Genomic DNA, 112572 nt, shown 5'->3' on the forward strand with positions numbered 1-112572 from the left:
GCTCAACATCTTCGTCTGGCGCAATCCCGAGCTGTCGTCGAAGGTCCAGGTGCGTCCCGATGGCCGGATCACCACGCCGTTGATCAACGACATGCCCGCGGTCGGCAAGACCCCTGCAATGCTCAGCGACGACATCAAGAAGGCGCTGACGGCCTATATCAAGGACCCGATCGTCTCGGTGATCGTCGAGAATTTCAGCGGCACCTATAGCCAGCAGGTGCGCATCGTCGGCGCGACCGAAAAGCCTGCCTCTATTCCCTACCGCGCCAACATGACCTTGCTCGACGCGATGATTGCGGTCGGCGGGCTCAGCCAATACGCCGCGGGCAACAAGGCACGGCTGGTGCGCTACGATCGGACGACCGGCAAGCAGACCGAATATGGCCTGCAGATCGGCAACCTGCTCAAGAAGGGCGATTCGTCGGCGAACGTCCGGCTCGAGCCGGGCGACGTGATCATCATCCCCGAATCGATGTTCTGAGGGACGCCGGGATGAACGGGATCTACGACGAGGTGCGCATAGCACTGCATGCGATCTGGACGCGGCGCTGGCTGGCGCTGGCGGTGGCGTGGGGCGTGTGCGTGCTCGGTTGGCTGGTCGTGTCGCAGATCCCGAGCCGCTACGATTCGACCGCGCGCGTGTTCGTGCAGATGCAGACGGTGCTGCCCGCGGGGATGGACGGCGTGCCGCAGAGCGTGCCGATGACCGTCGACACGATCCGCACGACGCTGATCTCCGCGGTGAACCTCGAAAAGGTGGTGCGCGGCACCGATCTCGCCAACACCGTGTCGAGCGACCGCGACGTCGCCGACCGCGTCGCCGCGCTCGCGCCGAACATCAAGATCGTGTCGCAGCAGGATAACCTGTTCCAGATCACGACGAGTGCGGCGAGCCCGAAGCTCGCGCGGCAGATCACGCAGAAGCTGATCGACCTGTTCGTCGAACAGAATCTGGCGGGCGATCGCTCCAAGACGACGCAGAGCCTGACCTTCCTCGACCAGCAGCTTGCATCGCGGCAGAAGCAGCTTGCCGACGCCGAGGCCAAGCGCGCCGACTTCCAGAACCGCTATCTGGGGGCGCTGCCGGGCACCGGATCGGTCAGCGACCGGATCGGCGCGGCACGCTCGCAGATGGCGCAGGTCGATGGCGATCTCGCCGCTGCGCAGTCGAGCCTCGCCGCGGTGCAGGGACAGATGGCGGGAACTCCGGCGACGGTTGCCGGGGCGGGTGGCGTCGCGGGCGCCGCGGGACCGGCGCGCGCGCGCCTCCAGGCGATCCAGGGCCAGCTCGCCGATGCCCGCGCGCGCGGCTATACCGAGAATCATCCCGATGTGGTGGCGCTGAAGAGCCAGCTTGCCGCGGCGACGGCGGCGGCGCGCAGCGAGCCTCTCGCCGGTGGCAGCGGTGCCGGTAGCGCGCAGAACCCGCTTTACGCGTCGCTCCAGTCGATGGTCGCGGACCGTACCGCCACGGTCGCGTCGCTGCGGATGCGGCGGAGCCAGTTGCAGAGCGATCTCGACCTGCTCAATTCGAAGCTCACCGGGGATCCCGAGGTTGCGGCCGAGCAGGGCTCGATCGACCGCGATTATCAGGTGCTCAAGGATCAGTACGACACGCTGCTGCGGCAGCGCGAACAGACCGCGCTGGTCGGCCAGGCGCAGTCGCAGAGCGATCATGTGAAGTTCAGCGTGATCGATCCCCCGACGATGCCGAGTACGCCGAGCGCGCCGAACCGAATGCTGCTATTGACGGGCGTGCTGATCGTCGGACTCGCGGCCGGGATCGGTGCTGCGTTCGCGATGGGGCAGTTGCGGACGACGTTCTCGACCAGCTCGCGGCTCGAAAAGGCGGCGGGGATGCCGGTGATCGGATCGATCGGCGAAGTGGTGACGCGCGTGCAGTCGAACCAGCGCCGTCGCAAGTTCAAGTTGTTCCTGGGCGGCACCGCCGCGCTGGGCGTCGCCTATGTCCTGTTGCTGGGGGTCGAGATCCTTCAGCGCGGGCTGGCGGCATAAGGGGGTATGGCCGTGACGAAACCTGATCGCGAACCCTCGCTGCTCGAACGCGCAGCCAAGGTGTATGATTTCAGCGCGCATGCGAAGGTGCGCAACATCGCGGTGCCCGCGGCGTCGGTCGTCGATGCGCCCGTTCGCGAAGTTCCCGTCGCCGAGGCACGCGCGGTCGAGGTCGAGCCCGCTGTGGCCGAGGCGCCCGCATCCGAAATCGTCCATGCCCCGGCGCCGACGCACGATTTTGCCGATGCGACCTTCCTCGCGATCCCCGAGGAACTGCGCGCGCCGGTCGGCGACGAGTTTACCGACGAGGTCTATTACCCCGAGGAGTCGGACGACACCGCGCGGATCGATCGCGGGATGCTCGCCGGCAACGGGATGATCGTACCGGGCGCACCGGTCGGCCCGCTCGCGGAGGAGTTCCGCCTGATCAAGCGCCAGTTGCTGATCGCGAGCGCGCGCATCGCCGAGAGCGACAGCCCCGACAAGGCGCGGATGATCCTGGTCTGCTCGGCCCGGCCCGAGGACGGCAAGACGTTCTGCGCGATCAACCTCGCGCTCTCGATCGCCGCCGAGCGCGATACCGAAGTGCTGCTAGTCGATGCCGACGTCGCCAAGCCCGATATCGTCAAGCAGCTGGGACTGATCGACGGTCCCGGCCTGCTCGACGCGCTGGCGGATTCGCGGATCGATGTCGAGGATATGGTGATCCATACCGACGTGCCGCATCTGTCGATCCTCCCCGCCGGCACCAAGACCGCGATGGACACCGAATTGCTCGCCAGCGTGCGCACCAAGGTGGTGATCGCGCGGCTTCTCGCCGCCAATCCGCGCCGCATCCTGATCATCGACTCGCCACCCGCACTCGCTGCGTCCGCCGCGTCGGTGCTGGCGATGCGCGTCGGCCAGGTGATGCTCGTCGTCCGCGCCGATCGCACGCCCGAAAGCGAACTGCGCGCCGCGGTCAATATCCTCGACGGATGCGAGCACATCCAGCTCGTCCTGAATGCCGTTTCGTTCGTCCAGGGCGGCGCGCGGTTCGGCAGCTATTATGGCCAGGAGAGTTCTTGATGACCGGGCCGATGATCACACCGACGGTGCGCGCACGCGTGCTGACCGGCGTCGCGGCCACGTTCGTCGTGGCTGGCATCGTGGCGGGCGCTACCCCTGTCGCTGCGCAGACGGCGCCGAATGCGACCGCAGGCGGTATCCTGACCGAAAACGCCACGACGGGAGGCTCCGCGACCCAGGGCCAGGGAGCACGACGCATCACCATCAACCCGTATGTCGAGGCCAGCCAGACGCTCGCCGCCGACCTCAACGGCGGCGACGTGCTGACCTATACCAGCCTCGCCGCGGGCGTGGACGCCGCGATCCAGACGCAGCGCGTTACGGGTCAGCTCAGCTATCGGTATGAACGCCGGTTTGGCTGGGGCGACCGGCTCGGCGACGACGACGTGCATTCGGGCCTGGCCCGAGTCGACGCCCGCGTGACGCGCAACCTGACGCTCGAAGCCGCCGGCATCGCGACGCGCGCACGCTCGGACATCCGCGGCGCCGCGCCCGGCCTGCTGGTCGGCAACGTGAACAACGTCAGCCAGGTCTATGCGGTCTATGCCGGCCCCAGCTTCACCACCACCGCCGGCCCGGTCGTCTTCGATGCGAATTACCGCCTGGGCTATACCAAGGTCGAGACGCCCACTTTCGGCGATACCAGCATCGGCGGGCGGCGGCTCGACTATTACGACGATTCGATCGGCAATACCGCCACCGCCCGCGCATCGGTCGCGCCGGGTCTCGTCGCGCCGTTCGGCGTCACGCTGAGCGGCGCCTATGACCGCGAGACAGCCAGCCAGCTCAAGCAGCGCTACGAGGGTTATTACGGCCGCGGCGACATACTCCAGCCGGTGTCGCCCTATGTCGCGCTGACCGCAGGCGTCGGGTACGAAAAGATCGAGACGAGCCAGAAGGACGCGGTCGTCGACGCCACGGGGACGCCGGTGCTCGACCGCGATGGTCGCTTCATCACCAACGAAGCCTCGCCGCGGCGCGTCGCCTACCGGACCGACGGCCTCTATTACGATGCCGGCGTGATCTGGCGGCCCAATCGCCGCACCTCGGTCGAGGGTCATGTCGGCAAGCGCTATGGCTCGCTCAGCTACACCGGCACGGCGACGTATCAGGCTTCCAGGTCGGTCGGCCTCGCGGTCAACGTGTATGACGGCGTCCAGACCTTCGGCCGCCAGCTCCGCACCGGTATCGGCAATCTGCCGACCAGTTTCCTGACCGGCAACCAGCAAGGCTTTGGCCAGCAGTTCAACGGCTGCGTGTTCGGCTCCAGCGGCGCGCAACCCGGCGCCTGCCTCAACGACGTGTTTCAGTCGATCTCGACCGCCAGCTACCGCGCGCGCGGCGTCGACGGCGTGATCGTCGCCACCCGCGGTCGATCGACCTGGGGAGCAGGCGCGGGCTATGCCAACCGCAAGCTGTATTCGCCGAATGTCGCGCCGGGGCTGGTCGTCACCGGCCTCGAGGACCAGAGCTATTATGGCCAGCTGTTCTATGCGCGGACCCTGACCCAGGTCTCCGGCGTTAACGCGGACCTGTTCGTCAACTATTACGATCCCGGCGTGCCCAACATCGCGGCGGCGGACGTATCGGGCGACGACGGCGTCTGGTCGTATGGCGCGACCGGAACCTATTACCGCAATTTCGGACGGCTCGGCACCACCGCGTCGCTCGGGCTTTACAGCTTCAAGGTCGGTGACCTCGACAGCGACTGGTCGGCGCAGGCGCTGGTCGGTGCGCGATATCAGTTCTGAAGGCGAGAGCAGATGTACGACGAACATTACGGACTGACGGGTCGGCCTTTCCAGCTCACCCCGGATCCCAAATTCTGGTTCGAGACCGCCACCCACCGCAAGGCGATGGCGTATCTCGGCTATGGCCTGGCGCAGGGTGAAGGCTTCATCGTCATCACCGGCGATATCGGCGCGGGCAAGACGACGCTCGTCGGTCACCTGATGGACACGATCGACCACCAGCGGCTGAACGCGATCCGGCTGGTATCGACCGCGATCGAGGCGGACGATCTGTTGCGGATCGTCGCGACCGAATTGCACGTCGATCCGGCGGGACTAACCAAAGCCGAGCTGCTGACCGCGATCGAACGCGGGCTGCACGCGGTGGCGCGGACCGGCAAGCGCACGTTGCTGATCGTCGACGAGGCGCAGGCGTTGCCCGTGTCCGCGCTCGAAGAACTGCGGATGCTGTCGAACTTCCAGGCGGGCGGGCATGCGCTGTTGCAGATCGTCCTGCTCGGCCAGCCCGAATTCCGCGATCGCCTGCACGGCCTGGACCGGCTCGAACAGCTTCGCCAGCGCGTGATCGCGATCCACCATCTCGATCCGATGGAGGAGCATGAAGTTTCCGACTATCTCGCCCACCGTCTGACCGTGGTCGGCTGGACCGGCAACCCGGATTTCGCGGACGATGCGTTCGCGGCCTTCTATGCCGGCTCGGCGGGCGTGCCGCGCCGTCTGAACCTGCTCGCCGGGCGCGTGATGCTCCATGCCGCGATCGAGGATTTGCGGGTGATCGACGCCGCCGTCGTGCGGTCGGTTCAGCGCGACCTGGAGGGCGACCTGCCGACGCTGGCCACGGATACGGGGAAGGGTGCAGCTGCCTCGGTCGAGACGTTCGCCCAGCCTGTACCGGTCGCCGATACGCGGCCTACCGATCCAGCGACCGAAGAGCGCATCGCCGCGCTGGAGGCTCGCGTGGAGCTGCAGGACGAGGCGCTTCGCCGCGTGCTGACGCTGCTGGTCGACTGGGTCGAGAGCGAGGACGCCAAGCCCGAATACGCCCCGATCCGCGGTGTTTCCGCCTGGCATGATGCCGCCTGAAATGGCTGTTCTCAATGGCCCTGTTCTCAATGGCATGTCGGTCGATGTTGAGGACTGGTTCCAGGTCGGGGCGTTCGAGAAGGTCATCGACAAGGCCGACTGGGACTCGCTTCAGCCCCGCGTCGAGGCGAATACCGATGCGGTCCTCGCACTGTTCGGCGAGCGCGATACGAAGGCGACGTTCTTCACGCTCGGCTGGGTCGCGCACCGCTATCCCGCGATGATCCGGCGTATCGTCGAGGCCGGGCACGAGATCGCCAGCCATGGCTGGGACCACCAGCGCGTCTTCACGATGACCCCCGACGTCTTCCGCGCCGACCTCGTCCGCGCACGCAAGGCGATCGAGGATGCGGCGGGGACGAAGGTCACGGGCTACCGCGCGCCGAGTTTCTCGATCGACCAGCGGACTCCCTGGGCGCATGTCGAACTCGCCGAGGCTGGCTACGCCTATTCCTCCAGCGTCGCGCCGGTGAAGCACGATCATTACGGCTGGCTCGATGCGCCACGCTACGGGTTCAACCCGCTTGCCGACAGCGCCCTGATCGAGGTGCCGGTGACGGTCGCCAAGTTCGGAGAGCGCAAGCTCGCCACCGGCGGCGGGTTCTTCCGCTTGCTGCCCGCGGCGATCACCGATTTCGCGGTGCGTCAGGTCAATCGTGAGGATCGCCCGGCGATGTTCTATTTCCACCCGTGGGAGATCGATCCGGCGCAGCCGCGGGTCGATGCGGCGCCGATGCGATCGAAGATCCGTCATTACTCGCGGCTCGGCGCGATGGCGGGCAAGTTGCGCGGGTTGCTTGCCCGTCACGAATGGGGCCGCGTCGATGCGGTCGTCGCGCGCGAAGCGGCCCGGCTGGCGTGACCGCGCCGATGCCCGTCGGCGTGCGCGAAGCGGACCTTCGCGATCCGGCCGAGTGCGCGCGGATCGCGGCGTTCGTCGCGACGACCGAAGGTGCCACACCCTTTCACCTGCCCGAATGGAGCCGTGCCGTGCAGGACGGCTGCGGCCAGCGCGCGCGCTATCTGGTCTCCGAAGATTCCGGCGGGGCGGTCATCGGAGCGCTGCCGCTGACCGAGATGCGCTCGCCGCTGTTCGGGCGTGCGCTGGTGTCGACCGGGTTCGGCGTCGATGGCGGGATTCTAGGGGCGTCGATTGAGCCACTGGCGGCGGGGGCCTGGAACCTTGCGCTGCGGACCGGCTGCCCGTCGGTCGAACTGCGCGGCGGGCCCGCACCGAAGGGTTGGGCAAGCGACGACACCAGCTATCTCGGCTTCGCGCGCGATCTGGCGGTGGACGACGACGCCGAGCTTCTCGCGATCCCGCGCAAGCAGCGCGCCGAAGTCCGCCGTTCGCTCGGTTTCGATCTCGAGATCGTTACCGGTAACGACCGGAAGTTGCTCGCCGAGCACTACCGCGTCTATGCCGAGTCGGTCCGCAACCTCGGCACGCCAGTGTTTCCTGCCAAGCTTTTTCGTAGCGTTGCCAGTGTGATGGACGCGGATGTTCTCACTGTACGGCATCAGGGCAGGGCGGTCGCCAGCGTGCTGAGCCTGTACTTCGACGGCACCGTCTACCCCTATTGGGGCGGCGGCACCGAGGCGGCGCGCGGGCTTCGCGCCAACGACCGGATGTATTTCGCGCTGATGGCGCATGCGCGCGCGAGGGGGTGCACGCGGTTCGATTTCGGGCGCTCGAAGACCGGCACCGGCGCGGCGGCGTTCAAGAAGAACTGGGGGTTCACGCCCGAACCACGTTTGTACGCCAAGCGCAGCGACGGGCCGGCGCGCGAGGTCAACCCGCTGAACCCCAAATACGCGCTGATGGTGAAGACGTGGAAGCGCCTCCCGCTATGGGCCGCGACCGCCGCAGGACCGTGGATTTCCCGAGGGCTGGGGTGAGCCTGCTCTTCCTGGCGCACCGCGTGCCCTTTCCGCCCGATCGTGGCGACAAGATCCGCAGCTTTCATATCCTCGAGTATCTGGCGAAGCGCACGCCGGTTCATCTGGTGGCGTTTGCCGACGACGCGGCGGACTTCGATCCGCCTGCGGTGTTCACGGATATGCTGGCAAGCTGCACGATCCTTCCCCGTCGCAAGTCGCAGAAGCGTGCTGCGATCGAAGCGCTGGCTGCCGGCAAGCCGGTATCGCTGACCGCCTTCGCCAGTCCGGCGATGCAGGCCGCGGTCGATCGTATCCTGCCGCAGGTCGGCGGTATCTACTGTTTCTCCGGGCAGATGGCGCAGTATCTGCCGGCCGACGCGCCGCCGGTCGTGATGGATTTCGTCGATGTCGATTCCGCAAAGTTCGCGGGGTTTGCGGAAGACGCCCGCGGTCCGATGCGCTGGATGATGCGCCGCGAAGCGCGGTTGCTGGGAGCTTTCGAGCGGCGGATTGCGGCGCGGGTTTCTGCGAGTCTGTTCGTCAGCGAGGCCGAGGCGGCGCTTTTTCGGGAAGGTGGCGCGCGCGGCCGCGTGATGGCTGTCGAGAACGGGATAGACTCCGCGAAGTTCGACCCTGCGACTGCCAACACGCCCTTATCTTCCCCCCTCCCTGAAAGGGAGGGGCCGGGGGTGGGTCGGTTTCCGCAGGCGCAAACGGTTTTGACCCAAGCCGGCCGACCCACCCCCAACCCCTCCCTTCCAGGGGGGGACGAAGGAGCGTTGATCGTCTTCACCGGCCAGATGGACTACCGGCCCAACATCGACGCCGTCGCCTGGTTCGCGCGCGATATCCTCCCGCTGGTCCGCCAACGCCACCCCGCGCGCTTAGCGATCGTCGGCCGCGCACCGACGCCCGCGGTACTGGCGCTCGCCGGCGACCATGTCACCGTCACCGGCGCGGTCGACGACGTTCGTGGCTGGCTCGCCGCCGCGGACGTGTGCGTCGCGCCGCTGAAACTCGCGCGCGGGATCCAGAACAAGGTGCTCGAGGCGATGGCGATGGCGCGTCCCGTCGTCGCCTCCGCCGCCGCCGCCGAAGGGATCGACCACGCCGACACGATCCGCGTCGCCGGCACCGCGCAGGAGTTCGCCGATCAGGTGATCGCGCTGCTCGACGCGCCGGACACCGCGGCCACGCTCGGCGTCGCGGCCCGGGCGCAGGTCATCCGCCGCTACGGCTGGGACGCGCGCCTCGCCTCGCTCGACGCGCTGCTCGGCCTGACCGCATGACCGCGTGGCGCCGACACGGCATCGCGCTGGCGGTCGCGTTCGTCCTGATCCTGCTGGTGTTCCGCAGCGACGTCCGTGATCTCGTGCAGATCTGGTGGAACAGCACGACCTTCGGGCATTGCCTGTTCATCGGTCCGGTCGTCGCGTGGCTGATCTGGCAGCGCCGTGCGGACCTCGCCCAACTCACCCCGACCGGCTGGTGGCCGGGCCTCGCCCTCGTGGCGATCGGTGGGTTCGGCTGGCTGTTGGGCGACGCCGGCTCGGTCGGTTTCGCGCGCCAGCTTGGGCTGGTCATGATGCTGCAGGGCGCGGTTGTCACGATCCTCGGCCCCAATGTCGCGCGCGGGCTGCTATTCCCGCTCGCCTACGCGTTCTTCCTCGTGCCGTTCGGCGAGGGCCTCGAACCACCCTTGCAGACCATCACGGTCGCGATCGTCATGCCGCTGCTCCACCTGGTCGGCGTACCCGCGGTCGTCGACGGCGTGCTGATCCACGCCGGCCGCTATTATTTCGAGGTCGCGGAAGCGTGTTCGGGCGCCAAATTCGTCATCGCGATGGTCGCGTTCGGGGTGTTGGTCGCCAATCTCTGCTTTCTGTCGTGGAAACGCCGCGCGATCTTCCTCGTCGTCTCGGTGGTCGTGCCGGTCATCGCCAACGGGTTCCGCGCGTTCGGGACGATCTGGGCGGCGGACCTGACCTCGATCGAGGCGGCCACCGGGCTCGACCATATCGTCTATGGCTGGGTGTTCTTCGCGCTCGTCATGGCCGCGGTGCTGGCGATCGGCTGGCGCTGGTTCGACCGGGCCCCCGACGATCCTGCGTTCGATCCGGCGAGGCTACAGGCTATACCCCGCAACCGCACCGATCTGCTGATCGCCACCGCGCTCGTCCTCGCGACGGTCGCGGTCTTCCCGAGCTGGAGCGCCGCCATCGCCGGTCGCGCGCAGCCGCTGCCCGCGCATATCGACCTGCCCGACATCCCCGGCTGGCACCGCGTTCCGGTCAGCACGCGCGCGCCCTGGACGCCCTATCATCCCGGCGCGGACCATTACCTGTTCGGCCGCTATGCCGACGCCTCGGGCGCGACCGTCGACATGAGCATCGCGGTGTTCGGCAACCAGCATGAGGGCAAGGAGCTGATCGCGTTCGGCACCGGCGTCCTGCGGCAAGAGGATCGCTGGGTCCGGGTCGCCGATCTGCCCGATATCGTGGACGGCGCGGGGGCAGGTGGTTCGGCGATGCGGATCACCGCGCCGGGGCCCGTAGAGCGGATCGTCGCGACGTGGTACCGGGTCGGCGACACGACCACGCAGGACGAGACGCTGGTGAAGATCGAGACGATGAAGGCGCGGCTGCTCGGCGGTCCGCAACGCGCGGTGGCGATCCACCTTTCGGTCGAGGGCGCCGATCCGCGTCCGATCGCGCGCTTCCTCGCCGCATTGGGGCCGATCGCTACGGTTGCCGATCGCGCCGCGGGGATGCGCTAGATGTGCGGCATCGCCGGGATCTTTCACCCGGGTACGCCCAAGCCGGTCGATCCCAACCGCGTCCATGCGATGATCGCCGCGCTGGCGCATCGCGGGCCCGATGGCGACGGCATCTGGACCGCGCCGGGCGTGGGGCTCGGCCATCGTCGGCTGTCGATCATCGACCTCGAAGGCTCGCCGCAGCCGATGTCCGATGGCTCGCTGACGATCACCTATAATGGCGAGGTCTATAACTTCGCCGAACTGCGCGACGAGCTGATCGCCAAGGGTGCGATCTTCCGCACCGCCGGCGACACCGAAGTCCTGCTCCACGCCTGGCGCGCCTGGGGGCCGTCGATGCTCGACCGGCTGAACGGCATGTTCGCGTTCGGGATCCACGATTCCGCCGCGCACACGCTGTTCCTCGCGCGCGACCGGATGGGGGTGAAGCCGCTTTTCTACGTCGAACTCGCCGACGGCTCGCTCGCCTTCGCCTCCGAACTGAAGGGCCTGCTCGCGCACCCGCAGTTACGGCGCGTGCCCGATCTCAGCGCCGTCGAAGATTACCTGGCGCTCGGCTATGTCCCCGACGATGGCTGCATCGTCGCGGGCGTGAAGAAGCTGGCGGCGGGGCATTTCCTGCTGGTCGAGCGGGGGCGCCCGGTGCCAAGCCCTCGCAAATGGTGGGACATCGATTTCTCCAGTCGCGCGACCGGGTCGGCCAAGGCGCTCGGCGAGGAACTGGTCGACCGGATGCGCGCAGGCGTGCGCTCGCGAATGGTCGCCGACGTGCCGCTCGGGGCGTTCCTGTCGGGTGGCGTCGACAGCTCGGCGGTCGTCGCGTTGATGGCGGAAGCAAGCCCCAAGGCGGTGCGTACCTGCACGATCGGCTTCGATGAGGCGGGGCATGACGAGCGCAGCTTCGCCACCATTGTCGCGCGGCGCTTCGCCACCGATCACCGCGAGCGCGTGGTCCAGTCGGGCGACGTCTCGCTGATCGACACGCTGGTCGCGAGCTTCGACGAACCTTTCGCCGACGCCTCTGCTCTCGCGACGTATCAGGTCTGCGCGCTGGCTCGCGAGAGCGTCACCGTGGCGCTGTCGGGCGACGGTGCGGACGAGGCGCTCGCCGGCTATCGTCGCTACAAGTTCCAGTCCGTCGAGGAGCGTGTCCGCGGCCTGCTCCCGGCGCATCTGCGCGCGGACGTGTTCGGCACGCTCGGCCGCTTTTATCCCAAGGCCGATTGGGCGCCGCGGCCGCTGCGCGCGAAATCGACGCTGCTCGCGCTCGCGCAAGATGGGGGCGAGGCGTATGCGCGGTCGGTCGGCGTCACCACGCCCGAGCTGCGCGCGCACCTCTTCACCCCCGGTGCTCGTGCGACGCTCGGCGGGTATCGTGCCGAGGACCGCTATGTCGCGACGATGGCGAACGCGCCGGCGCGCGATGCGATCGACCGCGCGCAATATGCCGACATCAAGCATTGGCTGCCCGGCGACATCCTGACCAAGGTCGATCGCACCAGCATGGCGGTGGGTCTCGAAGCGCGCGAACCGTTGCTCGACCACCGCTTGATCGAGTTCTGCGCGACGTTGCCCGCGAACATGCGGTTGCGCCACGGCGAGGGCAAATGGCTGATGAAGAAGGCGATGGAGCCGTATCTGCCGCGCGAGATCCTCTATCGCCAGAAGATGGGCTTCGTGACGCCGATCAGCGCGTGGTTCCGCGAAGCGCTGGCGGGGGAGGCGATCGCGCTCGCCAAATCCCGTACGCTCGGCGAGACCGGGTGGTTCGACATGGCGACCATCGCGCGGATCGCCGACGAACATCGCATGGGCCGCGCCGAGCATGGCCGGACCTTGTGGCAGTTCGTGATGCTCGAACGCTCGATGAAGCGGGTGTTCGGCTGAGCGTTAGCGCAGCGGGACGGGGACGGCTCCGGGGTTGGCGCGTGCGAGCAGCGCCTCCAGCGCGGCATCGTCGAGCCGCCCCGCCGTCCGCAGCGCCGCCTCGGGGGTCATCGCGATCACCGTGCCGTCGGGGCCGTCGATGATGACCTCGCCGCACTCCTGAAAGACGTCTCGCGGCTGACTGTGCGGCTGGGTCATCGTGGCTCTCCCAATATCCTATGATAACGCTCGATTGGGTCACTGGCTCCTTCGACCCGCCCCGACACTAATTCGAGACCAGCTCGCCCATCCAGCGATCGAACACCTGCGGCCAGAGCGACCCGGGCGATCGCGGCGACAGGCGAGTCCCGAAGCCGTGGCCGCCATGCTGTAGAAAATGCGCTTCGGCCGGAATGCCCGCGCGGCGCGCTGCGGCGAGGGTGTCGATGCTGTTAGCGACGGGGACGGTGGTGTCGTCTTCGGCGTGCACCAGAAAGAGCGGCGGATCGCCCGCCTTCAACTGCCGGTCGATCGCGTACCGCGCCTGAACCGCGGGCAGCGGGTCGGGGCCGAGCAGGTTGGCGCGCGATCCGCCATGGCTTCGGCCCGGATCCATGTTGGACACCGCGTACATGAGCCCCGCCCAGGCCGGGCGTGCCGAGTGGCGGTCGACGGCGTCGACCGGGCGATAGGTCTTGAAATCGTGCAGCACCGTCAGCGAGCCGGCGAGATGCCCGCCGGCGGAAAAGCCGAGTACGCCGAGCTTCTCCGCCCTGATCCCGTAGGCGCGGGCATTGGCACGGATCAGCCGCATCGCGCGCTGCGCGTCGGCGAGCGGCACGTCGGCTCGGTCTGCCCAGCCTTCGCCTGGCAGGCGGTAGCTCAACACAAACGCGGTGATCCCGAACGCATTCAGCACGCGCGCGACGTCGATGCCTTCGTTACGCAGCGACGTGATCGAATAGCCGCCGCCGGGGACGATCAGCACCGCCCGACCGTCTTGCCGCGCCGGGCGGAACACGCCGACTTCGGGGCGCACCACGCCGCGCATCTGGAAGTCACGATAGCCGTCGGGATAGCGCGGCATGGTCGGACGGGGGACCGGTAGTGGGTTCGGCGCCCCTTGGGGGATATTGGGCCACAAAGCGAACCGCTCGGCGGGCGGCCAGATCGGCAGGTCCGTCGTGCGCGGCTGGCCGGCGGTGACCTGCGCACCGGTCCGCGCGAAGGCGGGGAGCGCCAAGCCGGCGGCAAGCGGTAGGCTGAGGAGCGAGCGGCGGTCGAAGGTCATCGGGCGATACTAGACGATCCGCGCGTGCTCGGGGAGGGGAGCGCGACACGATCGATCATTATTCCGCGGGAATAGCCGTCAGAATACCGCGAGCGCGGCGTGCAGGGTGAGTGCCACGAGCGTCACGCTCGACAGCATGAAGACCACGAACCGGTAGCGGACGCGGTTGCTGGTCGCCTGGATCAGACTGTGGACGATTCGCAGACCGACATACGCCCACGCGATCCAGGCGTTGATCCCGTTGCCCGTGCCGCTCAGCGCCAGCACGGTGCAGACCGCGTAGAACAGCGTCGGCTGCTCCATCAGATGGTTGTAGTTATGGACCTTCCACTGCGCCTGGGGCGGCAGCGAGCGGTCGGCATCGGAGGCCTTGGTGCCGACGAGCGTGCTCATGTCGACGCCTGCCGCCTTCATCGCCGGCAGCCGCGTGGCGAGCATCCAGCCCAGCATGACGAGCGTCCACGCGATCAGCACGACCATCGGTCGCAGGATGTCGCTATGCATGAAAAAGCCTCCCCCGGTTATCCGGGAGGCTGCATCAATTGTCGGGTTAGGGCAACGGTATCTCTAATCCTCCCCCGCCAGGGGGAGGTGGCAGGCACTTGCCTGACGGAGGGGGAGGAGAGGGCAAACTGACGTTATCGCCCCCTCCCCCTCCGTCGCTTCGCGCCACCTCCCCCTAGCGGGGGAGGATTACAAAGTCTCAGTCGAAGCTCGCGCCCCACTTGCGGACCGGACGGTCCTTCCACAGGCCACGATGATACGCGTCAGACGCCAGCAGCGGCATCACCGAGCCGGCTTCCGCGAACACCATCTGCTCGATCCCCGTGTTCACCTTGCCCCACGACGCCGCTTCCTGCAGCGTCGAGGACGAGCACGCACCGTCGCGCACGTCGGCAACGGTGATCTGCACCGCATACTTGTGGACCTGGACGTCGTCATGGCCGAGGATTTCGGCGCAGACGACGGTGTCCTGGATGAAGTTCTTCGGCACGCCGCCACCGATCATCAGCAAGCCCGTGGTACCCGCCTTGATCTTGATCTCGGTGAGCTCGCGGAAGTCGGCGATGGCGTCGAGGACCATGTACGGCTTGCCCGCCTTCACCGCGTCGACCTGGTGCTTGACCAGACCGAAGCCGGCGGACGAGTCGACGAATGCCGGGCAGAAGATCGGCACGTCATGCTCATAGGCGAGCTTGACGAGGCTGTTCTCCTTCTTGCCGTGCTCGACGAGATACTTGCCCATCTCGCGGATGAACTCGCGGCTCGAATAGGCGCGTGGCTCGAGCGTTTCGGCGATCTCGAAGATCGTGTGGTCGACGTGCTGGAGCTCTTCCTCGTCGATATAGGTGTCGTAGATCCGGTCGATCATCAGCGAGCGCAGCACGTCGTCGTGCGGCACTTCGAGCGCCTGATAATGCTTGTGGCCCAGGCCCTCGAAGAAATCCATGTCGACGATCGTCGCGCCGGTCGCGACGATGCCGTCGATCATGTTGTTGCGCAGCAGCTCGGCATACAGGTCCATGCAACCGCCGGCACTCGTCGAGCCTGCGATCACGAGGAAGATCGTGCAGTCCTTGTCGGCCAGCATCTGATTGTAAATGTCGGTCGCACGGCCGAGATCGCGGCTGGTGAACGACATCTTCTTCATCGCATCGACGATCGGCCGCGCGTCGAAGCTGGTGATGTCGATATGCTCGACGGTGGTGGAAAGGAGTTCCGCCTTGCGCTGCGCGTCGATGCGGGTGTCTTCGGTCATGTCTAATCCCTAGCAAACAGCAAATTGCAAACAGCCGTCACCCCAGCGAAAGCTGGGGTCTCCTGGAGGCGCACGATGCGACCGCCCCATGAAGACCCCAGCGTGCGCTGGGGTGACGAACGATAGTGGTCGGTAGTTACAGCTTGACGACGTTCGACGCGAGGTCCTGGAACCGCTCGTCATACAGCGAGACCATCGGCTCGTCGGTGACGATCACCGTCTCGTCCGATCCGAACCCGTTGAACGCGGTCCGCATCGCCGAGCCGTAGGCGCCGAGCATGCCGATCTCGATATAATCGCCGGCCTGCGTGTCCGCGGGCAGCATGAACGGGCCGACCATATAGTCCATGTCGTCGCACGTCGGACCGTAGAAGCTGAACTCCATGTCCTTCGCACGGCTGTCCGGCTCGCGGAGCAGCTCGGTCGGAAAACGCCAGCCGATATGCGCCGCATCGAACAGCGCGCCATACGCGCCGTCGTTGATGTACAGCTCGGTCCCGCGACGCTTTTCGACGCGTACGATGATCGACGAATATTCCGCGCACAGCGCCCGGCCAGGCTCGCACCAAAGCTCGGACGAATAGCTGACGGGCAGCGATTCGAACGCACGATGGATCGTCTCGAAGAAATGCTCGAGCGGCGGGGGCTCCATGCCGGGATAGGACGACGGGAAGCCGCCGCCGACGTCGATGACGTCGACCGTGACCGCCGCCTCGACGATCGCCGCACGGACGCGCTCCATCGCGTTCGAATACGCCTCCGGGGTCATCGCCTGCGAACCGACATGGAAGCAGATGCCGAGCGCGTCCGCTGCCTGGCGCGCCGCGAACAGCAGCTCCTTAGCTTCGTGCGGGGCCGCACCGAACTTCGACGCCAGCGACAGCTTCGAATGCTCCGACGACACGCGCAACCGCACGCAGAGCGTCAGGTCGGTGGCTTCGCGGGTGGCGCGAACGACCTTGTCGAGCTCTTCCAGGCTATCAAGGCTGAAGGTGCGGACGCCGTGCGTGAAATACGCCTCTGCGATTGCTTCCTCGGCTTTCACGGGGTGCATGAAGCACAGCGTAGCCTCGGGAAGCGTCCGTGCGACCAGGCGCACTTCGGCGATCGACGCCACGTCGTAATGCGTGATGCCGTTGTCCCACAGGATCTGCAGGAGTTCGGGAGACGGGTTCGCCTTCACCGCATACATCGAACGACCCGGGAACTTCTCGACGAAGAACCGAGCGGCGCGCGCAGCAGCGTGCGGACGAACGAGCGTTACCGGGTTGACCGGGCGCCCTTTAGCGATGTCGATGCCGCTCCCGATGCAGGAGATGTCGGCGGTCGAATGGGCTTTCGCTAACCCCAGCGCGATATGATGCTTGACCAATTCAAGGGACCTCCAATGTCCTGAGACAAATTACGAAAACACTGCCTTGCGGTTGGAAGTCCCATGGGGCAGCGGAAGGGCGATCTACGGTCGCTTGCCCCCCATGTAAATAGGGTTGGCCGCATAGGAGCCAGTGTGTGACGATTTTGCGACAGCCAACGCGGGCGGGGGTGCGGGACGCCGCGGAAAAGATCGCGCGGATACTTCCGCCGACCCCGCTGTTTTTGAGCGAAATCAAGGGTGTACCGGTCGCGTTCAAGGCTGAATCGTTGCAACCAATCGGCGCGTTCAAGATTCGCGGCGCGTGGCATCGGCTCACCGCATTGGACGACGCCGCGCGAAAAAAAGGCGTCGTCGCGTTTTCGTCGGGCAATCACGCGCAGGGCGTGGCCTGGGCGGCGAAGCGGCTCGGGATGGCGGCGACGATCGTGATGCCGTCGGACGCGCCGCGACTGAAACGCGAATCGACCTTGGCGCTCGGCGCGGAGGTGGTGACCTACGACCGTGCGACCGAAAGTCGCGAGGCGATCGCCGGGCGCCTTGCCGAGGCAAGCGGTGCGACGCTGGTGCCGAGCTTCGACGATCCGTGGATCATCGAGGGGCAGGGGAGCGCGGGAATCGAAGCGGCCGCACAGATGGCGGTGCTGGGATTAGGAGCGCCGACTCGCGTGATCGTGCCGTGCGGCGGTGGCGGTCTCTCGGCCGGCATCGCGCTGGCGTTGAAGGACAGCGCGATCACCGTCGTCGAGCCCGAAGGCTGGGACGACATGCGCCGTTCGCTGGAGGCATCGTGGATCGAACCGGTCGGTCCCAACCCGCCGCCGACCGCCTGCGATTCGCTCCAGACCTTGCGAGTGTCCTCGCTGACGTTCGACGTCCTCTCCCGCCGCGACGCGATCGGGGTCGCGGTCAGCGAACCGGAGATCGCCGCGGCGCAACGCTGGGCGGCGGAGAAACTCCGACTGGTGATCGAACCGGGCGGCGCGGTCGGGCTGGCGGCGGCGCTGGCTGGCAAGGTGGCGCTCGAACCCGGGCTGCTGGTCATCCTGTCCGGCGGGAACGTCGACCTCGCCGCCTATGCAAAGGCGATGGCGGGCTGATTACTCTGGCGGCAGGGTCTTCACCGCCGGCTTCGCGCACGCATAGGCCTGCTGGTAGCTCCGGTTCCAGCACGCGACGAAGCCGTCGAGAATGTTGAGGTTCATCGGCCAAGCATAGGCGCGCGGCTTGCCGTCCGCCCCCACCGGGGCATAGCCGGCCGGACGGGGGAGCGCAGCGAGCTTGGCGCGGGCGGTGTCTAGACCGGCGAGGTCGCGGCGCAGGAACGCGATGCTGCCGTCGACATAGAGGTTCCAGCCGAACCCGGCATCCTGCTCCACCGGTTTGCGCGCGGCTTCAAACAGCGCCACCGCGCGCGCGGTCTGTCCGGCGTTCGCGCGCAACTGGCCTTCATGCCATTGCAACAGCCCGGCAGTGCGCGGGTTGGCGGGATGACCCGCGCGCCATTCGGCGATCAGGTCGGCGGCCTGCGCATCGCAGCCGGCGTTGGCGAGTGTCCGCCAGCCGCCCGTCATGGTCTGGTCGAACGTGCGTTCGTCGAGCGCCATCATCGCGGACTTGTCATATTGGCAGTTGGACGGTGGCGGTGTCTGCGCGGCGATCATCGCGAGAAAGGCCAGCATAATACCTCCGAGCCTCCGATCGAGGTTGCCAAGCTATTGCCCTGCGGCACGCGAAGTCAACGCGCTTCAATCCCAGGCCAGGGTGGCGTATCGGACGGCATGAACGCCGCCCTCACCAGCATCGCCGCCGCAGCTCCCGCCATCGCCATGCTGGCAATGTTCGCCTGCCTGATCGGTGGGATCGTGCTGATCGTGAAGAAGCAGGACACGAAAAAGGGCGTGCTGATGCTGATCATGGCCGCGGTGTTGCTGGCCAACGTAGCGATCTGGACGCTCTGACTTAAGTCCCTCTCCACTTTGGGGGGAGAGGGAGGGGCCCGCCGTTCTTGCGGTGGGAGGGTGAGGGGAGTTGACACGCGCCAGCCTATCCCAACTCCCCCTCATCCGACGCTGGCGCGCCACCTTCTCCCCGAGGGGAGAAGGGAGGTTCTTCACCGGATCGGCGAGTTCGGGTCGAGGCGCATGTCGAGATACTTGTCCACGCTTCCCATCAGGTCCGGCATCTCGTGCTCGAAGAAGTGGTTCGCCTTCGGGATCGTGTCGTGATGGATCGTGATGTGCTTCTGCGTCCGCAGCTTGTCCACCAGCTTCTGCGTAGCACCTGGCGTCGCGACCTCATCGGCCTCGCCCTGGATGATGATCCCGCTCGACGGACAAGGCGCAAGGAACGTGAAGTCGTACAGGTTCGCCGGCGGCGCGACCGAGATGAACCCGCGGATCTCGGGCCGGCGCATCAGCAGCTGCATGCCGATCCACGCACCGAAGCTCACGCCCGCGATCCAGGTCGTCTGCGCCTCGGGATGGAAGCTCTGCACCCAGTCGAGCGCGCTCGCCGCATCCGACAGCTCGCCAACGCCATTGTCGAACACGCCCTGGCTTTTCCCCACACCGCGGAAATTGAACCGCAGCGTCGCGAACCCGCGCCGCTGGAACGTCTTGTAGAGCTGCTGGACGATCGCGTTGTTCATCGTGCCACCGGCCGACGGATGCGGGTGCAGGATCATCGCGACCGGCGCACGCGGACGCGGAGCCGGCGCAAAACGACCTTCGAGACGGCCTTCGGGACCGGGGAAAATGACTTCTGGCATGGGCACTCGCGAGCTGGGATACGCACTCGGGTGGAGTGCCTGATTATGCGCGCTATATAGCGTTCGAGCCCCTTTTCGCAATTGGAACCGGTCCTGTCCCGCATCTACCTCGATCACGCCGCCACCACGCCGATGCGCCCCGAGGCGATGGCGGCGGTGACGGAAGGCATGGCGCGCTGGGCGAACCCGTCCTCGCCGCATGCCGAGGGCCGCGGGGCGCGGGCTGCGCTGGAGGATGCGCGGACGCGTATCGCCAAGGCGCTGGACTGGCCGCACCACGTGATCCTGACGAGCGGCGCCAGCGAGTCCGCGGCGCTCGCGTTGCGGGGGCGGCCGGGCATCGGCGTAGCGGCGGTGGAGCATGACGCTATTCTCAGAGCCGCGGAACAGCCGGTCATGGTCGACGTCGATGCGGGCGGCATCGTGATGAACCGGGAGGGCTCAGGGTCGATCGCGCTCCAGTCCGCCAACAGCGAAACCGGCGTTCTGCAAGGCTCCGCCACCGGCTTCCGCATCGCCGACTGCGCGCAGACCGCCGGCAAGCTCCCGCTCCCCGACGCTGACCTTCTCATCGTCTCCGCGCACAAGCTCGGCGGCCCCCCCGGCATAGGCGCGCTGCTGGTCCGCGACCTCGGCCTGCTCGACCCGACCGGCGGACAGGAACGCGGCTATCGCGGCGGCACCGAGAACCTCCCCGGCGCACTCGGTTTCGCCGCGGCGCTGGAGGCTCCGCGAGACTGGTTCGCCGACATGGCCGATCTCCGCGCCACCCTCGACGCCGCGATCCTCGCAGGCGGCGGCGAGATAGTCGCGCACCACGCCCTGCGCATCCCCACGATAGCCTCCTACCGCATGCCCGGCGTAAGCTCCGCCGCGCAGTTGATCCGCCTCGACATGGCCAGGTTCGCCGTCTCCGCGGGCAGCGCGTGTTCGTCGGGCAGCATGCGCCCGAGCCACGTCCTCGCGGCAATGGGCTACACGCCCGAAGCCGCGGCCGAGGTCGTCCGCGTCAGCTTCGGCTGGACCACCACGCCCGACGATGTCGCGAAGTTCGCCGAAGCCTGGACGCGCATCGTCACCGACGTCAGGCGCGCCGCATGACGTACCTCGACTATCAGGCGACGACCCCGCTCGCACCCGAAGCGCTTGCCGCAATGCTCCCCTGGCTCGAATCGCAGCACGCCAACCCGCACTCTCCCCATCGCGAAGGCCGCCGTGCGAAAGCCGCCGTTGAAGTCGCACGCGATCAGGTCGCCGCGTCGCTGCCCTCCGGCGGCCGCGTCGCGTTCACCAGCGGTGCGACCGAGGCGCTCAACTGGGCGATCAAGGGCACGACCGGCCCGATCGTCACGCTCGCAACCGAACACGCCGCCGTCCTCGGCACGGTCGCAGCGGAGGCGGCCGGGGGGCGTCAGGTCACGATTCTCCCGGTCGGGCCCGACGGTATGGTCGATCTCGCCGTAGCCCGCGCTGCGATCCGCCCCGGCACCGGGCTCTTCGCCGCGATGCTCGTCAATAACGAGATCGGCGTCGTCCAGCCGGTTACCGCGCTCGCCGAGATCGCGCACCAAGCCGGCGCACTCATGCTTTGCGACGCGGTTCAGGGTTACGGCCGCATCCCTATCCCCGACACCGTCGACCTCGTCGCCATCTCCGCGCACAAGATCCACGGACCCAAGGGTATCGGCGCGCTTTGGATCCGCGACGGCATCGACCTCGCGCCGCTGATGCACGGCGGCGGACAGGAAGCGCCGGGACGCTCCGGCACACTATCACCCTCACTATGCGCAGGCTTCGGCGTCGCGGCGCAACTCATGGCCGACCGCAAGGATCAGGACGCCGCGCATATCGATCGGCTCTGGTCGCTAGCGGTCGACCGCCTCGGCCCCGGCTGGGCGGTCAATGGCGCCACCGACCAGCGCTATCACGGCAACCTCAGCATCCGCCGCGAAGGCCTCGACGTGAGTCGCCTGATGTCCGACCTCCGCGACATCGCCTTCTCCGCCGGGTCGGCCTGCGCCAGCGGATCGGGCCGCTCCAGCCACGTCCTCCGCGCGATCGGCCTGACCGAGACCCAGGCGCGCGCCAGCATCCGCCTCGGCTTCGGCCGCTACACTACCGGAACAGACCTCCGCGACGCGATCGACACGATTGTCGCCTCAGCCGAGGCACAATGGCCATGATCGTTCGCTTCATCGCCCGTGACGGCACCGTCCGCAGCGTCGCCGCCAACCCCGGCGACCGCCTGCTCGACACCGCACAGGCCGACAACCAGCCGCTCGAGGGTACATGCGAAGGCCAGCTGTCCTGTGCCACCTGTCACGTGATCGTCGATGCCGCCGACTTCGCCCGGCTTCCGCCCCCGACCGAAGACGAGGAGGATATGCTCGACCTCGCGCACAACGCGACGCGGACCAGCCGGCTCGCCTGCCAGATCCGCCTGACCGACGCGCTGGACGGATTGACCGTACGGATTCCGGGGTAGGTCAGCGAAACTTACAGGAAGACAACGGCCGGTTCAGGGAACGTCCACGGCGAGAGGCGGATTATCCCTTCATCGCCCCAATGTACGGGGCATGAGAGGAGTACCGAACATGAAGATCATCGCAATGTTCGCCGCTGGCGCCCTTGCCGCCGGAACCCTGATATCGCCGACCCCGGCCGATGCGCAGCGTCACGGCTGGGATGGCCCGCGCGGCGGCCCCGGCTGGCATGGGCCACGTGGCGGCCATCGTGGCTGGCACGGCGACCGGCGCTGGAACGGGCCTCGCCACGCCTATCGCGGATATAGCGGCGGTTATCGTGGTGGCTACGGCTATCGTGGACCGCGCGGCTATGGCCGATCGCGCGTCGTTTGCCGGATTCAGCGTGGCTATTACGGCCCGGTTCGTCGCTGTTTCCGACGCTAAATTCCGACGTCGATACGGAACCGTAACGATGTTCTTTAGTTGGGTAACATAGGTTGCAGGACTCAACAGAGTTCAGACCCAGTAGGAGATTATCATGAAATTGTTCACCCTCGCTGCCGCCGGTCTCGTCGCACTCACCGGGCTCGCGCCGGTCGGCATCGCTGCCGAAGCCTCGGCGCAGCGCACCGTCGTCCATGAGCGCACCGTCGTGCGCCACAACGGCAACCGCCCCGGCTATCGTCGCCCCGTCGTCCGCACGCGCCAAGTGTGCCGCAACGTCTATCGCAACCATCATCGCCAGCGCGTCTGCCGCACGGTCCGCGTTCGCCGCTGATCCTGATGCGACAAGCTAAGGCTTGATCATCCCGCCCGACCCCGCCATAGGCGCCGCGGGAGTCGGGCGGACGTGGTCGTCGCCAACTTGGTCAGATCCGGAAGGAAGCAGCCACAACGACTAAGCCACGGGTCGTCCCGGCTCCCACCGCGAACGTTTGCAAGCAAACGTAAGCGCGGCCAGCGGTGCAAAGCACCGTCTGACGATGCGGCTTAGCCGCAACGCGCTTCCCATCTAAAAAATGCCGATAGTACCCCGAACCCTGGACCCCCGCGTCCGCGTGGGAACAGAAAGGGTTCGCTAGCCCTTCGACACCGCCCCCCAAACCGCCTATATCGACCGCAATGTCAGATTCATTCGACCTGGGCGAACCCCCGCAGCCGGCCAAGACGCCGGCCCAAACAGGGGACGTCGCCTACCGCGTGCTAGCGCGCAAATACCGTCCGCAGACCTTTTCCGAGCTGATCGGCCAGGACGCGATGGTCCAGACGCTTGGCAACGCGATCAAGCGCGACCGGCTCGCGCACGCATTTCTGATGACCGGCGTCCGCGGCGTGGGGAAGACGTCGACCGCGCGCCTCATCGCCAAGGCGCTCAACTGCATCGGCCCCGACGGCGAGGGTGGCCCGACGATCGACCCTTGCGGCGTCTGCGAGCCGTGCCGTGCGATCGCCGAGGGCCGCCACATCGACGTGATCGAGATGGACGCCGCCAGCCATACCGGCGTCGACGACGTCCGCGAGATCATCGACGCGTCGCGTTATTCGGCGGTGACTGCGCGCTTCAAGATCTACATCATCGACGAAGTCCACATGCTGTCGAAGAACGCGTTCAACGCGCTGTTGAAGACGCTCGAGGAGCCGCCGCCGCATGTGAAATTCCTGTTCGCGACGACCGAAGTGAACAAGGTGCCGGTGACGGTCCTGTCGCGCTGCCAGCGCTTCGACCTCCGCCGGATTTCCGCCGAGCAGCTCTCGAAGCATTTCGCCTGGGTTTCCGAGCAAGAGGGCGTCATCGCCGATCCCGAGGCGCTGATGCTGATCGCGCGCGCTGCGGAAGGCTCCGCACGCGACGGCTTGTCGATCCTCGACCAGGCGATCGCGCATGCCGGGCTCGAAGGCGGTGGCGTGACCGCGGATGCGGTGCGCCAGATGCTCGGGCTGTCAGACCGGGGCGCAGTACGCGATCTGCTCACGCTGATCCTCGCCGGCGACGGGGCAGGGGCGCTCGCGTCGATGCGCCGCCAATATGATTACGGCGTCGATCCGCTGTCGGTGCTCCGCTCGCTGCTAGAAACCGTCCACGGCATCACGCTGACCAAGGTCGGCACGCCGCCCGACGCCGCGCAGCCGATGGAGGAACGCGCGGCGCGCGAGGAATGGGCGGCATCGCTCGGCTATCCCGCGCTGCACCGCCTGTGGCAGCTGTTCCTCAAGGGCCATGACGAGGTCGCCAAGGCCGCACTGCCGATCGAGGCTGCGGAGATGGCGCTGTTGCGCGCGATCTACGCCTCGACACTGCCCGATCCCGGCGACCTCGCGCGTCAGATTGCCAGTGGCGCGGCGCCCTCAGCGACACCGTCGTCACCGCCAATGCCGCCACCTGCGCCTCCGTCCGGCGAAGCGCCGCCCTGGAACGCAGCATCCGCTGCGAAGGCGCCCGAACCGGTGGCGACCGGACCGATCCTGCCGCCGACGTTCGAGGCGCTGGTCGATCTGCTCGACGAATCGGGCGGCCTCGCGATCGCGGCACGGCTCCGCCACGGTGCACGCGTGGTCAGCTATGCGCCGCCCGAATTCACCCTAAGCGGCAGCCGCCCGGTGTCGGCCGACACGCTCGCCGAACTCAACGCGCTGTTGAAGAGCGTGACGCGGACGGCGTGGAAAGTGTCGATCGTCGACGCACCCGGCGCACCAACGCTGCGCGAGGCGCAGGACGCCGGTGACGCCGCGGTGCGCCAAGCTATTCTCGAATCCCCCATCATGAAGGCCGCGGTGGCAGCGTTTCCGGACGCCCAGCTCGAATCGTGGCCCGGTCAAAGGAGCAACGCATGAAGAATATCGATGAAATCCTCGCCATGGCGCAGAACGTCCAGAGCGAGCTCGAAAAGGCACAAGCCAGTCTCGACACGATCGAGGTCGAGGGCGCGTCCGGCGGCGGCCTCGTCAAGGTGAAGGCGTCCGCCAAGGGCCGCATCATCAGCATCGCGATCGACGATTCGCTGATGCAGGTGAACGAGAAGCAGATGCTCGAGGACCTGCTGACGGCGGCGTTCAACGACGCGCGCGCCAAGGCGGACGCGGTTTCGGGCAGCGAAATGTCCAAGATGACCAGCGGCCTGCAACTGCCACCGGGCTTCAAGTTGCCTTTCTGAGTCGTAGTGCGCACGCCGCTCTGGCGGCGAGACGCACAAGACCGGCCGGCGTGACCTCTGCCACGACCGACGCGGGCTTTGCCCGCGGCACCGGCTGACTGGGCGCGGTGGTCGTTTCGGCGCGGGAACAATCGCTCTTCGGTCGGCGTTGCGCTCTTCAGTAATCAGGGAGAGTATCATGGCCGAAGAGCGCATCGTCGAAACGCCGACCACCCACACCACGATCATCGAACGCCGCGGCGGCGGTGGCGGCATGTTGATCGCGATCGTCCTGCTGATCGCAGTATTGATCGGTGGATTTTATCTTTTCAGCCGGTCGGGCGCGCAGAACAGCAAGGACGCCGCGATCACGTCGGCCGCGAAGAGCGTCGGCGGTGCCGCCGAAAAGGCCGGCGATGCGGTCGAAAAATCGACGCAGTAATCGCGAGAAGCGTGTTTTCCCGCGAAGGCGAGGACCCAGCCTGGGCTCTCGCTTTCGCGCGGGACCAAGGGCCGTTCCCCCCCGTCATCCCGGCGAACGCTGGGATCTTCCTCCGCGACGCGCACCCTTCGCCACGAGGAGACCCCAGCGTCCGCTAGGGTGACGGTTTTTGGTCGGGTGTCTCCAGTTCAGGATGTGCGCAGACACCCATCCAGCCCGTCGTTCCGCACCACCGAAACGCGCCGCGATAGCGTGTTCCCGTGTTTCCGCACAAAGCCACGCGGGTCGATCGCCGCACGCTTCTTCGGCAGGGGCAACACCGCCGCGATCCGCCCCGCCTCGGTCGGCGACAGCTTCGAGGCGTCGTGGTGGAAATACCGGATCGCCCCGGCATTCGCGCCATAGGTCCCGATCCCGGTCTCGGCGATGTTGAGATATACTTCCATGATCCGGCGCTTTGGCCACAACGCCTCGATCAGCACCGTGAAATACGCCTCGAACGCTTTCCGCAGATAGCCGCCGCCCTGGAACAGGAACGCGTTCTTCGCGGTTTGCTGGCTGATCGTCGAGCCCCCGCGGATACGCCCACCGCGGGCATTGCGCGCCACGGCGCCGGCCATGGCTTTGAAATCAAAACCGTTATGCGAGCAGAAGTGCGAATCTTCGCCGCCAATCGCGGCGCGCGCCATGTCCGGGTCCATCTCCGATAGCGGCATCCAGTCCTTGGTGACGCCGCGTCCCGCGATCACGTCGCCCATCATCGTCCAGGTGAACGGCACCGGCACGAAGCGGTACAGCCCGACCCAGGCGACCGTGACCAGCACGAACAGGAAGACGGTCTTGGCGAAGATGCGGAGGAAGCCCATCGGCGTTCCTTATGCGATCGGCGCGGGCTCGCCAATGACTGCGCGGGCCGCTGTGACGCCGGTTGCATAGGCGCCGTGCGCAGTCGAGAAATCGAACGGGTGGCACGCCTCGCCGGCGAAGTGGATGCGGCCGTCAACCGAGGCGGCGAGGACGGTGCGTTGCCCGGCCCGACCAACGCGCGCGTGGCTGTAGCTGCCGCCGATATAAGGTTCGTGACGCCAGCGGGTCGCGGTCAGCGGCGTGAAGCGCTTGCGCCAGTCGCTGCCGAGCAGGCCGACGAGTTCGTCGATCGCGAACTGCGCGGCATCGCCGTCCTCCAGCATTTCCGCGCAGTCGCCGCCGATGAAGCTTTCGACGATCGGCCAGCCAAAGGGCGACAGGCGGTGGCTGGCGGTGCACGCGGTGTACGGATTGCCGACCAGATGCGCGTTGGTTGGCCATTCGGGCCGGTCGACATGGAGGAACACCTTGTCCGCGAGCCCGAGCGGGAGGTCGGCAGCGGCGGCATGCTTGTCGGGCAGGGGCGGGTCGAACACGATCTGCGACTTCGCGAGAACGGTCGTGGGGACGCAGACGATGACGTGGTCCGCCTCGATCGTGCCGGCCGGGGTGTCGAGCTTGAGGACGCGGCCGCTATGATCGATGCGGGTTACCGGTGTCGAGAGGCGGATGTTGAGGCCGGCGGCGTGGCTGGCGACGAGCGTGCCGTAGCCTTCCTTCACTGTCCAGTTGTCGTCAGTGGAGGCCTCTTCGTACGCGGCCCAATCGTGGAGCGAGACCTGGCTGAGGTTGGCGCCGTTGGCGTAGCCCGAGATCGCGTCGATCTTCGGACGCCATAGGTCATTCGGAGCGATGAAGTCGGAGAGGGGGCGGTCGGGGCCTTCGATGGCGGCGAGGGCGCGCTCGTTCCAGGCTGAGTATGCGTCGGCGGAGGATACCTGGTCTTCGGGCGGAAAGCCGAGATCCCGCCACTGCGTACGCCAGTTTGCGTCGGAGCGGTCAACGGTGAAGCCGGTAGCATCAGCTATCGAAGTCCAGGGGTTGCGTTCGGCGGAGTGAAGCCAGCCGCAACCGGCGTCGACATGTTCCCCCGCGAAGGCGGGGGTCCAGTCTGGGCCCCCGCCTTCGCGAGGGAACATGTAGGTCAGGGACAAGCTGTGCGCCCGACCGCCGAGACTGTCGCTGGCCTCGACGAGAAGGACGTCATGACCACCGTCATGCAGCGTCCTCGCCGCAGCAATACCGGCCGCACCGCCGCCGATGACGACGGTGCGCATCGACTTACGCTGCCAGCAGGCGCTTTTCGCCGGCGATCCGCATCATCGCCTTCTGCAGTTTCTCGAATGCACGCACCTCGATCTGCCGCACCCGCTCGCGCGACACGCCGTAGACCTGCGACAGTTCCTCGAGCGTCTTCGGATCGTCGGTCAGACGGCGCTCGGTCAGGATATGCTGCTCGCGCTCGTTCAGATCGTCCATCGCCGACACGAGCATCGAGTGGCGGACGTCCGCCTCCTGCGCATCGGCGACGATCTTGTCCTGCAACGGCGCGTCGTCCTGCAGCCAATCCTGCCACTGGCCCTCGCCGTCCTCGCGCATCGGCACGTTGAGCGACGTATCGCCGCCCATCGCCATGCGACGGTTCATGCTGACCACGTCGGTCTCGGCAACCCCCAGATCGGTGGCGATCTTGGTCACGTGCTCGGGACGCAGATCGCCGTCCTCGAACGCATCGAGGCGGCTCTTCATCCGACGGAGGTTGAAGAACAGCTTCTTCTGCGCGGCGGTGGTGCCCATCTTCACGAGGCTCCACGAGCGCAGGATATATTCCTGGATCGACGCGCGGATCCACCACATCGCATAGGTGGCGAGACGGAAGCCGCGCTCGGGCTCGAACTTCTTCACGCCCTGCATCAGGCCGATATTGCCCTCGGAAATCAGCTCCGACGTCGGCAGGCCATAGCCGCGATACCCCATCGCGATCTTCGCCACGAGGCGGAGATGCGACGTCACCAGCTGCGCCGCGGCTTCGGTGTCGCCATGCTCCTGGAAGCGCTTGGCGAGCATATATTCCTGCTCGGGTTTCAGCAGCGGGAATTTCTTGATCTCGGCGAGATAGCGATTGAGACCCGCCTCGCTGCCGAGCGCAGGAATCGTCGCTGGAACGTTGGAGCGGGCTGCCATTGTCGTAATCCCTTTCTGCTGACCCCGATCGCCGCACCGCGGCCCCCGGTTGCCGCGATGCGGCATAGTGTCGATTATCTATACGTGAAGCTGAGTGAACAGTTCCTGCATGTCTGCGGGCATTTCGCTTTCGAACGCCAAAGCGATGGTTTTCACCGGATGGATGAACCCCAGATGCGCCGCGTGCAAGGCCTGCCGGCGGAAACCGAGCGTTTCGAGCAGCGACTTCTGAACTTGTTTTGTTCTACCATAGACCGGGTCGCCCAACAAGGCGTGGCCGATCGACGCCATGTGCACGCGAACCTGATGCGTGCGCCCGGTCTCAAGCCTGCACTCGATCAGTGCGGCATCGCGCAGCGTCTCGATCGTCGAGAAATGCGTCACCGCGCGCTTGCCGCCCTGCACGATCGCGATCTTCTTGCGGTTCTGCGGACTCCGCGCGAGCGGTGCGTCGACCGTCCCGCTCGGCGGGCGCGGGATGCCGCCGACGATCGCCTTGTAGCGCCGGTCGATGCTGTGGTCGTGGAACTGCTTCGCCAAGCCTTCGTGCGCGCGGTCGGTCTTGGCGGCGATCATCAGCCCCGACGTGTCCTTGTCGATGCGGTGAACGATCCCCGGCCGCGCGACGCCGCCGATTCCGGAGAGATTACCGGCACAATGGTGGAGCAGCGCGTTGACCAGCGTCCCGTCGAAATTGCCCGCGGCGGGGTGGACGACGAGGCCCGCGGGCTTGTCGATCACGATCAGATCGTCGTCCTCATAGGCGACGACGAGCGGGATATCCTGCGCTTCGTTGTGGAGCGGCGTTGGTGGCGGGATCGCGACCGCGAACACCTGGCCGGTCGCCGCCTTCTTCGCCGAATCGCGCCATTCGCGACCATTGAGCGTGACCTGGCCCGCCGCGATAAGTGCCTTAAGCCGCTCGCGCGACATGTCCGGCAGCACTTCGGCGAGCGCACGGTCGAGCCTCCAGCCATCGGTGGCCGGCGTGATCGATGCTTCGACGATGGAAACCCCCCGGTCCATGTCGTAGCGATGTGGCGATGAGCGTGACGATTTCAAGCGAAGTGCTGACACAACTTGTTGCCGCGGCGACCGCGTCGCCCGACGCGGAGATTTGTGGGCTGCTGTTCGGGACGGCGAGGCGGATCGAGGCGGCGGAGGCGTGCGCGAATGTCGCGGCCGATCCGGCGCGGACGTTCGAGATCGATCCGAAGGCATTGTTTGCGGCGCATCGACGGGCGCGGGGGGGAGGGGCCAGCTTGGTCGGGCATTATCATTCGCATCCGTCGGGTTTGCCGGTTCCGTCTGCGCGTGATGCGGCGCAGGCTATGGGGGATGGGGCGATCTGGGTGATCCTTGGCGGGGGTGAGGCGCGTGCGTGGCGATCGGTCGAGATGGGCGCGTTCGTCGAAGAGATGATCGACGATACGTAGACCTCACCACCCGTCATCCTGACAAAAGTCAGGACCCAAGGTTAGCTGGGGCAACGTTCTTCGCACTGGGTCCTGACTTTCGTCAGGAAGACGGAGGGAGGCACGTTAAGCCCGTTGTGAGAGTCGGCGACCGCAACCCTTGCGCGCCGTCCGCACCCCCGCCACAAGACGCTCCAGAATTAGGGGATTTTCATGACGGTCAGCCCGGTCGATTTCGCGAGTCTGCTGTGTTCGCGCCTGTGCCACGACCTGCTGTCGCCGGTGGGGGCGCTTAACAACGGGCTGGAGCTGCTCGCCGACGAAACCGATCCGGCGATGCGCGAGCGGGTCATGCAGTTGCTCGCCGACAGCGCGCGTGCGTCCGCCAGCAAGCTCAAATTCTTCCGACTGGCTTTCGGGGCGGCCGGCGGGTTCGGCGAACTGGTCGACACGCATGAAGCGCGCAATGCGATCGAGGGGCTGGTCGCCGAGAACAAGCGGATCACTTTCGTCTGGGCGGTCGAGGCCTCGGCGATGCCCAAGTCCGCGGTGAAAGTGCTGCTCAACCTCGTGCTGGTCGCGACCGAATCGCTGGTCCGCGGCGGGACCATGGAGGTCGGCGGCGAGGAGAATGACGGGCAGCTGGAAATCGTCGTGAAGATCGAGGGCGCGCGGATCGTGCTGGACCCCGAAATCCGCCGCACGCTGGTCGAAGGCGAGGGCGCGCATAATGTCACGCCGCGCGCCGCCGCTGCGTATCTGATCAACACGGTCATGGCGGAGGCGGGCGGCACGGTGATCGTGTCCGAGCCGGCCGAGGGGATCATGATCTTCGGCGCGGTGTTCAACGCGCGGTAAGGCGCAAGTTCGATCCTCCCCCGCCAGGGGGAGGTGGCTGGCTCTTGCCAGACGGAGGGGGAGGCAAGCGACCACTTCTGTTCCGTATCCTCCCCCTCCGTCACCTGCGGTGCCACCTCCCCCTGGCGGGGGAGGATTGAGAAGACGGGCTAACGCGGTCTTAACCTCCGCCCTGCATGACAGGCCTCGAACGCGGGGCCCGCATGGACGATCTGTTACAGGAATTCATTGCCGAGACGCGCGAAACGCTGGAGGCGATCTCCGGCGAGATCGTCGCGTGGGAAGCCGCACCGGCGGATAGCGGGCGCCTCGATGCGATCTTTCGCTTTGTTCATACCGTCAAGGGAAGCTGCGGCTTTCTCGACCTGCCGCGGCTCGCGCGATTGAGCCACGCAGCAGAGGACGTGCTCGCGGCGGTCCGCGACGGCAAGCGCCCCCCGGATACCGCGCTCGTCAACGCGGTGCTCGGCATCGTCGACCGGATCGGCGAGATCGTCGAGGCGATCGACAGCGGCTCGCCGCTCGACGATTCGGGTGAGGATCTGCTGATCGCCGCGCTCGCGCCCGACGCGCAGCCCCGCGCACAGGCACCGACCACCCCGCACAGTCGCGCCGCCAGCCGCAGCGTCCGCCTCAACGTCGACCTGCTCGATCACATGATGAGCGGCATGTCCGAGATGGTGCTCGCGCGTAACGAACTCGCCCGGCGGCTGCGCGACTGCGACGTCGACCCGAAGGTCGAGGCGGCGCTCGAACGCCTGTCGCTGACCGTCGCCGACATGCGCGACACCGTCACGCGGACACGCATGCAGAAGGTCGACGCGCTGTTCTCGGCGCTGCCGCGGATGGTGCGCGATACCAGTGCCGAGCTCGGGAAGAGTGTCGATCTCGCGATCGAGGGCGCCGATGTCGAGCTCGACCGCGAGATGATCGAACTGATGCGCGATCCGCTCGTCCACATCATCCGCAATTCGATCGACCACGGTATCGAAGGACCAGCGGAGCGCCGCGCGCTCGGCAAGCCCAAGAACGGCCGGCTGGTCGTCTCCGCCCGGCAGTCGGGCAATCAGATCCTGATCGAGGTCGCCGACGACGGCAAGGGCATCGACGTCGCGCGAATCGTCGCAAAGGCCGCGGAAAAGGGGCTCCACAGCGTCCCCGAGCTCGCGGCGATGAGCGAGGCGGCCAAGCTCGACCTGATCTTCGCCGCCGGCTTGTCGAGCCGCGATGCGGTGACCGCGATCTCGGGGCGCGGCGTCGGCATGGATGTGGTGCGCGCCAATATCGAGCAGATCGGCGGCCGGATCGTGCTGACCAACGATCCGGGGCGCGGGCTGCGGATCGTCATTCACGTGCCGCTGACGCTGTCGATCCTGTCGACGATCATCGTCGGCGTCGGCACGCAGCGGTTCGCGCTTCCACGTCAGGCGATCGAGGAGATCGTGATGGTCCGCGGCGATGCCGTGCGGATCGACACGATCGGCGACGCGGCCGCCGTCACGGTGCGCGGCCGGCGGATGCCGCTGGTATCGCTCGGCCAGCTGTTCAAGCTGAATGACGACGCGCCGCCGACGCTGGTGATCGTGTCGACGCGCGAGGGCGATTACGCGCTCGGCGTCGATACCGTGCTCGATACCGAGGAACTGGTGGTGAAGCCCGCCTCGCCTGCGGTGATGGCGACCGGCGTGTATGCGGGCAAGACCTTGCCCGACAACGGCCTGCCGATGCTGCTGCTCGACGCGTCCGGGATCGCCGCGGTCGCCGGGTTGCGCTTTACGCCGGTGGTCGCCGCGTCGACCGAAGTCGAGGAGGCCGTGCCGGGCGTGCCCGCTCTGCTGTTCGACGATCTCGACGGTTGCCGCCGTGCGATTGCGCTGGCGGTGATCGACCGTGTCGAGCCGGTGCCGGTGGACGCGATCCGCTGGTCGGGCGGGGCGATGCGGCTGTCGATCGGCGATGCGATCATTCCGCTCCACGCGGTTGCCGCTTTCGGTGCGCGCACCGAGGTCGCGGTGCTGCGCCTGACCGACGGCGAAAGCGAGATGGCCTATGCGATTGCCGAGGCGATCGAGATCGTCGCGCTGCCCGCCGAGATGGCACCCGCGCGCGGCACCGGGCCGATCGCCGGGGTGGTCTCGATCGCCGGCGAGCAGATCGAACTGGTCGATCCGCATGCCCTGTTCGCGGGTCAGCCGGTCACGCTCGCGTCGCTGCCGGTGTGCCTGTTGCAGGTCGACGGGTCGGGCTGGATGGAGACGTTCCTGAAGCCTGCGCTCGAAGCCTCGGGCTATCGCTGCGTCACCGCGCTGGCGGCGGGCGAGACCGCAGCGGTGGCGCTGGCGATGGAGGATACGCCGATCCGCGAGACGCTGGCGCCAGTGGTGACGCTGCGCCGGACGCGCACCGCCGAGGGTGAGGATGACGTGAGCATCTATCGCTACGACCGGCCGGCGTTGATCGCTGCGCTGGCGGCGCGGAGGGCGATGTGAGCGAGCTGTTCCTGGTGGCGCATATCGCCGGGCGCGGCGTCGCGATCGCCGCCGCGCAGGTCGATTCGGTGGTCGATATCGGCGAGGTGATCGCGGTGCCGCGCGCCGACGCGTTCGTGCGCGGTCTCGCGGCGCTGCGCAGTCGCGTGGTCACGGTGATCGACACCGGCACCGCGCTCGGGCTGGAGCCGACGCCCGACGCTGTCCGTCGCGCGGTCATCACCGTGGTCGAGGGACATCATTATGCGATCCTGGTCGATTCGGTCGAGGACGTCGCGCCGTTCGCGCGGTTGCCGCTGTCGTCGGGACTGGCGCTGCATCGGGGCTGGGCGACGGCCGGGACCGGCATCGTCGAGCGCGATGGCGAACCGCTGCTGATCCTCGATCTCGCCGCGGTAATACCCGCGACTATACCCGCCGCCTGAAATTTTCCGTTGCTTAACCCGGCGCTTACGCTTTCCTGCGTAGACCGGCCTCACGATTTCCCCCGGAAGGCTTTCCATGAAGACCTGTCTCGTCGTCGATGATTCAAAGGTGATCCGCAAGGTCGCGCGCCACATCCTGGAGACGCTCGATTTCACCGTCACCGAAGCCTGTGACGGTCGTGAGGCGCTGGCATCGTGCATGGCGTCGATTCCCGACGTGATCCTGCTAGACTGGAACATGCCGGTTATGAGCGGCATGGATTTCCTGCGCGCGCTGCGCGAGGCCGACGTGCCGCGCCGGCCCAAGGTGGTGTTCTGCACGACCGAGAACGGCATGGCCTATATCCGCGCGGCGATCGAGGCCGGGGCCGACGAATACGTCATGAAGCCGTTCGACCGCGACACGCTGGAATCGAAGCTCCAGATCGTCGGCATGGCCTGATCCAGCCCGGACGATGGCCAGCCGGTCTCCCCCAATCCCGCGACACGATCGCGACGGCGATCCTATGAATGGGGTCGGGCGGATCCTGATTGTCGACGATTCGGTGGTCGCGCGTGCGGTGATCGGCCGGCTGATCGATGCCAGCGACCGTTTCCTGGTCGTGGGCGCGGTCGGCACGGCCGCGGCGGCGCTGGAGTTTTTACGGCGCGCTACGGTCGAGTTCATCCTGCTCGATATCGAAATGCCGGGTATCGACGGATTGACCGCGCTTCCGGACCTGATTGAGGCGGGGCAGGGTGCCAAGGTGTTGATCGTGTCGTCCTCCGCCGAAGACGGGGCCGCCGCCTCCGTCCAGGCGCTCGCGCTCGGCGCTGCCGAAACGTTGATCAAGCCGTCGCCGGGCGCTCTGTCCGGCCTGTTCGGGCCCGCGCTGATCGCCAAGCTCGAGCGGTTGAGCGAGCCGCCCACCCGGATGCCGCCGCCGACGATGGTCCGTTCGTCCGCGCAGCCTTGCGTACCCGAGATCTCGCCGCACCGGGCGTTGCTGCCGCCGTCGCAGACGTCCCGCGTGGCGGCGGTGGCGAGCGACGACTACGACATCGTCGCGATCGGCGCCTCCACGGGCGGCATTCATGCGCTCAGCCAGGTCTTCCGGGAAATTCCAACCGGCTTCCGGTTGCCGATCATTATCACGCAGCACCTGCCGGCATCGTTCATGCCCTATTTTGCCGCGCAGATCGCGTTGATCGCCAGACGTCCGTGCGAGGTCGCGACAGATCGGCTACGCGTGCGTCCCGGTCGCATCATCGTCGCGCCGGGCGATGCGCATCTGAAATGCGTCGCGCTCGGCGACGGCGGCGCAGCATTTCGCCTGACTCATGATCTTGCCAGCAGTGGGTGCATGCCATCGGTCGATCCGATGCTCGCGTCGATTGCCGAGGTTTATGGCGCGAGGATGATCGCGGTCGTCCTGAGCGGAATGGGGCGCGACGGAGCGGAGGGCGCGCGTCGCGTTCACGAACGCGGCGGTTGCGTGGTCGCGCAGGATCAGCAAAGCTCGGTCGTCTGGGGGATGCCTGGCGCCGTCGCGGCGGCCGGCGTTGCCGATGCCGTGCTGTCGCCCGAGGCGATCGGTCGCCTGATTGCGACGCGGCGCCGGCCATGACGCTCGTAAAGCCTTTGCCGGTCGTCGCATCGCAGACCGCGATCGCCGTGCTCACTGCGCTCCTTGAAGCGCGTACCGGCCAGCAGATTGCCGCCTATCGCGCTTGGCGCCTCGATACCGCGCTCAAGCCGCTGCTTCGCGACCGCAATCTCGACACGCTCGACCAGCTGGTAACGCAGTTGCTGGAAGGCAGCGACAGATCGATCGGTGACCGGATCGTCGATGCGCTCGTCAATCAGGAAACCTCGTTCTTTCGCGACGCCCAAGTCTTCGACCTGCTCGTGGAGGCTGTTGCCGCGGTGCAATCGGCGAGCCGGCGGGTGCGGATATGGTGCGCCGGGTGTTCGACCGGGCAGGAGCCGCTGTCGCTGGCGATGGTTTTTGCCGAGCGGCATGAAACAAGCGGTGCGCCGATGCCTGAAATCGTCGCTACCGATGTGTCCGAAGCCGCGCTCGCCCGTGCGCGCGGGGGACGCTTCTCACAATTCGAAATCCAGCGCGGTCTTCCCGTCCGCCGGATGATCCGCTGGTTCGATACGACCGGCAGCGACTGGGTGGCCAAACCCGAGCTGGTCAAGCTGATCACGTTCCGACGCATGAACCTGGTATCCGATCAGCCCCCGCCGGGACGGTTCGACATCATCCTGTGCCGCAACGTGCTGTTGTATCTGTCGACCGAAACCAAGACCGGTGTGTTTCCTAAGCTCGCCAATGCGCTGAACCCTGGCGGCAAGCTCGTACTCGGTGCCGGTGAGACGGTCATCGGCCAGACCAGCGCGTTCGAACCCAGCAGGGGATTTCGCGGCTTCTATCAGATGCCGGGCGAGGATGGTCGCAGCCGGTCGGCACGCTGACCGTCAATCACAGCGCGGCGCGTCGATCATGCGGCTGTTCGCCGGAGCCTATTACGTCGACAGTCCGTTAACGCTATTGATGCTGGCCGGCGGTGGCGTGGTGACGCTAGGTAAGGCGATCGTCATGCCGCGCTCGGCGCGGGCCGATACAGGCGGCCGGTATCAGAGTAGCCGAACGGCTTGAAGGGAAGCTGGCTTGAAGTTCATCGAGACACCGTCACCGAATTTCGACGACCGCACGCTGCCCATCACGATGGTCGTGTTGCATTATACCGGCATGAAGGACGGCGCGTCGGCGATCGCCCGGTTGCGCGATCCCGAGGCAAAGGTGTCGTCGCATTACCTGGTCGAGGAGGACGGCACGGTCCTGCGCATGGTCGCCGAGGACAAGCGCGCGTGGCACGCGGGCAGGTCGCACTGGCGCGGGGTCGAGGACGTCAACTCGGCGAGCGTCGGCATCGAGATCGTCAATCCAGGCCATGAGTTCGGCTATCGCCCCTTCCCATCGGAGCAGATCGCGTCGGTCGTGGGCCTGGTCGCCGAGATCAAGGACCGGCACGAGATCACGCGTGGTAATATCGTTGGTCATTCGGACATCGCGCCGACGCGCAAGCGTGATCCCGGCGAGTTGTTCCCGTGGCACGAACTGGCGCGGCGACGGTTGGCGTTGCCGCGGCCGACCAAGAATTTGATGGACCCCGGCTGGACCGAGGGCGGATTTTGCCTCGCGCTCGAACGTTTCGGGTATGACGTCGAGAACCGGATGGCGGCGACGATGGCGTTTCAACGTCGCTTCCGCCCCGAACTGGTCGATGGTGAGGTCGATGCCGAATGCCGCTGCATTCTGCTCGCGTTGTTGCTTCCCAAACCGATGGGCGACGCGTAGAGACCGCCTCGCCAGAGGGTCGGGCGGCCGCGGGTGTCTTTACGACACGCGAGGAAAGTCCGGGCTCCGCGAAACGACGGTGCCGGGTAACGCCCGGCGAGGGTGACCTCAGGGAAAGTGCCACAGAGAGCAGACGGCCAACCCTCGGCGCAAGCTGGGGCGGTCAGAGTGAAAGGGTGCGGTAAGAGCGCACCGCGCGCTTGGTAACAGGGGCGGCACGGCAAACCCCACCGGGAGCAAGATCGAATAGGGGTGGCACATGGGCTTCGTTTCAGCTCGTCACCCGGGTTGATTGCTTGAGGCGGCGGGCAACCGTCGTCCTAGAGGAATGGTCGCCTAACTTCCGTATCGAAGGATCGGAAATGGACAGAACCCGGCTTACAGACCCTCTGGCATCCTTCCCCGAACCATTGCAGACTGCGGCGAGATTACGTCGGGGGAAGTGATGCGTTTCAAGGGAATGGCGCTGGTCAGCGCGGGCGTGCTGGCAATGGCGACGGGGTCGACACCGGGCGGCGCCCAAACCCCCGTGACGACGACGGTCCAGCAGGATTTCGATGCCGCTGCGGCGTTGGATGCAAAGCCCGATCGCGCAGCCTCGCTTGCCGCCTGGGAAAAGCTCGAGGCGCGGACCAAGCCGGGGTCGCGTAGCCGTGGTATCGTGCTGGTCCGCAAGGCACCGACACTTTTCGCCCTGAACCGTGCCGACGAATCGGTGAAGGCCGCTCGGGCAGGGCTTGCCTTGCTGCCGGCGGACGACGTCAGCCTTGCAGAGGACCGGACGCGCGCCTTTCTGATCCTGGGTCAGGTCGCAACGGATACGCTCGATTATGCTGGCGCGGTAACAGCGCTGCAACAGGCGGAAGCGAGCGCGATCAGCACCGCCGACAAGCTGGGCGCGATGCTGGCGCTGGTCACGCCGCAGACCTTCATCGATCCGGCTGCTGCCGCAGCGACGTTGGCGCGCAGCGATGCGCTGATCGGTACGACGAAGCTCGACAAGGCCGTTGCCGCGCGGTTCGTCCGCGCGCGGACTATCCTGATGCTCAATACGGGCGATATCGCCGGTGCGCGTGCCAATGCCTTGCGGGCGATCAGGCTTCTCGGTGGTCTGGAATCGGCCAAGATCGACGTCACGGACGCGTCGGCGCGCTCGGATGCAGCAATCGCATTCCTGCTGAGCGGCAACGCCGACGAAGCGCGGCGGTACATGGCCTATACCGGCGCGGGCCGCCTGGTGAAGGGCTCGTTCGATCCGGCCGCCGAGATGCGATCGCCGGACTGTGGCGGGGACGCCGGTCTGAAACCGCAGGACGTCGCGGTGGTCGAGTTCAACATCGCATCCGATGGCACGATCGATCAGGCGCTGCCGATCTATGCCGCGGGTGGCGGCCAGGTCGCGCTCGAGTTTGCCCGTGCGGTCAAGGGATGGTCATGGCCTGCCGATCAGGTCCAGGCGATCCCGGCCTTTTATCGCTATCACGTGCGCGTCGAAATGCGCTGTTCGACCGCGTTCGAGCGGCCCTCGATCGGTGACAGCTTGGACGGGGTGCTGGAGCAATGGCTTTCCAGCAAGGGCGTCGCGGTGGCGCCCGAACCAACCGGTCCACAGGCGGCTGCGCTCGCGGGCCAGCGTGCCGAACTGGCATCGGCGACGGCGCAGTCGCCTAACGGTTTGCGTACACTCGCTGCTCTGTACCGCCTGACGAGCAACCCCACCGTCGCGCGCGAGGAACGGGCTGCACTTTATGCCCGCGGTCTGGCGATCGCTAAGGCCAATGATGCGCCCCCCAGCGCGCAACTGACCTTCGATCTCCCGGGACGCGTCGATGCGGTGACCGATATCTGGAAGCCGGGTGCATATGAACGGACTCTGACGCCGATGGTATCGCAGCCCGTTTACGCCAACGATCCCCAGGCACGGGCGGCGATCAGGCTGATGATGGTCGATGGCGCGGTGGCTCGGACCAGAAAGTCTGAGAAGAACGACACGGCGATCGTGACGCTTCGACAGGTGGCTGACGATAAAGCGTTGAAGCCGAACGATCCGCTGCGCGTCGGCGCGCTGATCCGGATCGCCTCGATCGAAGAGCGCAACGGCCAGATCGAGGCGGCCCGCGCGACGTTCGCCTCCAGCGGCCTGACGGCAAACCAGTGCGCCATCATGGACGCGCCACCCAAGATGGTCGCGATGCCGGGATCGGAGGCGTTCCCGATGGAAGCGCAGCGCTGGGGTTTCGAGGGTTGGACGCAGGTTCAATTCGACATCGGCGCGGATGGCAACGTCATCAACCAGCGCGCGCTGCTGAGCTATCCACCGTTTATCTTCTCGGAGGCGGGCACCAAGTTTTTCACCAAGGCGAAATACGCCAAGACCTACCGGCCTGACGGTGGGCTTGGATGTGGTGCCACGACGACCCGGATCAAGTTCTTGCTTCCCGAATCTGCTCGACGGTCTACATCCGGCTGAACTGTTCCCTCCTTCCAGCGGTATCGCTGGAAGGAGGGAGGACGCATTTACACCAGCACCTTGTCCGGCCTGCCGATCTCTTCGAGCACGGTCTTCGAATCGATTTCCATCATCGGTTTTATCAGGCCGTCGCGGATGTCGTAGACCCAGCCGTGCAGAAGCACTTCCTGCCCGCGGGCGAACGCGCCCTGGATCGTCGCGGTGCGCGCGAGCCGGATCAGCTGGTCGCGGACATTGACCTCGACCAGCCGGTTGACCTTCTGCTCGCGGTCGGGCTGCGCATCGATCTCGTCGGCGTGATCGTGCAGCACGCAGCGCGCGGTCGAGAGCCAGTCCTCCACTGCGCCGCTCGTCCCGCCATCGAGCGTCGCGCGGATCCCGCCGCACGCATAATGGCCGCAGATGATGATGTGGCGCACGCCCAGTACGTCGACCGCATATTGCAGCACCGACATCAGGTTCATGTCGTCGTCGTTGACCAGATTGGCGATGTTGCGGTGGATGAACATGTTGCCCGGCGGCGTCATCGTCATCTGTTCCGGACTGACTCGGCTGTCCGAGCAGCCGATCCACAGGAACTCCGGGTTCTGCCCGACCAGCTGGCGCTGGAAGAAGTCGGCGCTTTCCTCGATGATCTCGGCGGACCACGCCTTATTGGCGAGCAGGAGCTGCTTATACTGCCTCATGCGAAACGGACCTCGGTCTGGGGGGCGTTGATCAGCTTGACCGTGCGCAATGCGAGATCGCCGCGGATCAGCACGGTGATGCCGCGGTACTGGGCGCCCTTGATGAACGCGTTGATGATGTCGACGTTGTCGAGATCGACATAGCTGGTCGACGACAGGTCGATCAGCAGGTTCGCATTGTCCGGCACGCGATCGAGCGACTTCTGCAACTCGTATTTATGGATGAAATACAGGTTGCGGCGGGCACGGACGAGGCAGTCCTCATCGTCGCAGGCGAAGGTGATCGCGGTGCGGAAGTTGCGCGCGACGACGAACACGAAGCCGACGGCGAGACCGATCACGATGCCTTCGAGAAGGTCGGTGAACAGGATCGCCACGACGGTGACGACGAACGGGATGAACTGCGTCCAGCCCTGCTTGAAGCGCTCGGTGTAGAGCTTGGGCTTGGTCAGCTTGTAGCCGGTTGCGATCAGCACCGCGGCGAGTGCTGATAGCGGGATCAGGTTCAGCACCGCGGGGATCAGCGCGACGCTGACCAGCAGCCAGAAGCCGTGCAGGATCGTCGACAGCTTGCTCTCCGCCTTCGCATCGACGTTGGCGGACGACCGGACGATCACCGACGTGACGGGGAGACCGCCGATCAGGCCAGACAGGATGTTGCCGCCACCCTGCGCCATCAGCTCCCAGTTCTTGTCGGTCGAGCGACGACGCGGATCGATCTCGTCGACCGCCTTGACGCTCAACAGCGATTCGAGGCTGGCGACGATCGCGAGCGTGACGGCGCTGCTCCAGACGATGCCCATCGTGATCCCGGAGAAATCGGGAAAGGTGAACAGCGACGGAAATTGCGACAGCGTCTGCGTGATCGGTACCTGGACGAGATGCGTCGCCTGGAGCTGCCAGTCGGGCTTCACCGCGCCGAGCAGCATGTTGCCGAAGATGCCGATCAGCACAACGACCAGCGGACCGGGGACGAAGCGCAGCGGGCCGTCCTTGGGCTTGGCGCCATCCCACCAGAACAGGAAGGCGAGGCTGAACCCGGCGATCAGGATGGCCCCGGGCGTCACGCTGGCCGAGAGGCTCTCGACGATCCGCGAGAAGGTATTGACGCCGTTCGCGGTGCTGAATTCGAAGATGCCCACGGCTTCACGGTCGAAACCGACCGCGTGCGGGATCTGCTTGAGGATCAGGATCAGGCCGATCGCGGCCAGCATGCCGGTGATCACCGACGAGGGGACGAACTCGCTGAGGATGCCGGCGCGGGTCAGCGAGAAGCAGATCTGGAGCACCCCGGCGAGTACCACGGCCATCAGGAACATCTGGTAGCTCGGCATACTTTCGATCGCGGTCAACACGATCACCGTCAGGCCGGCGGCGGGACCGCTGACCGACAAGGGCGACTTGGAGAACAAGCCGACGGCGATGCCGCCGACGATCCCGGAGATGATGCCCGCGAACAGAGGTGCACCCGACGCAAGCGCGACGCCGAGACAAAGGGGTAGCGCGACGAGCGCGACGACGATGGAGGCGGGAAGATCCGCGCGCCATGTGGTGAGCTTTGGAATAAGAGTCGGCACCGATGCTCCTGTCGCTAAGGTGTCGGCTGGGGATACGTCCGACGCGGACGCGTCTATCCATGCCACATGACAAATAGTTCATGTTCAGTAAGCGATGAACGGTGACTGACTCAAGGTGGAATGTCACGGCGCGGGCGATTGACATCAAACGGCACGATTTTGGTGTCGGCCGGCTAATAGTCGGTGTGCGGTTGCGTTGTCGGCGGGGACGCCTATCTCGGGCCGCTATGGCGAGAAGCACGACACGTTCGTCCGATTGGGGATTTCCGCGCTGGCGCGAGTATGGCGCGAGTTCCGAGGCGGTGACCGTTCGGCTGTGCGACCGGCATGGTTGCAACGAGCCGGGCAATTGTCCGGCGCCGAAATCGCCGAACAGTCCGGACCGCTGGTATTTCTGCATGCACCACGCCGGCGAATATAATCGCGGCTGGAATTACTTCGAAGGATTGAGCGCGGAAGAGGCCGCCGAGCGCGAGGCTGCCGAAACGCGCACCGCGGACGGCTACACCGATCCGAAGCATTACGCCTGGGCCGGGTCTGGCGACGGCAGCCGATCGCGCGACGAGATGCGCGCGCTGGAGGTGCTGGACCTGGAACCCGACGCGACGTTCGAGGATGTCCGCGCGGCGTGGCGGCGGATGGCGAAGGCCAACCACCCGGATGTGCGGCCCGGCGACAAGGACGCCGCTACCCGGTTCCAGGGGGTGCAGGCGGCATATGAGGTGCTGAAGGTGGCCGAGGATCAGCGGACGTGGAAGCCGGCGTGATCCGCGTTCTTGCCAGCCGCTGGCAGGGAAGCGTGCTGGTCTGCGGGAAATGTTCGAAGAAGCTTGGTGGCGGGTTCGGCGAGAAGGGGCGTACGCCGCTGGTCAAGCTGTTGCGTCAGGCGCTTGGCGTGAAGAAAGGCCGCAAGGCCGATCGCGGGGTCGTCGAGGTGAAATGCCTCGGGGTGTGCCCGAAGAACGCGGTGGTGGTGGTGGACGGCGCGCATACCGGACGATGGATGCTGGTGCCGGCTGGGACCGAGGCCGATGAGATCGTCGCTAGCCTGACCGGGTCTGGGCCTGCCTGAACGATCCTCCCCCGCCAGGGGGAGGTGGCTGGCGAAGCCTGACGGAGGGGGAGGAGAGGGCAACCGCTGCTCCGTGTCCTCCCCCTCCGTCGCCTTCGGCACCACCTCCCCCTGGCGGGGGAGGATCGAAATCTTATTTCGCGTAGCGCTCGGCTGTTTCCCGGATCAATGCGATCATGTTCGGGATTCCCTGCGTCCGGTTCGAACTCAACTGCTTGCTCAGATCGAACGGCGCCAGTTCCGCCTTGATATCGGTCGCGACTATCTCGCCGGGCGCCTGATCCTGCACCGTCAGCAAAACCAGCGCGATGATCCCCTTGGTGATCGCGGCGTTCGAGTCCGCCAGGAAATGCAGCCGGCCATCGTCGGTGGTGGTCGGATACACCCACACTGAGGCCGAACACCCCCGCACCAGCGTCGCATCGGTCTTGAGCGCATCCGGCATCGGTTCGAGCTCTTTGCCGAGATCGATCAGCAGGCGGTAACGGTCGTCGGGTTCGAGGAAGTCATATTCCTCGCGGATGTCGGTGAGGGTGGCCATGGAAGCGGCGGTTACTCCGGTGAAGGTCCGCTCGCAACAGTCCGTCAGGTCATACTCGTGGACCTGAGCCACCTACGTTACCCGAAGCCTAATCGTACCCCCCCCTAAGCCTATTTCCGTCACCCCAGCGAAAGCTGGGCTCTCATCATCATGGGGAGACCCCAGCTTTCGTTGGGGTGACGGGTGACGGGTGACGGGTGACGGTCGGGGGGATACCGCAGGGGCGGAGCGTTCTAGAGATCCACCCCGGCGGCGATCGCCTCGAGCTTCTTGATGCGCTCCTTCAGGTCGGCGATCTCGATCCGCGATCCGGTCGATACCGCGACCGGCATGCCGCCGTCGTGCATCTGGCCCAGCTCCATCCGCCGCAGCGAGAGCCAGCCGCGCCATCCCGCCAGCCCGCCGGCGACGATCATCGCCAGCCCCGCGAGGCTCGCCAGCGCCAGGATGATATAGACGTTGGGTTCGATCATGTCCGCCTCCTCTTAGCGGTCGCGGAGCCGCTCGATCTCTCGGTCGAGATCGACGCTCTTGTGGTTGTCGGTGATTACGCGCTCCAGCACCTGAATGCGCTCCTTCATCTGCTGCACTTCGTCGCGCAGTCGCGCCGCTTCGGGATCGTTCATCAGCGAAGCGCCTTCTGCATGTCGCGTGCTCTTGTGCCGCGATTTGAAGATGCCGGTAATCATCACGATCAGGACGATCATCACGACCATCACCTGTCCACCATTCATGATCTTGTCTCCTGTGATAGCGTTCGGGCGACGGCTCAGCGGTCGCGAAGGGCCTCGATCTCGCGGGCGGTGCGCTCGGCGGGATCAGTGGCGATGCGTTCGAGGACTGCGATTCGCTCCTCGAGGCGGGAAACCTGGCCGGTCAGGCGCTCGTTCTCGCTGCTGAGCAGTTCGACCTGCCGCTCGGCATTGGGCTCGCGCTTCATCGTCCTGCCCCAATCGTCGCTCGGCGCGTAACCGTGTCGTGCACGGATCCAGTTGTTGATCACCCACCCCGCCGTCGAGATCGCGATGATCGCGATGACAAATAAAGGTTTACCCCAGTCCATCGTCGGTCTCCCTGTTGACGCCGCGTCTCAGCGCAGGCTGTCGATCTCTGCCGCAAGGCTGGTGCTGTTGCGGCTGGTGTAATGCGTCTCGATGTCGGCGAGGCGGCGGTCGATGTCGCGGAACTTGCTCCGGACCTCGGCGGTCGAGCGCTTCGGATTCGAGCGCACGCCCTGCCAGAACTTCGCGTCGTCGGGCGTCTCGTACAGCCCGATCGGCTTGGCATGCCCCATCCAGGCGACCAGCCAATAGGCGAGCAGCGTCCAGGGAAAGCCGCCGGCGAGCGTGAGCACGACCATCGCGACGCGGACGAAGAGCACGTCGATCCCGGTATAATCGGAGATCCCGGCGCAGACGCCCTTCCACTTGGCATTCTGCTTATCGAGGTAAAACTGCGTGCGGCTGCCGGACATTTCAGTTCCTCCGATCAGAAGTGCGGTCGGATTGCTGGTCCGACAGATACGGCGATTGCGTGGTGCCGAGGCCCGGCTTCCAGTCCGGATTGTCGGCGGCGATGATCCGTTCGACGGTCATCACGCGGTCTTCGAGGCGGCGGGCGAGCATCTGCATCTCGTCGAGCAGCTTCTCGTCTTCCTCGGTGATCCGCGGCGCCTGCTTCCACTTGGTGATGTAGTGCAGGATCACCCACGGGAGCCCGATGAAGAGGACCGCGCAGACGAGAACGGGGGTCAGGTCATCCATCTCAATCGTCCTTCTTCATGCGCGCCTTGAGCGCGGCGAGCTGGGCGTTGACCTTGTCATCGCTGCGCAGCTCGGCGATTTCCTCCTCGAGCGTCTTGACGACCCCGAGCCCCATCGCATCCGCGCGGCCCTCGGCCTCGTCGACGCGGCGATCGAGGATGTCGAAGCGGCTGAATGCCTCGTGCGTCTTCGGGCCGTTGTACATCTCGCGCAGGCGAGTGCGGTTGTTCGCGCTTTCCAGCCGGGTCTGCACCGCGTTCTGCTTGGTGCGCGCCTCGCGGAGCTTGGTCTGGAGCTTGGCGATGTCCTCTTCCGCCGCCCGAAGCGCATCGTCGAGCACGCCGACCTCGGCCTTCAACTGCTCGGCCATGTCGAACGCCTTCTGGCGTTCCACGAGAGCGGCCTTGGCGAGGTCCTCGCGGTCCTTGCTTAGCGCCAGCTCGGCCTTCTCGGTCCAGTTGTCCTGGAGCTGCTCGAGCTTCGAGATATGACGGCGCATCTCCTTCTGGTCGGCGATGGTGCGCGCGGCGGAGGCGCGAACCTCGACCAGCGTTTCCTCCATCTCGAGGATGATCATGCGGATCATCTTCGACGGATCTTCGGCCTTCTCGATGAGATCGGCGAAGTTGGCGGCGACGATGTCGCGGGTGCGGGAAAAGATGCCCATGTAAATCCTACTCCAGGGGTCGGCCCGAGGCTCTAAGCCGTCGGGGTCTTATGCCACGATCGAGGTGTGAACCGCGATAGGCGTTGTGTTGGTTGCGATCGCTGGGCCGACTGCGCCGAGGACGCAGGTTGCGCTGACGACGATGGTGCAGAGCGTGGCGGCGACGGTGCGGGCGATGTTGGTGTTGAACATGGTGGGTCCCCTTTAAGACTGGTTGGTTCCGCTATTCGGCGGGTTGCCTGAAGCGTTGCATCTGTCGTGCCAGTTTCGAAAATGGCGGAATTGCAGGGGTTTGCGCGATTTTGGGTGATCGGGCGGTGGCGTAAGCTTGCCAAGAGTTGGGAATTCGCGCCACATCTTCGCCATGGAGCGCACAACCCAGGTCATCGGTGAGTCCGGCACGTTCATGGCGGCGCTGGAACGCGCGTCGCGTGCGGCGGCGTTGGACCGTCCTGTGCTGGTGATCGGCGAGCGCGGGACGGGCAAGGAACTGGTCGCCGAGCGGCTGCACCGCCTGTCGCCACGGTGGGATCAGCCTTTGGTGATCATGAACTGCGCGGCGCTGCCGGAGACGCTGATCGAGGCGGAATTGTTCGGGCACGAGGCGGGTGCGTTCACCGGCGCGACCAAGGCGCGGGTCGGGCGGTTCGAGGAGGCGGATGGGGGGACGTTGTTCCTCGACGAGCTCGGCACGCTGTCGATGGCCGCGCAGGACCGCCTGCTGCGCGCGGTCGAATATGGCGAGATCACCCGGATCGGCTCGTCGCGGCCGATGCGTGTCGATGTGCGGATCGTGGCCGCGACCAACGAGCATCTGCCGGACAAGGTGGATCGGCACGAATTCCGCGCGGATCTTCTCGACCGGTTGTCGTTCGAGGTGGTGACGTTGCCGCCCTTGCGCGCACGGACGGGCGACGTGGTGGTGCTGGCGGAGCATTTCGGCCGGCGGATGGCTTCGGAGCTTGGCCGCGAGCGGTGGGAGGGGTTCGGCCCGGCGGCGATGGACGCGCTGATCGCGTATGGCTGGCCTGGCAATGTGCGTGAGTTGCGCAACGTCGTCGAGCGCGCGGTGTATCGCTGGGAACAGGCCGGGCCGATCGACGCGATCGAGATCGACCCGTTCCAGTCGCCGCACCGGCCGGGGGCCTCAAGCGCGCCGAAACCCGCAGCCGTGACCCCGCAACCAGCCGAAGCGGAGGACGGCGAAGACCCGGTCGTGGCCTGCGAGGAAGGCCCATCGGACTTCAAGTCCCGCGTGTCCCGCTTCGAACGGGACCTGCTGTCGCGTGCGCTGTCGGACCATCGCTTCAACCAGCGCGCCACCGCCGAGGCGCTGGGCCTAAGCTACGACCAACTCCGCCACGCGCTGAAGCGCCACGACCTGCTGAACGCTGGCGGTTAAAGTAATCCTCCCCCGCTAGGGGGAGGTGGCGCCGAAGGCGACGGAGGGGGCGGCACGCGAAACCTCTGTTCCGTCTCCTCCCCCTCCGTCTGGCAAGCGCCAGCCACCTCCCCCTTGCGGGGGAGGATTGCAGGGGGGCCCTCAGCCACTCTTCCCCACCAGCCCCGCCAGCTTCTTCAACTTCGGCGCGACCATCGGCACGGTCAGCATGGTGCTAGCCAGCGCCATCAGCAGCAGCGCGGTGAACGTCTCGTTGGTGATGATCTTCTTATCCAGCAGGATGTTGACGAAGATGATCATGATCAGCGCCTTGGTCTGGAGCAGCCAGCCGATCGCCGAGGCCTCGCCCGGCCGCCATTTCAGGATCCGTCCGGCGGCGTGAACCCCCATGAGCTTGCCGCCGACCGACGCGACCAGCAGCAACGCCGCCGCGCCGAACACCGCGAACCCGCCGACCGCCCATTGCGTCTTCAGGCCGGTCGACAGGAAGAACACCGGCATCACCGCGAGCAGCACGAAGTGGCGGAACTGGTCCATCCTTGCCGTTGTAAACCATTTCGAATCGAGCACCGCGCCCGACAGGAACGCGCCGACCATGAAATGCAGCCCCGCCCAGTCCGCCGCGAACCCGCACCCGGCCAGCCAGATCAGGCTGACATACCAGCGGTCGCGCTCCTCGATCATCCCCATCAGTTTCCGCACGATCAACGTCGCCACCGCGAACCCGACCAGGAAGCCGCCCTGCCGCCCGACGCGTTCCCAGTCGAGCAGGATCAGCGCGAGCACGCCCCAGATCGCGATGTCGTCGAGGCTGGCATAGCGTAGGATTCGCTGGCCGATCGGTTCGCGCAGGATCTCGAGCTTTTCGAGGAAGAGGACGAGAATGGGGAGGGCTGTGACGGCGCAGGCCATGCCGATGCCGAGCACCACCTGCCACGTCGCGCCGTCCGGCCCGCGCCAGCCGGGGTAGCGCAGCATCAGCGCCGCCGCGATGCTGCCGGTTACCAGTGGCACCGCGAGCGCGAGCCCTGCGGTGACGCCGGTCTCGCCGCGCCGCTTCCACGCCTCGCCGAGGTCGAGCTCGATGCCGGCGACCCAGACGAACATCATCACCGCCCACCATGCCACGCCGTTGAGCGAGCCCAAGGTCGCGGGCGTGAAGATCGTCGCATAATAATCGGGATATGCTGCGCCGAGCACGCCCGGACCGAGCAGGATGCCACCGATGATCTGCACGACCACCAGCGGCGCCCAGTAATCGGTCCGCCCGAGCCGCCACACCAGGTACGGCACCGTGAAGATGATGATCATCGCAAGGAGGAAGACCTCCGTCGGCGTCATGGCGTGCATGTGATCCCCCTCGCACGGCAGTTTCCCCCACCGTATCGTTTCGGTCGCGGTAGTAATCGGTTGCGACCGCGGCGGCAATCTACGCACGCGACGATCCGGCGATCGTGGCGCCGATCTTTACGCTGCGTCATTTCGGGACACGGGTCGCGCGCGCGCGCGGATCGGCTCGCCGAACGTCCGCATTCCGTGCGATTGAAGGCCATGCGCCGCAAAGGCCGGCGGAGGAGGATTTTTTCCGATGAAACCATCGTTGCTGGCGCTCACGCTGTTCGCTGCCCCCGCCTTTGCACAAGGCGCAGCGCCGTTCACGGTGAACGGGCAGGGGTTTGCGACGCTGCAGGACGCGGTGTCGTCGATCCGCATGGGCACCGCGACGATCCTGATCGCGCCCGGCACGTACCGGCAATGCGCGGTCCAGGCCGGTGGACACATCACCTTCAAGGCGGTGCAGCCGGGCACTGCGATCTTCGAGAAGGTGGCGTGCGAGGACAAGGCGGCGTTGGTATTGCGCGGGCAGGGCTCGGTCGTCGATGGCCTCGTCTTCCGCGGCTACCGCGTCTCGGACGGCAATGGCGCGGGGATCCGCACGGAGATGGGCGACCTGACCGTCACCAATGCGATGTTCCTCGACAGCCAGGAGGGCATCCTCGGGGGCGAGCCCGTCGGCCAGACGATCACGATCGACCATTCGACCTTTGCCGGGCTGGGTCAGTGCGACGAATCGCCGAGCTGCTCGCATGCGATCTATCTGGCCAACAAGGGCCGCGTGACGATCACCAATTCGCGGTTCGAACGCGGGACGGGGGGGCATTACGTCAAGCTGCGCGTTCCGACCGTCTCGATCACCGACAACAGCTTCGACGATACCGCGGGGCGCAAGACGAACTACATGATCGATCTGCCCGACGGCGCCACCGGCCTGATCGCCCGCAACACCTTCGTGCAGGGGCGCCAGAAGGAGAACCACACCGGGCTGATCGTGGTCGCCGCGGAAGCCAAGACGTACCGGTCCACCGGGTTGCGGGTTGAGGGGAACGACGCACGGCTTTCACCGGGGGATGGTACGAGCCCGGCGTTCATCGCGGATTACAGCCATGATAAGCTCGCGCTGGGGGCGAACCGGCTTGGGGCCGGATTGCGGGCGTTCGAGACGCGGTGAGTGGCGGTTGGGCAGCGAAGCAGGGAATTGCTCAACCTCCGGCGTTGCCGCACCGCCACACCGCCACACCGCCACACCGCCACACCGCCACACCGCCACACCGCCACACCGCCACACCGCCACACCGCCACACCGCCATATGGTCACTCCGGCACTCCGTCACGTCCCACCGCCGTCACCCCAGCGAAAGCTGGGGTATCGCCGTTGGGACGGGTCGCGCGCGTCACGGGAGATCCCAGCTTTCGCTGGGATGACGGATTAAGGGGGATGACGGATTAAGGGGGATGTCGGAGGGGCGGCGGATGGCGCAACCGACGAAGCGGAAGCACCGCGCCCGTCCAAAAGCTTGTTCTCCCGAGAAGGCGGGAGCCCAGACTGGGCTCCCGCCTTCGCGGGAGAACAAGCTTGCTGGGCTACCTTAAGACCGACCCTAGTTCGGACAGGTGCTAGCCGCCCCCGGATCGAGATCCAGGCATCGCCCGTCCAGCCCGTTCACCGGCAACCCGATCGTCGCCGCGAGCGTCGGCACGATATCCACCGTCTCGACCGACAACGGCTGCTCGAACCCCGTCATGCCCTTGCGCCAGAACAGGATCGGCACGCGGCGATCGTAATCCCAGGGCGACCCGTGCGTCTCGACATACCCCCCCGCCGGCGACACGATCGTCGTCACGCGCGCCTTTAGCAGTACCACCAACTGCCCCGACCGATCCGGATCGAACGACGCACGCGCGCGCTCGATCAACGTCCAGTTTTCAGGCGGGGTCTTCGCCATCGGCGTCGCCATGATCTCGGCGGCGGAGTACGCCCCCGCGATCTGCGGCATCGCACGATAGCGGCGCAGCGCCTCCGCCAGCACTTTTGCGCGCGTCTTCTCCGGCAGCGTGTCGGCGATATAGACGTCGCCCTCGGTCCCGAGCAGCACGCTTCCGGGGAGCCCCAGATCCTTGGCGATCGCGGTGCCGACCTGCTTGGCCAGCACGTTCTCGTCCATGTGCGCCTCCATCGGCATCGCGCGCTGCTGCTGGCGCTCGGTCGCGTCGTGCGCGCCGTGATCGGCGGTCAGTACGACCTCGTAGTCGACCCCGGTCTCGTCCATCACCGCGAAGAAATCGCCGAGCGTCTTGTCGAGCTGCGCCATCTGGATGCACATCTCCGAGCCCTGCGTGCCGTAGGTGTGGCCGATATAGTCGGTCGCCGACGCGCCGATATCGATGATGTCGGTCTGCGGCCCCTTGCCGAGCTTCATGTCCTGAACGAGTGCTGCGGCCATCGCGAACACCGCGGCGTCCGACGCCGGCGACACGCGGAAGCCCTTGGCGTCTCCCGCCGCGCGCTCGAAGCGACCCTGGCCGTAGGTCTTGCCCGCGATCACGATCGGATGGTTCACGCCCGCGCAATAGCCGGGCAGCGGCAGCGCTTCCTGTGGCTTGGCGATCAGCGCGGCGACCGCGTCGCGCGTGCGCTGGACGGCGGGCGGCACCGCGCGGCCGGCATAGGATACATAGGTCTTGCCGTCCCACCACCAGAGTTCGTCGACCTTGTGGCCGCCCATCATCACCGCGGCGCGATCCTTGCCCGCGACCGACACCGACCGGGTGCGTGGATCGCGCGCCTTCATCATCTCGCCGAGCGTCGGCACCTTCAGATGCATGTCGGACACGGTGTAGCTGTCGTGCGTGCTACCCGTGACGCGCTCGTCCTCCGAGCAATAGACGATCTTGTCGGGCCGCCCGGCGCGCTGGTCGACCCAGTTGTTGGCGATGATGCCGGTATGCGCGGGCCGCATTCCGGTCAGGATCGTCGAGTGGCCGGGGCACGTCTCGGTCGCCGCATGGCTCTGATAGCCGCTCGGGAACACCGCACCGTTCAGCAGTCGCATAAAGCCGCCGGTATAATGGTTGCGATATTGCTGGAACAGGTCGGCCGCAAACTGGTCGACCGAGATCGCGACGATCAGCTTCGGCGGGGTCGTTGGAGTTGCCGCAGGCGCAGACGGCGCGGTCTGGGCGGAGACCGAGGCGGCCGAAGTCAGCAGGAGCGCGGCGATAAGTGCTTTCACGAACAGTCCTTTAGCCAGCAACGACCACCGAGCGGGGCCGTCGCTTTGAAGTGCAATACGACACGGTCACCGCTATGGCTTTGCGCGATGAACGAAACAAGGATGGCCATGCGCAGTTTACGTTGCGTCCTGATGACGGTTTTGCTCGCCGTCTGCGGACTGGCGAGTGGGCCTGCGCTCGCGGAATCGCTCAACGGCTCGAGCCAGCATCTGTCGATGCGGCTGGTCGCGGAAAGTGATCGGCCCAAGGCCGGCGCACCGCTGACGATCGCGCTCGCGACGACGCCCGAGCAGGGCTGGCACGGCTATTGGCGCAACCCCGGCGATGCAGGTTTCCCGGCGACCTTCGACTGGACGCTGCCGGCGGGCGCGAAGGCGGGCGAGCCCGAATGGCCGGTACCGACGACGCTGCTGATCGCGGGCTTGATGAACTATGTGTACGAAGCGCCCTATGCGCCGCTCGTGACGATCCGGATCCCGGCGGGGCTGGCCGCGGGGGCAAAATTCCCGATCCGTCTGAAGACGAGCTATCTCGTCTGCTCGGCGACGATCTGCGTGCCCGAGGAGCAGGCGCTGTCGCTCGACCTGACCATCGGCGACGGCGCGCCGTCACAACAGGCGGCATTTGCGGGCTGGCGGCAGGCGATCCCTAAGCCGCTCGACGCGGGCGCGACCTATGCGGCGGCCAACGGGACGATGCGGATCGCGGTGCCGTTCCCGGCGAGCGCGAAGGCCGACAAGGCGTATTTCTTCCCGGTCACCACCGGCGTGATCGAGAACGGCGCCGCGCAGAAAGTGACCCGTGACGGCGACCGCCTTACGATCGAGACGAAGGTCGCGGCGAATGCCAAGACCGGCGGCCCCATCGAGGGCGTGCTGCGGATCGGCGATGGGCAGGGGCTGGGCGTCAAGGCGACTCCCGGCGCCGTGGTCGGCAGCAGTTCAAGCACGGGGACCAGCGAAAGCATCTGGCTGACCGCGTTAATCGCGTTCGCGGGCGCGGTGCTCGGCGGGCTGATCCTGAATATCATGCCGTGCGTGTTCCCGATCCTGAGCCTCAAGGCACTCAGCCTCGCCCGCGGCGGTGCGAGCGAGAAAGACGCGCGCGGTGAGGCGCTCGCGTACACCGCAGGCGTCGTGCTGGTCTGCCTCGGGCTTGGCGCCGCAATTCTGGCCCTGCGTGCAGGCGGCTCGGCGGTCGGCTGGGCGTTCCAGTTGCAGCATCCGGCGGCGATCGTCGTCCTGTTGCTGTTGAGCGTGGCGATCGCGTTCAATCTTGCCGGGCTGTTCGAGGTGCCGACGCCGCGCTTTGCCGGCGAGAGCGGCGCGAGCGGGGCGTTCGCCACCGGCGCGCTGGCGGCGTTCATCGCGACGCCGTGCACCGGGCCGTTCATGGGTGCGGCGCTCGGCGCGGCTCTGGTGCTGCCGTGGCCGGCGGCGCTTGCCGTGTTCGGCGGGCTCGGGATCGGCTTGTCGCTGCCCTTCCTCGCGATCGGGTTCGTGCCCGCGTGGCGGCGGTGGTTGCCGAAGCCCGGCGTGTGGATGGAAACGTTTCGCCACATCCTGTCGGTGCCGATGTTCCTGACCGCGATCGCGCTCGGCTGGGTGCTCGGGCGGCAGACCGGGGTCGATACGCTGACGCTGGCGTTGGTCGCGGTGCTGGCGGTCGGCGCGGTGCTCTGGGTCGGTGGCACCCGCCAGCGCAAGGGCAAGTCGTTCGGCGTCGCGGTACAGGTCGCGCTGGCCGTGGTGTTCGTCGGCAGCGCGGTTCTGATCGCGCGAGCGCCGCCAGCGTCGGCGAAGGTCGCGACCGCTGGCGACGAGCCATTCACCGAGGCAAAGCTCGCCTCGTTGCGCGCGGAAAAGCGTCCGGTGTTCGTGTATTTCACCGCCGACTGGTGCCTGACGTGCAAGGTCAACGAGAAGGCCGCGATCGACACGGCGGGCGTTCGGGACGCGTTCGCCAAGCATAAGGTCGCGGCACTGATCGGCGACTGGACCGACGGCGACCCGGTGATGGGCCGCTTCATCCAGGCCCATAACCGCGCCGGGGTGCCGTTGTACCTGTATTACGCACCGGGTGCTGCCGAGCCGACCGTGCTGCCGCAGGTCCTGACGCCGGGCTTGCTCGAAGGGCTGGGGCGCTTAGGCTGATTGCCAATCCTCCCCCGCGAGGGGGAGGTGGCGCCGAAGGCGACGGAGGGGGAGGGGGCGATAAACGCCGTTGCGTGTCCTCCCCCTCCGACTGGCAAGCGCCAGCCACCTCCCCCTGGCGGGGGAGGATCAGAGACCGCAGGTCAGTCAGTCATATTCTTGACTTGTGCAGCGCAGCGAAGCGTTGCAGCATGGAACCGTAACGCTTGATGGGGAATTGACCGTTCCGATGGGGAAACAGGCGTTCGACGAAATCATGGGGACGCCGGGCGATACGACCGCTCGTCCCGAACTCGCGGCTCTCGGGCATTGGATCGAGGAGACGCCCGACGCCGAGCTGCGCCGTCGGCAGGAAGCCGCCGAGACGACGTTCCGCCAGCTTGGCATCACCTTCGCGGTGTACGGCGAGAACGAAGCGGCCGAGCGGATCATCCCGTTCGACATCGTCCCCCGCGTGTTCCTCCACGACGAATGGACCCGCCTTTCGGAAGGCCTCGTCCAGCGCGTCGAGGCGATCAACGCATTCCTCAACGACATCTATGGCGAGCGCCGCATCCTGAAGGAGGGCATCCTTCCCGAGGACCTCGTGCTCGGCAACGCGCAGTTCCGCCCCGAGATCGCCGGCATCCGCCCGCCGCACGGCGTCTGGGCGCATATCTGCGGGATCGATCTGGTCCGCACCGGGCCCGACGACTTCTTCGTGCTCGAAGACAATGCGCGCACGCCGTCGGGCGTCAGCTACATGCTGGAAAACCGCGAGGCGATGCTGCGGCTGTGCCCCGAGCTGTTTCGCGAGTTCCGCGTCGCGGCGGTCGACAGCTATCCCGACCTGCTGCTCGAGACGATGAAGTCGGTCGCGCCGCACGGTACGGGTTCTAACCCGACCTGCGTGCTGCTGACCCCCGGCCACTACAACTCCGCCTATTACGAGCACAGCTTCCTTGCCGATTCGATGGGGATCGAACTCGTCGAGGCGGCCGATCTGGTGGTCGACGACGACATCGTCTGGATGCGGACGATCGCGGGGCGGGTGAAGGTCGATGTGATCTATCGTCGCATCGACGACGATTATCTCGATCCGCTCGTGTTCCGCCCGGACTCTGCGCTCGGCGTCCCCGGACTGATCGCGGCCTATGCGGCAGGTAACGTTGCGATCATGAATGCGCCGGGCAACGGCATCGCCGACGACAAGGCGATCTACAGCTACATGCCCGACATCGTGAAATTCTATTCGGGTGGCGAGTGCAAGCTGCGCAACGTCGAGACGTGGCGCTGCCGCGAGCCGCAGGCGCTGAAGTACGTCCTCGACAATCTCGAGGACGTCGTCGTCAAGCTGGTCGACGGCTCGGGCGGCTACGGCATGCTGGTCGGCCCGACTGCGTCGAAACAGGAGATCGAGGATTTCCGCGCCGCGTTGATTGCGGAACCGCATCGCTACATCGCGCAGCCGACCTTGGCGCTGTCGACCGTCCCGACGATGGCCGATGGCGGCCTGTCCCCACGCCACGTCGACTTCCGGCCGTTCGTACTGAGCGGATCGAAGGGCGTGCAGGTTGTGCCCGGCGGTCTTACCCGCGTCGCGCTCAAGGAAGGCTCGCTGGTGGTGAACTCCAGCCAGGGCGGCGGGACCAAGGACAGTTTCGTCCTGATGAAGGATCAGTCGCAGCGGATGGGAGCGGGCGGGATGACGCAGACGATGGGCGGCATGTCGCAGACGCTCGGAACGATCCTGCCGTCGCCGGGAGCGAATAGCTGATGCTCTCGCGTACCGCATCGTCGCTCTACTGGCTCGGCCGCTATTTCGAGCGTGCCGACTTCATCGCAAGGCTGGTCGAGGCCACGGTGCGTCTCGACGTCCTCTCGTCTCAGCCAGCGGGCGAGGCGGCCTGGGCCTCCGCGCTAGCCGTCACCGAAACCGAGGAGCCGTTCGCGACGCTCGGCGGCAATCTCAGCCAGACCGAAGTCGTGCGCTTCCTGACGCTCGATTCGAGCCACCCCGGCTCGATCGTCCGCTGCGTCGACATGGCGCGCAACAACGCCAAGGCAGTCCGCACCGCGCTGACCCGCGAGGCATGGACCGCGATCAACCGTGCATGGCTGCTGTTCGAGAACCGGACGACGCCGCGCAGCACGACCGACCAGATGAATCTGGTCGAGGCGGTGAAGACCGAGACGCGTGGCTTCGAGGGCGCGGTGCACCGGATGCTGCGCAACCAGACGACGTGGTTCATCCGGCTCGGCCAGGCGGTCGAGCGCGCGGACAACACCGCGCGGCTGCTCGACGTCAAATACCATATCCTTCTGCCCGAGGGTGAACGGCTCGGCGGGGCGATCGATCGCGATCAGTGGACGACGATCCTCCAGACCGTGTCCGCGGTGACTGCCTATCGCTGGCTCTACAATGAAGGGCTGCGCCCGGCCGACGTGATCGACCTGCTGCTCGCGCGCGCGGAATTGCCGCGCAGCCTGGCGGCGTCGGTCGAGGAGACGGTCGACGTGCTCAACCTGCTGGCGAAACGCACGGGCAATCACGGGGAGGCGGACAGGATGGCACGGATGCGCGCATCGCGAATGGCCAAGACGCGATCGGGCGAGGTCATCGCCTCGGGACTGCACCAGTATCTGCAGGCCTTCATCGCTGAGAACGCGCTGCTTCACGGCGCGATCGGCCGCCAGTTCAAGTTCCAATAATGCGGTTGTCGATCGATCATCACACGATCTACCGCTTCACCCAGCCGCAGGGCCGGCTCGTCCAGATGCTCCGGCTGACTCCCGAGAACACGCATGACCAGACCGTGGCGTCGTGGCGCATCGACGTCGATTGCGACGCGCGGTTGCGGCCGGGGCGTGACGGCTTCGGCAACGCGGTGACGATGCTGTATGCCGAGGGGCCGGTCGACGGAATAGAGATCACCGTCAAGGGCGAGGTGCTGACCAGCCACTCGGACGGCGTGCTGCGCGGCGTGCACGAGACGTTGCCGCCCGCGTTGTTCCTCCGCGCGACCGAGGCGACCGCGCATGATCCGGCGATCGCCGAGTTCGCCGCGGATGCCGTGGTCGGCGCGCGTGATCGGATCGGCGCGCTCCACCGGCTCAACCGGGCGTTGCACCAGCAGTTCGTGTTCGATGCCGGTCGCCCCGAGCCGGGTCTCACCGCGGGCGCTGCGTTCCGCAAGGACAGCGCCACGCCGCGCGACATGGCGCAGATGTTCGCGGTCGCCGCGCGGTCGCTGGGGGCGCCGGCACGGTATGTGTCAGGCTATCATCACACCGATTTCGAGGTGGTGCATTTCCCGACCCCGCATGGCTGGGCGGAGGCGCATGTCGACGGGCTTGGCTGGGTCGGGTTCGATCCGTGCACGGGGATGTCGCCCGAGGAGCATTACGTGCGGGTCGCGATGGCGCTCGATGCGGCCGGGGCGGCACCGGTTGCTGGCTCGCGGCTGGGTGAGGGTGGCGAGGAACTCGACGTCGACGTGGTCGTTCAGCGCGAGGACTAAAGATTTGTCTCCCCGCGAAGGCGGGGATCCCGACTGGGCTCCCGCCTTCGCGGGAGAACGAGACGCCGCCCGCCGGTTCGTGGTATAACCACCCCGGCGAAGGCCGGGGCCCAATTGGCAAGGTGGTCGTAACGAAGGGCTATCCTCCGTTAGCAGCGTTTCCCAATTGGGCCCCGGCCTTCGCCGGGGTGGTCCGTTCTAGGGATCGGTGTAACTTCGCTAGAGCGGCAGTCTCAAACCAGCGCCGCAACCCCTTCCGGCTGCGTCACCAGATCGGCCTCCTCCAGCCGCCGCCACCCCGCCGGCCCCAAAACCTCCAGCGGCCGGTACCGCGTCTTGTATTCCATCCGCGGCGAGCCCTTTACCCAATACCCCAGATACACGAACGGCAGCCCGGCATCGCGGGCGCGGAGGATGTGGTCGAGGATGATGAAGTTGCCGAGTCCCGGCCGGTTCGCATCGTCGGCGGCGAAGAAGCTGTAGACCATCGACAACCCGTCCGCCTGCCGGTCGGTCAGGCACGCGCCGATCAGCCTTCCCTGCACACCATCGACCGATGGTTCGCGATATTCGACGATCAGCGAATTGACCGGCGAATGCTCGATCATGTCGGCATAGTCGTCCTCGTCCATGCCCGCCATGCCGCCGCCCGGATGGCGCGTGCCGAGATAGCGGCGGAGCAACTGGAACTGCTCGTCAGTCGCCCAGGCCTTGCAGGCGGTGATCTCGATATCGCCGTGCCGCCGCAGCAGCTTGCGCTGCGTCGCGTTGGGCACGAACTCGCCCGCGACGATCCGGACCGACACGCACGCGGTGCAGCCCGCGCAGGACGGGCGATACGCCACGCCCTGGCTGCGACGAAAACCGATCCGGCCGAGCGCGTCGTTCAGCTCGCCGGCATGCGGCCCGGTCAGTTCGGTGAACACCTTGCGCTCCTGCCGGCCCGGCAGATACGGGCACGGGGACGGGCTCGTGACGAAGAAGCGCGGAAAACGAAAAGGCGCAGTCACCGAACCAAATGTCCTTCAGGCAGGCGCGGGGAGCCGCGGTTTCGACATATGGTCGTAACGCACGCTACTGAAAAGCGGGTTTACCACGATAGAGCGTTAACGCCGTAAATTACGGCGCTACCACAATAATCGCCGATAGGTCAGGCGAGTTCGACGGTCGACGTCTCGTACCCGCCGGCGCGCAAGGCTCCCACCAGCCGGTCGAGATGCGCGCGGTCGCGGAGTTCGCATTCTATGTCCGTGATCAGGCCCTTCGCCGGCAGCGTGGTGAAGACGCGCTGGTGATAGATCTCGATGATGTTGACACGTTCCTGATCGAAGATCCGCGCAACATGGAACAGCGCACCGGGCTTGTCCTGCAACCGGATCCGCAGCCGCGCGAGACGACCCGACCGCGCCAGATCGCGCAACAGCACGTTGGCGAGCAGCCGCGTATCGATATTGCCGCCGCACAGTACGATACCGACGGTCTTCCCCGCGAACCGCTCGGGATGCGACAACAGCGCCGCCAGGCCGGCCGCACCGGCGCCCTCGACCACGGTCTTTTCGATCTGCAGCAGCAGGCTGACCGATTCCTCGAGGCTGCGCTCGCTGACCAATACGATATCATCGACCAGTTCGGCGACGATCTTCGCGGTGATCGCGCCCGGCTCCTTGACCGCGATACCTTCGGCGAGCGTGTCGCCGGCGCAGGCCATGTCGGTACCGTTGATGCGGTTGTACATCGACGGGAACAGCTCGGCCTGCACGCCGACGACCTCGATCGGATGACCACCGGGCGCTTCGCTCAAAGCCCGCGCGACCGTCGACATGCCCGAGATCAGCCCGCCGCCGCCGATCGGGATGACCAGCGTATCGAGTTGCGGCACGTCCTCCAGCATCTCGATCGCGACGGTGCCTTGGCCGGCGATGACGCGGGGGTCGTCGAACGGGTGGACGAAGGTGAAGCCGCACTCGCCTTCGAGGATGCGTGCGTGTGCGTAAGCCGCGTCGAACGTCTCGCCGTGCAGGACGACGTTGGCGCCGTGGCCTTCGGTCTGCATGACCTTCACGGTCGGCGTGTTGGTCGGCATCACGATCGTCGTCGGGATGCCCAAGCGGTTGGCGTGATAGGCGAGGCCCTGCGCGTGATTGCCGGCCGACGCGGCGATGACGCCCTTGGCGCGCGCTTCGGCCGACAGCTGCAACAGCGTGTTGAGCGCGCCGCGCTCCTTGTACGCCGCGGTGAACTGGAGATTCTCGAACTTCAGATACACCGTCGCGCCGGTCATCTTGCTCAGCGTCTTGCTGATCAGCGTCGGCGTGCGGACGATCGAGTCGCGGATCCGGTCGTGCGCGACGCGGACGTCGTCGATCGAGACGGGGAGGGTGGGTGCCGCTACGGCAGCGTGGGTAGCCATGTCCGACCCGCTAGACCATCTGGCGCGCGTGGGAAACACCGCTTATGCGCGGGGGCTATGGCAAAACTGGCAATTTTCGGCGAGGGGACGGCGCGCACGACGATCGCGCCGTATCCCGTGGCGACCAAGCTGCTCATAACGGCCGATAAATCACGCGGGGCCCGTCAATGCCCCGGCGCGCAAAAGTGGAGTGTATCGAAGTGATGCGTTTTCTGATCTCCACCGCCGCGCCAGCGCTGATCTCCACCGCCGCGCTCGCGCTGCTCGCCACGCCGGCGCTGGCCGACGGGATCGTCGACAACGTCAACGGCATCACCGTCGCCGACGGCGGCCGCGTGATCCATTTCAAGGCGATCCTGATCGACAAGGATGGCAAGGTCACGCGGCTCGTCCCCCCCGGCGAGGAAGCGCCCAAGCTCAGCCGCAAGGAATTGAAGAAGAACGCCGGCAAGCCGCTCTACGACTGGCGGATCGACATGGGCGGCAAGACCGTGCTGCCGGGTTTCGTCGACGCGCATGGCCATGTCATCGAGATGGGTTTCGGCGCGCTGTCGCTCGACCTGTCGATGACCAAGTCGCTCGAAGAAGCGAAGTCGCGGATCGCCGCGTATGTCGCCGCCAACCCCGACCGGAAATGGGTGATCGGCCGTGGCTGGAACCAGGAGGCGTGGGGGCTCGGTCGCTTCCCGACCGCGGCGGACCTCGAGTCCGTTTCCGGCGGGCACCCGATCTGGCTGTCGCGTGCCGATGGGCATGCCGGCTGGGCGAACCGCGAGGCGATGCGCGAGGCCGGCGTCACCGGCGCGACCGTCTCCCCTCCCGGCGGTCGGATCGAGAAGACTGGCGGCGCGCCTGCGGGCGTGTTCGTCGATGGCGCGCAGGCGTTGATCGAGAAGGTCGTCCCCCAGCCGCTCCCCAAGGAGCGCGATGCCGCCTTCCTGACGGCGCAGAGCATCCTGCTGCGCTACGGCGTCACCGCGGTCGCCGACATGGGCACGACGCTCGACGACTGGCTGACCTATCGGCGGATGGCGGACATCGGCGGGTTGCGCGTCCGTATCATGAGCTATGCGCTGGGTGTCGAGACCGCGAGCCGGATCGGCGGCAAGGGGCCGACGCCTTGGCTGTACAATGATCGCCTGCGGATGGGGGGCGTGAAGCTCTATGCCGACGGCGCGCTGGGCTCGCGCGGGGCGTGGCTGCTGAAGCCCTATGCCGACGCACCCGGTCAGTCGGGGCTTGGCTTCGTGACCGACGACCAGCTCCAGAACCAGATGAGCCGGGCGGCGATGGACGGCTATCAGGTCGCGGTCCACGCGATCGGCGACAGGGCCAACCAGATGGTGCTCGACGCGATCCAGGTCGAGAGCGAGACCTATACCGGCGACCGTCGCTGGCGGATCGAGCATGCGCAGGTCGTCGATCCGACCGACCTGCCGCGGTTCGGCAAGTTCGGCACGATCGCCTCGATGCAGCCCACGCACGAAACCAGCGACCGGACGATGGCCGAGGCACGGCTCGGGCCGAACCGCCTGGCGGGCGCCTATGCGTGGAAGTCGATGCTGGCCAACGGCGCCAAGCTTGCGTTCGGCACCGACTTCCCGGTCGAGAAGCCCGATCCGTTCGCGACCTGGGCCGCGGCGTTCACGCGGCAGGATGCCGATGGGCAACCGCAGGGTGGCTGGCAGCCGCAGGAACTGATCACGCGCGAACAGGCGTGGTGGGCGATGACGGGTGCGGCGGCGTATGCCGGGTTCGCGGAGACGAAGTTCGGTGCGCTCGCGCCCGGCCAGCGCGCGGATTTCATCATCGTCGACCGCGATCCGACAATGGCCTCGCCGACCGACCTGCGCGCGACGGTCGTGCAGGAGACGTGGATCGGCGGCGAGAAGGTCTGGACGCGCAAGTAACCCCGACGACGCACAGGTTTACTGGCGCATCCGGATCAGCCCTTCCTGCGCGACGCTCGCCACGAGGCGGCCGTCGCGCGCGAAGATCTTGCCGCGGTTGAATCCGCGGGCGTGGCCCGACCACGGGCTGTCACAGGCGTAGAGCAGCCAGTCGTCGGCGCGGAAATCCTCGTGCAGCCAAAGCGAATGGTCGAGGCTGGCGGTCTGCAGCCCCGGCGTGATCCAGTTCTTGCCATGCGGCAGGAGGGCCGTGCCGAGCAGCGCCATGTCCGACGCATAGGCCAGGATGGCACGGTGCATCGCCGGATCGTCGCCGATCGGCGCGACCAGGCGGAACCAGTTGGCGTAGTTGGGCTCCTGCGGGGCCGGATGGATCCAGCTGCGCGGGTTGACCGGGCGCACCTCGATCGGCCGCCACCGCAGCATGTGCGCGCGGAATTTCTCGGGAATGCCCTCGATATTCTCGAGCCGCAGGTCGCGATCGGAGCGGAGCGTTTCGGGCGCGGGGACATCGGGCATTACGTCCTGATGGTGCAGGCCCTCCTCGGGCATCTGGAACGACGCCGCCATGTTGAGGATCGGCTGGCCCTTCTGCATCGCGATCACGCGCCGCGTCGCGAAGCTGCGACCCTCGAAATCGCGGACGACGCGGTAGACGATCGGATAGTCCTCGTTTCCCGGCCGCATGAAATACGCGTGCAGCGAGTGCGCGGCCTTGGGGCCTTCGGTCGAGCGTTGCGCGGCCTGGAGCGCCTGCGCGATGACCTGCCCGCCGAACACGCGGCCGACGCCGCCGGGCTGGCGCTTGCCGACGTAGAGATCGGTATCGACCTCCTCGATTTCGAGCAAGTCGACGAGACCTTGGGCGAGTGCTTCGGGCGAGGTATCGGCGATATCAGTCGTCATGTGGAATCTTCACCTTTGTTCCCCGGCGGAGGCCGGGGCCCAGTTGGGAAGGCCGCAGTAACGGAGCACGGCGCCACACCGCAAGGTCCCCCCAACTGGACCCCGGCCTCCGCCGGGGAACGGTAAGGTCAAAACCCCGCCGCTACTGCCAGCCGGTCCGCGTGGAAGTTCGCATCCCCGAACATCTCGGCGAGCACGCGCGCGCGCTTCATGTAGAAGCCGATGTCGTATTCGTCGGTCATGCCGATCCCGCCATGCATTTGGATGCCCTCCTGCACGCTGAGCGTCGTCGCCAGCGCGGTCATCGCCTTGGCCACCGACACCGCCTCGTCCGCCCGATCGCTACCCTGGTCGAGCAGCTGTTGCGCCTTGAGAACGGCGGCGCGCGCGACCTCCATCTCCGAATACAGATGCGCGGCACGGTGCTGGAGCGCCTGGAAGCTACCGATCAGCGTCCCGAACTGCTTGCGCTCCTTCATGTAGCCGATCGTCATGTCCATCGCCCCGCCGCCGACGCCGAGCAGTTCCGCGGACGCACCGGTCCGGCCTGCGCGCAACAGGCGGTCGAGTGGCGTGCGGCCGGCGTCGACCTCGCCGATCACCGCGTCCGCATCGACCTCGACGCCCTCGAACTCCAGCCGCGCGGCCAAGCTCGAATCCGCGAGGCGTTCGGCGCTTGCCGTCAGCCCAGCGGCATCCTTCGGCACGGCGAAGAGCGTGATACCGTCCGTGTCGTTGTCCGACCCGCCAGTTCGCGCCGCGACGATGATCAGGTCGGCGGTGTGGCCATGCGTGACGAACCGCTTGGCGCCGGTCAGCTTGAACCCGTTGCCCGAGCGTTCGGCCTTCATCGCGACGGTGTCGCGGTGCTTGGCGCCCTCGTCGATCGCGAGCGCCGCGACGGTCTCGCCCGCGATGATGCCCGGGAACCAGCGCTTTGCTTGCCCCGTGCCCTTGAGCGCCTCGACCGCCGCGACCGCAGTGGACAGGAACGGGGAGGGCGACAGGTTCCGCCCGATCTCCTCCAGCACCACACCCGCCTCGACATGGCCGAGCCCGAGCCCCCCCTGGTCCTCGCCGATCAGGATGCCGGTAAAGCCCATCTCCGCGAACTGCTTCCACAGGTCGCGCGAGAAGCCGGTCTTGTCGTCGGCGTCTCGCAACGCGCGCATGTGACTGACCGGCGCATGCTCGGCGACGAAGTCGCGGATCGTGTCCTGAAGGACGGTCTGGTCGTCGTCTAGATACAATGGCATTTCGGGTTACTCCGTCGCCCCGGAGGCAGTCCGTCACCCCAGCGAGCGCTGGGGTATCGTGCGGCAAGGGGGCGCTTCATTACGAGGAGACCCCAGCTTTCGCTGGGGTGACGTGGTGGGGGCGGGTGGGGATCGGCTCGGTCAGGCCGGCAGTTCCAGGATCCGCTTGGCGATGATGTTGAGCTGGATCTCGCTCGTCCCGCCCTCGATCGAGTTCGCCTTGGTCCGCAGCCACGACCGCGGGATCGCCCCGCCCCTCGACCGCTCGCTGTCCCATTCGAGCGCATCCGACCCGCCCGCCGCCATCATCAATTCGTACCGACCCTTGTTCAGCTCGGTCCCGTAATATTTCATCATGCTCGGCTGCGCGGGATGCGCCTTGCCCGCTTTCAGCTCGTCGATAAACCGCTCGGACATCGCCCCGAACGCCTTCGCGCGCACCTCGAATAGCGCGATCGACGCGCGCAGCAACGGATCCGCCAGCCGCCCGTCATGCCCAAGGCCCACGGTCGCGATCGCGCCGTCGATCAACGGGTTGCCGCCGCTCGATGCGAGACCCATGCCCGAGATCATCTCGCGCTCGTGCCCGAGCAGGTATTTCGCGACGTCCCAGCCCTTATTCTCTTCGTAGACGCGGTTGACCTTGGGCACCTTCACATTGTCGAAGAACGTCTCGCAGAACGGCGAATTGCCGCTAATCAGCAGGATCGGCTTGGTCGACACGCCCGGCGAGGCCATGTCGAACAGCACGAAGCTGATCCCGCCCTGCTTCGAGGTCTTGTCGGTGCGGACGAGGCAGAAGATCCAGTCCGCCTTATCGGCGTAGGAGGTCCACACCTTCTGCCCGTTGACGAGATAATGGTCGCCCTTGTCCTCCGCAGACGTCGCAAGCCCCGCGAGATCGGAGCCCGCATTCGGCTCGGAATAGCCCTGGCACCAGCGGATTTCGCCGCGCGCGATCTTGGTCAGGTGATCGAGCTTCTGCTCCTCGGTGCCGTATTTCAGCAGTGCCGGCCCGAGCATCGAGATGCCGAACGAATTGAGCGGGTTGCGCGCCTTTATTGCCGCCATCTCTTCGCGCAGGATCTTGGTCTCGGCGGGCGAGAGTCCGCCGCCGCCGTAAGCCTTGGGCCAGTCGGGAACCGTCCAGCCCTTGGCCGCCATCTTGTCGAGCCACTCCTTCTGCGCGGGCGACGACGGTTTGAACTGGCGCCCGCCCCAGCAGACGTCGTCCTCCGAGCGCACCGGCTTGCGCATCTCGGGTGGGCAATTCTCCGCGAGCCAGGCGCGGGTTTCGGTACGGAAGCTGTCAAGGTCGGTCATGAGCGCATCCTGTCCTCTGTTCTCTGTCATCATCTCGTCCGTTCCCTCGTCTCCCGTCACCCCAGCGAAAGCTGGGGTATCCCCCTTGGCAGTCGCTGCGACCCGAATGGGAGATCCCAGCTTTCGCTGGGATGACGGGGCTTGGGATGGGCGGGCAGGAGAAGTTACTTAATCTTACCGCCGGTTGCGGCCGCATCCTTCAACGACTTGGCAACGGTGAAGCCGTATTTCTCGAGCCCCGCGACGACCTTCGGCAACCCCTCGGACTGCGCCCAGAACATCGGTCCGCCGCGGTACACCGGCCAGCCGTACCCATAGATCCACACCACATCGACGTCCGACGCGCGCTGCGCCTTGCCCTCTTCGAGGATCAGCGCGCCTTCGTTAACCATCGTGTAGAGCGTCCGCACGACGATCTCCTCGTCGCTGATCTCGCGTGGCGTCACGCCAGACTTCTTGCGGAAATCGTCGATGATCTCGGCAACGCGCGGCGAGTTCGAGGGCGTGCGCTTCTCGTCATAGTCGTAGAAGCCCGCCTTGGTCTTCTGGCCCCAGCGGTTCTCCGCCGCCAGCGCATCGCGGATGTTCTCGATGCGGGTGGGGTCGCGGTGCCAGCCGATGTCGACGCCCGCCAGATCGCTCATCTGGAATGGCCCCATCGGCATCCCGAACGCGACATGGACCTTGTCGATCTGCTCGGGGCTCGCGCCTTCGAGCAGCAACTTGGTCGCCTCGACCTGCCGCGGCATCAGCATGCGGTTGCCGATGAAGCCGTAGGTGACGCCCGCGACCACGGCGACCTTCTTGATCTTCTTGGCGAGCGCCATGACCGTCGCGAGCACGTCGTCCGCGGTCTTGTCGCCGCGCACCACCTCCAGCAATTTCATCACGTTGGCCGGCGAGAAGAAGTGCATGCCGACGACGTCCTCGGGCCGCTTCGTGCACGCGGCGATCTCGTCGATGTTCAAATACGAGGTGTTCGACGCGAGGATCGCGCCCGGCTTGGCGATCGCGTCGAGCTTGGTGAAGATCTCCTTCTTCACCTCCATCGTCTCGTACACTGCCTCGATGATCAGGTCGCACTCGGCGAGATCGGCGAAGTCGAGCGTCGGCTTCAGCGCGCCCATCGCCTGTTCGACCTGATCGGGCTTGATCCGGCCCTTGGCCGCGGTCGCCTCGTAATTCTTCCGCACGACGCCGGTGCCGCGGTCGAGCGCCTCCTGCTGCATTTCGACGATCGTGACCGGGATGCCCGCGGACAGGAAGTTCATCGAGATGCCGCCGCCCATCGTACCCGCGCCGATCACGCCAACGCGCTTGATCTCACGCAGCTTGGTGTCGGCGGGAACGTCGTCGATCTTGGCGGCCTGGCGTTCGGCGAAGAAGATGTGGCGTTGTGCGGCGGACTGCACGCCCGTCATCAGCTTCATGAATTCCTGGCGTTCGAAGGCGATGCCCTCCTCGAAGCTGGAGCCGTCGGCGGCCTTCTCGACGCAGGCGATATTCGCAGCAGGCGCGTCGAAGTTACGGAAACGGCGCGCATTCTCCTTCTTGAACGCGGCGACCGCGTCGGGATCGGCGTGCGCGGTCTTCTCGGACGCGCGGGGCAGGGGGCGCTTGGTCGCGATCTCGCGGGCGAACGCGATGGCATCGGCTTCAAGCGAGTCCTCACCGACGATCTTGTCGATCAGGCTGGCGTCGAGCGCCTTCTTGGCCGAGATCGGATCGCCCTTCGCGGTCATCTCCAGCGCGAGCTTCACGCCGGCGATGCGCGGGATACGCTGCGTGCCGCCGGCGCCGGGGAGCAGGCCGAGCTTCACTTCGGGCGTGCCGATCTTCGCCGACGGAACGGCGACGCGGTAATGGCAGCCGAGCGTGACCTCGCAGCCGCCGCCGAGCGCGGTGCCGTGGATCGCGGCGACGACGGGCTTCGAGGATGCCTCGATCATGTCGACGACGGTAGGAAGGCCGGGCTCGACCATTTCCTTGCCGAACTCGGTGATGTCGGCGCCCGCGAAGAAGGTGCGGCCATCGCAGCGGATCACCATCGCGGTGATGCTGTCGTCCTTGACGCCTTCCTTGATCGCGGCTTCGAGGCCCTGGCGGACCGCTGCACCGAGCGCGTTGACGGGCGGATTGTTCGAGATGATGACGAGGACGTCGTCATGGCGTTCTGTGCGGATCGGCGAAGTCATAGAGTCTCCTGTGATTTGAACGTCATGCCAGCGGAAGCTGGTATCTCCTCATAATCGGGAGACCCCAGCGTTCGCTGGGGTGACGGGGTAGGTTTGTATGCGTGAATCAGGTCATCGCGGCGTAGATCATCGTCTTCAGCTCGCGGCGGATGGGATAGACACTGCTTGGCGAAAGCTGCGTCATGAAGACCATCGAGACGCGCTCGACGGGGTCGATGAAGAACGCGGTCGAGAACATCCCGCCCCAGTAGAATTCGCCCTTCGACCCCGGCACCATCGTCTTGGCGACGTCATCGGTGATCGCGAAGCCGAGGCCGAAGCCGGTGCCGGCGTTCGAGGCCTCGCTGAACAGCGACTTCGACATCGTCGCGAGATCGGATTTTCCGGGCAAGTGGTTCTGCGTCATCAGGTCGAGCGTCTTTCGCCCGAGGATGCGCGTGCCGTCGAGTTCGCCGCCATTGAGCAGCATGGTGTTGAACCGGTGGTAATCGAGCGCGGTCGAGACGAGCCCGCCGCCGCCGGACAGAAGCTTCGGCGCGCGGCTCCAGGCGCTCTCGGCGCCGCGATCGTACATTATGCGGCCCTTGCCCGGCAGCAGTGTGTAGCAATCGGTGAGGCGGTCGAGCTTGCCCTTGGGGACCTGGAAGAACGTGTCCTTCATCTTCAGCGGTGCGAAGATGCGTTCCTTGAAGAACTGGTCGAGCGGCAGGCCCGACACACGCTGTACGACCGCGCCGAGCACATCCGTCGCGACCGAGTAATTCCACGCGGTGCCGGGCGAGAATTCGAGCGGGATCTTCGCCAGCGCGCCGATGAACCCGTCGAGGTCATGGCCACCATGCCAGCTCTCGAGTCTGCCCTCGCGATACGCCGCATCGACGTTCGAGCGATTCTGGAAGCTGTAGGTCAGCCCCGACGTATGCCGCAGCAGGTCGACCATCCGCATCGGCTCGGCGGTCGGCTTGGTCACGAACGGCACGCCGCCGCCGCCGCCATTGTAAACCGCGATATCCTTGAAGTCGGGCAGCACGTGATGGACCGGCGTATCGACCGCGACGAGTCCCTGTTCGACCAGCATCATGAACGCGACCGAGGTGATCGGCTTGGTCATCGATGCGATCCGGAACAGCGATCCCTCGTCGATCGCTTTGCCGCCCTCACGCGCGGCGCCCGCGTTCGAGAAGTGGACGATCTCGCCGTCGCGCGCGATCAACAGTTGCGCGTTCGGCAGCTTGCCCGAATCGACGTAGCGTGTCTGGAGCAGCGTATCGATCGCCGCCAACCGGCTTGCATCGAAGCCATGCGCCGCGGGCTTGGCGATTTTCATGATTCGACCGTTCCCGCCATCACCCGCTCCATACCCCTAGTTCGAACTTGTTGCCTCTATTGCCTTGAGTGCGGCAGGAATCAACTATAACCTGTCTTCGAACAGGCGATAAGCCAAACCCGAAATTCAACTCTGGAGTCAACCGGTCTTGGCAAGCGAACCGATCATCGCACTCGATCCCTCCTGGCCGGCGATGTCGCTCGCCGACGCCGAGCGAATGCTGACCGCGCCCGGCGCGAAGTTCGAGATGGAGACGCTGACGATCGACGGCATCGAGACGCGCATCTGGAAGAACGCGCCCCCGTCGTTGCGTTGGCTGGCGGAGGCGGCGCGCGCGCATGGCGACCGTGTGTTCACGGCGTATGAGGACGAGCGCGTCACCTACGAGGCGAACTTCCGCGCGATCGCGGTGCTGGCGCACCGGTTGCGCGAGATGGGGATCGGTCCCGGCGACCGCGTAGCGCTGGCGATGCGGAACCTTCCTGAATGGCCGGTCGCGTTCTTTGCGGGCGCGAGCATCGGCGCGATCATGGTGCCGCTGAACGCGTGGTGGACCGGCGCGGAGATGGAATACGGCCTCGCCGATTCGGGTGCGCGCGTGCTGATCACCGACGACGAGCGGCATCACCGGCTGGAGGCGGCGTATGCGACTTTGCCGGGGCTGGAGCACGTGTTCGTAGCGCGCGCCACGGAACCGCTGACGGGGATCGTTACGCGGCTGGAGGATGTGATCGGGACGCCGCACGATTGGGCTGCGTTGCCTGACGTTGGCCTGCCAGAGGCGACGATCGCGCCCGACGACGATGCCACGATCTTCTACACCAGTGGCACCACCGGCGCGCCGAAGGGGGCGCTCGGCACGCACCGCAACATGATGTCGAACATCCTGTCGGGCGGCTATTCGTCGGCGCGGTCGTTCCTGCGCCGCGGCGAGGCGCCACCCGAGCCGACGCCGCGGGTGACGCTGACGGTGATCCCGCTGTTCCACGTCACGGCGTGCTCGGCGGGCATGATGGGCGTGATCGCGACCGGCAGCACGATGATCTTCATGCGGAAATGGGACACGATCCGGGCGATGGAGATCATCGAGCGCGAGAAGGTCAATGTCACCGGCGGCGTGCCGACGATCGCATGGCAGCTGCTGGAGCATCCCGACCGCGCGAAATACGACCTCTCGTCGCTCGAATCGATCGCCTATGGCGGCGCGCCCGCCGCGCCCGAGCTGGTGAAGCGCATCCATGCCGAGTTCGGTGCGATGCCCGGCAATGGCTGGGGCATGACCGAGACGATGGCGACCGTTACGCATCACGGGGCCGAGGATTATCTCAACCGCCCGACCAGCGCGGGGCCGCCGGTCGCCGCCGCCCACCTGAAGATCATGGCGGACGACGGCGTGACCGAGATGCCTCTTGGGGAAGTCGGCGAACTCTGGGCGCGCGGGCCGATGATCGTGAAGGGATATTGGAACAAGCCGGACGCGACCGCATCGGCCTTCGTCGATGGCTGGGTGCGGACAGGCGACCTCGCACGGCTCGACGAGGAGGGGTTCTGCTACATCGTCGACCGCGCCAAGGACATGATCATCCGCGGCGGCGAGAACATCTACTCCAGCGAGGTCGAGAACGTCCTCTACGCGCACCCAGCAGTAACCGACGCGGCGCTGATCGGCATCCCGCACCGGATCCTCGGCGAAGAGCCGGCGGCAGTGGTGCACCTCGCGCCGGGGGCGGTGACGACCGAGGCTGAGTTGCAGGGCTGGGTCCGGCAGCATCTGGCGGCATTCAAGACGCCGGTGACAGTGCGCTTCGTGCACGAGACGTTGCCGCGGAATGCGAACGGGAAGATTTTGAAGAAGGATCTTCAGGTGTTGTTCGAGGATCGAGTGGGGGTGACGGCGTAGGAGGGCATACCGGATACCGCGCCGTCATCCGGACGAAAGTCAGGACCCAGGGTAACGGAGGGCAGCGATTTTTGGCTCTGGGTCCTGACTTTCGTCAGGATGACGAAGAGCGGGGGGGGCTCGGGATCAAGGCATGATCGGACATAACGCGGTCTTTTCGAGGAATTCCATCGCGCTGGCACCGCGCGCCGCTTGAATGCCGGCCGCGATTACGGGATGGGGGTGGCAAAGGAATTGCCATGACGGACGCCATGACGGGCGAGGGACTTCGCCAGGAACCGCACCAGCCACAGGGCGAGGGCGGCACCGTTGCGGAAGGTCCGCCGGCCGAGAGTGCGTTCGGGTTGCCGATTGCGGTCGGAGTCGAGGATGCGATGCGGATCGCGCAGCGTCGCGACCGGTTGCTCGCGGCGCTGACGCTGACCGCCGGGGTCGGGCTGATCCTCGCCATCCCGTTCGCGCTGAAATCCGGCGCCGAGTTCTTCCTGCCGCTCACGATCGCGCTTGTCATTTCCGTCGCGCTCGTGCCGGTGCTGGAGTGGCTCGAGCGGCGCCATGTGCCGTCGCCGCTCGCCGCGATCCTGTGCATCCTCGTGTTCCTGATCGCCGCGAACATCGCGATCGCCGCGATCCTCGTGCCGGCGACCGATTTCTTCCGATTGCTGCCGACCCGGCTTGATCGAATCCAGAGCAATCTCGCGCCGCTGCTCGATCTCTATTCGAGCCTCGAGAAATACGTGAACAAGACGCTGCGGCAGGTCGCGTCGACACCGATCAAGCAGCCGGCGACCGCAGGCGTCGCCGCGCCGGGTTCAATCCTCGAACTCGCCGCGACCTCGGCGCCGGCCGTGATCGTGCAGTTCCTGTTCGGGGTGCTGATCGTGTTCTTCTTCCTGTCCGGCTGGACGCGGATGCGGCGGCAGACGATCACCGGCCGGACCAGCTTCGATGGCGCGATGGCGACGGCCCGCGTAATTCAGGACATCGTCGACGACGTGTCGGCGTATCTCGGCACGATCACGCTGATCAACATCGTGCTGGGGATCGTCACCGGGGTGGCGCTGTGGTTCATCGGCATGCCGTATCCGGCGATGTGGGGCGGGATCGTCGCGCTGCTTAATTACATCCCGTATTTCGGGCCGGTGATCGGCGCATTCCTGCTCGCGCTGGGAGGGCTAATGACGTTCTCGGACATCTGGATGGCGATGTTGCCGCCAGCGCTGATGTACGGGCTGCATCTGGTCGAGGCGAACGCGATCACGCCGTTCGTCGTCGGCCACCGGCTGACGATCAGCCCGTTGCTGATCCTGATCTCGCTGAGCTTCTGGGGGTGGGTGTGGGGCACGTCTGGCGCATTGCTGGCGGTGCCGCTGCTGATCATCATCCAGACGGTCGTGAAGGCCGCTGGCAAGCCCGATATCGCTGGTTTCCTGTTCGAGCACGGCACCTTGGTGCAGCCCAAGGCGGGTCGAAATCGCCGTCGCGGCGATCCGCCCGAGGCACAACGTGAAACTGGCGGATAATTTGGGTTGACGGTATCCGAACCCTCGCCTAGTTGCCGCCTCCACGCTGTTTCAGCGGGTGTAGCTCAGTTGGTTAGAGCGCCGGCCTGTCACGCCGGAGGTCGCGGGTTCGAGTCCCGTCACTCGCGCCATCGTTTGCCCCGGCGGGGTAGATGGTTCGAGATAGTGTCAAGGTTTTGACGAGCCTTCCGCTGTGTCCCTCGGGGCGCTAGGGTTCGTCATTGGGAATGCGGGTGTAGCTCAGTTGGTTAGAGCGCCGGCCTGTCACGCCGGAGGTCGCGGGTTCGAGTCCCGTCACTCGCGCCACCCTATGCGGTGGCCGAGACCCTTCACGAATTATCGAGTGCTGCGAGCATTCTGTTCCGTAGATAGTCCGGAACCGTTAACCTCATTCCGTTCGTGCTGAGTAGAGACCGAGTAGCTTCGTTTGAAGCGTATCGAGGGCTCGTATCGAAGCATGTGTTCCGTGCGCCAACCTGTCCTTCGATACGCCCTCTCGATACGCCGCTGCGCGACTACTCGATGGCTACTCAGGACGAACGGCAGGGGGCGGCGAACGGAGCGCGTAGGCCCAAAGAGACGTAAGACGGGGCAGGCGTTACCGCCCGATTTCCATCCAGCGCAGCACAGGCTTCAGCGGTGCGATCCAGATCAGGCCGGTGAACAGATAGAACACCAACTGCCCCAGCCAGTGCCAGCTGCCGACGATGGTCGACAGGCTGACGATCGCCACGCACCACACCAGGATCAGGAGCAGGATGCCGAGCATGCCGACGGGTTTGCGCCAGGTTGGCGTCATGGCGTGATCCATTCGAGTTCGGTGGCGATGGCGTGGAGCGGGACGTCCCACGGGTCTGGGGTCAGGCTATCTACCTGCTGCACCGACAGCGCAATGCCGACGCGCCAGGCGTTCGGGTGCGCGAGGAAGGCGCGGTCGTAATAGCCGGCGCCCTGGCCGATTCGGTTGCCGCCGCGATCGAAGCCGACGAGCGGCGTCAGGATGATGTCGGGTTCCAACTCTGCCGCGTCCTCGGCGGGCTGGTGCAGTCCGAACGGTCCGGCGATCAGCGCCGCCTCGGTTTCCCATGACAGGAAGCGCATCGGCAGCGACCGGCGGACGACATGGGGCAGGGCGATGACGCAGCCGGCTTCGACCGCAGCGCGGGCGAATGGCGATGGATCGGCCTCGCCGCCGAACGGGACATAGGATGCGACCGTCAGTCCGGGTTTCAACCGCGCCAGAAACGCGGAGGGCGCGGGAATTTCGACGGGCGGGCGCGCTTCGCGGGCGGCGCGCAACGAGGCTCTCAGCGCGCTCTTGCCGGTCATGCGCAGGAAACCTCGCAATGGGGTGGGGGTGGGGTGGCGGGCCCACCATGGCCGTGTGCCGGGTTATCCACTGACGCACGGTACGTCAGGTGGTGACCATATGCTTCGGACCAGGATCCTAACAGGGACAGCCCCCTATGGATGATGAATAGCCTCAGGGATAATAAAGGCTCGTACCGGGCAGAACCCGCCATGACTAATCTAGGCGTTCGGCCCGCTTTGCTCAAGGGGGCTTAGCTCAAGGGCTTCTGCGAGCCCTTCGAGACGATCGGCGATCCGGGTCAGCGCAATCTCGCTGACCGCCGAGCCTTCGGGCGGGCGATGCGCGGCTTCGTCGAGGTCGTCCGCGAGCATCAGCGCGACGAACAGCATCGCGCGTTCGGCACTGAGGCCGCCGGCGGCACGGTCCGCGATCGGCCAGCGCTCGGCGAGCATCGCACCGAGCAACCGGACGCGCGATTCCTCGCCATCGCGGCAGGCGACGGCGTGCGGGCGGCCGCCGATATCGAGCATGACCTGTGCCATCAGTTGGGGCTCCCGCGCGTGATGACGTCGTCGAGCGCTGCGACGGCTTCGGCCATCCGTGCTTTCAGCGCGGCGTGACGTTTGGCGAGGGAATCGCTGCTGCGGGCGCGGGCGGTGATCGCGGCTTCGATCCGCGCGATCGCGGCGTCGATCCGGTCGACCGCCGCCGTGTCCGCCGCCCCGTCCTGTATCGCGGCGGCCCCCGTATCGGCCATCGTATTGGCCCCGGTATCGGCCCTCTTATCGGTCGTCGTATCGGATATCGTGTCTGGAGTATCTGGCATGCCGTCGAGATAGCATGGCCGGGGTGTGCGACAAGCCGCTTTCGCCGCCCCGATCCGCGATCCACGGTGTTGACAGGGCGCCCCACCGCCCCGCAAAGGCTGCGCGCCCGGAACGGACTCGCGGGCGTTAGCGGAGATATGGCAATGACGGTCAAGGTTGCGATCAACGGTTTCGGGCGCATCGGCCGTCTCGTCGCCCGTGCAGTACTCGAACAGTCGAACGGCGTCCTCGAACTCGTCGCGATCAACGATCTCGGCGATGCGAAGTCGAACGCCTGGCTGTTCAAGCGCGACAGCGTCCACGGCAAGTATCCGGGCGAGGTCTCGGCCGAGGGCAACGAACTGGTCGTCGACGGCAAGCGCATCCGCGTTACCGCCGAGCGTGACCCGGCCAACCTGCCGCACGCCGAGCTGGGGGTCGACATCGTCCTCGAATGCACCGGCTTCTTCACCGACAAGGCGAGCTGCCAGAAGCATCTCGATGCGGGCGCGAAGAAGGTGCTGATCTCGGCGCCTGGCAAGAACGTCGATCTGACCGTCGTCTACGGCGTCAACCACGACAAGCTGACCGCCGAGCACACGATAGTCTCGAACGCGTCGTGCACGACCAACTGCCTCGCGCCCGTCGCCAAGGTGCTGAACGATGCGATCGGCATCGAGCGCGGCCTGATGACGACGATCCACGCCTATACCAACGACCAGAAGATCCTCGACCAGATCCACCCCGACCTGCGTCGCGCTCGCGCTGCGGCGATGTCGATGATCCCGACGACCACGGGTGCCGCACGTGCGGTTGCCGAGGTGCTGCCGGAGCTCAAGGGCAAGCTCGACGGCTCGGCGATCCGCGTGCCGGTGCCGGACGTGTCGCTGATCGACCTGACCTTCACCCCGTCGCGCGATACGACGCGTGAAGAGGTGAATGCGGTGCTGAAGGCGGCGTCCGAGAGCGGCCCGCTGGTCGGCGTGCTCGACTGGTCGGACGAGCCACTCGTCTCGATCGATCTCCAGCACACCCCGGCGTCGTCGACGATCGACAGCCTGGAGACCGCGGTGATCGACGGCAAGCTGGTCCGCGTCGTCAGCTGGTACGATAACGAATGGGGCTTCTCGAACAGGATGGTCGATACCGCGACCGCGATGGCGAAGTTCATCTAAGGTAGACGGACGCTGCTCTTCTATAGCTTCTGCTCCGAACCAAACCGACATCCCAGCGAAAGCTGGGATCTCCCCATTCGGGTCGCAGCACCCGCCAATAGGGATACCCCAGCTTTCGCTGGGGTGACGGGTTTGGGAGCGGGGAACCCATGTGCGTCCGTAGTGACGGGCATTGGGATGCGGCGCTGATGGGCACCATAGCCGGCATCGCGCGCCATGCTCGCGGCAAGGGCGCGATGGAGGTCCTCGATCAGGTCGCGATCACGGTAGAGGCTGGCCTCGACGGTGATTTCCGCGGCCGGGTGAAGCCCGGCGGCAAGGGCCGCAGGCAGGTCACGTTGCTCGAACGCAGCGACTGGGATGCGGCGATGGTCGACGTTGGCGCCGACATCCCTTGGCAAGAACGCCGCGCGAACCTGCTCGTCGACGGCTTCGACCTTCCCCAGATACCCGGCACACGGCTCCGCATCGGTGCCGACGTCGTGCTGGAGGTGACGCGTCACACCGATCCGTGCGAACGCATGGAGGCACTGGCGCCAGGATTGTTCGCCGCGCTGACGCCTGACTGGCGGGGCGGGGCGTGTACCCGAGTTTTGATGGGCGGCAGTATCGCCGTCGGTGATGAGATCAGGATCGAAGAACCATGACCAAGCCATTCAAGACGCTCGACGATATGGGTGATGTCCACGGCAAGTGCGTGCTCGTCCGCGAAGACCTCAACGTGCCGATGGCAGAGGGTCATGTCACCGACGACACCCGCCTGCGGGCCACCGTCGCGACGGTTGGCGAGCTTGCCGACAAGGGTGCGATCGTCCTAGTCCTCGCGCATTTCGGCCGCCCCAAGGGCGTGCCGAGCCCGGAGTTCTCCCTGTCGCAGGTCGTGAAGCCGTACAGCGACGTGCTCGGCCGCGAAGTTCGCTACGTCGACTGGGAGGGCGCGGATGACGCCGTCGCAATGCTCGAACCCGGCGACATCGCGGTGCTGGAGAACACGCGCTTCTTCGGCGGTGAAGAGAAGAACGACCCGGCGGTGGTCCGGCGTTTCGCTCGCCTGGGCGACCTGTACGTCAACGATGCCTTCTCCGCCGCACACCGCGCACACGCCTCGACCGAGGGGCTGGCCCACGTTCTCCCGGCCTATGCGGGCCGAGCTATGGAAGCCGAACTCGACGCCCTCCAGAAGGCGCTCGGCGAGCCCGAGCATCCAGTCGCGGCGGTCGTCGGAGGCGCCAAGGTTTCGTCGAAGCTCGACGTGCTGCGTCATCTGGTCACCAAGGTGGATCACTTGATCATCGGCGGCGGCATGGCCAACACGTTCCTCGCGGCGCGCGGCGTCGATGTCGGCAAAAGCCTTTGCGAGCATGAGCTTGCGAGCGTTTGCGAGCAGATCATGGAAGCTGCGGACAGGGCCAACTGCACCGTCCACCTGCCGTACGACGTGGTGGTCGCCAAGGAGTTCATGCCGAACCCCGCCACCCGCACCGTCAACGTCCACGAAGTCGCCGCCGACGAGATGATCCTCGACGTCGGCCCGGCCGCGGTCGAATCGCTCGGGGACGTGCTGAAGAACTGCCGCACTTTGGTCTGGAACGGGCCCCTCGGCGCTTTCGAGACGGTACCGTTCGACAAGGCCACCGTCGCCCTCGCGAAGACCGCAGCGGCATTGACCGAGGGCGGTTCGCTCGTCTCGGTCGCCGGCGGCGGCGATACGGTCGCGGCGCTCAATCACGCCGGCGTCGCGGATGCGTTCACCTTCGTCTCGACCGCAGGCGGCGCGTTCCTGGAATGGATGGAAGGCAAGACGCTCCCCGGGGTCGCCGCGCTCCACGGTTGAAAGGCGCGGGCATCCGAGCTATGTTTAACATGTTAAACGGAGACTCGGATGCTCGGCGTCAGGCTCGATAGCGAACTCGAAGAACGACTCGCGGCGGTTGCGCGCACCCAAGGGCGCAGCAAGAGCGATATCGCGCGCGAAGCCGTGCGTCGGTATGTCGAGCGGCATGACGAGGCGTTCCTGGCGGAGGCCAAGCGCCAGTCGCTCGCGGCGGCCGCGCAGGATCGACACGCGATCGACGAAGACTGGGACGTGATGATCGCGGCATCCCCCGCATGAAACTCACGCGGGGCATGGTCGTAGTCGGAACCGGAAAGGGGGACTCCTCCCGGACGCCGCGACCTTTTATCGTCGTCCAGTCAGACGTGTTCGCGGATCACGCGACGATATCCTTGTGCCCTTTGACGAGCGTCATCAGCGGCACAAACCTCTTCCGCGTGTCGCTCGAGGCATCGCCAGAGACCGGCCTCGCTCGCGACACCGAAATCCAGGTCGACAAACTCGATACGCTCGATCGCAATGCGATCGTCAAAATCATCGGTACGATACCCATCACAACCATGACCCGGGTCGACGACGCGTTGCGCCGCTGGCTCGAACTCTAAGACAGGAATTCAGCATGACCTCGACGATCACCCCGCAAGTCAAAACCATTCTCGACAAATACGAAGCGACCAGCCCGGCGGTTAAGGCGAACCTCGCGCGCATCCTGATGCAGGGCAAGCTGGGCGGCACCGGCAAGCTGGTGATCCTGCCGGTCGATCAGGGCTTCGAGCATGGCCCGGCGCGCAGCTTTTCGGTGAACCCGCCCGCGTACGACCCGCATTACCATTACCAGCTGGCGATCGATGCGGGGCTCAGCGCCTATGCGGCGCCGCTCGGGATGCTCGAAGCGGGCGCCGATACGTTTGCGGGCCAGATCCCGACGATCCTGAAGTGCAACAGCTCGAACAGCTGGGCGACCTCGATCGATCAGGCGGTGACGGCCACCGTGTCCGACGCGGTGCGGCTCGGGTCGGCGGCGATCGGCTTCACCATCTATCCGGGTGCGGATCAGTTCTTCGATCTCGTCGAGGAAATCCGCGAACTGAGCGAAGAGGCCAAGTCGGTCGGCATCGCGACGGTGATCTGGTCCTATCCGCGCGGCGGTGAGCTGACCAAGGACGGGGAACTCGCGCTCGACGTCGGTGCCTATGCCGCGCACATGGCGGCGCTGCTCGGCGCGCACATCATCAAGACCAAGCTGCCGACCGCGCATATCGAGCAGAAGGAAGCCAAGCCGCTTTACGCGAACACTGACTGGTCGAAGCAGTCGGACCGCGTGAAGCACGTCGTCCAGTCGAGCTTTGCCGGGCGTCGCATCAACGTCTTCTCGGGCGGCGCGTCGAAGGGCGAGGACGCGGTGTTCCAGGACGCGCGCGACATTCGCGACGGCGGCGGCAACGGCTCGATCATCGGCCGCAACACCTTCCAGCGCCCGCGCGACGAAGCGCTGGCGATGCTCGACCGCATCATCCGCATCTACAAGAACGAAGAATAAGCTGCGCACGGCCCGTTCGTCACCCCTGCCACGCGCCGGGGTGACGCGCGCGGCATGAGAGGCTAGGGGCCGGACATGACCGAATTCGAAGATCCGCTGGGCCCGCTCGATCCCAATTTCGCCGAGAATTTCCGCCGCGACATGCGTCGGCCGCCGTGCCAGCTTTACCTGGTGTCGCCGCTGGATGTCGGCGGTGACTTTCCCGAGCGTCTGGCGCGGGCGCTCGACGCTGGGCCGGTGGCCGCGTTCCAGTTCCGTGTGAAGGATATCGACCAGCACGCCGCCGCCGCGCTTGGCGAGCCTTTGCGTGCGATCTGCGCCGAGCGGGACGTTGCGTTCATCGTCAACGATGACATCGGGCTGGCCAAGCGGCTCGACGCGGACGGCGTGCATCTCGGGCAGGACGATGGCGATCCGCGCGAGGCGCGCGCGCAGCTCGGGCCCAACGCGCAGATCGGCGTGAGCTGTCACGGCAGCCGCCATCTGGCGATGGAAGCGGGCGAGGCCGGGGCCGATTACGTCGCGTTCGGCGCGTTCTATCCGACCACGACGAAGGTCGCGACGCATACCGCCGAGCCGGTTATCCTGTCCTGGTGGTCGACGCTGTTCGAGATGCCCTGCGTTGCGATCGGTGGCATCACGCCGGAGAACGCCGCGCCGCTCGTCGCGGCCGGGGCGGATTTCATCGCTGTGTCGGGCGCCGTCTGGAGTGGCGACGAGGTCGCGGCGATCAAGGCGTTCGGCGAGGTTCTCGCCAAGCGCTGAACCTCACGCTTCGTCATCCTGACGAAAGTCAGGACCCAGGGTAATTAAGCGCTGTCCCCCGTGGCTCTGGGTCCTGACTTTCGTCAGGATGACGGGTGCGTGGTGGGGTGATGGCGATCCGTCGCCGTTGTCGACGGAAACAACCGTCGTCCCGACCGTTTGATGCAGAAGCGTAACGGTTTGGGATGACGGGCATGACGGCATTTGTGAAGGCTTCGGTTCTTGTAGCGGGTCTGTTCGGCTTGGCGTCGCCAGCGCTTGCGCAGACGTCCCCGGCAAAGTCCGTACCGATCGACCGCAGCATCCTCCACGTGCAGGTGATCCTCGATCATCTCGGTTTCGGGCCGGGCGTGCTCGACGGGCGTGGCGGACAGTCGCTGGTCGCTGCGTTGAAGGGGTTTCAGGAGGCTAAGGGCCTGCCGATCACCGGCAAGTCCGATGCCCGGACGTTGCAGGCGCTGTACCCGTATCGCGCCGCTCGGCCGACGGTGACGGTCGCGTTGACGCCGCAGATGCTTGCCGGCCCGTACATCAATCCGCTGCCGAAGGATCCGGCGAAGCAGGCCGAACTGCCGACGATCGGCTATCGCTCGGTCATGGAGAAGCTGGGTGAGATGTTCCACACCACGCCCGCGGTCATCATGGCGTTGAACTCGCCGACGACGATGCTGACGCCCGGCACGAAGGTCGTGTTCCCGAACGCGCTGCCGACGTCGCGCGCCTATGATGCGAAATTCACCCCCGAATGGCGGGCAACCCTCAACATGCTGAACGTCGATGCGAAGCAGCCGCAGGCGGATCATGTCGTCGTCGACAAGTCTGACGGCGTGCTGCGCGTGCTCGACGCGAACGACAAGCTGATTGCGCAGTTCTCCGCGACGATGGGGTCGAGCCACGATCCGCTGCCGCTCGGCACGTGGACGATCAAGGGCTCCGACTACAATCCGAAATTCCACTTCAACCCGGCGCTGTTCTGGGATGCCAAGAAGGGCCAGCAGAAGGAGATGCTCCCGCCGGGGCCGAACGGTCCGGTCGGCGTCGTCTGGATGGACCTGTCGAAGGAGCACTATGGCATCCACGGTACGCCCAACCCCGAGACGATCGGGCGTGCGGAGAGCCATGGCTGCATTCGCCTGACCAACTGGGATGCGGCGCGGCTGTCGATGATGATCAAGCCGGGGACCAAGGCCGTTTTCCAGGCGTAAGGCGATGACGCGGACGTTCTGGATCATTCTCGCGCTGATCGTGGTCGTAGTCGGTGCCTTTGCGTCGATGGTGTCGTTCGGCGGTAGCGGTGGCAGCATCGAGCGGCACGTGCTCTGGCGCAAGCCCGCGCCTCCTGCCGAGGTGGTTGCCGCGCCCGTGACGCCGGGCGCGCTGGCCGTTCCGGTGGCCGGCGTTCCTAGAAAGGCGATTGCGGACAGCTGGAACGATGCGCGGGGTGGTGGGCTGCGCGGCCATCATGGGACGGACATCATGGCGCCGGGCGGTACCCCGGTCGTCGCGGCGGCACCGGGTCGGATCGAGAAGCTGTTCCAGAGCGGGCTCGGCGGCATCACGCTGTACGTTCGTTCAACCGACCGACGCTGGACCTATTACTACGCGCATCTCGCCGGATATGCGGCGGGCATCCGTGAGGGCATGGCGGTCAAGGCGGGCGATACGCTCGGCTATGTCGGCGATACCGGCGATGCGGGGGCGGGCAATTATCATCTGCATTTCGGGCTTACGAAGATGCAGCCAGGTGAGCGCTGGTATCAGGGCGAGAACGTGAACCCGTACCCGCTGCTTGCCGGAAGCCGGTCGTCCCGCTAAAGCCCGCCGCTTCGGGTTTCCGCATAGCCACGCCTTACGGGCCATGCTTCGCGGACGGCCCCTAGCTCTTTCCAGCAGGAATCGGTCATGAAGATCAACGCGGTCGAGATTCGTCCCGGCAACATTCTTGAATATGAGGGCGGCATCTGGCGCGCCGTGAAGATTCAGCACACGCAGCCCGGCAAGGGCGGGGCCTATATGCAGGTCGAGATGAAGAACCTCATCGACGGCCGCAAGAACAACGTCCGTTTCCGCTCCGCCGAGAGCGTCGAGAAGGTCCGGCTCGAGACCGTCGACTTCCAGTTCCTGTTCCGCGAAGGCGACATGCTCACTTTTATGGACAAGGTGAACTACGAGCAGATCTCACTCGACGCCGATATTCTGGGCGACGCCGCGGCGTTCCTGCAGGACGGCATGGATGTGGTGATGGAGCTCTGGGAAGAGCGGCCGATCTCGGTCCAGCTGCCCGACACGATCGAGGCGCTGATCGTCGAGGCGGATGCCGTGGTGAAGGGGCAGACGGCTTCGTCGTCGTATAAGCCGGCCGTGCTCGAGAACGGCGTGCGCGTGATGGTTCCGCCGCATATCGGCGCGGGCACGCGGATCGTGGTCGATGTCTACGAGCAGACCTACGTAAGGCGCGCCGACTGATATCTGCTCCCTCTTCCCTTCGGGGAGAGGGTCGGGGTGAGGGGCGGCCCCAAACGATACCGCCCAGAACAGCCCCTCTCCCAACCCTCTCCCCGGAGGGGAGAGGGCTTAAGGTAAATTAAAATGCCCAGCCATTCCGGCATCATGACCGTCATCGAGCGCGCCGCCCGCAAGGCAGCGCCGCGTCTGCGCCGCGATTTCAACGAGGTCCAGCAACTCCAAGTGAGTCGCAAGGGTCCGGCGGACTTCGTCAGCCAGGCCGACCAGCGCGCCGAGCAGACGATCTTCGAGGAACTCAGCCACGCTCGCCCCGATTGGGGCATGCTCATGGAGGAGCGCGGCGAGGTCGAGGGCGATCCGAACAAGCCGCGCTTCATCGTCGATCCCTTGGATGGAACGTCGAACTTCCTCCACGGCATCCCGCATTTCTGCATCTCGATCGCGGTCGAGGAGCCGATGCCGAACGGCAAGCGCGAGGTTACCACCGCATTGGTGTATCAGCCGCTGACCGACGAAAGCTTCTGGGCCGAGAAGGGCCGGGGGGCTTGGCTCACCGACCAGCGTTTGCGCGTGTCGTCACGGCGGGATCTGTCCGAATCGCTGATCGCTACGGGGATCCCGTTCCTCGGCCATGGCGACTTCGCGCAGTGGAGCCGGATTTTCGGCGCGGTTGCGCCTGAGGTTGCGGGCATCCGTCGGCTTGGTGCTGCGGCGCTCGATCTGGCGTGGCTGGCGGCCGGCCGGTTCGACGGCTTCTGGGAATCGAACCTGAAGCCTTGGGATGTTGCTGCGGGCATGTTGCTGGTGAAGGAAGCCGGCGGTTTCGTCACCGACTTCCGCGGCGGCGACCGCGCGATGGAGCGCAACGAGTTTCTTGCGGCGAACGACGCGCTGCACTCGCGACTCCATAAGCTGGTTGCCGGCGCGCTTCGGTAAGCTGGATTGGTTTGATGGCGCGTTCAATGATAGCTGCCACCAAACCGAACTGCGTCACCTTACCCACAACCGTCACCCCAGCGAAAGCTGGGGTCTCGTGGTTGGCGGACGATGCGGCTACCACAGGGATACCCCAGCTTTCGCTGGGGTGACGGTTGTGGAAGGGGCAGAACCAGAGTGCGGTCAACGGCGCAAAGGCGTGGCCCCAATTACACTCCGTCATGCCGGGCTCGTTCCGGCATCCACCGTTCCGCGTGCCCGCCGCACGTTGGTTTGCTGCACGGTGGACCCCGGAACCAGTCCGGGGTGACGGAGTGGGTTTGGTGACGTCGCGGCCGCTCGGCGTGCGCTCCACCTGTTGTCACACGCCGAGTAACGCATGTTTCCCGCCACCCAGTGCCTCCTGTTGCGAGTGATTCTCACACCCTGCGAGCCTTGCCCCGAACCCCCCATCGGCCTAAAGCGGCCCCGTTCCGTTCGCACTTGCGAGAAGCAATTTGGTCGACCTGTCGCACTATCTTCCGATCCTCCTGTTCCTCGGGATCGCCATCGCATTGTCGAGCACGTTCGTGTTCCTGCCGATGGCCGTCTCGCGCCTCACCGGATCGCACAAGCCTACGCCTGAAAAGCTCAGCGAATACGAGTGCGGCTTCCCCGCATTCGAGGATCCGCGCAGCCAATTTGACGTTCGCTTCTACCTGATCGCCATCCTCTTCATCATCTTCGATCTCGAGGCCGCGTTCCTGTATCCTTGGGCCGTCTCGGTCTTCACGCTCGGCTGGACCGCGTGGATTTCGATGATGATCTTTATCGGCGAATTGGCCCTTGGCCTCGTCTACGCATGGAAGAAGGGAGCACTCGATTGGGAGTAGAGCTTCAGCCCGCACCCGGTTCGCCCAGCTCGCTGGTGCCACCCGATCAGGGCTTTTTCGACGGATTGAACGGTGAGCTGACGGACAAGGGTTTCCTCGTCACGTCGACCGAGGAGCTGTTTCAGTGGGCCCGCACCGGCTCGCTGTGGTGGATGACGTTCGGGCTCGCATGCTGCGCGGTCGAGATGATCCACGTCAACATGCCGCGCTACGATCTCGAGCGCTTCGGCGCCGCACCGCGCGCATCGCCGCGTCAGTCGGACGTGATGATCGTCGCCGGCACGCTGTGCAACAAGATGGCCCCTGCGCTGCGCAAGGTCTACGACCAGATGTCCGAGCCCAAGTACGTGATCTCGATGGGATCGTGCGCGAACGGCGGCGGCTATTATCATTACAGCTACAGCGTTGTCCGTGGTTGCGATCGGATCGTGCCCGTCGATATCTACGTTCCCGGATGCCCGCCGACGGCCGAGGCTCTGCTGTACGGCATCATGCAGTTGCAGCGGAAGATCCGGCGGTCCGGGAGCATCGAGCGTTGAGGGCTCCCGCACCAGCTTACACGTCGAACGACGGCGTGATTGACAGTGCCCGCGCGGCGCTTGGCGGCATGCTGCTCGACGCGGTCGACCATGTCGGCGAAGTCGCGCTGCACGTTCGTCGCGAAGACCTGTACGACGCGATGATCGCGCTGCGCGACACGCCCGGGCTTGCCTATGAGCAGCTCATGGAGATCGCCGGCGTCGACTATCCGGATCGCGCGGAGCGGTTTGAGGTCGTTTACTGCATGCTCTCGCTGACGCGGAACCACCGCCTGCGCGTCCATGTATCGACCGACGAGGAAAAGCCGGTGCCGTCGGTGACGGATATCTGGCCGGTCGCGGGCTGGCTCGAGCGCGAAGTGTACGACATGTACGGCGTGTTGTTCAGCGGCAATCCGGACCTGCGTCGCATCCTGACCGATTACGGCTTCCGCGGTCACCCGCAGCGCAAGGACTTCCCACTGACCGGGTATGTCGAGCTGCGCTATTCGGAAGAGTCGAAGCGTGTCGTGTACGAGCCGGTGCAACTTGCGCAGGATTTCCGGACGTTCGATTTCATGAGCCCGTGGGAAGGTGCCGAATACGTGCTTCCCGGCGACGAGAAGGGTGCGCTGCCCGAGGCCAAGGGCGCACCTACGCCACTCAAGGCTGATGCGATCGTCAAGGCCGATGCGGCGCAGAGCGCGACCAAGGCGCCGGACGCACCGAGCGAGTCTTATGCCAAGAAGGACGCGCAGGGGACGGCGCAAACCGGTTCGGGTGACGCCAATGCTGGCAACCAAAAGCGGGACAAGCCCGTGGAGTCGGATGTCATCCCGACCAAGGGCGGAGGACAGAACCAGTGAGTCTGTACGTAGAGGAGCTTCTGGGTGAAGCCGACGCGTCCGATCCCACGACCGGCGACGTCACGATCCAGAACTACACGATTAACTTCGGTCCGCAGCATCCGGCCGCCCACGGCGTGTTGCGTCTGGTCATGGAGCTCGACGGCGAGATTGTCGAGCGCGTCGATCCGCATGTCGGCCTGCTTCACCGCGGCACAGAGAAGCTGATCGAGTACAAGACCTATACGCAGGCGCTGCCGTATTTCGATCGGCTCGATTATTGCTCGCCCCTGTGCATGGAGCATAGCTGGGTGCTGGCGGTCGAGAAGCTGCTCGATCTCGAAGTGCCCGAGCGTGCGCAGTATCTGCGGGTGTTCTTCGCCGAGCTGACGCGTATTTCGAACCACATGCTGAACCTCGGGTCGCACGTCATGGACGTCGGCGCGATGACGCCGAACCTGTGGCTGTTCGAGATCCGCGAAGACTGCATGAACTTCTTCGAGCGCGTGTCCGGCGCTCGCATGCATTCGAACTATTTCCGTCCGGGTGGCGTACATCAGGACGCACCGCTGAAGCTGCTCGCCGATATCGGCGACTGGCTCGATACGCGCCTGCCGCGTCTGTTCGAGGATGCGATCTCGCTCGTCGCCGACAACCGCATCTTCAAGCAGCGCAACGTCGACATCGCCGTGGTCAGCCGCGACGACGCGATCAAGTGGGGCTTTTCCGGCCCGATGATCCGTGGCTCGGGCATCGCCTGGGATCTGCGCAAGTCGCAGCCTTACGACGTGTACGCGAAGATGGACTTCGACGTGCCGGTCGGCACGCGCGGCGATTGCTATGATCGGTTCATGGTGCGCGTCGAGGAAGTGCGTCAGTCCGCGCGGATCATGAAGCAGTGCCTCCGCGAGATGCCCGAGGGGCCGATCGCGTCGCTAGACCGTAAGGTCGTGCCGCCCAAGCGCGCCGAGATGAAGCAGTCGATGGAAGCGCTGATCCATCACTTCAAGCTCTACACCGAGGGCTTCCACGTCCCCGCCGGCGACGTCTATGTCGCGACCGAGAGCCCCAAGGGCGAGTTCGGCGTGTACCTGGTCGCCGATGGCTCGAACAAGCCGTATCGCTGCAAGATCCGCCCGACCGCGTTCTCGCATCTGCAAGCCATGGACTTCATGGCGAAGGGCCACATGCTGGCGGATACGACCGCGATCCTCGGCGCGATGGATATCGTTTTTGGTGAATGTGACCGCTGATGGCTGAAGCTCCGAAAATTCCCGACGAGGCCGAGACCCGCGCACGTTGGGGCTCGTTCGCGTGGACGGACGAGAACCAGGTGAAGGCGAACGAGATCCTCGGGCGCTACCCGAAGGGTCGCGAGCAGTCGGCGTCGATCCCGTTGCTCGATCTGGCACAGCGCCAGGTCGGTGCGGAAACGCAGACGCAGGGCTGGTTGCCGGTACCGGTAATCGAGTTCGTCGCGCGCCAGATTGGTGTGCCGTACATGCGTGTGTACGAGGTCGTGACCTTCTACACGATGTTCAATCTCGCGCCGGTCGGTCGGTTCCACGTGCAGGTCTGCGGCACGACGCCGTGCATGCTGCGCGGTTCGGACGACGTTCTCGCCGCGTGCAAAAACCGCGGTCTGGTCAAGGGCGGCACCACGCCCGACGGCATGTTCACGCTGACCGAGGTCGAGTGTCTTGGGACGTGCGCGAATGCGCCGATGGTGCAGATCAACGACGATAACTTCGAAGACCTCGATTACGACAAGACGACCGAGATCCTCGAGGCGCTGGCCAATGGCGGCCATCCGACGCCGGGCCCGCAGTTCGGCCGTCGCGCGAGCTGCCCCGAGGGTGGCCCGACCTCGCTGAAGGCGATGGTCGACGCGAACCACGATTACCGGGGGGAGTGGGCATGACGGTCGAGAACGAAAGCGTCATGCTCGAGATCCTGAAGAGGATTCAGTCGGATATGTCGGAGGTGAAGGCGGACGTATCCGATCTACGCCTGCGTATGACCGCGACGGAAGAGCATTTGGCGACTTTGGTGATGTCGACGGCCGGTATCAACCACCGTCCTGATCGGCTCAGCAACCGGGTTGAACGTATCGAGCGCCGGCTCGATCTGGTCGAGGGACAGTAATGCTCGCCGATAAGGATCGCATCTTTACCAACGTCTACGGTTTCCAGCCGTGGAATATCGACGCGGCGATCATGCGCGGCGATTGGGACAATACCAAGGACCTGATGGCGCTCGGCCAGGACGCGATCATCGACGTGATGAAGGCGTCGGGTCTGCGTGGCCGTGGCGGGGCGGGCTTCCCGACCGGCACCAAATGGTCGTTCATGCCGAAGGAACCGAAGCCCGATCGGCCGAACTTCCTCGTCATCAACGCCGATGAATCCGAGCCGGGCAGCTGTAAGGATCGCGAGATCATCCGCCACGATCCGCACAAGCTGATCGAAGGCGCGCTGATCGCCGGGTTCGCGATGCGCGCGCGCGCCGCCTACATCTACATTCGCGGCGAATATATCCGCGAGGCCGAGACGCTGTTCGCAGCTGTGGCTGAAGCATACGACCGCGGCTTTATCGGCAAGAATGCGTGCGGGTCGGGCTACGACTTCGACGTGTTCGTCCATCGCGGCGCCGGCGCCTACATCTGCGGCGAAGAGACCGCGATGTTGGAGAGCCTCGAGGGGAAGAAGGGTCAGCCGCGGCTGAAGCCACCTTTCCCGGCGGGTGCTGGTCTTTACGGCTGCCCGACGACGGTCAACAACGTCGAGTCGATCGCGGTTGCGCCGACGATCCTGCGGCGTGGTGCGGCGTGGTTCTCCAGCTTCGGCGCGGAGAACAACCGCGGTACCAAGCTGTTCCAGATCAGCGGCCATGTGAACAAGCCGTGCGTCGTCGAGGAGGAGATGAGCATCTCGTTCCGCGACCTGATCGAGACGCATTGCGGCGGCATCCGTGGTGGCTGGGACAATCTGCTCGCGGTGATCCCTGGCGGCTCTTCGGTACCTCTCGTGCCCGCCGCGCAGATCATGGACTGCGCGATGGACTTCGACGGCCTGAAGGCGGTTGGCTCGGGGCTCGGCACTGCGGCGATCATCGTCATGGATAAGTCGACGGACATCGTCCGCGCGATCAGCCGTATCTCGTACTTCTACAAGCACGAAAGCTGCGGCCAGTGCACGCCGTGCCGCGAAGGCACCGGCTGGATGTGGCGCGTGATGGAGCGGATGCGCACCGGCGACGCCGAGCTGTCCGAGATCGACATGCTCCAGCAGGTTACCAAGCAGGTCGAGGGTCACTCGATCTGCGCACTCGGTGACGCCGCAGCGTGGCCGATCCAGGGCCTGATCAAGCATTTCCGCCCAGAGATGGAGCGCCGTATCCGCGAACGTGGTGGCGACACCGCGCCGATGATGGAAGCGGCAGAATGACCGACGACCGCGCAGACTTCATGTTGGAAATTTTGAAGAAGATCCAATCGGATGTGGCCCTGGGGCGTCGCGAGCAGGCGTCGCAGAGCACGCGACTGTTGGCGATGGAAGATCATCAGCGTGGTATGATCACGTCGTTGATGGGCGTTGTAACGTCCATTCACGGCGTTGAGGTCGACGTCGCGCATTTGAAGGACAGGGTAGATCGCATCGAGCGTCGCCTTGGCCTGACCGACACGGAACACTGATATGCCCTTAGTCAAAGTCGATGGCGTAGAGATCGAGGTGCCGCAGGGCGCCACCGTGCTGCAGGCGTGCGAGCTTGCCGGCAAGGAGATTCCGCGTTTCTGTTATCATGAGCGGCTGAGCATCGCCGGCAATTGCCGGATGTGCCTGGTCGAGGTGAAGCCTGGTCCGCCCAAGCCGCAGGCGTCGTGCGCGCTGCCGGCAGCGGACAAGCAGGAAATCTTCACAAATTCGCCGATGGTGAAGAATGCCCGCGAGGGCATCATGGAATTCCTGCTGATCAACCATCCGCTCGATTGCCCGATCTGCGATCAGGGCGGCGAGTGCGATCTTCAGGACCAGTCGGTTGCGTACGGTCGCGGCCATTCGCGCTATGACGAGAACAAGCGCGCGGTCACCGAGAAGTATATGGGTCCGATCGTCAAGACGGTCATGACCCGCTGCATCCAGTGCACGCGCTGCATCCGGTTCGCCGAGGAAGTGTCCGGCGTCGAGGAGATCGGTGCGATCTTCCGCGGCGAGGACATGCAGATTACCTCGTATCTCGAGAATGCGGTCAAGAGCGAGCTGAGCGGCAACGTCGTCGATCTGTGCCCGGTCGGTGCGCTGACATCGAAGCCCTACGCGTTCGAGGCGCGTCCGTGGGAATTGCGCAAGACGCTGACGATCGACGTGATGGACGCGGTCGGCACCAACATCCGGCTCGACAGCCGTGGTCGGCAGGTGTTGCGCTGCGTGCCGCGGATCAACGAGGACGTGAACGAGGAGTGGGCGACCGACAAGACGCGCCACGCGATCGACGGCCTCGTGCGCCGTCGTCTCGACAAGCCTTATGTCCGGGTGAACGGCAAGCTCCAGGCCGCGACGTGGGACGAAGCTTTCGCGGCGATCAAGGCGGTGAACGCCGGGTCGAGCGTTGCCGCGGTCGCCGGCGACCTGGTCGACTGCGAGACGATGTACGCAGCCAAGGCGCTGCTCGCGAAGATGGGTTCGAGCCTGCTCGAAGGCCGTCAGACCGGCATGGATTATGACGCGACGAGCATCGCCGCGGTCAATTTCAACACGACGATCGCCGGCACCGAGCGCGCCGACGCGATCCTGCTGGTGGGCACCAACCTGCGCTGGGAAGCGCCGCTGGTGAACACGCGCATCCGCAAGGCGATCAAGAAGGGTGCGAAGGTCTTCGCGATCGGGCCGGAGACGGACCTGACCTACAAGGTCGAGTGGCTCGGTGACGATCTGGCGCTCCTCGGCGCTCTGCCCGAGGCGGTGACCGAGGCGTTCGGCAAGGCCGAGCGTCCGATGGTGATCGTCGGTGGCGGCGCGATGAAGGGTGGCCATGCGGCTGCGCTGAAGCTGGTCGATACGCTGGGCCTCGTGAAGGACGGCTGGAACGGCTTCAACGTTGTTCACATGGCGGCCTCGCGGATGGGCGGGCTGATGCTCGGCTATGCGCAGAAGGGCGGCATCGCCGACGTGATGGGGGCGAAGCTCGGCTTCTTCCTCGGCGCGGACGAGGTGGATTACTCGAAGTTCGCAGGTTTCAAGGTGTTCGTGGGCCATCACGGCGACAAGGGTGCGGCGGCTGCCGATGTCATCCTGCCGGGTGTCACATACGCGGAGAAGTCGGGCACGTGGGTCAATCTCGAAGGCCGCGTCCAGCGTGGTGAGCGGGCAGTGTTCGCACCGGGCGATGCGCGTGACGACTGGTCGATCTTCCGCGCGCTGTCCGACACGCTCGGCCACACGCTGCCGTTCGACAGCTTCGAGGATCTGCGTGAGGAAATGTACGCGGACGTGCCTGCGCTGCGTCATCAGGCGCTCGCGACGTTCGAGTGGAACCCGCCTTCGCTCGACGGCGCAGGTGAGGGCGTTCTCGCCGGCTATCCGATCAAGGACTTCTACCTGACCAACGCGATCTGCCGTGCGTCGCCGACGATGCAGCGCTGCTCGGCCGAACTTCTCCACGGGGAAGACTACGCGGAGGCAGCCGAATGATCTCCTGGTTCGAATCCTCGCTCGGCTACGACTGGGCGTTCTTCCTCGCGACGATCATCGACATTCTCGTGATCGCGCTGCCGCTGATGCTGGCGGTGGCGATGATCATTTATGCCGACCGCAAGATCTGGGCGGCGATGGCACTGCGTCGCGGTCCCAACGTCGTCGGTCCGTTCGGTCTGCTGCAGAGCTTCGCCGACGGCCTGAAGGTGTTCCTGCAGGAGACGATCGTCCCCGCAGCCGCCAACCGCACGCTGTTCCTGCTGGCACCGATCATCACCTTCACGGTCGCGCTGATCGTCTGGGCGGTGGTGCCGTTCGGGGTCGGCGTCGTGCTTGCGGACATCAACGTCGGGCTGCTCTACGTGCTCGCGGCGTCGTCGCTCGGCGTCTACGGGATCATCCTGTCGGGCTGGGCGTCGAACTCGAAATACCCATTCTACTCGGCGCTTCGTGCGGCCGCGCAGATGGTGTCGTATGAAGTCGCGATCGGCTTCATCCTGATTTCGGTCGTGCTGTGGACCGGCAGCTTCAACCTGTCGGCGATCGTGATGGCGCAGAAGTCGCACGTCTGGTTCTTCAACGGGTACATCCTGAACCCGCTGATGTTCCCGATGGCGGTGATGTTCTTCATCTCCTCGCTGGCCGAGACACAGCGCGCGCCGTTCGATCTGACCGAGGCCGAGAGCGAGCTCGTTGCCGGGTACCAGACCGAATATTCGTCGATGTCGTTCGCGCTGTTCTGGCTCGGCGAGTATGCGAACGTGCTGTTGATGTGCGCGCTGAACGCGACGCTGTTCTGGGGCGGGTGGCTGCCACCGGTCGACTGGGCGCCGCTATATTACGTGCCGGGGATCATCTGGCTGTTCGCCAAGATCCTGTTCTTCTTCTTCCTGTTCAGCTGGGTGAAGGCGACCGTGCCGCGCTATCGCTACGATCAGCTGATGCGGCTTGGCTGGAAGGTCTTCCTCCCCGTCTCGCTGTTCTGGGTTTTCCTCGTGTCGGGCTATCTCATGCTGACGCGTGTTGGAGTGGGTTCATGAGCGTCGCTCAGATCATCAAGTCGTTTACCCTGTGGGAATTCGTGAAGGCGCACGCGTTGACGCTTCGCTATTTCTTCAAGGAAAAGGCGACGATCAACTATCCGTACGAGCGCAACCCGGTGTCGCCGCGGTTCCGTGGCGAGCATGCGCTGCGTCGTTATCCGAACGGCGAAGAGCGGTGCATCGCGTGCAAGCTGTGCGAGGCCGTATGCCCCGCACAGGCGATCACGATCGAAGCCGAGCCGCGTGACGACGGCTCGCGCCGCACCACGCGCTACGATATCGACATGACCAAGTGCATCTATTGCGGCCTATGTGCCGAGGCGTGCCCGGTCGATGCGATCGTCGAGGGGCCGAACTACGAGTTCGCCACCGAGACGCGCGAAGAGCTGATCTACGACAAGTCGAAGCTGCTCGATAATGGCGACCGTTGGGAAAGCGCGATCGCGGCGAACCTTGCCGCCGATGCGCCGTACCGTTAAGCGAGCGCCGCGATGACACAGATTAACTCCGTCGTCCCAGCGCAGGCTGGGATCTCGTGCCGCACGGGCGCATCCACCAACGTGAAGACCCCGGCGTTCGCCGGGGCGACGGGGAGGGTGATCGCATGATCCAGGCCTTGGCTTTTTATCTCTTCGCCTTCGTCGTCGTCCTGTCGGGCGCGCTGACGATCGCGTCGCGCAATCCGGTCCATTCGGTGATGTGGCTGATCCTCGCGTTCTTTAACGCGGCCGGCCTCATGATCCTCGTCGGTGCCGAGTTCATCGCGATGCTGCTCGTCATCGTCTATGTCGGTGCGGTCGCGGTGCTGTTCCTGTTCGTGGTCATGATGCTCGACATCGACTTCACCGAGCTTCGCGCAGGCGTCGCCCGGTATTTCGGGATCGGCCTCGCGCTTGCCGTCGCACTCGCGGCTGAAGTGATGATCGCGATCGGTGCCTGGAGCACCGGCCCGATCCAGCTCGCGCGGCGTGCCGCACCGATCGACGACACCGTGCCCAACATCCAGGCGATCGGTAACCTGCTCTACACGCGCTATCTGTTCGTGTTCGAGGGTGCCGGCCTGGTGCTGCTGGTCGCGATGATCGGGGCGATCGTGCTGACCCACCGTCAGCGTGGCGGCGTCAAGGCGCAGAACATCAGCCGCCAGAACGCGCGTCGTCCGCAGGATGCCACGCGCAACACGAGCCCGGTCGTCGGGCAGGGAGTCGAACTGTGACGATCGGTCTCGTCCATTATCTGGTCGTCGCGGCGATCCTGTTCACGATGGGGGTGCTCGGCATCTTCCTGAACCGCAAGAACCTCATCGTCATCCTGATGGCGATCGAGCTGATCCTGCTGGCGGTGAACATCAATCTCGTCGCGTTCTCGGCGTTCCTCCACGATCTCGTCGGACAGGTGTTCGCGATGTTCGTGCTGACGGTCGCCGCGGGTGAAGCCGCAATCGGCCTCGCCATTCTCGTGATCTATTTCCGCGGTCGCGGCACCATCGCGGTCGACGACGTCAACCGGATGAAGGGGTAATACGGTTGATCCAGCTTATCGTCTTCCTGCCGTTACTGGCCGCGATCGTTGCCGGGTTCGGCAATCGCGCGATCGGCAACGTGCCGGCGAAACTCGTCACCACGGCTGCGCTGTTCGCATCGTGCCTGTTGTCCTGGCCGATCTTCATCGGTTTCCTCTCGGGCACCAGCACCGCCACCGTCGCGCCGCTGCTCGACTTCATCCATTCCGGCGACATGAACGTCGCGTGGTCGCTGCGCGTCGATGCGCTGACCGCGGTGATGCTCGTGGTCGTCACGTCGGTCTCGGCGCTCGTCCATCTGTATAGCTGGGGCTATATGGACGAAGATCCCGACCAGCCGCGCTTCTTCGCGTATCTGTCGCTGTTTACCTTCGCGATGCTGATGCTCGTGACCGCGAACAACCTGGTCCAGATGTTCTTCGGCTGGGAAGGCGTGGGTCTCGCATCCTACCTCCTGATCGGGTTCTGGTTCCGCAAGCCGTCGGCGAGTGCCGCTGCGATCAAGGCGTTCGTCGTCAACCGCGTCGGCGATCTCGGCTTCATGCTCGGTATCTTCGGCACGTTCCTGGTGTTCGGTACGGTCTCGATCCCCGAGATCCTCGCCGCGGCTCCTGGCATGGCGGGCTCGACGCTCGGCTTCCTCGGCTATCGCTTCGATACGATGACGGTACTCTGCCTGCTGCTGTTCGTCGGCGCGATGGGCAAGTCGGCACAGCTCGGCCTGCACACGTGGTTGCCGGACGCGATGGAAGGCCCGACCCCGGTTTCGGCGCTGATCCACGCGGCGACGATGGTCACGGCTGGCGTGTTCATGGTCTGCCGCCTGTCGCCGATGTTCGAGATGAGCCCGGTCGCGCTGACCGTGGTCACCTCCGTCGGTGCTGCGACCTGCCTGTTCGCCGCGACCTGCGGCCTCGTCCAGACCGACATCAAGCGCGTGATCGCGTATTCGACCTGTTCGCAGCTCGGCTACATGTTCTTCGCGGCCGGTGTCGGCGCGTACGGCGCGGCGATGTTCCACCTGTTCACGCACGCGTTCTTCAAGGCGCTGCTGTTCCTCGGCGCCGGCTCGGTCATCCATGCGATGCACCACGAGCAGGACATGCGCTATTATGGCGGCCTGCGTAAGAAGATCCCGGTAACGTTCTGGGCGATGATGGCGGGCACGCTCGCGATCACCGGCGTCGGCATTCCCGGCATCTTCGGCAACACCGCGATCGGGTTCGCCGGCTTCCATTCGAAGGACGCGATCATCGAGGCAAGCTGGGCTGCGGGTCAGCCGGGCGTATGGTTCGTTGGTGTGCTGGTCGCGCTGCTGACCAGCTTCTATTCGTGGCGCGTTATGTTCCTGACCTTCTGGGGCAAGCCGCGCTGGGCCGCATCGGAGCATATCCAGCATGCGCTCCACGACGCCCATGGCCATGACGATCATGCCCATGACGCACATCATGCGGACGACCATCATGCGAACCCGGCGCAAGCCGAGGACGCAGGCCACGCGCCGCACGGTCATCACGATGCCGCGCACGCGCCGGCCGAAGGCGACGGTGGGTATCACCCACACGAGAGCCCGCTGCCGATGCTGATCCCGCTGATCGTGTTGTCGGTCGGTGCGGTCCTCGCTGGCTTCGTGTTCCACGGCTTCTTCATCGAGCCGACCGCAGGCGAGGAGTTCTGGAAGGGCGCACTCGCGTTCCGCGAACACCTGATGCACGAGATGCACGGCGTGCCGTTGCTCATCAAGCTGTCGGCGACGATCGCGATGCTGCTCGGCCTGCTGACCGCCTGGTACGCCTATATCAAGGCACCGACGTTCCCGGCCAAGGTCGTCGAACAGTTCGGCGTGCTCTACGACTTCCTGCTGCATAAGTGGTATTTCGACGAGCTATACGACCTGATCTTCGTCCGCCCGGCGTTCGCGATCGGCCGCTTCCTGTGGCACCGCGGCGACGAGAAGACGATCAACCGGTTCGGGCCAGACGGCGCGACCTGGGTCGTCCAGATCGGTAGCCGCGTCGCCAACCGCTTCCAGACGGGATACTTCTACACCTATGCCTTCGTCATGCTGATCGGGCTGACCGCAGCCGTAACCTGGGCGATCGGACTGTAATGACCGGCTTTCCTATCCTTTCCGTCCTGATCGCGGTCCCGATGATCGCGGCTGTCGCGTGCCTGTTCGTCTCGGCGAACACGGCGCGGATGCTGGCGCTGGCGGCAACGCTGATCGACTTCGTTCTCGGCATCATGCTGTGGATGAACTACGACATCGGCGGCGCGCAGTGGCAGTTCGTCGAGCATGCCCCCGGCATCTTCGGCCCGTTCGGCTGGTCGCTCGGCATCGACGGTTTCGCGCTGATGCTGATCATGCTCAGCGTGTTCCTGATGCCGATCTGCATCGGCGCCAGCTGGCGCTCGATCACGACGCGCGTGCCGGAATACATGGCGGCGTTCCTGTTCACCGAAGTGCTGATGATCGGCACGTTCGCGGCGCAGGACCTGTTCCTGTTCTACGTGTTCTTCGAAGCCGGCCTGATCCCGATGTACCTGATCATCGGCATCTGGGGCGGCGCGAACCGGATCTACGCGTCGTACAAGTTCTTCCTGTACACGCTGCTCGGCTCGGTCCTGATGTTCATCGCCATGCTCTACATGGCGAAGACCGCGGGCACGACCAGCATCCCGGCGCTGATGAACTACGACTTCCCGGCCGATGTTCAGATCTGGCTGTGGCTGGCATTCTTCGCGTCGTTCGCGGTCAAGATGCCGATGTGGCCAGTCCACACCTGGTTGCCCGACGCGCACGTCCAGGCGCCGACCGCAGGCTCGGTCATCCTGGCGGGCGTGCTGCTGAAGCTCGGCGGATACGGCTTCCTGCGGTTCCTGCTGCCGATGTTCCCCGAAGCCTCCGGCCAGCTGACCTGGCTGATCTTCGGCCTGTCGGCGGTCGCGGTGATCTACACCTCGCTCGTCGCGCTTGTGCAGGCGGACATGAAGAAGCTAATCGCCTATTCGTCGGTGGCGCATATGGCGATCGTCACGATCGGCCTGTTCGCGTTCAACCGGCAGGGCATTGAAGGCGCGATGATCATGATGCTGAGCCACGGCTTGGTATCGGGTGCGTTGTTTTTGTGCGTCGGTGTGATCTACGACCAGCTCCATACCCGCGAGATTTCGCGCTATGGCGGCCTTGCGATCAACATGCCGAAGTATGCGATCCTGTTCCTGTTCTTCACGATGGCCTCGATCGGCCTGCCGGGGACCAGCGGCTTCGTCGCCGAGTTCCTGTCGCTGATGGGCACGTATCAGGTCTCGACCTGGACCGCGCTGCTTTGCACGACGAGCATCATCCTGGGCGCCGCGTACATGCTGTTCCTGTATCGTCGCGTTGTGTTCGGCGAGATCAAGTCGGACGACGTCCGCGCGATGGTCGACCTGTCGGGCCGCGAGATGTGGCTGCTCGCACCGATCGCGGCCGTCGTGCTGTGGATGGGCGTGTATCCCGAGAGCTTCCTGGCACCGATGCGCAAGGACGTGGCCGTGCTGCTCGACCGTGTCGATCGCGCCAAGCCTGCCAGCGATTCAAACCCAACTGCGGGGAAGCCCGCCACTGTCCATAGTGCCGCGCACGGGGAGGCACACTGATGGATTACGCCGCTAACATCGCAATGACGCTGCCCGAACTGGTGCTGGCGTTAGGTGCGATCGCCCTGATGCTCGTCTCCGCCTGGGGCGGGGACAAATCGACGCGCGCCGTCTCGATCGCCGCCGTGTTCGTGCTAGTCGGCGCAGGGATCGCACTGGTCGGTCCTGCGTCGTCGGGCGGATACGCGTTCGACGGTCTGTACCGCGCAGACGCGTTCGGCGCGTTCGCCAAGGTGCTGATCTATATCGCCTCGGCGGTCGCGATCGTCATGGCGCCGAGCTTCTTCGCACGGAGCCACGGCGACGATCTGCGTCCGGAATATCCGGTGCTGATCCTGCTGTCGGCATGCGGCATGGGGATGATGGTTTCGGCCACCGACATGCTGACGCTGTACGTCGGTCTCGAGCTCCAGAGCCTTGCAGCGTACGTACTCGCCAGCTTCATGCGGCGCGACGGGCGGTCGGCCGAGGCGGGCCTGAAGTATTTCGTACTCGGCGCGCTCGCCAGCGGCATACTGCTGTACGGCATCTCGCTGGTCTATGGGTTCAGCGGCACGACGTTGTTCTCGGGTATCTCGGAGGCATACGTCGGCACAAAGTCGCTTGGCCTGCTGTTCGGTCTCGTGTTCGTCTTCGCCGGCCTCGCGTTCAAGATCAGCGCCGTGCCGTTCCACATGTGGACGCCCGACGTGTATGAAGGCGCACCGACCCCGGTCACCGCGTTCTTCGCGTCGGCGCCTAAGGTAGCAGCGCTCGCGCTCAGCGTCCGCGTGGCGGTCGATGCGATGGGTCCGGCGACCGACCAGTGGCGCCAGATCGTGATCTTCGCGGCGCTCGCCTCGATCATCCTCGGTGCGGTCGCCGCGATCGGCCAGACCAACATCAAGCGGCTGCTCGCTTACTCGTCGATCAACAATGTCGGCTTCGCGCTGATCGGTCTCGCGGCCGGAACGCCGGAAGGCGTGTCGGGCGTGCTGATGTACCTGACGATCTATGTCGCGATGACGCTGGGCTCGTTCCTGGTCGTGTTGCAGATGCGCGGTGACGACGGGCAGCCGGTCGAGACGATCGACAGCCTCGCCGGCATGTCGCGGACGCGTCCTGGACTGGCCGCGGCACTGGCGATCTTCATGTTCAGCCTCGCCGGCATTCCGCCGCTGTTCGGCTTCTACGCGAAGTTCGCGGTGTTCAGCGCGGCGGTCGACGCCGGGCTGTTCCCGCTGGCGGTGGTCGGCATCGCCGCTTCGGTGATCGGCGCGTATTACTATCTGCGCGTCGTCAAGACGATGTACTTCGACGATCCGGCACCCGCGTTCGCGCCGATGGAGAGCAAGGTCGAGGGTGGCCTGATCGCCATCGCCGCGGTGTTCGTGTCGCCAGCCGGATATCTCCTCATCCCCGTGCTCGGCGCGTGGACGATGGCGGCCGCACGGGCGTTGTTCTGAGCATCATCCGCACCGTCGCGGAGACAGGATCGACCAACGCCGACCTGCTGGAGCTTGCACGCGGCGGTGCCGAGGACGGTTTTTGGTTGCGCGCGATCCGGCAGACGGCGGGGCGGGGGCGGCTTGGGCGCGAATGGTCGTCGCCCGAGGGTAACCTCTACGCCAGCACGCTGGTCCGGTTGCGACCGACCGATCCGCCGGCCGCCAGCCTTGCGCTGGTCGCCGCGGTCGCCTTGCAGGAAACCGTGTCGACCTTTCTCGTCGCCGGGATCTGCCAGGGCACGACGGATGAGAGCGAAACGCTGGTCCTGAAATGGCCCAACGACCTGCTGCTTGCCGATGCCAAGCTGTCGGGCATCCTGCTCGAACGTGCGGATAACGCGGTAATCGTCGGCTACGGCGTCAACATCGCGTATCACCCTGATTTGCCGGACCGTGTGACGACCGATCTGGCCGCGCACGGCGTGGTGGTCGATCCGGCGATGTTCCTCGACATTCTCGCCGACAGTTTCGCGCGCTGGATCGGCCGGTGGCGCACTGAAGGCATTGCCCCAGTCCGCGAGCGCTGGGTCGATTGCGCGCACCCCGCCGGGACCGCGCTCACCGCTCGGCTTCCCGATGGCAGCGGGATCGATGGCCTGTTCGTCGGGCTCGACACCGACGGCGCGCTGATCCTCCGCTTGGCGTCTGGCGAGCGGCGTGTCATTCACGCTGCAGACGTCTTCCTGCTTTGAGGCCCCGCTGATGCTGCTCGCGATCGATGCTGGCAATACCAATGTCGTGTTCGCGCTCGTCGAGAGCGGCGAGATCGTCGCGCGCTGGCGGATCGCGACCGATCCGCGGCGCACGGCGGACGAGTATGCGGTGTGGCTGAGCCAGTTGATGCAACTCGGCGGGCATGATCGCACCGCGGTCGAGGGCGTGATCGTCGCCACCGTCGTCCCACGCGCACTGCACAATCTCCAGGTGCTCGCGTCGAAATACTTCGACACCGACGCGCTGATCGCCGGCCATGCACCGGTCGAATGGGGCATCGCGATCGACGTCGACGAGCCGGCCTCGCTCGGCGCCGACCGTGCGGTCAACACGATCGCCGCGCACGCACTGCATCCGGGCGATCTGATCGTGATCGATTTCGGCACCGCGACCACGTTCGACGTCGTCGACTATAGCGGTGCGTACAAGGGCGGGATCATCGCGCCGGGGATCAACCTGTCGCTCGACGCGCTGGTGACCGCCGCCGCGAAACTCCCGCGGATCGCGATCGAGGCGCCGACCGACACCAGCGTCATCGGGCTCAACACCGTCTCGCAGATGCACATCGGCATCTATTGGGGCTATGTCGCGATGATCGAGGGGCTGGTCGCGCGGATGAAGCGCGAGATCGGCCGTCCCGTGAAGGTCGTCGCCACCGGCGGCCTCGCCACCTTATTCGAGAAACAGACCGACGTGTTCGACGTCATCGAAGCCGACCTGACGATCCAGGGGCTGGCGATGATGTGGGATCGTCACCATATCTAGGGCCATTGGGCTCGCGCCGACCGGCCTGCGGGCCATATTCCTGTATAATCCTGAAAGTAATCAATGACTCCGAAGAACGAACTCCTTTTCTGTGGCCTTGGCGGCTCCGGCGAAATCGGCATGAACGTCAACCTGTACGGGTGCCAGGGCAAGTGGGTGATGGTCGATCTCGGCATCACCTTCGCCGATCCGCAATATCCCGGCGTCGACGTGATCCTGCCCGATCTGTCCTTCATCGAGGACCGAATCGACGACCTGCTCGGCATCGTCATCACGCACGGCCATGAGGATCATATCGGCTCGCTGCCGTATCTCGCCGAAGACCTCGGCGTGCCGATCTATGCGACGCCGTTCACGATGGGCCTCATCCGCGGCAAGCTCGAGGAAGAGGGCATCGCCAATCGCGTGAAGCTCAAGATGATCCCGATGGGCGGCAATTTCCAGCTCGGGCCGTTCGGCTTCACCTTCGTCGAGATGTCGCATTCGATCCCCGAGGCGAACGCACTGCTGATCGACACGCCTTATGGTCGCGTGTTCCACACCGGCGACTGGAAGCTCGATGCGAACCCGGTGATCGGCAACCCGACCAAGCCCGAGGGCTTCATGGCGATCGGCGACAAGGGCGTCGACGTCCTCGTTTGCGACTCGACCAACATCTTCAACACGACCGCATCGGGCAGCGAGAGCACCGTGCGAAAAGGTCTGTTTGAGGAGGTGAGCAAGGCCAAGGGCCGGGTTATGATCACCAGCTTCGCGTCGAACGCCGCGCGGCTGCACACGTTCGGTGAAGTCGCGAAGGAAACCGGGCGCAAGCTGTGCGTAACCGGGCGTTCGCTCGACCGGATCATCAAGGTTGCACGCGCGACGGGCTATCTGAAAGATTTCCCTGACACGATCAGCCCTGACGAGGCGATGCGGCTGCCTAAGAACAAGGTCCTGGTCATCGCGACCGGCGGCCAGGGCGAGGAGCGCGCGGCGCTCGCGCGCGTCGCCAATGGCAGCCACACGATCACGCTCGACGCCGACGACACGGTGATCTTCTCGTCGAAGCAGATCCCGGGCAACGAGGTCCAGATCGGTCGCATCCAGAACACGCTGGCGGCCAAGGGCATCCGCATGATCACCGAGCGCCAGGCGCATGTCCATGTGTCGGGTCATCCGGGTCAGCCGGAACTCGCGCAGATGTACGACTGGCTTCGGCCCGACGTGCTCGTGCCGACGCACGGCGAGATGCGCCACATGATGGAGCATGCGCGCTTCGGGCTCGAGCAGGGCATTCCGCGCGCGATCGTGCAGAGCAATGGCGACATCATCCGTTTGGCGCCCAAGGGCCCGGCGAAGATCGGCAATGCGACGGTCGGGCGTCTGGTGCTCGACGGCGACGTGATCCTGCCGGCGGACGGCGCGACGCTGAGCGAGCGGCGCAAGCTGGCGATCAACGGCCAGATTTCGGTCGGTGTTGCGCTCGGCAAGGACGGCCGGATGGTCGGCCAGCCGCAGGTTCGGGTGCAGGGTGTGCCGGTCGAGGAAGACCGTGCGGCGTTCATCGCCGACGCGGTCCAGGCGGCGGCCGACACGGTGCGCGGCGGCAAGCGCGAGAGCGAGAAGATGCGCGAGCAGATTCGTCTTGCGGTACGCAAGGTCGCCAAGCGCTGGACCGGCAAGCAGCCGATCGTCGACGTCCTGCTGATCGAGGGCTGAGCCGATGCGCTGGACCTCGGCACTCGCGATCTACGTCCTGTTCTGGGCGTTCTCGGTGTTTCTGGTCCTGCCATTCGGGGTGAAGACGACGCGCGAGGTCGGGGGCGAGCACGTCCCCGGCCAGGCCGAGAGCGCGCCGCATGAGTTTCGCTCGGGGCGGACTGCGTGGCGGGTGACGGTGGTGGCGACGGTGTTGTTCGTGTTGTTCCAGCTGAACTATCACTATGGTTGGATCTCGCCGCAGAGCGTCGACCTGTTCGACCGCGGCAATATGGTCACACGCTGAGAGAACCCTCACGATCCTCCCCCGCCAGGGGGAGGTGGCACCGAAGGTGACGGAGGGGGAGGACACGGAACAGCGGTTTTCGCTTACCTCCCCCTCCGTCTGGCAAGTGCCATCCACCTCCCCCTTGCGGGGGAGGATCGTGATAGGGCCGTTACCCCGGCGACGCCGCTGACCCGGCCAGCAAGCCGCCATCGATATTGATCTCGGTCCCCGTGATATACGTCGCCTCGTCCGACGCCAGCATCACCGCAACCGCGGCAACCTCGTCGGGCATCCCGAACCGCTGCAACGGCGTATCCGCTACCAGCGCCGCCATCCGAGCCTCCCGGTCCGGACCATCCCCGAGCATCGGCTCCCAGATCGGCGTCAGGATCGCCGCCGGATGCACCGAGTTGCAGCGGATCTTCCACCCCTGCTGCGCGCAATACAGCGCCACCGTCTTGCTGTGATTGCGGATCGCCGCCTTCGACGACGCATAGGCCGCAGCGAGGGGAATGCCGACCAGCCCGGACCGTGACGAGATGTTGATGATCGAGCCGGTCCCCGCCGCCTTCATCGCGCCGATCGCATAACGGCAGCCGAGGAACGTGCCGTCCAGATTGACCGCATGGACCGCGCGCCAGTCCGCCAGGCCCGCATGCTCGGGATCATGTGCCACCATGCCGTGCTCGAACCCCGTCACGCCGGCATTGTTGACGACCACGTCGGCGACCGGGACGATCTCCGACAGTCGTTGCCAGTCCGCCTCCTCGCGGACGTCCAGCTTTTCGAACCGGCAGCCGATTGTCGCCGCAGTGTCCGCTCCGGCGGTTTCATCGATATCGGTGACGATAACGATAGCGCCCTCGTCATGGAAGCGCTCGGCGATCGCGCGGCCGATGCCCCGCGCTGCGCCGGTAACGACGCACGTCTTTGTATTCAGTCTTGGCATGCAAGCCTCGAAGTTTTGAGTCCGGTCGGCGGATTGCTCCGCTGGCGAGGGCCGCGTTAGCGGTGCCGCTGGATCATTTCGAATACTCCTGTTCGACTCAGCGCAGGCGCTCGATCGCCTGCGCCAGCGCGACATACAGCTTGCCCATGTCCGACGACAGCAACGTCACCCCGAGCGGTGACCCGTCGCGCTGCGTCAGGATCGCGCGGAGCATTGCCTCGAAGTCGTGGATGTAGCGGTTCACCATCTCGCGGAACGCTTCGTCGTCGTCGTAGAGACCGGCGATCTCGCGGACTTCGCTCGCATCGAGTATCCGCACCGCGCGACGCGTGAAGACCCCGCGGTCGCCCTTGAGATACGCCCCCCAGGCGCTGTCGGAGATCTCCGGCGCGATCGCCTTGGTGATGTCGATTGACGCGGAGTTGAGCGATTCGATCAGCAACGAAACGCGGCGCGCGAAGGTGTCGTTGTCCGCGTCCTCGCGCTCCGTCCGCGCCTCTTCAATCCGCGTTTCGACGATTGCGGTCTGGTCTACGATCGCCTCGACTTGGAGCGCAAGGCGCTCGGTCGCGCCGGTTGCGGCCTCGACGGCTGCGTCGGTCGCGTCGGTGAGCGCCTTGACCTGCCGCTCCACCGTGTCGTTGGTCGCACGGCGCATCGCGTCGGCGCTGGCGGCGCCCAGCGCGGCTGCGGCTTCGGGAATGACCTTCGACAGCGTCTCGCGCGCCTTGTCGGCCGCGACCGCGGCGGTTTCGCGGACGCGGTGGAGCGCTTCGATCAACTGCGGCGCGGCGTCTTCGGCGAAATGCTGAGTCCGGCCGATTGCCTCGTCGACCATCTGCCCCAAGGCATCGGCTTTCGCGCGACCGGTGTTCAGCGTGTTGAGCAGGTCGGTCGACAGCGTATCGAGCACCTGGCGCTGTTCGCCGATGACGCCCGCGATCGCCTCGATCGCGTCGTGCGTGCTCTCCGCCGCGGTGACGAGCGCGAGCAGTTCGGGCCGCGCCGAGACGACGATGCTCTTGCTGGCGAGCACGTGCGAATCGAGCCGGCCAAGCGCTTCGGGCATCGTCTCGTCGATCTCACGTGCGGCTGCGTCGAGCGCGACCAGGAGCGTTTCGGTCGTCGTGATGGTCCGGTGTGCCATCTCGTCGCCGGTGCGCAAAGCCTCGGTCATCGCGTCGGCGGAGCCGCCCAGCGCGCTGATCGAGGCGGCGAGGCCCTGGGTGCGCTCGGTGCCGTGGCGGTGGAGTGCCTCGATCCGCGTCTCGACTTCGCCGAGCCCAGTGTGAAGGTCGTCGACGATCCGCTCGCCGGCGTTGCGTTGCAGGTCGAGGCGGATCGCGACCCGCTCGATCGCGTCCTCGACGGTGGCGATCCGGCGGGCGAGCGCTTCGGCGCTGTCGCGGGCGGCGCTGTCGAGCGCGGCCTGGTTCGCGCCGACCATCGCCAGCATCGCGTCGCCCTGCGCGGCGATGCTCTTGCGGGCTTCGTCGACCGCATCGGCAGTGCGATTGAGCAGCGCATCGACCGCGCCGGACATCCCGTCGGTGACCGATTCGAGGTGCGCGCCCGCGGTCTGGCTGGTCGCCTCCATGCGGACGATGTGCGCGGCAAGGCGTTGCGCCGCGCCGCTCGCCATAGTGTCGGCATCGCGGCCGCGCTCGGCGAGCGCGACGATCTGCGCGTCGAGCGCAGCGGCATGCTCGCTCGCGGACAGCCCGGTGCGTTCGAGCCGCTTGGCGACGTCGTCGATATCCGCCTGCGCGCGGGGGAGGGTGGCGATCAGCACGCCGAGGCTGGTCTGCGCGCCCGCAGTCGAGGTGGCGAGGTTGCGCGCGTGCGCGGCGGCCTGGTCGATCTCGGACACCATGCCGCGGCCGATCGCGGCGAGCTGTTCGGTCGCGCCGCCACCCATCGCCATCAGCGCGTCGAGCTGCTGGGCGAGTTGGACGCGGTTGGCGTCGATCGTGTTCGACAAAGCGGCGACGGTGCGTTCCAGGCTCGCGGCCTCGTCGCGCATCGCCTGTGCGGTGATACCGAAACGGCGGGCCTCGGTACGGCTGGTACGCATCGCGAGCAGCCAGACGATGCCGACGAGCGCGGGGACGATGCAGAGAGCGGCGATGAACTGGACGAGAGCGACCGGCTCGATCGTGCCGAGCGAGCCGCGTGCAAGCCAGAGCATGCCAGCGAGCCAGACGACCACGACAGCCACGGCGATACCCGCGTAAAGAGGTCCGCGTTCTTGCGCAGGCACTTGATAAACCTCGTCGAAACTATGTTCGGTGACGGCTTCGGACATATTTTCTATCACCGGATCCATCACGATATCCGCGCGAATGGGATGGGCATTGCCTGCCGAGGCGCGAAACCCGATCATTGACGAACCCCCGTTCATGAACATCGGAAGTATCATGGATTGTCGCCCGACAAAACGGATGATGCGACGGTTCGCCGAACATCCGTCCGGTAAGCGGGGCGACACAGCGTATGATCGTGGCGGCATCGACAGGAGCGGCGGTCGGTACATGCAATAAACTCGCCGCGATGCGGAGGGTTTCGTCACCTCGGCCGGGTGTTTCTCGCCCGCAACGTCGAACCGAACCAAGATGCGGGGCGGTTCGGCCGAACGCGGGCTTTGCAGGACGGCGTGTACCGCCTAACAGCCTGCGATGCTTGCCGGTCTATTATTTGCAATACACGACGCCGACGATCGTCCCGATCGTCTGGCCGCGACCCTGCCGTTCAGCGGCGTCACGCTTATCGAGTATCAGGCGCGACTGCTGATCGCAGCCGGCGTGTCGCAGGTGATCGTCGTCGTCGCGCGGATGACCCCCGAACTGCTCGGCGCGATCAACCGCATCGGTCGGCGCGGCGTGAGCGTCGATACGGTGCGCTCCGCGACCGAGGCGGTCGAGAAACTTCACCCCCTCGCGCGCGTGCTGATGCTCGGCGACGGGCTGGTCACCACCGAGGCGATCGTCAAGGCGATGGCGGGCGAGGAAGGCGATTGCCTGCTCGTCGTCCCCGAAGGCGATGCGGGGCCCGGCTTCGAGCGCGTCGGCGGGCAGATGGCCTGGGCCGGCGTCGCGCGGCTGAGTTCGAGCCGGATCGCCGAGGTGGCGGCGTTGCCCCAAGATTACGATCTGCAGTCCTCTCTGCTGCGATTGGCCGTTCAGTCGCGCGCGATCCATGTCCTGCTCCCCACCGACGCGGTGCGTGGCGGGCACGGGATCGAGCGTCAGGCGCGGACGCTGGAGGAGCGCGGGCGCGCGGTGCTGATGACGATCGTGTCGGGACGCCGCGGCTGGTTCGACCGCTTCGTACTCGCGCCGATCGCGCGGCTGGCGTTGCCGCTGCTCGTCGATCGCGGCGCGGCGGGGACGAGCGTCGGTGCGGCCGGGCTGGCGCTCGGCATCGCCGGGCTGGTGACGATCGGCTTCGGGCTGTCGTCGATCGGGCTGTTCGTTGCGTTGATCGGCAGCATCGCGCTGGCGCTCGGCTCGGTGTTGAGCGGCCTTCGCGACGAGGCACCGATGGCACGCTGGCAGACGCTTGTGATCGCCGGCGTCGTCGCAGCGGCGATCCTGGTATTCGCGTTCTTCGTCAGCGGCTATGCGGGCGACAACACCGCGCTGGCGATCGGCACCGCGACGGTCGCGATCGGTGGACTGGCCGAACGCGCGATACTCGAGCGCGAGCGACGGCTGTGGTGGGGCAGTCCGGCGGCCTATCTGCTGGTCGTCGCAGTGTTCGCGCTGATTGGCTTCCCGGTGTTCGGGCTTGGCATGACGGCGGTCTATGCGACCGCTACGCTGGCGGCGGCAATCGAGCGATTGCGTCGCGCGCCTTAGGCGTACCTTAACGACCGGAGGCTAAGCACGGGATCATGTCGGTCGGCCCAACGATGCAAGACGCTATGCCGTCCTACGATCCCGTGCAGCGAGCCGAGGCCGCGCGCCTGCGGGCCGAGACGCGGCTGGCCGGGACGATCACCGATTTTTTCCTCGATGCGGAAGCACGGATCGACGATCGCACGCGGCTGATGCTGGCACAGGTGCTCGGCGCGATCGTCGGGGCGATCGAATGGGATATCCGGCGACATGCGGCGCGGTTGCTGGCCGGTGTCGGCGCGACGGAGGCAGGCGAGGCGATCCTGAAGGCAGGCGTGGGCACCGTCCTGCAACGGCTGACCCGCGCGGGTCTGCTGCGTGACGAAGACTTGATGGACGAACTGATCGCCCGCGTCCGCCACGATCTGATCGCGGCGTCGCTGCCTGTCGAGATAGCGGAACCCGACGAGGCGAGCTTGCTCGTACGTTTGGCCGGTGTACCCGACAGCGTCGTGGCGTCGTCGGCATCGGCATTGCTCGCGGCCGAAAGTCGGCGGCGGGTAGCGAATGAGCAGGGTGCGGTCGGAGGCAGCGAACTGCCCGCGGAGCTGCACCACCGACTGGTCTGGTGGGTGGCCGCAGCGATCCGCGACGGCTTGACGTCGGCGACTCGCGAGAGCGACCGCGCGATCACCGATGCCGCACAGCGCAGCCTGGCGGCACATGACGAGGGTGAGCGGCCCGATGCGGTGGCGGCACGGCTCGCGGCGGCGCTCGATGCGCGGCCCAATGAGTTGCCGGCGGTGCTGGTCGAATCGATCGGCGACCGGCGGCTGTCGCTGTTCGTCGCGGTGCTGGCGCATGCGCTGGGTATCGCGTTCGATCAGGCGCGGGCGATCACGCTCGATCCCGAGGGCGACCGGCTTTGGCTTGCCCTACGTGCGCTCGACATAAATCGGCCGACGATTGCCAGGATCGGCCTGGCTCTGTCCGAGGCGGATCCGAGGCGCGACATCGAACAGTTCGCGGACGCGCTCGACGCGATCGTTTCGATCGGTGTGGAGGATGCGCGCGCGTCGATCGCGCCGCTTGCGCTCGACCGTAATTTTCGGATGGCGTTGCGCGCGCTGGCGCGTACGGAACGGCGATGAGTCTGTTCGATCCATCGACCGAAAGCCCGATCGCGCACGGCATCGTCGCGCCCGATGGATCGCTCTCGTTCGCGGACCCGGCATTGATCGCACTCAACCAGCGGGCCGGCGGGATGCGCGGGGCGCCGCTCGCCGTGCCGCAGCTGGCGACGATCGTGCGGCTTGCGCGGCGACTGGGCATCGTCGTGTCGCGTGGCGTGGTGGTCGCCGACGACGAAGGCGATGTCGATCTCTGGGTGCGTGCGCAACCGGATGGCGAGAATGTACGGCTGACGGTCAGCGGTTGGCGCGAGATCGCCGCGTGGCGTCCGACCCGCCCTGCACCGGGTGCGCCGGATGATTTTTTCGGCAGCGATACCGATTGGCGGTGGGAGACCGACGCGGCGTTGCGGCTGACGTTCGTGACGCTGGATGCCGGGCCGAAGCATGGTTTCGACGCGTTCGCGCTGCTCGGCCAGCCGCTGACGGCGATGTTCGCGCTCGATACCGGAACCGACGGGACGTTGCCGATCCTCGATTCGCTCGCCCGGCGCCGGCCGATGACGGCGCAACCCGCGCGGCTGCGGAGTTCTGGGCGCGCGGTGACACTGACCGCGACCGTTCGGCACGATGCCTCGGGGGATTTCGCGGGGTTCGTCGGCACGGCGCGGATGGTGGTCGAGGACGTCGCACCGCCCGCCGAACCTGCGACGCTGTCGCCGACCTTCACGAGTGGCCTCGACAAGGCGTTGCGGATTCCCCTCGCGCGGATCGTCGCCAACGCCGACAGCATCAATGCGCAGGCGGATGGCCCGGTGCAGGGCGACTATGCCGATTACGCGGCAGATATCGCCAGCGCCGGGCGCCATCTGCTCGAACTGGTCGATGATCTTGTCGATCTCCAGGCGGTCGAGCGCCCGGATTTCACGCTGCTGCCCGAGCCGATCGACCTTGCCGATGTCGCGCGTCGCGCGGCGGGGCTGTTGTCGGTTCGCGCGGCCAATGCCGACGTCACGATCGCGCGACCACCGGTCGACATGCGCGTCGCCGCGCTCGGCGATTTCCGGCGCGTGTTGCAGATCCTCGTCAACCTCGTCGGCAACGCGGTGCGCTATTCGCCGCGCGGCGCGCAGGTGATCGTCACCGTGACGCGCACCGAAAGCCACGCGGTCGTCGTGGTGGCCGACAAGGGCAAGGGCGTCGCGCCCGAGGATCAGGTCCGGATCTTCGAGAAGTTCGAACGGGTCGACCCGTCGGAGGCCGGCGGCAACGGGCTCGGCCTGTACATCGCGCGGCGGCTTGCGCGGGCGATGCAGGGGGATCTCACGGTCGAGAGCGCACCCGGCGAAGGCGCGCGCTTCGTCCTGACGCTACCGGCGGATCCGGCGCGCCACTAATATCAGCGCGAGGCCGAACGCGGCGAGGAACGCGCCGCGGTCCGCCCATGGCCGCTGATCGAGCATGAAGCTCGACTGCGGCCAATGGACGTAACCCAGCCCCTGGCCGATCCAGAGCAGACCCATCAGCGCGCTGAGCACGCCGACGACCATGAGGATCGGCCGGAGCGTCGTCATCAGCGTGACGCCATCGGGACGTAATCACGCGCAGTCGGGCCGCTGTAGAGCTGGCGCGGACGGCCGATCTTCTGGTCGGGATCGGTGATCATCTCGTTCCACTGCGCGACCCAGCCGACCGTGCGGGCAAGCGCGAAGAGAACGGTGAACATCGAGGTCGGGAAGCCGATCGCCGACAGGATCACGCCCGAATAGAAATCGACGTTCGGGAACAGCTTCTTCTCGATGAAGTACGGATCGTTGAGCGCCAGACGCTCGAGCTCGATCGCGACGTCGAACACGGGGTCGGTGACGCCCAACTCGCCGAGCACTTCCTTGACGGTCGTCTGCATGACGGCCGCGCGCGGATCGTAGTTCTTGTAGACGCGGTGGCCGAAGCCCATCAGGCGGAACGGATCGTTCTTGTCCTTGGCGCGGGCGATATACTCGGGGATGCGGTCGACCGTGCCGATCTCATGCAGCATGTTGAGCGCGGCTTCGTTCGCGCCGCCATGCGCGGGGCCCCACAGGCAGGCGATGCCGGCGGCGATGCACGCGAACGGGTTGGCGCCCGACGAACCGGCGAGACGGACGGTCGAGGTCGACGCGTTCTGCTCGTGATCGGCGTGGAGGATGAAGATGCGGTCCATCGCCTTTTCGACGATCGGGTTCACGACATACTTCTCGGCCGGTACGCCGAACGTCATCTTCAGGAAATTGCCGGTGTAGCTCAGCGTGTTGTCCGGATAGACGAACGGCTGGCCGACGCTATACTTGTACGCCATCGCGGCGATCGTCGGCATCTTGGCGATCAGGCGATGCGACGCGATCACGCGCTGTGCCGGATCGTGGATGTCGGTCGAATCGTGATAGAAGGCCGACAGCGCGCCGACGACGCCGCACAGGATCGCCATCGGATGCGCATCGCGGCGGAAGCCGCGGAAGAACTGCGCGAGCTGCTCGTGCACCATCGTGTGGCGCGTGATCGTGTTCGAGAAGTTCGCCAGCTCGTCTTCGCTCGGCAGTTCGCCGTTGAGCAGCAGGTACGCGACTTCCATGAAGTTCGACTGTTCGGCCAGCTCGCCGATCGTGTAGCCGCGGTGCAGCAACGTGCCCGCGTCACCATCGATATAGGTCAGCTTCGACTGGCACGACGCCGTCGAGGTGAAACCCGGATCATAGGTGAAATTGTCCGTCTGTGCGTACAGCTTGCGGATATCGATGACGTCGGGTCCGACCGTGCCGGACATCACCGGATAATCGAAATCCTTGCCGTCGACCTTGAGGGTTGCGGTCTCGCTCATGCTTGTATCCTTCCTCGAAATCTTATCAGCTAGCCATCCGGTCGGCGATCCGACCGAGGCTCTCGTCGCGCCCGAGCAGGTCGAGCACGTCGAATATTCCCGGCGACGTCTTGCGTCCCGTCAGTGCGGCACGAAGCGGCTGTGCGACCTGCCCGAGCTTGACGCCCCGGGCTTCGGCCACGCGCCGTACCGCACCTTCGAGCGCTTCCGTATCCCACTTGTCGAGCGCGTCAAGTTCAGCATGCGCATTCGCCAAAATCGCACTCGCTTCACCCTGTAAAAGGCTCGCCGCGGCGTCATCCATCGCCAAAGGACGCTGGCTGAACAGAAAATTCGATCCTTCGGCCAGCTCGTTCAGGTTTGCTGCACGGGGCTTCAGGACCGGCATCGCGCGAGTCAGAAGCGCCAATCCGCCGTCCGGCAAACCGTGACCGAGCCGGTCGGCGGCAAGCTGCGCCAGCCGCGCGTCGTCGGCTTCGCGGATGTAGTGGCCATTGAGATTCTCGAGCTTTTTCAGATCAAAGCGCGAGGGCGACTTGCCGACGCCGGATAGGTCGAACCACTCGACCGCCTGCTCGCGGCTGATGATCTCGTCGTCGCCGTGACCCCAGCCGAGCCGGAGCAGGTAATTATCGAACGCCTCGGGGAGAATGCCCATCTCGTCGCGATACGCCTCGATGCCGACCGCGCCGTGACGCTTCGACAGCTTTGCGCCGTCGGGGCCGTGGATCAGCGGGATGTGCGCGTAGATCGGCTCGGGCCAGCCCATCGCGCGGTAGATCGGCAACTGGCGGAACGCGTTGTTGAGATGATCGTCGCCGCGGATGACGTGGGTGACGCCCATGTCGTGATCGTCGACGACAACGGCGAGCATGTAGGTCGGCGTACCGTCCGAGCGGAGCAGGACCAGGTCGTCGATCTCTTCGTTCTTGACCGTGACGGCGCCTTGTACGCGGTCCTCGATCGTGACGGCACCTTCCTGCGGGGCGCGCAGGCGGACGACGTGGGGCAAGTCGGGGGCTTCGCTCGCCGGTCGATCGCGCCACGGGCTGCGGATGCGGAGCGGCTTCTTCGCGGCCTGCGCCTCGGCGCGCATCGCGGCGATTTCGTCATTGGTCATGTAGCAGCGATAGGCGTGGCCGTTCGCGACCATCTCGTGCGCGACCTGTGCGTGACGCTCGGCGCCGGCGAACTGCATGACGACGTCGCCGTCCCAGTCGAGCCCCAGCCAGCGCATCCCGTCGATGATCGCGTCGATCGCCGGCTGGGTCGAACGGACCCGGTCGGTATCCTCGATCCGCAGCAGGAACTTGCCCCCGTTCGCCTTTGCGAACAGCCAGTTGAACAGCGCGGTGCGCGCGCCGCCGAGATGCAGGAACCCCGTCGGCGACGGAGCGAAACGGGTAACCACGGGTGCGGCCGAATTGGCGGTGCCCGTATCAGATATTGCGCCCAACCGCGGGTGCTCCCAGACTGATGAAACAATG

The 112572-nt window shown here is 65.9% G+C and carries 114 protein-coding genes, 2 tRNA genes and 2 other RNA genes (1 of these 118 running past the window's edge); 79 read left to right on the forward strand and 39 right to left on the reverse strand.

The window, feature by feature from the left end:
- The 10 genes in view from U1737_RS00805 to U1737_RS00850 are tightly spaced (at most 12 nt apart) and all read left to right on the forward strand, a layout consistent with a single transcriptional unit that may run on beyond the window.
- Window positions 1–481: the 3' portion of an XrtA/PEP-CTERM system exopolysaccharide export protein gene (locus tag U1737_RS00805; RefSeq protein ID WP_332795241.1), read on the forward strand. Its footprint begins 164 nt before the window's first position; the window shows 481 of its 645 coding nt (coding positions 165–645); its start codon lies off the left edge, out of view; the stop codon is at window positions 479–481.
- 11 nt (window positions 482–492) lie between these two features.
- Complete coding sequence (locus U1737_RS00810) at window positions 493–2016, forward strand: XrtA system polysaccharide chain length determinant (RefSeq protein WP_332795242.1); 1524 nt, start codon at window positions 493–495, stop codon at window positions 2014–2016.
- 6 nt (window positions 2017–2022) lie between these two features.
- Window positions 2023–3084, forward strand: a complete 1062-nt coding sequence (locus U1737_RS00815) for an AAA family ATPase (protein ID WP_332795243.1) — start codon at window positions 2023–2025, stop codon at window positions 3082–3084.
- A complete protein-coding gene (locus U1737_RS00820; RefSeq protein ID WP_332795244.1) occupies window positions 3084–4835 on the forward strand; it encodes a hypothetical protein in 1752 nt (583 codons plus the stop codon). The genes U1737_RS00815 and U1737_RS00820 overlap by 1 nt, the downstream gene beginning before the upstream one ends.
- A gap of 12 nt (window positions 4836–4847) precedes the next feature.
- The gene (locus U1737_RS00825) at window positions 4848–5918 is read left to right on the forward strand and encodes an ExeA family protein (RefSeq protein ID WP_332795245.1); all 1071 of its coding nucleotides are present in this window, start codon (window positions 4848–4850) and stop codon (window positions 5916–5918) included.
- Window position 5919: 1 nt separating this feature from the next.
- Window positions 5920–6780: an XrtA system polysaccharide deacetylase gene (locus U1737_RS00830; RefSeq protein WP_332795246.1), complete on the forward strand. Its 861-nt coding sequence runs from the start codon at window positions 5920–5922 to the stop codon at window positions 6778–6780.
- On the forward strand, window positions 6777–7817 hold the full coding sequence (locus tag U1737_RS00835) for a FemAB family XrtA/PEP-CTERM system-associated protein (protein ID WP_332795247.1): 1041 nt from the start codon (window positions 6777–6779) through the stop codon (window positions 7815–7817). The genes U1737_RS00830 and U1737_RS00835 overlap by 4 nt, the downstream gene beginning before the upstream one ends.
- A complete protein-coding gene (locus tag U1737_RS00840; RefSeq protein WP_332795248.1) occupies window positions 7814–9088 on the forward strand; it encodes a glycosyltransferase in 1275 nt (424 codons plus the stop codon). The genes U1737_RS00835 and U1737_RS00840 overlap by 4 nt, the downstream gene beginning before the upstream one ends.
- Complete coding sequence (gene xrtA / locus U1737_RS00845) at window positions 9085–10575, forward strand: exosortase A (RefSeq protein ID WP_332795249.1); 1491 nt, start codon at window positions 9085–9087, stop codon at window positions 10573–10575. Before U1737_RS00840 ends, xrtA begins: the two co-directional genes overlap by 4 nt.
- Window positions 10576–12462, forward strand: coding sequence for an XrtA/PEP-CTERM system amidotransferase (locus tag U1737_RS00850; protein WP_332795250.1), 1887 nt, complete (start codon window positions 10576–10578; stop codon window positions 12460–12462). It abuts the gene before it with no gap.
- A 3-nt stretch (window positions 12463–12465) separates the two neighbouring features.
- Here U1737_RS00850 and U1737_RS00855 read toward each other — a convergent pair whose 3' ends face one another.
- The 5 genes from U1737_RS00855 to U1737_RS00875 all read right to left on the reverse strand — a co-directional run bounded on the left by U1737_RS00855 (window position 12466) and on the right by U1737_RS00875 (window position 16863).
- On the reverse strand, window positions 12466–12660 hold the full coding sequence (locus U1737_RS00855) for a hypothetical protein (protein ID WP_332795251.1): 195 nt from the start codon (window positions 12658–12660) through the stop codon (window positions 12466–12468).
- Window positions 12661–12727: 67 nt separating this feature from the next.
- Window positions 12728–13732: an alpha/beta hydrolase gene (locus tag U1737_RS00860; protein WP_332795252.1), complete on the reverse strand. Its 1005-nt coding sequence runs from the start codon at window positions 13730–13732 to the stop codon at window positions 12728–12730.
- 78 nt (window positions 13733–13810) lie between these two features.
- The gene (locus U1737_RS00865; protein ID WP_248521106.1) at window positions 13811–14236 is read right to left on the reverse strand and encodes an MAPEG family protein; all 426 of its coding nucleotides are present in this window, start codon (window positions 14234–14236) and stop codon (window positions 13811–13813) included.
- Window positions 14237–14435: 199 nt separating this feature from the next.
- Window positions 14436–15491, reverse strand: coding sequence for a 1,9-bis(guanidino)-5-aza-nonane synthase (locus U1737_RS00870; protein WP_107955180.1), 1056 nt, complete (start codon window positions 15489–15491; stop codon window positions 14436–14438).
- A gap of 136 nt (window positions 15492–15627) precedes the next feature.
- On the reverse strand, window positions 15628–16863 hold the full coding sequence (locus U1737_RS00875) for a type III PLP-dependent enzyme (RefSeq protein ID WP_248521104.1): 1236 nt from the start codon (window positions 16861–16863) through the stop codon (window positions 15628–15630).
- A gap of 137 nt (window positions 16864–17000) precedes the next feature.
- Between U1737_RS00875 and U1737_RS00880 the strand changes: the two genes are divergently transcribed.
- Window positions 17001–17963, forward strand: coding sequence for a threonine ammonia-lyase (locus U1737_RS00880; protein WP_332795253.1), 963 nt, complete (start codon window positions 17001–17003; stop codon window positions 17961–17963).
- Here U1737_RS00880 and U1737_RS00885 read toward each other — a convergent pair whose 3' ends face one another.
- Window positions 17964–18545, reverse strand: coding sequence for a hypothetical protein (locus tag U1737_RS00885; RefSeq protein WP_332795254.1), 582 nt, complete (start codon window positions 18543–18545; stop codon window positions 17964–17966).
- Between the two features lie 99 nt (window positions 18546–18644).
- Between U1737_RS00885 and U1737_RS00890 the strand changes: the two genes are divergently transcribed.
- Entirely contained in the window at window positions 18645–18824 is a 180-nt protein-coding gene (locus U1737_RS00890; protein WP_248521101.1) for a hypothetical protein, read from the forward strand.
- Window positions 18825–18976: 152 nt separating this feature from the next.
- On the opposite strand, the gene U1737_RS00895 is transcribed toward U1737_RS00890, so the two are convergent.
- Window positions 18977–19633 (reverse strand): alpha/beta hydrolase, encoded by a 657-nt coding sequence (locus U1737_RS00895; RefSeq protein ID WP_248521100.1) that lies wholly within the window; start codon window positions 19631–19633, stop codon window positions 18977–18979.
- Window positions 19634–19714: 81 nt separating this feature from the next.
- On the opposite strand from U1737_RS00895, the gene U1737_RS00900 reads away from it, so the two are divergent.
- The 9 genes from U1737_RS00900 (at window position 19715) to U1737_RS00940 (ending at window position 25671) form a co-directional block, all read left to right on the forward strand.
- Window positions 19715–20734: a cysteine desulfurase family protein gene (locus U1737_RS00900; RefSeq protein ID WP_332795255.1), complete on the forward strand. Its 1020-nt coding sequence runs from the start codon at window positions 19715–19717 to the stop codon at window positions 20732–20734.
- Window positions 20731–21816 carry a cysteine desulfurase family protein gene (locus U1737_RS00905; protein ID WP_332795256.1) on the forward strand — a complete coding sequence of 362 codons (1086 nt, stop codon included), beginning with the start codon at window positions 20731–20733 and terminating at the stop codon, window positions 21814–21816. The genes U1737_RS00900 and U1737_RS00905 overlap by 4 nt, the downstream gene beginning before the upstream one ends.
- A complete protein-coding gene (locus U1737_RS00910) occupies window positions 21813–22118 on the forward strand; it encodes a 2Fe-2S iron-sulfur cluster-binding protein (RefSeq protein WP_248521098.1) in 306 nt (101 codons plus the stop codon). Before U1737_RS00905 ends, U1737_RS00910 begins: the two co-directional genes overlap by 4 nt.
- 109 nt (window positions 22119–22227) lie before the next feature.
- A complete protein-coding gene (locus U1737_RS00915) occupies window positions 22228–22542 on the forward strand; it encodes a hypothetical protein (protein ID WP_248521097.1) in 315 nt (104 codons plus the stop codon).
- Window positions 22543–22636: 94 nt separating this feature from the next.
- Window positions 22637–22876, forward strand: a complete 240-nt coding sequence (locus U1737_RS00920) for a hypothetical protein (protein ID WP_248521096.1) — start codon at window positions 22637–22639, stop codon at window positions 22874–22876.
- A 56-nt stretch (window positions 22877–22932) separates the two neighbouring features.
- Window positions 22933–23026: signal recognition particle sRNA small type (ffs, locus tag U1737_RS00925), an RNA gene on the forward strand.
- A 194-nt stretch (window positions 23027–23220) separates the two neighbouring features.
- Window positions 23221–24930: a DNA polymerase III subunit gamma/tau gene (locus U1737_RS00930; protein WP_248521095.1), complete on the forward strand. Its 1710-nt coding sequence runs from the start codon at window positions 23221–23223 to the stop codon at window positions 24928–24930.
- A complete protein-coding gene (locus U1737_RS00935; RefSeq protein ID WP_248521093.1) occupies window positions 24927–25250 on the forward strand; it encodes a YbaB/EbfC family nucleoid-associated protein in 324 nt (107 codons plus the stop codon). Before U1737_RS00930 ends, U1737_RS00935 begins: the two co-directional genes overlap by 4 nt.
- A gap of 178 nt (window positions 25251–25428) precedes the next feature.
- Entirely contained in the window at window positions 25429–25671 is a 243-nt protein-coding gene (locus tag U1737_RS00940; protein WP_248521092.1) for a hypothetical protein, read from the forward strand.
- A 188-nt stretch (window positions 25672–25859) separates the two neighbouring features.
- On the opposite strand, the gene mtgA is transcribed toward U1737_RS00940, so the two are convergent.
- The 4 genes from mtgA to U1737_RS00960 form a co-directional block, all read right to left on the reverse strand.
- Window positions 25860–26537, reverse strand: a complete 678-nt coding sequence (gene mtgA / locus U1737_RS00945; protein ID WP_248521090.1) for a monofunctional biosynthetic peptidoglycan transglycosylase — start codon at window positions 26535–26537, stop codon at window positions 25860–25862.
- Window positions 26538–26546: 9 nt separating this feature from the next.
- The gene (locus tag U1737_RS00950) at window positions 26547–27815 is read right to left on the reverse strand and encodes a flavin monoamine oxidase family protein (RefSeq protein ID WP_332795257.1); all 1269 of its coding nucleotides are present in this window, start codon (window positions 27813–27815) and stop codon (window positions 26547–26549) included.
- Window positions 27816–27819: 4 nt separating this feature from the next.
- A complete protein-coding gene (gene rpoH / locus U1737_RS00955) occupies window positions 27820–28722 on the reverse strand; it encodes an RNA polymerase sigma factor RpoH (protein ID WP_056048373.1) in 903 nt (300 codons plus the stop codon).
- Between the two features lie 78 nt (window positions 28723–28800).
- On the reverse strand, window positions 28801–29748 hold the full coding sequence (locus U1737_RS00960; protein ID WP_248521086.1) for an RluA family pseudouridine synthase: 948 nt from the start codon (window positions 29746–29748) through the stop codon (window positions 28801–28803).
- A gap of 17 nt (window positions 29749–29765) precedes the next feature.
- Here U1737_RS00960 and U1737_RS00965 point away from each other — a divergent pair, with 17 nt between their 5' ends.
- The 11 genes from U1737_RS00965 to U1737_RS01015 all read left to right on the forward strand — a co-directional run bounded on the left by U1737_RS00965 (window position 29766) and on the right by U1737_RS01015 (window position 39726).
- On the forward strand, window positions 29766–30158 hold the full coding sequence (locus U1737_RS00965; RefSeq protein WP_248521084.1) for a M67 family metallopeptidase: 393 nt from the start codon (window positions 29766–29768) through the stop codon (window positions 30156–30158).
- Between the two features lie 192 nt (window positions 30159–30350).
- Window positions 30351–30995 (forward strand): histidine phosphotransferase family protein, encoded by a 645-nt coding sequence (locus U1737_RS00970; RefSeq protein WP_332795258.1) that lies wholly within the window; start codon window positions 30351–30353, stop codon window positions 30993–30995.
- 203 nt (window positions 30996–31198) lie between these two features.
- Window positions 31199–33484: a chemotaxis protein CheA gene (locus U1737_RS00975; RefSeq protein ID WP_332795259.1), complete on the forward strand. Its 2286-nt coding sequence runs from the start codon at window positions 31199–31201 to the stop codon at window positions 33482–33484.
- Window positions 33481–33909 (forward strand): chemotaxis protein CheW, encoded by a 429-nt coding sequence (locus U1737_RS00980; protein ID WP_332795260.1) that lies wholly within the window; start codon window positions 33481–33483, stop codon window positions 33907–33909. Before U1737_RS00975 ends, U1737_RS00980 begins: the two co-directional genes overlap by 4 nt.
- A gap of 76 nt (window positions 33910–33985) precedes the next feature.
- Window positions 33986–34351: a response regulator gene (locus U1737_RS00985; RefSeq protein WP_055878033.1), complete on the forward strand. Its 366-nt coding sequence runs from the start codon at window positions 33986–33988 to the stop codon at window positions 34349–34351.
- Window positions 34352–34415: 64 nt separating this feature from the next.
- Window positions 34416–35516: a chemotaxis protein CheB gene (locus U1737_RS00990; RefSeq protein WP_332795261.1), complete on the forward strand. Its 1101-nt coding sequence runs from the start codon at window positions 34416–34418 to the stop codon at window positions 35514–35516.
- Window positions 35513–36370 carry a CheR family methyltransferase gene (locus U1737_RS00995; RefSeq protein WP_248521074.1) on the forward strand — a complete coding sequence of 286 codons (858 nt, stop codon included), beginning with the start codon at window positions 35513–35515 and terminating at the stop codon, window positions 36368–36370. The genes U1737_RS00990 and U1737_RS00995 overlap by 4 nt, the downstream gene beginning before the upstream one ends.
- 28 nt (window positions 36371–36398) lie before the next feature.
- Window positions 36399–36554 carry a hypothetical protein gene (locus tag U1737_RS01000; RefSeq protein ID WP_332795262.1) on the forward strand — a complete coding sequence of 52 codons (156 nt, stop codon included), beginning with the start codon at window positions 36399–36401 and terminating at the stop codon, window positions 36552–36554.
- Between the two features lie 69 nt (window positions 36555–36623).
- Complete coding sequence (locus tag U1737_RS01005; protein WP_443027072.1) at window positions 36624–37256, forward strand: N-acetylmuramoyl-L-alanine amidase; 633 nt, start codon at window positions 36624–36626, stop codon at window positions 37254–37256.
- 11 nt (window positions 37257–37267) lie between these two features.
- Window positions 37268–37653, forward strand: an RNA gene (gene rnpB / locus U1737_RS01010) — RNase P RNA component class A.
- Window positions 37654–37701: 48 nt separating this feature from the next.
- The gene (locus U1737_RS01015) at window positions 37702–39726 is read left to right on the forward strand and encodes a hypothetical protein (RefSeq protein ID WP_332795264.1); all 2025 of its coding nucleotides are present in this window, start codon (window positions 37702–37704) and stop codon (window positions 39724–39726) included.
- Window positions 39727–39773: 47 nt separating this feature from the next.
- Here the strand turns inward: U1737_RS01015 and U1737_RS01020 are convergent, their stop codons facing one another.
- Both U1737_RS01020 and U1737_RS01025 read right to left on the reverse strand, forming a co-directional pair.
- A complete protein-coding gene (locus U1737_RS01020) occupies window positions 39774–40412 on the reverse strand; it encodes a carbonic anhydrase (RefSeq protein ID WP_332795265.1) in 639 nt (212 codons plus the stop codon).
- Window positions 40409–41989, reverse strand: coding sequence for a SulP family inorganic anion transporter (locus U1737_RS01025; protein WP_248521064.1), 1581 nt, complete (start codon window positions 41987–41989; stop codon window positions 40409–40411). The genes U1737_RS01020 and U1737_RS01025 overlap by 4 nt, the downstream gene beginning before the upstream one ends.
- Before the next feature lie 227 nt (window positions 41990–42216).
- On the opposite strand from U1737_RS01025, the gene U1737_RS01030 reads away from it, so the two are divergent.
- Both U1737_RS01030 and U1737_RS01035 read left to right on the forward strand, forming a co-directional pair.
- Window positions 42217–42756: a J domain-containing protein gene (locus U1737_RS01030; protein ID WP_248521062.1), complete on the forward strand. Its 540-nt coding sequence runs from the start codon at window positions 42217–42219 to the stop codon at window positions 42754–42756.
- On the forward strand, window positions 42753–43061 hold the full coding sequence (locus U1737_RS01035) for a thioredoxin domain-containing protein (protein WP_248521060.1): 309 nt from the start codon (window positions 42753–42755) through the stop codon (window positions 43059–43061). The genes U1737_RS01030 and U1737_RS01035 overlap by 4 nt, the downstream gene beginning before the upstream one ends.
- Before the next feature lie 133 nt (window positions 43062–43194).
- On the opposite strand, the gene U1737_RS01040 is transcribed toward U1737_RS01035, so the two are convergent.
- From U1737_RS01040 to U1737_RS01075, 8 genes are all read right to left on the reverse strand, one after another.
- Window positions 43195–43602 (reverse strand): SufE family protein, encoded by a 408-nt coding sequence (locus tag U1737_RS01040; RefSeq protein ID WP_248521058.1) that lies wholly within the window; start codon window positions 43600–43602, stop codon window positions 43195–43197.
- Window positions 43603–43835: 233 nt separating this feature from the next.
- Window positions 43836–44075 carry a hypothetical protein gene (locus U1737_RS01045; protein WP_187502368.1) on the reverse strand — a complete coding sequence of 80 codons (240 nt, stop codon included), beginning with the start codon at window positions 44073–44075 and terminating at the stop codon, window positions 43836–43838.
- 12 nt (window positions 44076–44087) lie between these two features.
- Window positions 44088–44336 carry a hypothetical protein gene (locus U1737_RS01050; protein WP_248521056.1) on the reverse strand — a complete coding sequence of 83 codons (249 nt, stop codon included), beginning with the start codon at window positions 44334–44336 and terminating at the stop codon, window positions 44088–44090.
- 35 nt (window positions 44337–44371) lie between these two features.
- Window positions 44372–44665, reverse strand: a complete 294-nt coding sequence (locus U1737_RS01055; protein WP_248521055.1) for a hypothetical protein — start codon at window positions 44663–44665, stop codon at window positions 44372–44374.
- A gap of 27 nt (window positions 44666–44692) precedes the next feature.
- The gene (gene pspC, locus U1737_RS01060) at window positions 44693–45076 is read right to left on the reverse strand and encodes an envelope stress response membrane protein PspC (protein ID WP_187502365.1); all 384 of its coding nucleotides are present in this window, start codon (window positions 45074–45076) and stop codon (window positions 44693–44695) included.
- Between the two features lies 1 nt (window position 45077).
- The gene (gene pspB, locus U1737_RS01065; protein WP_187502364.1) at window positions 45078–45365 is read right to left on the reverse strand and encodes an envelope stress response membrane protein PspB; all 288 of its coding nucleotides are present in this window, start codon (window positions 45363–45365) and stop codon (window positions 45078–45080) included.
- Window position 45366: 1 nt separating this feature from the next.
- The gene (pspA, locus tag U1737_RS01070; protein WP_332795266.1) at window positions 45367–46032 is read right to left on the reverse strand and encodes a phage shock protein PspA; all 666 of its coding nucleotides are present in this window, start codon (window positions 46030–46032) and stop codon (window positions 45367–45369) included.
- 48 nt (window positions 46033–46080) lie between these two features.
- Window positions 46081–46224: a hypothetical protein gene (locus U1737_RS01075; RefSeq protein ID WP_165886549.1), complete on the reverse strand. Its 144-nt coding sequence runs from the start codon at window positions 46222–46224 to the stop codon at window positions 46081–46083.
- A 172-nt stretch (window positions 46225–46396) separates the two neighbouring features.
- Between U1737_RS01075 and pspF the strand changes: the two genes are divergently transcribed.
- Window positions 46397–47434 carry a phage shock protein operon transcriptional activator gene (pspF, locus tag U1737_RS01080; RefSeq protein WP_332795267.1) on the forward strand — a complete coding sequence of 346 codons (1038 nt, stop codon included), beginning with the start codon at window positions 46397–46399 and terminating at the stop codon, window positions 47432–47434.
- A gap of 141 nt (window positions 47435–47575) precedes the next feature.
- Here the strand turns inward: pspF and U1737_RS01085 are convergent, their stop codons facing one another.
- Window positions 47576–48784 carry a cation:proton antiporter gene (locus U1737_RS01085; RefSeq protein ID WP_332795268.1) on the reverse strand — a complete coding sequence of 403 codons (1209 nt, stop codon included), beginning with the start codon at window positions 48782–48784 and terminating at the stop codon, window positions 47576–47578.
- 238 nt (window positions 48785–49022) lie between these two features.
- Here U1737_RS01085 and U1737_RS01090 point away from each other — a divergent pair, with 238 nt between their 5' ends.
- Window positions 49023–49943, forward strand: coding sequence for a right-handed parallel beta-helix repeat-containing protein (locus U1737_RS01090; RefSeq protein WP_332795269.1), 921 nt, complete (start codon window positions 49023–49025; stop codon window positions 49941–49943).
- A gap of 430 nt (window positions 49944–50373) precedes the next feature.
- On the opposite strand, the gene U1737_RS01095 is transcribed toward U1737_RS01090, so the two are convergent.
- On the reverse strand, window positions 50374–52005 hold the full coding sequence (locus U1737_RS01095) for an alkaline phosphatase family protein (protein WP_332795270.1): 1632 nt from the start codon (window positions 52003–52005) through the stop codon (window positions 50374–50376).
- A gap of 108 nt (window positions 52006–52113) precedes the next feature.
- Here U1737_RS01095 and U1737_RS01100 point away from each other — a divergent pair, with 108 nt between their 5' ends.
- The 4 genes from U1737_RS01100 to U1737_RS01115 all read left to right on the forward strand — a co-directional run bounded on the left by U1737_RS01100 (window position 52114) and on the right by U1737_RS01115 (window position 57659).
- Complete coding sequence (locus U1737_RS01100) at window positions 52114–54159, forward strand: protein-disulfide reductase DsbD family protein (RefSeq protein WP_332795271.1); 2046 nt, start codon at window positions 52114–52116, stop codon at window positions 54157–54159.
- A gap of 229 nt (window positions 54160–54388) precedes the next feature.
- The gene (locus tag U1737_RS01105) at window positions 54389–55915 is read left to right on the forward strand and encodes a circularly permuted type 2 ATP-grasp protein (RefSeq protein ID WP_187502436.1); all 1527 of its coding nucleotides are present in this window, start codon (window positions 54389–54391) and stop codon (window positions 55913–55915) included.
- Window positions 55915–56850, forward strand: coding sequence for an alpha-E domain-containing protein (locus tag U1737_RS01110; protein ID WP_332795272.1), 936 nt, complete (start codon window positions 55915–55917; stop codon window positions 56848–56850). Before U1737_RS01105 ends, U1737_RS01110 begins: the two co-directional genes overlap by 1 nt.
- Window positions 56850–57659, forward strand: a complete 810-nt coding sequence (locus tag U1737_RS01115) for a transglutaminase family protein (protein WP_248521047.1) — start codon at window positions 56850–56852, stop codon at window positions 57657–57659. Before U1737_RS01110 ends, U1737_RS01115 begins: the two co-directional genes overlap by 1 nt.
- A gap of 233 nt (window positions 57660–57892) precedes the next feature.
- Here U1737_RS01115 and U1737_RS01120 read toward each other — a convergent pair whose 3' ends face one another.
- On the reverse strand, window positions 57893–58669 hold the full coding sequence (locus U1737_RS01120; protein WP_332795273.1) for an arginyltransferase: 777 nt from the start codon (window positions 58667–58669) through the stop codon (window positions 57893–57895).
- Between the two features lie 140 nt (window positions 58670–58809).
- Window positions 58810–60069: a threonine ammonia-lyase gene (locus U1737_RS01125; RefSeq protein ID WP_332795274.1), complete on the reverse strand. Its 1260-nt coding sequence runs from the start codon at window positions 60067–60069 to the stop codon at window positions 58810–58812.
- A gap of 203 nt (window positions 60070–60272) precedes the next feature.
- Between U1737_RS01125 and U1737_RS01130 the strand changes: the two genes are divergently transcribed.
- On the forward strand, window positions 60273–61979 hold the full coding sequence (locus tag U1737_RS01130; protein ID WP_332795622.1) for an amidohydrolase: 1707 nt from the start codon (window positions 60273–60275) through the stop codon (window positions 61977–61979).
- 18 nt (window positions 61980–61997) lie between these two features.
- Here U1737_RS01130 and U1737_RS01135 read toward each other — a convergent pair whose 3' ends face one another.
- From U1737_RS01135 to U1737_RS01155, 5 genes are all read right to left on the reverse strand, one after another.
- Window positions 61998–62885, reverse strand: a complete 888-nt coding sequence (locus U1737_RS01135; protein ID WP_332795275.1) for an acyl-CoA thioesterase — start codon at window positions 62883–62885, stop codon at window positions 61998–62000.
- A 128-nt stretch (window positions 62886–63013) separates the two neighbouring features.
- Window positions 63014–64141, reverse strand: a complete 1128-nt coding sequence (locus U1737_RS01140) for an acyl-CoA dehydrogenase family protein (RefSeq protein ID WP_332795276.1) — start codon at window positions 64139–64141, stop codon at window positions 63014–63016.
- A gap of 141 nt (window positions 64142–64282) precedes the next feature.
- Complete coding sequence (locus U1737_RS01145) at window positions 64283–65464, reverse strand: acyl-CoA dehydrogenase family protein (protein ID WP_332795277.1); 1182 nt, start codon at window positions 65462–65464, stop codon at window positions 64283–64285.
- A 164-nt stretch (window positions 65465–65628) separates the two neighbouring features.
- Window positions 65629–67659 carry a 3-hydroxyacyl-CoA dehydrogenase NAD-binding domain-containing protein gene (locus tag U1737_RS01150; RefSeq protein ID WP_332795278.1) on the reverse strand — a complete coding sequence of 677 codons (2031 nt, stop codon included), beginning with the start codon at window positions 67657–67659 and terminating at the stop codon, window positions 65629–65631.
- A 106-nt stretch (window positions 67660–67765) separates the two neighbouring features.
- Entirely contained in the window at window positions 67766–68986 is a 1221-nt protein-coding gene (locus U1737_RS01155) for a serine hydrolase domain-containing protein (RefSeq protein ID WP_332795279.1), read from the reverse strand.
- 193 nt (window positions 68987–69179) lie between these two features.
- On the opposite strand from U1737_RS01155, the gene U1737_RS01160 reads away from it, so the two are divergent.
- The 4 genes from U1737_RS01160 to U1737_RS01175 all read left to right on the forward strand — a co-directional run bounded on the left by U1737_RS01160 (window position 69180) and on the right by U1737_RS01175 (window position 72715).
- A complete protein-coding gene (locus tag U1737_RS01160; protein ID WP_332795623.1) occupies window positions 69180–70886 on the forward strand; it encodes a class I adenylate-forming enzyme family protein in 1707 nt (568 codons plus the stop codon).
- A 374-nt stretch (window positions 70887–71260) separates the two neighbouring features.
- Window positions 71261–72409 carry an AI-2E family transporter gene (locus U1737_RS01165; protein ID WP_248521478.1) on the forward strand — a complete coding sequence of 383 codons (1149 nt, stop codon included), beginning with the start codon at window positions 71261–71263 and terminating at the stop codon, window positions 72407–72409.
- Window positions 72410–72463: 54 nt separating this feature from the next.
- Window positions 72464–72540 (forward strand) — tRNA-Asp (locus U1737_RS01170).
- Window positions 72541–72638: 98 nt separating this feature from the next.
- Window positions 72639–72715, forward strand: a tRNA-Asp gene (locus tag U1737_RS01175).
- 292 nt (window positions 72716–73007) lie between these two features.
- Here the strand turns inward: U1737_RS01175 and U1737_RS01180 are convergent.
- The 4 genes from U1737_RS01180 to U1737_RS01195 all read right to left on the reverse strand — a co-directional run bounded on the left by U1737_RS01180 (window position 73008) and on the right by U1737_RS01195 (window position 74478).
- Window positions 73008–73208 (reverse strand): DUF2842 domain-containing protein, encoded by a 201-nt coding sequence (locus U1737_RS01180; RefSeq protein WP_248521035.1) that lies wholly within the window; start codon window positions 73206–73208, stop codon window positions 73008–73010.
- Window positions 73205–73738, reverse strand: a complete 534-nt coding sequence (locus tag U1737_RS01185; protein WP_332795280.1) for a 5-formyltetrahydrofolate cyclo-ligase — start codon at window positions 73736–73738, stop codon at window positions 73205–73207. The genes U1737_RS01180 and U1737_RS01185 overlap by 4 nt, the downstream gene beginning before the upstream one ends.
- A gap of 201 nt (window positions 73739–73939) precedes the next feature.
- The gene (locus U1737_RS01190; protein WP_332795281.1) at window positions 73940–74263 is read right to left on the reverse strand and encodes a cell division protein ZapA; all 324 of its coding nucleotides are present in this window, start codon (window positions 74261–74263) and stop codon (window positions 73940–73942) included.
- On the reverse strand, window positions 74263–74478 hold the full coding sequence (locus U1737_RS01195) for a hypothetical protein (protein WP_332795282.1): 216 nt from the start codon (window positions 74476–74478) through the stop codon (window positions 74263–74265). The genes U1737_RS01190 and U1737_RS01195 overlap by 1 nt, the downstream gene beginning before the upstream one ends.
- Before the next feature lie 213 nt (window positions 74479–74691).
- Here U1737_RS01195 and gap point away from each other — a divergent pair, with 213 nt between their 5' ends.
- From gap to U1737_RS01350, 31 genes are all read left to right on the forward strand, one after another.
- Window positions 74692–75702 (forward strand): type I glyceraldehyde-3-phosphate dehydrogenase, encoded by a 1011-nt coding sequence (gene gap, locus U1737_RS01200; protein ID WP_332795283.1) that lies wholly within the window; start codon window positions 74692–74694, stop codon window positions 75700–75702.
- A 188-nt stretch (window positions 75703–75890) separates the two neighbouring features.
- The gene (locus tag U1737_RS01205; RefSeq protein ID WP_443027073.1) at window positions 75891–76349 is read left to right on the forward strand and encodes an MOSC domain-containing protein; all 459 of its coding nucleotides are present in this window, start codon (window positions 75891–75893) and stop codon (window positions 76347–76349) included.
- Window positions 76346–77536, forward strand: a complete 1191-nt coding sequence (locus U1737_RS01210; RefSeq protein ID WP_332795285.1) for a phosphoglycerate kinase — start codon at window positions 76346–76348, stop codon at window positions 77534–77536. Before U1737_RS01205 ends, U1737_RS01210 begins: the two co-directional genes overlap by 4 nt.
- Window positions 77537–77584: 48 nt before the next feature.
- Entirely contained in the window at window positions 77585–77815 is a 231-nt protein-coding gene (relB, locus tag U1737_RS01215; protein ID WP_187502342.1) for a type II toxin-antitoxin system RelB family antitoxin, read from the forward strand.
- Between the two features lie 14 nt (window positions 77816–77829).
- Window positions 77830–78141, forward strand: coding sequence for a type II toxin-antitoxin system PemK/MazF family toxin (locus tag U1737_RS01220; protein WP_332795624.1), 312 nt, complete (start codon window positions 77830–77832; stop codon window positions 78139–78141).
- Between the two features lie 14 nt (window positions 78142–78155).
- On the forward strand, window positions 78156–79076 hold the full coding sequence (locus U1737_RS01225; RefSeq protein WP_254687360.1) for a class I fructose-bisphosphate aldolase: 921 nt from the start codon (window positions 78156–78158) through the stop codon (window positions 79074–79076).
- A 75-nt stretch (window positions 79077–79151) separates the two neighbouring features.
- Window positions 79152–79841, forward strand: a complete 690-nt coding sequence (gene thiE, locus U1737_RS01230) for a thiamine phosphate synthase (protein ID WP_332795286.1) — start codon at window positions 79152–79154, stop codon at window positions 79839–79841.
- A gap of 194 nt (window positions 79842–80035) precedes the next feature.
- Window positions 80036–81046 (forward strand): L,D-transpeptidase family protein, encoded by a 1011-nt coding sequence (locus tag U1737_RS01235; RefSeq protein ID WP_332795287.1) that lies wholly within the window; start codon window positions 80036–80038, stop codon window positions 81044–81046.
- 4 nt (window positions 81047–81050) lie between these two features.
- Window positions 81051–81656, forward strand: a complete 606-nt coding sequence (locus tag U1737_RS01240; protein WP_332795288.1) for a M23 family metallopeptidase — start codon at window positions 81051–81053, stop codon at window positions 81654–81656.
- 87 nt (window positions 81657–81743) lie between these two features.
- Window positions 81744–82307, forward strand: a complete 564-nt coding sequence (gene efp, locus U1737_RS01245; RefSeq protein WP_187502336.1) for an elongation factor P — start codon at window positions 81744–81746, stop codon at window positions 82305–82307.
- Between the two features lie 123 nt (window positions 82308–82430).
- On the forward strand, window positions 82431–83243 hold the full coding sequence (locus U1737_RS01250) for an inositol monophosphatase family protein (RefSeq protein WP_056048515.1): 813 nt from the start codon (window positions 82431–82433) through the stop codon (window positions 83241–83243).
- A gap of 497 nt (window positions 83244–83740) precedes the next feature.
- Window positions 83741–84115 carry an NADH-quinone oxidoreductase subunit A gene (locus U1737_RS01255; RefSeq protein WP_056048518.1) on the forward strand — a complete coding sequence of 125 codons (375 nt, stop codon included), beginning with the start codon at window positions 83741–83743 and terminating at the stop codon, window positions 84113–84115.
- Entirely contained in the window at window positions 84106–84654 is a 549-nt protein-coding gene (locus U1737_RS01260; protein ID WP_056058310.1) for a NuoB/complex I 20 kDa subunit family protein, read from the forward strand. The genes U1737_RS01255 and U1737_RS01260 overlap by 10 nt, the downstream gene beginning before the upstream one ends.
- Complete coding sequence (locus U1737_RS01265; protein ID WP_332795289.1) at window positions 84651–85499, forward strand: NADH-quinone oxidoreductase subunit C; 849 nt, start codon at window positions 84651–84653, stop codon at window positions 85497–85499. Before U1737_RS01260 ends, U1737_RS01265 begins: the two co-directional genes overlap by 4 nt.
- A gap of 20 nt (window positions 85500–85519) precedes the next feature.
- Window positions 85520–86731, forward strand: a complete 1212-nt coding sequence (locus U1737_RS01270) for an NADH-quinone oxidoreductase subunit D (RefSeq protein WP_282580433.1) — start codon at window positions 85520–85522, stop codon at window positions 86729–86731.
- Window positions 86731–87399, forward strand: coding sequence for a complex I 24 kDa subunit family protein (locus U1737_RS01275; protein WP_248521011.1), 669 nt, complete (start codon window positions 86731–86733; stop codon window positions 87397–87399). Before U1737_RS01270 ends, U1737_RS01275 begins: the two co-directional genes overlap by 1 nt.
- Complete coding sequence (locus U1737_RS01280; RefSeq protein ID WP_248521009.1) at window positions 87396–87623, forward strand: hypothetical protein; 228 nt, start codon at window positions 87396–87398, stop codon at window positions 87621–87623. The genes U1737_RS01275 and U1737_RS01280 overlap by 4 nt, the downstream gene beginning before the upstream one ends.
- Window positions 87623–88924 carry an NADH-quinone oxidoreductase subunit NuoF gene (gene nuoF, locus U1737_RS01285; RefSeq protein ID WP_056050371.1) on the forward strand — a complete coding sequence of 434 codons (1302 nt, stop codon included), beginning with the start codon at window positions 87623–87625 and terminating at the stop codon, window positions 88922–88924. Before U1737_RS01280 ends, nuoF begins: the two co-directional genes overlap by 1 nt.
- Window positions 88921–89172, forward strand: coding sequence for a hypothetical protein (locus U1737_RS01290; RefSeq protein ID WP_332795290.1), 252 nt, complete (start codon window positions 88921–88923; stop codon window positions 89170–89172). Before nuoF ends, U1737_RS01290 begins: the two co-directional genes overlap by 4 nt.
- 1 nt (window position 89173) lies before the next feature.
- Complete coding sequence (gene nuoG, locus U1737_RS01295; protein ID WP_332795291.1) at window positions 89174–91168, forward strand: NADH-quinone oxidoreductase subunit NuoG; 1995 nt, start codon at window positions 89174–89176, stop codon at window positions 91166–91168.
- Entirely contained in the window at window positions 91165–92211 is a 1047-nt protein-coding gene (gene nuoH, locus U1737_RS01300; RefSeq protein WP_056058320.1) for an NADH-quinone oxidoreductase subunit NuoH, read from the forward strand. Before nuoG ends, nuoH begins: the two co-directional genes overlap by 4 nt.
- Window positions 92208–92693 (forward strand): NADH-quinone oxidoreductase subunit NuoI, encoded by a 486-nt coding sequence (nuoI, locus tag U1737_RS01305; protein WP_055877898.1) that lies wholly within the window; start codon window positions 92208–92210, stop codon window positions 92691–92693. The genes nuoH and nuoI overlap by 4 nt, the downstream gene beginning before the upstream one ends.
- Before the next feature lie 125 nt (window positions 92694–92818).
- On the forward strand, window positions 92819–93430 hold the full coding sequence (locus U1737_RS01310; protein ID WP_056048540.1) for an NADH-quinone oxidoreductase subunit J: 612 nt from the start codon (window positions 92819–92821) through the stop codon (window positions 93428–93430).
- Window positions 93427–93735, forward strand: a complete 309-nt coding sequence (gene nuoK / locus U1737_RS01315) for an NADH-quinone oxidoreductase subunit NuoK (RefSeq protein ID WP_082441002.1) — start codon at window positions 93427–93429, stop codon at window positions 93733–93735. The genes U1737_RS01310 and nuoK overlap by 4 nt, the downstream gene beginning before the upstream one ends.
- A 5-nt stretch (window positions 93736–93740) precedes the next feature.
- On the forward strand, window positions 93741–95846 hold the full coding sequence (gene nuoL / locus U1737_RS01320; protein WP_332795292.1) for an NADH-quinone oxidoreductase subunit L: 2106 nt from the start codon (window positions 93741–93743) through the stop codon (window positions 95844–95846).
- Window positions 95846–97378 carry an NADH-quinone oxidoreductase subunit M gene (locus tag U1737_RS01325; RefSeq protein ID WP_332795293.1) on the forward strand — a complete coding sequence of 511 codons (1533 nt, stop codon included), beginning with the start codon at window positions 95846–95848 and terminating at the stop codon, window positions 97376–97378. The genes nuoL and U1737_RS01325 overlap by 1 nt, the downstream gene beginning before the upstream one ends.
- The gene (nuoN, locus tag U1737_RS01330; protein WP_332795294.1) at window positions 97378–98823 is read left to right on the forward strand and encodes an NADH-quinone oxidoreductase subunit NuoN; all 1446 of its coding nucleotides are present in this window, start codon (window positions 97378–97380) and stop codon (window positions 98821–98823) included. The genes U1737_RS01325 and nuoN overlap by 1 nt, the downstream gene beginning before the upstream one ends.
- Window positions 98824–98825: 2 nt before the next feature.
- Window positions 98826–99557, forward strand: a complete 732-nt coding sequence (locus U1737_RS01335) for a biotin--[acetyl-CoA-carboxylase] ligase (RefSeq protein ID WP_332795625.1) — start codon at window positions 98826–98828, stop codon at window positions 99555–99557.
- 10 nt (window positions 99558–99567) lie between these two features.
- Entirely contained in the window at window positions 99568–100344 is a 777-nt protein-coding gene (locus tag U1737_RS01340) for a type III pantothenate kinase (protein WP_332795295.1), read from the forward strand.
- Between the two features lie 63 nt (window positions 100345–100407).
- Complete coding sequence (locus U1737_RS01345) at window positions 100408–102045, forward strand: ribonuclease J (RefSeq protein ID WP_332795296.1); 1638 nt, start codon at window positions 100408–100410, stop codon at window positions 102043–102045.
- 4 nt (window positions 102046–102049) lie between these two features.
- Complete coding sequence (locus tag U1737_RS01350) at window positions 102050–102331, forward strand: DUF1467 family protein (protein WP_248520993.1); 282 nt, start codon at window positions 102050–102052, stop codon at window positions 102329–102331.
- Window positions 102332–102482: 151 nt separating this feature from the next.
- Here the strand turns inward: U1737_RS01350 and U1737_RS01355 are convergent, their stop codons facing one another.
- Both U1737_RS01355 and U1737_RS01360 read right to left on the reverse strand, forming a co-directional pair.
- Complete coding sequence (locus U1737_RS01355) at window positions 102483–103262, reverse strand: SDR family oxidoreductase (RefSeq protein ID WP_332795297.1); 780 nt, start codon at window positions 103260–103262, stop codon at window positions 102483–102485.
- Window positions 103263–103359: 97 nt separating this feature from the next.
- Window positions 103360–105645: a coiled-coil domain-containing protein gene (locus U1737_RS01360; protein ID WP_332795298.1), complete on the reverse strand. Its 2286-nt coding sequence runs from the start codon at window positions 105643–105645 to the stop codon at window positions 103360–103362.
- Window positions 105646–105937: 292 nt separating this feature from the next.
- On the opposite strand from U1737_RS01360, the gene U1737_RS01365 reads away from it, so the two are divergent.
- Genes U1737_RS01365 through U1737_RS01375 form a run of 3 tightly spaced genes read left to right on the forward strand, consistent with a single transcriptional unit; the run spans window position 105938 to window position 109625 of the window.
- A complete protein-coding gene (locus U1737_RS01365) occupies window positions 105938–107119 on the forward strand; it encodes a hypothetical protein (protein WP_332795299.1) in 1182 nt (393 codons plus the stop codon).
- A 35-nt stretch (window positions 107120–107154) separates the two neighbouring features.
- Window positions 107155–108249 carry a DUF2336 domain-containing protein gene (locus U1737_RS01370; RefSeq protein WP_332795300.1) on the forward strand — a complete coding sequence of 365 codons (1095 nt, stop codon included), beginning with the start codon at window positions 107155–107157 and terminating at the stop codon, window positions 108247–108249.
- A complete protein-coding gene (locus tag U1737_RS01375; protein WP_332795301.1) occupies window positions 108246–109625 on the forward strand; it encodes a sensor histidine kinase in 1380 nt (459 codons plus the stop codon). The genes U1737_RS01370 and U1737_RS01375 overlap by 4 nt, the downstream gene beginning before the upstream one ends.
- Here the strand turns inward: U1737_RS01375 and U1737_RS01380 are convergent.
- Genes U1737_RS01380 through gltX form a run of 3 tightly spaced genes read right to left on the reverse strand, consistent with a single transcriptional unit; the run spans window position 109599 to window position 112541 of the window.
- Window positions 109599–109802: a hypothetical protein gene (locus U1737_RS01380; RefSeq protein ID WP_332795302.1), complete on the reverse strand. Its 204-nt coding sequence runs from the start codon at window positions 109800–109802 to the stop codon at window positions 109599–109601. The two genes, U1737_RS01375 and U1737_RS01380, sit on opposite strands and share 27 nt — an antisense overlap.
- Window positions 109802–111085 (reverse strand): citrate synthase, encoded by a 1284-nt coding sequence (locus U1737_RS01385; protein ID WP_332795303.1) that lies wholly within the window; start codon window positions 111083–111085, stop codon window positions 109802–109804. Before U1737_RS01385 ends, U1737_RS01380 begins: the two co-directional genes overlap by 1 nt.
- A gap of 25 nt (window positions 111086–111110) precedes the next feature.
- Window positions 111111–112541 carry a glutamate--tRNA ligase gene (gene gltX, locus U1737_RS01390; protein ID WP_443027063.1) on the reverse strand — a complete coding sequence of 477 codons (1431 nt, stop codon included), beginning with the start codon at window positions 112539–112541 and terminating at the stop codon, window positions 111111–111113.
- Between the last annotated feature and the right edge of the window lie 31 nt (window positions 112542–112572).

The sequence above is a fragment of the Sphingomonas fucosidasi genome (assembly GCF_036663855.1).
GTDB classification, from domain to species: domain Bacteria; phylum Pseudomonadota; class Alphaproteobacteria; order Sphingomonadales; family Sphingomonadaceae; genus Sphingomonas; species Sphingomonas faeni_B.

Bases quoted from the DNA above. Each gene is read 5' to 3' on its own strand.
- U1737_RS00810 (WP_332795242.1), top strand. From the start codon at position 493: ATGAACGGGATCTACGACGAGGTGCGCATAGCACTGCATGCGATCTGG.
- U1737_RS00815 (WP_332795243.1), top strand. From the start codon at position 2,023: ATGGCCGTGACGAAACCTGATCGCGAACCCTCGCTGCTCGAACGCGCA.
- U1737_RS00820 (WP_332795244.1), top strand. From the start codon at position 3,084: ATGACCGGGCCGATGATCACACCGACGGTGCGCGCACGCGTGCTGACC.
- U1737_RS00825 (WP_332795245.1), top strand. From the start codon at position 4,848: ATGTACGACGAACATTACGGACTGACGGGTCGGCCTTTCCAGCTCACC.
- U1737_RS00830 (WP_332795246.1), top strand. From the start codon at position 5,920: ATGGCTGTTCTCAATGGCCCTGTTCTCAATGGCATGTCGGTCGATGTT.
- xrtA (WP_332795249.1), top strand. From the start codon at position 9,085: ATGACCGCGTGGCGCCGACACGGCATCGCGCTGGCGGTCGCGTTCGTC.
- U1737_RS00850 (WP_332795250.1), top strand. From the start codon at position 10,576: ATGTGCGGCATCGCCGGGATCTTTCACCCGGGTACGCCCAAGCCGGTC.
- U1737_RS00855 (WP_332795251.1), bottom strand. From the start codon at position 12,660: ATGACCCAGCCGCACAGTCAGCCGCGAGACGTCTTTCAGGAGTGCGGC.
- U1737_RS00860 (WP_332795252.1), bottom strand. From the start codon at position 13,732: ATGACCTTCGACCGCCGCTCGCTCCTCAGCCTACCGCTTGCCGCCGGC.
- U1737_RS00865 (WP_248521106.1), bottom strand. From the start codon at position 14,236: ATGCATAGCGACATCCTGCGACCGATGGTCGTGCTGATCGCGTGGACG.
- U1737_RS00870 (WP_107955180.1), bottom strand. From the start codon at position 15,491: ATGACCGAAGACACCCGCATCGACGCGCAGCGCAAGGCGGAACTCCTT.
- U1737_RS00885 (WP_332795254.1), bottom strand. From the start codon at position 18,545: ATGCTGGCCTTTCTCGCGATGATCGCCGCGCAGACACCGCCACCGTCC.
- U1737_RS00890 (WP_248521101.1), top strand. From the start codon at position 18,645: ATGAACGCCGCCCTCACCAGCATCGCCGCCGCAGCTCCCGCCATCGCC.
- U1737_RS00895 (WP_248521100.1), bottom strand. From the start codon at position 19,633: ATGCCAGAAGTCATTTTCCCCGGTCCCGAAGGCCGTCTCGAAGGTCGT.
- U1737_RS00905 (WP_332795256.1), top strand. From the start codon at position 20,731: ATGACGTACCTCGACTATCAGGCGACGACCCCGCTCGCACCCGAAGCG.
- U1737_RS00910 (WP_248521098.1), top strand. From the start codon at position 21,813: ATGATCGTTCGCTTCATCGCCCGTGACGGCACCGTCCGCAGCGTCGCC.
- U1737_RS00915 (WP_248521097.1), top strand. From the start codon at position 22,228: ATGAAGATCATCGCAATGTTCGCCGCTGGCGCCCTTGCCGCCGGAACC.
- U1737_RS00920 (WP_248521096.1), top strand. From the start codon at position 22,637: ATGAAATTGTTCACCCTCGCTGCCGCCGGTCTCGTCGCACTCACCGGG.
- U1737_RS00930 (WP_248521095.1), top strand. From the start codon at position 23,221: ATGTCAGATTCATTCGACCTGGGCGAACCCCCGCAGCCGGCCAAGACG.
- U1737_RS00935 (WP_248521093.1), top strand. From the start codon at position 24,927: ATGAAGAATATCGATGAAATCCTCGCCATGGCGCAGAACGTCCAGAGC.
- U1737_RS00940 (WP_248521092.1), top strand. From the start codon at position 25,429: ATGGCCGAAGAGCGCATCGTCGAAACGCCGACCACCCACACCACGATC.
- mtgA (WP_248521090.1), bottom strand. From the start codon at position 26,537: ATGGGCTTCCTCCGCATCTTCGCCAAGACCGTCTTCCTGTTCGTGCTG.
- U1737_RS00950 (WP_332795257.1), bottom strand. From the start codon at position 27,815: ATGCGCACCGTCGTCATCGGCGGCGGTGCGGCCGGTATTGCTGCGGCG.
- rpoH (WP_056048373.1), bottom strand. From the start codon at position 28,722: ATGGCAGCCCGCTCCAACGTTCCAGCGACGATTCCTGCGCTCGGCAGC.
- U1737_RS00960 (WP_248521086.1), bottom strand. From the start codon at position 29,748: ATGGACCGGGGGGTTTCCATCGTCGAAGCATCGATCACGCCGGCCACC.
- U1737_RS00965 (WP_248521084.1), top strand. From the start codon at position 29,766: ATGAGCGTGACGATTTCAAGCGAAGTGCTGACACAACTTGTTGCCGCG.
- U1737_RS00970 (WP_332795258.1), top strand. From the start codon at position 30,351: ATGACGGTCAGCCCGGTCGATTTCGCGAGTCTGCTGTGTTCGCGCCTG.
- U1737_RS00975 (WP_332795259.1), top strand. From the start codon at position 31,199: ATGGACGATCTGTTACAGGAATTCATTGCCGAGACGCGCGAAACGCTG.
- U1737_RS00985 (WP_055878033.1), top strand. From the start codon at position 33,986: ATGAAGACCTGTCTCGTCGTCGATGATTCAAAGGTGATCCGCAAGGTC.
- U1737_RS00990 (WP_332795261.1), top strand. From the start codon at position 34,416: ATGAATGGGGTCGGGCGGATCCTGATTGTCGACGATTCGGTGGTCGCG.
- U1737_RS00995 (WP_248521074.1), top strand. From the start codon at position 35,513: ATGACGCTCGTAAAGCCTTTGCCGGTCGTCGCATCGCAGACCGCGATC.
- U1737_RS01000 (WP_332795262.1), top strand. From the start codon at position 36,399: ATGCGGCTGTTCGCCGGAGCCTATTACGTCGACAGTCCGTTAACGCTA.
- U1737_RS01005 (WP_443027072.1), top strand. From the start codon at position 36,624: ATGGTCGTGTTGCATTATACCGGCATGAAGGACGGCGCGTCGGCGATC.
- U1737_RS01015 (WP_332795264.1), top strand. From the start codon at position 37,702: ATGCGTTTCAAGGGAATGGCGCTGGTCAGCGCGGGCGTGCTGGCAATG.
- U1737_RS01020 (WP_332795265.1), bottom strand. From the start codon at position 40,412: ATGAGGCAGTATAAGCAGCTCCTGCTCGCCAATAAGGCGTGGTCCGCC.
- U1737_RS01030 (WP_248521062.1), top strand. From the start codon at position 42,217: ATGGCGAGAAGCACGACACGTTCGTCCGATTGGGGATTTCCGCGCTGG.
- U1737_RS01040 (WP_248521058.1), bottom strand. From the start codon at position 43,602: ATGGCCACCCTCACCGACATCCGCGAGGAATATGACTTCCTCGAACCC.
- U1737_RS01045 (WP_187502368.1), bottom strand. From the start codon at position 44,075: ATGATCGAACCCAACGTCTATATCATCCTGGCGCTGGCGAGCCTCGCG.
- U1737_RS01050 (WP_248521056.1), bottom strand. From the start codon at position 44,336: ATGAATGGTGGACAGGTGATGGTCGTGATGATCGTCCTGATCGTGATG.
- U1737_RS01055 (WP_248521055.1), bottom strand. From the start codon at position 44,665: ATGGACTGGGGTAAACCTTTATTTGTCATCGCGATCATCGCGATCTCG.
- pspC (WP_187502365.1), bottom strand. From the start codon at position 45,076: ATGTCCGGCAGCCGCACGCAGTTTTACCTCGATAAGCAGAATGCCAAG.
- pspB (WP_187502364.1), bottom strand. From the start codon at position 45,365: ATGGATGACCTGACCCCCGTTCTCGTCTGCGCGGTCCTCTTCATCGGG.
- pspA (WP_332795266.1), bottom strand. From the start codon at position 46,032: ATGGGCATCTTTTCCCGCACCCGCGACATCGTCGCCGCCAACTTCGCC.
- U1737_RS01075 (WP_165886549.1), bottom strand. From the start codon at position 46,224: ATGTTCAACACCAACATCGCCCGCACCGTCGCCGCCACGCTCTGCACC.
- pspF (WP_332795267.1), top strand. From the start codon at position 46,397: ATGGAGCGCACAACCCAGGTCATCGGTGAGTCCGGCACGTTCATGGCG.
- U1737_RS01085 (WP_332795268.1), bottom strand. From the start codon at position 48,784: ATGCACGCCATGACGCCGACGGAGGTCTTCCTCCTTGCGATGATCATC.
- U1737_RS01090 (WP_332795269.1), top strand. From the start codon at position 49,023: ATGAAACCATCGTTGCTGGCGCTCACGCTGTTCGCTGCCCCCGCCTTT.
- U1737_RS01100 (WP_332795271.1), top strand. From the start codon at position 52,114: ATGCGCAGTTTACGTTGCGTCCTGATGACGGTTTTGCTCGCCGTCTGC.
- U1737_RS01105 (WP_187502436.1), top strand. From the start codon at position 54,389: ATGGGGAAACAGGCGTTCGACGAAATCATGGGGACGCCGGGCGATACG.
- U1737_RS01110 (WP_332795272.1), top strand. From the start codon at position 55,915: ATGCTCTCGCGTACCGCATCGTCGCTCTACTGGCTCGGCCGCTATTTC.
- U1737_RS01115 (WP_248521047.1), top strand. From the start codon at position 56,850: ATGCGGTTGTCGATCGATCATCACACGATCTACCGCTTCACCCAGCCG.
- U1737_RS01125 (WP_332795274.1), bottom strand. From the start codon at position 60,069: ATGGCTACCCACGCTGCCGTAGCGGCACCCACCCTCCCCGTCTCGATC.
- U1737_RS01130 (WP_332795622.1), top strand. From the start codon at position 60,273: ATGCGTTTTCTGATCTCCACCGCCGCGCCAGCGCTGATCTCCACCGCC.
- U1737_RS01135 (WP_332795275.1), bottom strand. From the start codon at position 62,885: ATGACGACTGATATCGCCGATACCTCGCCCGAAGCACTCGCCCAAGGT.
- U1737_RS01140 (WP_332795276.1), bottom strand. From the start codon at position 64,141: ATGCCATTGTATCTAGACGACGACCAGACCGTCCTTCAGGACACGATC.
- U1737_RS01145 (WP_332795277.1), bottom strand. From the start codon at position 65,464: ATGACCGACCTTGACAGCTTCCGTACCGAAACCCGCGCCTGGCTCGCG.
- U1737_RS01150 (WP_332795278.1), bottom strand. From the start codon at position 67,659: ATGACTTCGCCGATCCGCACAGAACGCCATGACGACGTCCTCGTCATC.
- U1737_RS01155 (WP_332795279.1), bottom strand. From the start codon at position 68,986: ATGAAAATCGCCAAGCCCGCGGCGCATGGCTTCGATGCAAGCCGGTTG.
- U1737_RS01160 (WP_332795623.1), top strand. From the start codon at position 69,180: ATGTCGCTCGCCGACGCCGAGCGAATGCTGACCGCGCCCGGCGCGAAG.
- U1737_RS01165 (WP_248521478.1), top strand. From the start codon at position 71,261: ATGCGGATCGCGCAGCGTCGCGACCGGTTGCTCGCGGCGCTGACGCTG.
- U1737_RS01180 (WP_248521035.1), bottom strand. From the start codon at position 73,208: ATGACGCCAACCTGGCGCAAACCCGTCGGCATGCTCGGCATCCTGCTC.
- U1737_RS01185 (WP_332795280.1), bottom strand. From the start codon at position 73,738: ATGACCGGCAAGAGCGCGCTGAGAGCCTCGTTGCGCGCCGCCCGCGAA.
- U1737_RS01190 (WP_332795281.1), bottom strand. From the start codon at position 74,263: ATGGCACAGGTCATGCTCGATATCGGCGGCCGCCCGCACGCCGTCGCC.
- U1737_RS01195 (WP_332795282.1), bottom strand. From the start codon at position 74,478: ATGGCCGATACGGGGGCCGCCGCGATACAGGACGGGGCGGCGGACACG.
- gap (WP_332795283.1), top strand. From the start codon at position 74,692: ATGACGGTCAAGGTTGCGATCAACGGTTTCGGGCGCATCGGCCGTCTC.
- U1737_RS01205 (WP_443027073.1), top strand. From the start codon at position 75,891: ATGGGCACCATAGCCGGCATCGCGCGCCATGCTCGCGGCAAGGGCGCG.
- U1737_RS01210 (WP_332795285.1), top strand. From the start codon at position 76,346: ATGACCAAGCCATTCAAGACGCTCGACGATATGGGTGATGTCCACGGC.
- relB (WP_187502342.1), top strand. From the start codon at position 77,585: ATGCTCGGCGTCAGGCTCGATAGCGAACTCGAAGAACGACTCGCGGCG.
- U1737_RS01220 (WP_332795624.1), top strand. From the start codon at position 77,830: ATGGTCGTAGTCGGAACCGGAAAGGGGGACTCCTCCCGGACGCCGCGA.
- U1737_RS01225 (WP_254687360.1), top strand. From the start codon at position 78,156: ATGACCTCGACGATCACCCCGCAAGTCAAAACCATTCTCGACAAATAC.
- thiE (WP_332795286.1), top strand. From the start codon at position 79,152: ATGACCGAATTCGAAGATCCGCTGGGCCCGCTCGATCCCAATTTCGCC.
- U1737_RS01235 (WP_332795287.1), top strand. From the start codon at position 80,036: ATGACGGCATTTGTGAAGGCTTCGGTTCTTGTAGCGGGTCTGTTCGGC.
- U1737_RS01240 (WP_332795288.1), top strand. From the start codon at position 81,051: ATGACGCGGACGTTCTGGATCATTCTCGCGCTGATCGTGGTCGTAGTC.
- efp (WP_187502336.1), top strand. From the start codon at position 81,744: ATGAAGATCAACGCGGTCGAGATTCGTCCCGGCAACATTCTTGAATAT.
- U1737_RS01250 (WP_056048515.1), top strand. From the start codon at position 82,431: ATGCCCAGCCATTCCGGCATCATGACCGTCATCGAGCGCGCCGCCCGC.
- U1737_RS01275 (WP_248521011.1), top strand. From the start codon at position 86,731: ATGGCTGAAGCTCCGAAAATTCCCGACGAGGCCGAGACCCGCGCACGT.
- U1737_RS01280 (WP_248521009.1), top strand. From the start codon at position 87,396: ATGACGGTCGAGAACGAAAGCGTCATGCTCGAGATCCTGAAGAGGATT.
- nuoF (WP_056050371.1), top strand. From the start codon at position 87,623: ATGCTCGCCGATAAGGATCGCATCTTTACCAACGTCTACGGTTTCCAG.
- U1737_RS01290 (WP_332795290.1), top strand. From the start codon at position 88,921: ATGACCGACGACCGCGCAGACTTCATGTTGGAAATTTTGAAGAAGATC.
- nuoG (WP_332795291.1), top strand. From the start codon at position 89,174: ATGCCCTTAGTCAAAGTCGATGGCGTAGAGATCGAGGTGCCGCAGGGC.
- nuoH (WP_056058320.1), top strand. From the start codon at position 91,165: ATGATCTCCTGGTTCGAATCCTCGCTCGGCTACGACTGGGCGTTCTTC.
- nuoI (WP_055877898.1), top strand. From the start codon at position 92,208: ATGAGCGTCGCTCAGATCATCAAGTCGTTTACCCTGTGGGAATTCGTG.
- U1737_RS01310 (WP_056048540.1), top strand. From the start codon at position 92,819: ATGATCCAGGCCTTGGCTTTTTATCTCTTCGCCTTCGTCGTCGTCCTG.
- U1737_RS01325 (WP_332795293.1), top strand. From the start codon at position 95,846: ATGACCGGCTTTCCTATCCTTTCCGTCCTGATCGCGGTCCCGATGATC.
- nuoN (WP_332795294.1), top strand. From the start codon at position 97,378: ATGGATTACGCCGCTAACATCGCAATGACGCTGCCCGAACTGGTGCTG.
- U1737_RS01340 (WP_332795295.1), top strand. From the start codon at position 99,568: ATGCTGCTCGCGATCGATGCTGGCAATACCAATGTCGTGTTCGCGCTC.
- U1737_RS01345 (WP_332795296.1), top strand. From the start codon at position 100,408: ATGACTCCGAAGAACGAACTCCTTTTCTGTGGCCTTGGCGGCTCCGGC.
- U1737_RS01350 (WP_248520993.1), top strand. From the start codon at position 102,050: ATGCGCTGGACCTCGGCACTCGCGATCTACGTCCTGTTCTGGGCGTTC.
- U1737_RS01355 (WP_332795297.1), bottom strand. From the start codon at position 103,262: ATGCCAAGACTGAATACAAAGACGTGCGTCGTTACCGGCGCAGCGCGG.
- U1737_RS01360 (WP_332795298.1), bottom strand. From the start codon at position 105,645: ATGATCGGGTTTCGCGCCTCGGCAGGCAATGCCCATCCCATTCGCGCG.
- U1737_RS01365 (WP_332795299.1), top strand. From the start codon at position 105,938: ATGCTTGCCGGTCTATTATTTGCAATACACGACGCCGACGATCGTCCC.
- U1737_RS01370 (WP_332795300.1), top strand. From the start codon at position 107,155: ATGTCGGTCGGCCCAACGATGCAAGACGCTATGCCGTCCTACGATCCC.
- U1737_RS01375 (WP_332795301.1), top strand. From the start codon at position 108,246: ATGAGTCTGTTCGATCCATCGACCGAAAGCCCGATCGCGCACGGCATC.
- U1737_RS01380 (WP_332795302.1), bottom strand. From the start codon at position 109,802: ATGACGACGCTCCGGCCGATCCTCATGGTCGTCGGCGTGCTCAGCGCG.
- U1737_RS01385 (WP_332795303.1), bottom strand. From the start codon at position 111,085: ATGAGCGAGACCGCAACCCTCAAGGTCGACGGCAAGGATTTCGATTAT.